This window comes from Paenibacillus sp. FSL M7-0656 (genome assembly GCF_038003225.1).
GTDB classification, from domain to species: Bacteria; Bacillota; Bacilli; order Paenibacillales; family Paenibacillaceae; genus Paenibacillus; species Paenibacillus amylolyticus.
On sequence record NZ_JBBOOT010000001.1, the window covers coordinates 6,459,191 to 6,574,533 of the forward strand.

General features: G+C 47.0%; 78 protein-coding genes, 3 tRNA genes and 1 other annotated feature (2 of these 82 running past the window's edge). Of the genes, 73 read left to right on the top strand and 8 right to left on the bottom strand.

Translation table 11 applies throughout. The features are described 5' to 3' along the window. The 17 genes from murB to MHI01_RS28355 form a co-directional block, all read left to right on the top strand. Positions 1–494 carry the 3' portion of a UDP-N-acetylmuramate dehydrogenase gene (murB, locus tag MHI01_RS28275; RefSeq protein WP_127545339.1) on the top strand. It extends 412 nt beyond the left edge of the window, so the window shows 494 of its 906 coding nt (coding positions 413–906); the start codon falls outside the window, past its left edge; its stop codon occupies positions 492–494. Positions 495–511: 17 nt separating this feature from the next. Then, positions 512–1,795, top strand: coding sequence for a UDP-N-acetylglucosamine 1-carboxyvinyltransferase (gene murA, locus MHI01_RS28280; RefSeq protein WP_036614867.1), 1,284 nt, complete (start codon positions 512–514; stop codon positions 1,793–1,795). Between the two features lie 58 nt (positions 1,796–1,853). Continuing rightward, entirely contained in the window at positions 1,854–2,621 is a 768-nt protein-coding gene (locus MHI01_RS28285; protein WP_340984638.1) for a cell division protein FtsQ/DivIB, read from the top strand. 293 nt (positions 2,622–2,914) lie between these two features. Further along, positions 2,915–4,201, top strand: a complete 1,287-nt coding sequence (gene ftsA / locus MHI01_RS28290; RefSeq protein WP_127545343.1) for a cell division protein FtsA — start codon at positions 2,915–2,917, stop codon at positions 4,199–4,201. 150 nt (positions 4,202–4,351) lie between these two features. Further along, positions 4,352–5,467 carry a cell division protein FtsZ gene (ftsZ, locus tag MHI01_RS28295; RefSeq protein WP_017687306.1) on the top strand — a complete coding sequence of 372 codons (1,116 nt, stop codon included), beginning with the start codon at positions 4,352–4,354 and terminating at the stop codon, positions 5,465–5,467. Positions 5,468–5,728: 261 nt separating this feature from the next. Beyond that, complete coding sequence (spoIIGA, locus tag MHI01_RS28300; protein WP_036614861.1) at positions 5,729–6,709, top strand: sigma-E processing peptidase SpoIIGA; 981 nt, start codon at positions 5,729–5,731, stop codon at positions 6,707–6,709. An 11-nt stretch (positions 6,710–6,720) separates the two neighbouring features. After that, positions 6,721–7,443: an RNA polymerase sporulation sigma factor SigE gene (sigE, locus tag MHI01_RS28305; protein ID WP_017687308.1), complete on the top strand. Its 723-nt coding sequence runs from the start codon at positions 6,721–6,723 to the stop codon at positions 7,441–7,443. Positions 7,444–7,554: 111 nt separating this feature from the next. Further along, positions 7,555–8,337: an RNA polymerase sporulation sigma factor SigG gene (sigG, locus tag MHI01_RS28310; RefSeq protein ID WP_017687309.1), complete on the top strand. Its 783-nt coding sequence runs from the start codon at positions 7,555–7,557 to the stop codon at positions 8,335–8,337. Positions 8,338–8,511: 174 nt separating this feature from the next. Continuing rightward, positions 8,512–8,904 carry a YlmC/YmxH family sporulation protein gene (locus MHI01_RS28315; RefSeq protein ID WP_017687310.1) on the top strand — a complete coding sequence of 131 codons (393 nt, stop codon included), beginning with the start codon at positions 8,512–8,514 and terminating at the stop codon, positions 8,902–8,904. Between the two features lie 51 nt (positions 8,905–8,955). After that, the gene (pgeF, locus tag MHI01_RS28320; RefSeq protein WP_127545346.1) at positions 8,956–9,855 is read left to right on the top strand and encodes a peptidoglycan editing factor PgeF; all 900 of its coding nucleotides are present in this window, start codon (positions 8,956–8,958) and stop codon (positions 9,853–9,855) included. A gap of 6 nt (positions 9,856–9,861) precedes the next feature. Continuing rightward, positions 9,862–10,563: a YggS family pyridoxal phosphate-dependent enzyme gene (locus MHI01_RS28325; protein WP_036614854.1), complete on the top strand. Its 702-nt coding sequence runs from the start codon at positions 9,862–9,864 to the stop codon at positions 10,561–10,563. Further along, positions 10,554–11,021: a cell division protein SepF gene (locus MHI01_RS28330; protein ID WP_017687313.1), complete on the top strand. Its 468-nt coding sequence runs from the start codon at positions 10,554–10,556 to the stop codon at positions 11,019–11,021. The genes MHI01_RS28325 and MHI01_RS28330 overlap by 10 nt, the downstream gene beginning before the upstream one ends. A gap of 7 nt (positions 11,022–11,028) precedes the next feature. Beyond that, on the top strand, positions 11,029–11,298 hold the full coding sequence (locus MHI01_RS28335) for a YggT family protein (protein ID WP_017687314.1): 270 nt from the start codon (positions 11,029–11,031) through the stop codon (positions 11,296–11,298). 239 nt (positions 11,299–11,537) lie between these two features. Further along, positions 11,538–12,320, top strand: a complete 783-nt coding sequence (locus tag MHI01_RS28340) for a YlmH family RNA-binding protein (RefSeq protein ID WP_036614847.1) — start codon at positions 11,538–11,540, stop codon at positions 12,318–12,320. Positions 12,321–12,560: 240 nt separating this feature from the next. Then, positions 12,561–13,070 (top strand): DivIVA domain-containing protein, encoded by a 510-nt coding sequence (locus tag MHI01_RS28345; protein WP_017687316.1) that lies wholly within the window; start codon positions 12,561–12,563, stop codon positions 13,068–13,070. Positions 13,071–13,127: 57 nt separating this feature from the next. Further along, positions 13,128–13,420: a binding site (T-box leader), on the top strand. A 596-nt stretch (positions 13,421–14,016) separates the two neighbouring features. Further along, positions 14,017–17,115, top strand: a complete 3,099-nt coding sequence (gene ileS, locus MHI01_RS28350; RefSeq protein ID WP_340984639.1) for an isoleucine--tRNA ligase — start codon at positions 14,017–14,019, stop codon at positions 17,113–17,115. A 165-nt stretch (positions 17,116–17,280) separates the two neighbouring features. Beyond that, positions 17,281–17,640 carry a DUF5665 domain-containing protein gene (locus MHI01_RS28355; protein WP_036674841.1) on the top strand — a complete coding sequence of 120 codons (360 nt, stop codon included), beginning with the start codon at positions 17,281–17,283 and terminating at the stop codon, positions 17,638–17,640. 41 nt (positions 17,641–17,681) lie between these two features. On the opposite strand, the gene MHI01_RS28360 is transcribed toward MHI01_RS28355, so the two are convergent. Further along, the gene (locus MHI01_RS28360) at positions 17,682–18,419 is read right to left on the bottom strand and encodes a TraR/DksA C4-type zinc finger protein (protein WP_074095844.1); all 738 of its coding nucleotides are present in this window, start codon (positions 18,417–18,419) and stop codon (positions 17,682–17,684) included. A 221-nt stretch (positions 18,420–18,640) separates the two neighbouring features. On the opposite strand from MHI01_RS28360, the gene lspA reads away from it, so the two are divergent. The 8 genes from lspA (at position 18,641) to MHI01_RS28400 (ending at position 25,159) form a co-directional block, all read left to right on the top strand. Further along, positions 18,641–19,135 carry a signal peptidase II gene (lspA, locus tag MHI01_RS28365; RefSeq protein ID WP_017687321.1) on the top strand — a complete coding sequence of 165 codons (495 nt, stop codon included), beginning with the start codon at positions 18,641–18,643 and terminating at the stop codon, positions 19,133–19,135. Beyond that, a complete protein-coding gene (locus MHI01_RS28370; RefSeq protein WP_373865043.1) occupies positions 19,128–20,090 on the top strand; it encodes an RluA family pseudouridine synthase in 963 nt (320 codons plus the stop codon). The genes lspA and MHI01_RS28370 overlap by 8 nt, the downstream gene beginning before the upstream one ends. A 110-nt stretch (positions 20,091–20,200) precedes the next feature. Beyond that, a complete protein-coding gene (locus MHI01_RS28375) occupies positions 20,201–21,454 on the top strand; it encodes an LL-diaminopimelate aminotransferase (protein ID WP_036674844.1) in 1,254 nt (417 codons plus the stop codon). Between the two features lie 203 nt (positions 21,455–21,657). Further along, entirely contained in the window at positions 21,658–22,548 is an 891-nt protein-coding gene (locus tag MHI01_RS28380; RefSeq protein WP_340984921.1) for a decaprenyl-phosphate phosphoribosyltransferase, read from the top strand. An 18-nt stretch (positions 22,549–22,566) separates the two neighbouring features. Further along, on the top strand, positions 22,567–23,199 hold the full coding sequence (locus MHI01_RS28385) for an HAD-IB family hydrolase (RefSeq protein ID WP_036614827.1): 633 nt from the start codon (positions 22,567–22,569) through the stop codon (positions 23,197–23,199). Positions 23,200–23,225: 26 nt separating this feature from the next. Further along, positions 23,226–23,516, top strand: a complete 291-nt coding sequence (locus MHI01_RS28390; protein WP_197997836.1) for an EamA family transporter — start codon at positions 23,226–23,228, stop codon at positions 23,514–23,516. Between the two features lie 4 nt (positions 23,517–23,520). Beyond that, positions 23,521–23,823: a permease gene (locus MHI01_RS28395; RefSeq protein ID WP_340984640.1), complete on the top strand. Its 303-nt coding sequence runs from the start codon at positions 23,521–23,523 to the stop codon at positions 23,821–23,823. Between the two features lie 31 nt (positions 23,824–23,854). Then, positions 23,855–25,159 (top strand): DUF6080 domain-containing protein, encoded by a 1,305-nt coding sequence (locus MHI01_RS28400; RefSeq protein WP_340984641.1) that lies wholly within the window; start codon positions 23,855–23,857, stop codon positions 25,157–25,159. A 98-nt stretch (positions 25,160–25,257) separates the two neighbouring features. Here the strand turns inward: MHI01_RS28400 and MHI01_RS28405 are convergent, their stop codons facing one another. After that, entirely contained in the window at positions 25,258–27,933 is a 2,676-nt protein-coding gene (locus MHI01_RS28405; protein WP_340984642.1) for a YhgE/Pip domain-containing protein, read from the bottom strand. 708 nt (positions 27,934–28,641) lie between these two features. Between MHI01_RS28405 and pyrR the strand changes: the two genes are divergently transcribed. The 21 genes from pyrR (at position 28,642) to MHI01_RS28510 (ending at position 50,267) form a co-directional block, all read left to right on the top strand. Beyond that, on the top strand, positions 28,642–29,205 hold the full coding sequence (gene pyrR, locus MHI01_RS28410) for a bifunctional pyr operon transcriptional regulator/uracil phosphoribosyltransferase PyrR (RefSeq protein WP_017687330.1): 564 nt from the start codon (positions 28,642–28,644) through the stop codon (positions 29,203–29,205). Further along, on the top strand, positions 29,205–30,116 hold the full coding sequence (locus tag MHI01_RS28415; RefSeq protein WP_445744914.1) for an aspartate carbamoyltransferase catalytic subunit: 912 nt from the start codon (positions 29,205–29,207) through the stop codon (positions 30,114–30,116). Before pyrR ends, MHI01_RS28415 begins: the two co-directional genes overlap by 1 nt. 126 nt (positions 30,117–30,242) lie before the next feature. After that, entirely contained in the window at positions 30,243–31,547 is a 1,305-nt protein-coding gene (locus tag MHI01_RS28420; protein ID WP_340984644.1) for a dihydroorotase, read from the top strand. Positions 31,548–31,996: 449 nt separating this feature from the next. Then, positions 31,997–33,139, top strand: coding sequence for a glutamine-hydrolyzing carbamoyl-phosphate synthase small subunit (carA, locus tag MHI01_RS28425; RefSeq protein ID WP_047843735.1), 1,143 nt, complete (start codon positions 31,997–31,999; stop codon positions 33,137–33,139). 1 nt (position 33,140) lies between these two features. Then, the gene (carB, locus tag MHI01_RS28430) at positions 33,141–36,359 is read left to right on the top strand and encodes a carbamoyl-phosphate synthase large subunit (protein ID WP_036614808.1); all 3,219 of its coding nucleotides are present in this window, start codon (positions 33,141–33,143) and stop codon (positions 36,357–36,359) included. A gap of 103 nt (positions 36,360–36,462) precedes the next feature. Next, positions 36,463–37,203 (top strand): orotidine-5'-phosphate decarboxylase, encoded by a 741-nt coding sequence (gene pyrF / locus MHI01_RS28435; protein WP_127550748.1) that lies wholly within the window; start codon positions 36,463–36,465, stop codon positions 37,201–37,203. Continuing rightward, positions 37,200–37,841, top strand: coding sequence for an orotate phosphoribosyltransferase (pyrE, locus tag MHI01_RS28440; RefSeq protein WP_340984645.1), 642 nt, complete (start codon positions 37,200–37,202; stop codon positions 37,839–37,841). The genes pyrF and pyrE overlap by 4 nt, the downstream gene beginning before the upstream one ends. A gap of 290 nt (positions 37,842–38,131) precedes the next feature. Further along, a complete protein-coding gene (locus tag MHI01_RS28445; RefSeq protein WP_253501909.1) occupies positions 38,132–39,061 on the top strand; it encodes an ABC transporter ATP-binding protein in 930 nt (309 codons plus the stop codon). Further along, positions 39,024–40,133, top strand: a complete 1,110-nt coding sequence (locus MHI01_RS28450) for an efflux RND transporter periplasmic adaptor subunit (RefSeq protein ID WP_036614803.1) — start codon at positions 39,024–39,026, stop codon at positions 40,131–40,133. The genes MHI01_RS28445 and MHI01_RS28450 overlap by 38 nt, the downstream gene beginning before the upstream one ends. Beyond that, positions 40,133–43,054: an ABC transporter permease gene (locus tag MHI01_RS28455; RefSeq protein ID WP_127550752.1), complete on the top strand. Its 2,922-nt coding sequence runs from the start codon at positions 40,133–40,135 to the stop codon at positions 43,052–43,054. The genes MHI01_RS28450 and MHI01_RS28455 overlap by 1 nt, the downstream gene beginning before the upstream one ends. 2 nt (positions 43,055–43,056) lie before the next feature. Further along, complete coding sequence (locus tag MHI01_RS28460) at positions 43,057–43,920, top strand: ABC transporter ATP-binding protein (protein WP_036614799.1); 864 nt, start codon at positions 43,057–43,059, stop codon at positions 43,918–43,920. A gap of 20 nt (positions 43,921–43,940) precedes the next feature. Then, complete coding sequence (locus MHI01_RS28465; protein ID WP_127550754.1) at positions 43,941–45,392, top strand: ABC transporter substrate-binding protein; 1,452 nt, start codon at positions 43,941–43,943, stop codon at positions 45,390–45,392. A 133-nt stretch (positions 45,393–45,525) separates the two neighbouring features. Continuing rightward, complete coding sequence (locus tag MHI01_RS28470) at positions 45,526–45,690, top strand: hypothetical protein (RefSeq protein WP_017687342.1); 165 nt, start codon at positions 45,526–45,528, stop codon at positions 45,688–45,690. Between the two features lie 71 nt (positions 45,691–45,761). Next, positions 45,762–45,835: transfer RNA gene (locus MHI01_RS28475), tRNA-Met, on the top strand. Between the two features lie 56 nt (positions 45,836–45,891). After that, positions 45,892–45,965, top strand: a tRNA-Ile gene (locus MHI01_RS28480). 182 nt (positions 45,966–46,147) lie between these two features. Next, complete coding sequence (locus MHI01_RS28485; protein ID WP_036614795.1) at positions 46,148–46,570, top strand: hypothetical protein; 423 nt, start codon at positions 46,148–46,150, stop codon at positions 46,568–46,570. 236 nt (positions 46,571–46,806) lie between these two features. Continuing rightward, complete coding sequence (locus MHI01_RS28490) at positions 46,807–48,363, top strand: tetratricopeptide repeat protein (protein ID WP_282320773.1); 1,557 nt, start codon at positions 46,807–46,809, stop codon at positions 48,361–48,363. Positions 48,364–48,507: 144 nt separating this feature from the next. Next, a complete protein-coding gene (locus MHI01_RS28495; protein WP_340984648.1) occupies positions 48,508–48,687 on the top strand; it encodes a hypothetical protein in 180 nt (59 codons plus the stop codon). A 176-nt stretch (positions 48,688–48,863) separates the two neighbouring features. Continuing rightward, entirely contained in the window at positions 48,864–49,538 is a 675-nt protein-coding gene (locus MHI01_RS28500) for a hypothetical protein (RefSeq protein ID WP_340984649.1), read from the top strand. A 116-nt stretch (positions 49,539–49,654) separates the two neighbouring features. Beyond that, entirely contained in the window at positions 49,655–49,777 is a 123-nt protein-coding gene (locus MHI01_RS28505; protein ID WP_083679583.1) for a sporulation protein YjcZ, read from the top strand. A 160-nt stretch (positions 49,778–49,937) separates the two neighbouring features. After that, the gene (locus tag MHI01_RS28510; RefSeq protein ID WP_017687348.1) at positions 49,938–50,267 is read left to right on the top strand and encodes a DUF1904 family protein; all 330 of its coding nucleotides are present in this window, start codon (positions 49,938–49,940) and stop codon (positions 50,265–50,267) included. 41 nt (positions 50,268–50,308) lie between these two features. On the opposite strand, the gene MHI01_RS28515 is transcribed toward MHI01_RS28510, so the two are convergent. Together MHI01_RS28515 and MHI01_RS28520 are read right to left on the bottom strand one after the other, a co-directional pair. Further along, positions 50,309–51,532 carry an MFS transporter gene (locus MHI01_RS28515; RefSeq protein ID WP_340984651.1) on the bottom strand — a complete coding sequence of 408 codons (1,224 nt, stop codon included), beginning with the start codon at positions 51,530–51,532 and terminating at the stop codon, positions 50,309–50,311. 140 nt (positions 51,533–51,672) lie between these two features. Next, on the bottom strand, positions 51,673–51,867 hold the full coding sequence (locus tag MHI01_RS28520) for a DUF6199 family natural product biosynthesis protein (RefSeq protein WP_036614780.1): 195 nt from the start codon (positions 51,865–51,867) through the stop codon (positions 51,673–51,675). A gap of 307 nt (positions 51,868–52,174) precedes the next feature. Between MHI01_RS28520 and MHI01_RS28525 the strand changes: the two genes are divergently transcribed. Further along, positions 52,175–53,323, top strand: coding sequence for a sensor histidine kinase (locus MHI01_RS28525; RefSeq protein WP_340984652.1), 1,149 nt, complete (start codon positions 52,175–52,177; stop codon positions 53,321–53,323). Between the two features lie 109 nt (positions 53,324–53,432). Next, positions 53,433–53,915, top strand: coding sequence for a NucA/NucB deoxyribonuclease domain-containing protein (locus MHI01_RS28530; protein ID WP_340984654.1), 483 nt, complete (start codon positions 53,433–53,435; stop codon positions 53,913–53,915). A 194-nt stretch (positions 53,916–54,109) separates the two neighbouring features. Here MHI01_RS28530 and MHI01_RS28535 read toward each other — a convergent pair whose 3' ends face one another. Further along, the gene (locus MHI01_RS28535) at positions 54,110–54,334 is read right to left on the bottom strand and encodes a hypothetical protein (RefSeq protein WP_017687353.1); all 225 of its coding nucleotides are present in this window, start codon (positions 54,332–54,334) and stop codon (positions 54,110–54,112) included. A 207-nt stretch (positions 54,335–54,541) separates the two neighbouring features. On the opposite strand from MHI01_RS28535, the gene MHI01_RS28540 reads away from it, so the two are divergent. Further along, a complete protein-coding gene (locus MHI01_RS28540; RefSeq protein ID WP_047843724.1) occupies positions 54,542–54,991 on the top strand; it encodes a general stress protein in 450 nt (149 codons plus the stop codon). A 236-nt stretch (positions 54,992–55,227) separates the two neighbouring features. Then, positions 55,228–55,313, top strand: a tRNA-Leu gene (locus tag MHI01_RS28545). A 331-nt stretch (positions 55,314–55,644) separates the two neighbouring features. Here the strand turns inward: MHI01_RS28545 and MHI01_RS31075 are convergent. Next, a complete protein-coding gene (locus tag MHI01_RS31075; RefSeq protein ID WP_127550770.1) occupies positions 55,645–55,863 on the bottom strand; it encodes a helix-turn-helix domain-containing protein in 219 nt (72 codons plus the stop codon). Between the two features lie 287 nt (positions 55,864–56,150). Between MHI01_RS31075 and MHI01_RS28550 the strand changes: the two genes are divergently transcribed. From MHI01_RS28550 to MHI01_RS28605, 12 genes are all read left to right on the top strand, one after another. Next, positions 56,151–56,468 (top strand): PadR family transcriptional regulator, encoded by a 318-nt coding sequence (locus tag MHI01_RS28550; protein ID WP_127550772.1) that lies wholly within the window; start codon positions 56,151–56,153, stop codon positions 56,466–56,468. Beyond that, positions 56,465–57,007, top strand: coding sequence for an HAAS signaling domain-containing protein (locus MHI01_RS28555; RefSeq protein WP_164783394.1), 543 nt, complete (start codon positions 56,465–56,467; stop codon positions 57,005–57,007). Before MHI01_RS28550 ends, MHI01_RS28555 begins: the two co-directional genes overlap by 4 nt. Positions 57,008–57,013: 6 nt before the next feature. Next, entirely contained in the window at positions 57,014–57,799 is a 786-nt protein-coding gene (locus MHI01_RS28560) for a DUF4097 family beta strand repeat-containing protein (RefSeq protein ID WP_127550776.1), read from the top strand. Positions 57,800–57,822: 23 nt separating this feature from the next. Continuing rightward, a complete protein-coding gene (locus MHI01_RS28565; RefSeq protein ID WP_127550779.1) occupies positions 57,823–58,599 on the top strand; it encodes an ABC transporter ATP-binding protein in 777 nt (258 codons plus the stop codon). Between the two features lie 2 nt (positions 58,600–58,601). Further along, positions 58,602–61,013: an FtsX-like permease family protein gene (locus MHI01_RS28570; protein ID WP_339283457.1), complete on the top strand. Its 2,412-nt coding sequence runs from the start codon at positions 58,602–58,604 to the stop codon at positions 61,011–61,013. Between the two features lie 357 nt (positions 61,014–61,370). After that, positions 61,371–62,594: an ACP S-malonyltransferase gene (gene fabD / locus MHI01_RS28575; RefSeq protein ID WP_340984655.1), complete on the top strand. Its 1,224-nt coding sequence runs from the start codon at positions 61,371–61,373 to the stop codon at positions 62,592–62,594. Positions 62,595–62,638: 44 nt separating this feature from the next. Then, positions 62,639–78,499 (top strand): amino acid adenylation domain-containing protein, encoded by a 15,861-nt coding sequence (locus MHI01_RS28580; protein WP_340984656.1) that lies wholly within the window; start codon positions 62,639–62,641, stop codon positions 78,497–78,499. Between the two features lie 70 nt (positions 78,500–78,569). Then, on the top strand, positions 78,570–86,345 hold the full coding sequence (locus MHI01_RS28585; protein ID WP_340984657.1) for an amino acid adenylation domain-containing protein: 7,776 nt from the start codon (positions 78,570–78,572) through the stop codon (positions 86,343–86,345). A gap of 24 nt (positions 86,346–86,369) precedes the next feature. After that, on the top strand, positions 86,370–97,421 hold the full coding sequence (locus tag MHI01_RS28590) for an amino acid adenylation domain-containing protein (RefSeq protein ID WP_340984658.1): 11,052 nt from the start codon (positions 86,370–86,372) through the stop codon (positions 97,419–97,421). Next, a complete protein-coding gene (locus tag MHI01_RS28595; protein ID WP_127550791.1) occupies positions 97,418–98,698 on the top strand; it encodes an MFS transporter in 1,281 nt (426 codons plus the stop codon). Before MHI01_RS28590 ends, MHI01_RS28595 begins: the two co-directional genes overlap by 4 nt. A 43-nt stretch (positions 98,699–98,741) precedes the next feature. Continuing rightward, the gene (ectB, locus tag MHI01_RS28600) at positions 98,742–100,001 is read left to right on the top strand and encodes a diaminobutyrate--2-oxoglutarate transaminase (protein WP_127550793.1); all 1,260 of its coding nucleotides are present in this window, start codon (positions 98,742–98,744) and stop codon (positions 99,999–100,001) included. 721 nt (positions 100,002–100,722) lie between these two features. Then, positions 100,723–103,644: an insulinase family protein gene (locus MHI01_RS28605; protein ID WP_253501883.1), complete on the top strand. Its 2,922-nt coding sequence runs from the start codon at positions 100,723–100,725 to the stop codon at positions 103,642–103,644. 151 nt (positions 103,645–103,795) lie between these two features. Here MHI01_RS28605 and MHI01_RS28610 read toward each other — a convergent pair whose 3' ends face one another. After that, complete coding sequence (locus MHI01_RS28610) at positions 103,796–104,503, bottom strand: helix-turn-helix domain-containing protein (RefSeq protein ID WP_017687366.1); 708 nt, start codon at positions 104,501–104,503, stop codon at positions 103,796–103,798. A 250-nt stretch (positions 104,504–104,753) separates the two neighbouring features. Between MHI01_RS28610 and MHI01_RS28615 the strand changes: the two genes are divergently transcribed. The 5 genes from MHI01_RS28615 to MHI01_RS28635 all read left to right on the top strand — a co-directional run bounded on the left by MHI01_RS28615 (position 104,754) and on the right by MHI01_RS28635 (position 108,585). Continuing rightward, a complete protein-coding gene (locus MHI01_RS28615; RefSeq protein ID WP_340984660.1) occupies positions 104,754–105,974 on the top strand; it encodes a MalY/PatB family protein in 1,221 nt (406 codons plus the stop codon). A 241-nt stretch (positions 105,975–106,215) separates the two neighbouring features. Beyond that, on the top strand, positions 106,216–106,884 hold the full coding sequence (gene ung / locus MHI01_RS28620) for a uracil-DNA glycosylase (protein WP_249912172.1): 669 nt from the start codon (positions 106,216–106,218) through the stop codon (positions 106,882–106,884). Positions 106,885–106,903: 19 nt separating this feature from the next. Then, positions 106,904–107,323, top strand: coding sequence for a hypothetical protein (locus MHI01_RS28625; protein ID WP_017687369.1), 420 nt, complete (start codon positions 106,904–106,906; stop codon positions 107,321–107,323). A 428-nt stretch (positions 107,324–107,751) separates the two neighbouring features. Beyond that, positions 107,752–108,336 carry an LOG family protein gene (locus MHI01_RS28630; RefSeq protein WP_017687370.1) on the top strand — a complete coding sequence of 195 codons (585 nt, stop codon included), beginning with the start codon at positions 107,752–107,754 and terminating at the stop codon, positions 108,334–108,336. Between the two features lie 120 nt (positions 108,337–108,456). After that, the gene (locus tag MHI01_RS28635) at positions 108,457–108,585 is read left to right on the top strand and encodes a hypothetical protein (protein ID WP_255319930.1); all 129 of its coding nucleotides are present in this window, start codon (positions 108,457–108,459) and stop codon (positions 108,583–108,585) included. A 218-nt stretch (positions 108,586–108,803) separates the two neighbouring features. Here the strand turns inward: MHI01_RS28635 and MHI01_RS28640 are convergent, their stop codons facing one another. After that, positions 108,804–109,070 (bottom strand): hypothetical protein, encoded by a 267-nt coding sequence (locus tag MHI01_RS28640; protein ID WP_036674861.1) that lies wholly within the window; start codon positions 109,068–109,070, stop codon positions 108,804–108,806. 231 nt (positions 109,071–109,301) lie between these two features. On the opposite strand from MHI01_RS28640, the gene MHI01_RS28645 reads away from it, so the two are divergent. The 6 genes from MHI01_RS28645 to MHI01_RS28670 form a co-directional block, all read left to right on the top strand. Then, on the top strand, positions 109,302–110,039 hold the full coding sequence (locus MHI01_RS28645; protein ID WP_127550803.1) for a glycerophosphodiester phosphodiesterase: 738 nt from the start codon (positions 109,302–109,304) through the stop codon (positions 110,037–110,039). A gap of 272 nt (positions 110,040–110,311) precedes the next feature. Continuing rightward, a complete protein-coding gene (locus MHI01_RS28650) occupies positions 110,312–111,367 on the top strand; it encodes a FecCD family ABC transporter permease (protein ID WP_036614761.1) in 1,056 nt (351 codons plus the stop codon). Positions 111,368–111,369: 2 nt separating this feature from the next. Further along, a complete protein-coding gene (locus tag MHI01_RS28655) occupies positions 111,370–112,401 on the top strand; it encodes a FecCD family ABC transporter permease (protein WP_036674863.1) in 1,032 nt (343 codons plus the stop codon). Positions 112,402–112,445: 44 nt separating this feature from the next. After that, a complete protein-coding gene (locus tag MHI01_RS28660) occupies positions 112,446–114,161 on the top strand; it encodes an ABC transporter ATP-binding protein (protein WP_076250814.1) in 1,716 nt (571 codons plus the stop codon). 236 nt (positions 114,162–114,397) lie between these two features. Beyond that, the gene (locus MHI01_RS28665) at positions 114,398–114,727 is read left to right on the top strand and encodes a hypothetical protein (RefSeq protein ID WP_127550806.1); all 330 of its coding nucleotides are present in this window, start codon (positions 114,398–114,400) and stop codon (positions 114,725–114,727) included. 125 nt (positions 114,728–114,852) lie between these two features. Further along, on the top strand, positions 114,853–115,343 hold the 5' portion of the coding sequence (locus MHI01_RS28670) for a DUF3221 domain-containing protein (RefSeq protein WP_340984662.1). 79 nt of this gene lie beyond the right edge of the window; 491 of the gene's 570 nt are visible here — the first part of the coding sequence; it begins with the start codon at positions 114,853–114,855; its stop codon lies off the right edge, out of view.

A 115,343-nucleotide genomic window follows, 5' to 3' on the forward strand; every position in this document is an offset into this window, starting at 1 on the left:
CAGGCGCGCATGGATCGGATGTGTCACGGATATTCAAATTCGCTGAGATTGTACTGGAGACAGGGGAATTGGTGCGTTACAGCAAGGAGGACATGGATTTTGCCTACCGCCACTCTGTTCTGCATGATCGGAGAGGCATTGTGCTGGAAGCTACGTTTGAACTCCAGCATGGAGAGCGCAACGTCATTTCGGAAACGATGGCGGCTTACAAAGATCGCCGACGCCGCACACAGCCACTGCAGATGGCATGTGCAGGTAGTGTATTCCGAAATCCACCGGGTGATCATGCAGCCCGCCTGATTGAAGCAGCAGGGCTGAAAGGAATGACCCAGGGAGGCGCACAGGTATCCACCATGCATGCCAATTTCATTGTTAATACAGACCAAGCAACAGCAGAGGACGTTATCACCCTAATGCAGCAGATACAGAGCACTATATCATCTCAAAACGGTATTAACCTGGTACCGGAAGTCTTCGTAGTGGGTGAGCGGTAAACCCCGGAGGTGATACATTGGACAAATTGGTGATTGAAGGCGGGAAACCCCTCTCAGGATCCATACGCATCCATGGAGCAAAAAATGCCGCTTTACCGATTATGGCCGCAAGTTTGTTGGCAGATGGAGAAGTTACACTGCATAACGTTCCACACTTGCTGGACATTGAAGTGATGCTGTATATCCTGGAACGGCTTGGATGCACGTGTCGGCATGAACAGGGAACAGTGACGATTAATACCTCGTCTATCCGGTCATATGATGTGCCAGAAGATCTAATGAAGCAGATGCGCTCTTCCATTTTTTTGATGGGACCATTGCTGGCTAAGTTTGGGCAAGTGTCAGTGTATCAGCCAGGAGGCTGTGCCATTGGAGAACGCAAAATTGATCTTCACCTCCGGGGCCTGGAAGCGCTCGGAGCTTTGATTGAAGAGCAGGACCAACAGATTATCTGTCATGGGCACAATCTGGTGGGTACAGATATTCATTTGGATTTCCCAAGTGTGGGAGCGACCGAGAATATCATGATGGCAGCCGTTATGGCTAAAGGGACGACAACCATCTGCAACGCCGCAAGAGAACCTGAAATCCAGGACCTGCAACACTTTTTGAATGCTATGGGTGCAAGCATTATTGGTGCAGGAACGGACACAATCACGATCAATGGCGTTGAGAAACTAAAACCTTGTTCGTATGAGATTATACCGGATCGAATCGTGGCCGGAACCGTAATGATTGCAGCAGCAGCAACACGAGGCAATGTTACGCTTACACACTGCAATCCTGCTCATCTTACTTCACTTATACATGTATTGAAGCGCACTGGTGTTCAAATCACAGTCTGCAATGATATAATGACGGTGAGCTGTATGAGCCGTCCCAAATCAGTAGACCGTATTGTGACTTCTCCGTATCCTTCGTTTCCGACAGATTTGCAATCGCAAATCATGGTGCTGCTCAGTTTGGCAGACGGATTCAGTGTGATGAAGGAAACGGTATTCGAGGGCCGGTTCAAACATGTGGATGAACTGAATGTGATGGGGGCTGATATTTCAGTCGATCTGAACGCAGCATTTATCCGTGGTGTTCCCCGTCTGTACGGGGCTACAGTAGAAGCAACCGATCTTCGTGCAGGCGCAGCCTTGGTAATTGCTGGTCTGGCTGCTCAAGGCAAAACGGTTGTGGAGCAAGTGCATCATATTGACCGGGGCTACGATCAGATCGAGAAGTTATTCCAAAGTCTTGGAGCATCGGTTGAGCGACAGTCGCCCGTTTCGAAACAGTTGGATTTTGCCAATTAACGTCCTTGGCGTCCCCTTCTTGAAGGGAGGGGACCTGAGGCTTTGTGGAGCGCTACTTATGCCTAAAAGTCAAATTCCGGTTCTGAAGAAGAATCGGCCAAAAGGAAACACAAGCCGCAAAATTGTAATTATTCTCTTATTATTATTTATTGTATTGCTGGCTGTATTATTCTTTCGTTCTTCCATGAGTCGGATTTCGGCAATTGAAATTACGGGTAATGTATATACAGCAACTTCAGAACTGCTGGAGAAAAGCGGGCTGAAAGAAGGCGAACAATTTTTTGGGACAAGTACTGCCGAGGTTATTGAGCGTCTCAAGACCATCAAGGCGATTTCCACCGTTACCGTGGAAAAGCAATTTCCTGGGATTATCCATATCAAGGTTCAGGAATATGCCACGGTTGCTTATGAGCTTGGTTCTGACGGTACGCTCAAAGCGATATTAGCCAGTGGGACAAGCTTGACGGTTCCGGCAACAATTGGTGTTGCTGTGGAGAAGCCCATATTGACCCAATGGAAGGCTGATGATCCACTCAAAGCCAAACTGAGCCAGACACTGGCTAAAATTCCGAATGAATTGACGACGGATATTTCGGAAATTATTCCGAATCCAACGCCTTCATTTCCGGATCAGATTCGGATGTATACCAAATCGCAGTTTGAAGTGATTACAACCGTCTCTCTTTTATCGGATAAAGTGGAGTACCTGAATCAGGTGATTGAGACCGAACGGCCTGGGAAAATCACTATGCTTGAGGCAGATACCTATGTCCCTTTCATCCCGGATGACCCGGAAGATGATGCTGAACCAGGAGCAAGCCCCTGATCTTTGCCATTATGAGGCTGGACTGAATATGAAAGCCTAGGCAGGTCGGGGTTTGACCCCGTCAGAGCAATGAAACTTGTTCTTTCTGAGATGAAGAAAAAATGATACACTTGAACTTATGGCACATGAGTTGCCTCCTTCTTTTTTCTTCAATGTTTTATGTCTGGCAACCAGATTTTGACACCCAAAAACATTGTAGAAAAAAGAGGGAAAGCCTGAAGTGTGTTGAATATGTTTTAAGAGTGTTTAAATTCGAACGTAATTTACTATTGGAGTCAGGAGGTGCCACAGACTTGAGCAACAATGACATCATTGTTAGTTTGGACATCGGTACATCCAAAATTCGCGCTATTATTGGGGAAATGAATAATGGAACCTTTAATATTATAGGAGTTGGATCTGCCGACTCGGAGGGAATTCGCAAAGGTGTAATCGTAGATATCGATCAGACGGTGCAGTCGATTCGCAACGCAGTGGATCATGCAGAACGTATGGTAGGTATTCAAATATCCGAAGTGTATGTTGGAATCTCGGGAAATCATATCGGACTGATGAGCAGTCACGGCGTCGTGGCTGTGTCTAACGAGGATCGTGAAATCGGAGAAGAAGACATGGAACGGGTGTTGAAAGCAGCCGAAGTCATTGCAGTTCCGCCGGAACGGGAAATTATTGATGTTGTCGCCAAGCAATATGTTGTGGATGGCTTGGAGGGCATACAGGACCCCCGTGGTATGATTGGTGTTCGTCTGGAAGTTGAAGCAACGATCATAACGGGTGCAAAAACCGCGATACATAATCTTTTGCGCTGCGTGGAAAAAGCGGGTCTGAAAGTAAGCGATCTGGTTCTCATGTCGCTTGGAGCGGGTCAACTGGCTTTGTCCAAAGATGAAAAAACGATGGGTTCAGTGCTTGTTGATATTGGAGCAGGTGCAACAACCATCGCCATTTTTGAAGAAGACAGTCTTGTTGCAACATCAACGTTGCCTATAGGTGGGGAATTCGTAACAAATGATATCGCCTATGGCTTACGCACGTTAACGGATCAGGCAGAGAAAGTGAAACTGAAATATGGTTGCGCCTGGTTGGATGATGCTGCTGCGGATGTGATGTTCAAAGTCACCCGAATTGGCAGTAATGTAGACAAGGAGTTTTCACAGGAGGATCTGGCAGCAATTATTGAACCTAGGGTTCAAGAAATATTCCAGATGATATCCCAAGAAGTGAAGCGTCTTGGTTACAACGAGCTTCCTGGAGGTTATATACTAACGGGAGGTACGGTCTCTATGCCGGGGGTTCTGCAGGTCGCTCAGCATGAGCTTGCTGCTTCGGTACGAGTTGCAGTTCCGGATTATATTGGTGTGCGTGACCCCGGGTTTACAAGCGGAGTCGGCATATTGCACAGTGTAATTCGCAGTTTGCGCATTCGTCCCTCGATCAATAACGGCGGTGGAAATAACAACAACAACAATAATAACAACAAGAAACCGACCAACCGTCCGAAGCCAAATTCGGCACAGGAATCGGAGCAAAAACCCGGTCTGTTCGAGCGGCTGAAGAATATGTTCAGCGAATTTATATAACAGGTTGGATCCATTTCATACATTCTTGAAGCCGTCTGAATGCGCCGGTACTAAAATAAACGCTTTCGTTCGTCGATATATGAAATTGATTCGGTTCAAATCAAAAATTGGACGGGCCATCCATGCACATTGAGGGGGAGATGGAATAATATGTTGGAATTTGATTTCGAGATGGAGAGCTTGGCTCAAATTAAAGTCATCGGTGTAGGCGGCGGCGGAAGCAATGCAGTCAACCGTATGATTGAAAATGGTGTACAAGGTGTTGAATTTATTACGGTGAATACGGATGCTCAGGCGTTACACCTGGCGAAATCCGAGCATAAATTGCAAATCGGTGATAAATTGACTCGTGGTCTTGGTGCTGGCGCCAACCCGGATGTAGGTAAAAAAGCAGCGGAAGAGTCCCGCGATCTGATCATGAACACGTTGAAAGGTGCAGACATGGTATTTGTTACAGCCGGTATGGGCGGTGGTACAGGTACAGGTGCGGCTCCGGTTATTGCCGAAATCGCTAAAGAGTGTGGTGCACTTACTGTTGGTGTCGTAACTCGTCCATTTACATTTGAAGGACGCAAGCGTTCCAGCCATGCAGAGCAAGGTATTGAAGCTCTCAAGGAAAAAGTCGACACACTGATCGTGATTCCTAATGATCGTTTGCTCGAAATCGTAGACAAAAAGACTCCTATGCTTGAAGCATTCCGTCAAGCGGATAACGTACTTCGTCAAGCTGTACAAGGTATCTCTGATTTGATCGCTGTACCGGGTCTAATCAACCTTGACTTTGCTGACGTCAAAACGATTATGCATGAACGTGGTTCAGCCCTTATGGGGATTGGTGAATCAACTGGTGAGAATCGTGCCGCAGAAGCAGCACGGAAAGCCATTATGAGTCCTTTGCTGGAAACTTCTATTGAAGGTGCTCGCGGCGTAATCATGAATATTACGGGTGGCGTTAATCTGTCCCTGTATGAAGTGAACGAAGCGGCAGAGATCGTAACTTCTGCTTCCGACCCGGAAGTAAACATGATCTTTGGTGCCATCATTGACGAAGACCTGAAAGAGGAGATTAAGGTTACAGTTATCGCAACTGGTTTTGAAGATAAACCTGCTCCACCACCACCAGGACGTAAGCCAGCTCCAGCAACAGCGGAGACGACAGATACGCGTTCGCCGAACCTGCGTCCTTTCGGAAATCAGCCGAGCAATGATCAGCTGGACATTCCGACATTTTTACGCAATCGTTCACGCAATAATAACAACGATTAATACGCAAATCAATTTATTGGAAACCCGGTACTCCTTATGGAGCGACCGGGTTTTTTCTGTTTATTTAGATATCATAGCATACAGTAATGAACAAAATCTGAACAAAGGGCCTGAGCAATTCCGACAAAAAAAGTTGGAACCACACCCCCATGATTAGACAGACTTTGAACAGGGGGCTCCGTATACTTGTGAATATGCTCATGAATATCAGGATATCGGGTACCGGTATTTCGATATGTTGCGCGCAGGCAGGTGAAGACTTTGGTTGTTTATGTGGATCTGATTTTTTTGACAAACCTGTGTATTGACGGTGCACTCATCGGAATGACCGCCTGGATGCGCAAGACAAAGCTGGTTTGGTGGCGATGGTTGCTGTCAGCCATTGTGGGTGCATTATATGTGGTCATGATGTTTGTACCGGAGTTTGATTTTATGTTCACCTTTCTGATCAAGTTCGGGTTCTCGCTGGTCATGCTTACGATTGCTTTTGGTTTTAAAGGTCTGCAGGCTTTTGCGAGGACGCTCGGTACCTTCTATGTGATTAATTTTGTCGCTGCCGGAGGTATTCTGGGTGTGCATTACATGCTTCAGAGCTCCGGTGAGTTGTTTAACGGCATTTGGTTCACGGCTTCTGGCGGTATGTCATTTGATCTGAAAATTGCTTTCTGGTTCACGTTTATCGTATTTTTTTCTGTCCTGTTTTTATTCAAAGCTGTGCAGAGCTCAAAACGGAAAACGGATCGCATGACGACCTATTTGGGTAAAGTTGAGGTCTGCATCGATGAGGTAGTCATTTCTTGTACAGGCCTTCTGGATACGGGCAATCAACTTACAGATCCCTTATCGCGCATGCCGGTCATGGTGATGGAGGTTTCGTTATGGCAAGACATGTTACCCGCTTCATGGAAGGGTAGACTCAAGGACGAGGCGCCGGACAACCTTATTCTGGAGCTTGATCAGGAAAGTTTTCAGTGGCAGGATCGACTGCGGCTGGTGCCTTATCGGGGCATTAACAAAGGGACTGCGTTTATGCTGGCAATGAAGCCGGACCGGGTGAAGGTGACGATGGAGGAAACATGTTATGAGACGACAAGGGTACTTATTGGTCTGGATGGAGGTGTTTTGTCTTCGGATGGGAAATACCAGGCCGTGATTCATCCTGAACTTGTGCAAGACGCTGCTTCTGCGCAGTCTACGGCTCTCTCTGCGGGAGCAACAGAAAAGCCGCTGAATGTGGTATAGGAGGAACGTACATGCTTGTGAAATGGAAACTGGTGGCGCAGCTGCAATATTACCGTCTGTTATTTTTGTTGGGACTCAAAAGTGAAGAGATCTATTATATTGGGGGAAGTGAGGCACTTCCGCCGCCTTTGACAAGGGAAGAGGAAGAATTTTTGTTGCAAAAATTATCCTCGGGAGACTCGGCCATTCGCGCGATGCTCATTGAGCGCAACCTGCGTCTGGTGGTGTACATTGCACGAAAATTTGAAAACACAGGAATCAATATTGAGGATTTGGTCTCCATTGGAGCGATCGGATTGATCAAGGCAGTTAATACATTTGACCCGGAAAAGAAAATCAAACTGGCAACCTATGCTTCACGTTGTATCGAAAATGAAATTTTAATGTACCTGAGACGTAATAGTAAGATCCGAACTGAAGTTTCTTTTGATGAACCGCTCAACATTGATTGGGATGGAAATGAACTATTATTATCCGATGTACTGGGTACAGAAAACGATACAATCTATCGGAATATTGAAGAGCAGGTAGACCGGAAGCTTCTGCACAAGGCACTGGAAAAATTAACGGAGCGCGAGCGAATGATTATGGAGCTTCGTTTTGGCTTGACGGATGGGGAAGAAAAGACACAAAAAGATGTAGCCGATCTCCTCGGAATCTCCCAATCCTACATCTCTCGACTCGAAAAAAGAATCATTAAAAGACTCCGCAAGGAGTTCAATAAAATGGTCTGAAATACATCTTTGGTCAGAATGGGTATTACTGGCAAGGGTGCCAAGTACGAATAAAAAAGCCTGCCCCGGAGATAATGTACATTAATGTTTCTCCTTGGGAGGTAAATCACGATGACCCGAAACAAAGTCGAGATTTGTGGCGTGGACACCGCAAAATTGCCTGTCCTCACCAACACTGAAATGAGGGAATTGTTTCATTCCCTTCAGCAACACCATGATCGCTCAGCAAGAGAGAAATTAGTGAATGGCAACCTGCGTCTGGTACTCAGTGTCATTCAGCGTTTTAACAATCGGGGGGAGTTTGTCGATGATCTGTTCCAGGTTGGTTGCATCGGCCTGATGAAAGCCATTGATAATTTTGATTTATCCCAGAATGTCAAATTTTCAACCTACGCGGTGCCGATGATTATCGGTGAAATCCGTCGATACCTGCGTGATAATAACCCAATTCGGGTATCTCGCTCCTTGAGGGACATTGCTTACAAAGCACTTCAGGTCCGTGACAGCCTGACGAATAAAAATTCCCGGGAACCGACGATATTTGAAATTGCGGAAGTACTGAATGTGCCGAAGGAAGATGTTGTTTTTGCATTGGACGCCATTCAGGACCCGGTCTCGCTCTTCGAACCGATTTATCATGATGGTGGAGATCCGATCTATGTTATGGATCAGATCAGCGATGACAGAAACAAGGATGTGTCATGGATCGAGGAAATTGCACTTCGTGAAGCGATGCATCGTCTTGGTCAGCGGGAAAAAATGATTCTGTCGATGCGGTTTTTCGAAGGGAAAACCCAGATGGAAGTGGCTGATGAAATTGGCATTTCCCAGGCTCAGGTATCACGTCTGGAGAAATCAGCGATACAGCAGATGCAAAAACATGTAAAGTCATAACACGATGCAAAGGCAGAAGGACGATCAATCGGGGCAGTGTATACCGTTGGTCGTCTTTTTGTTTTGGACCGTTTCCACATTCGATGAAAAACAGGACATTTTTCGCCCCTGAAACATATATTGTATAGAAGCGTGAAGAACGGGCAGAAGAGGAATAACAGGGGGCGGGAATGAATGAAAGTAAATACGAGCGAAGTAGCGGCACGAGGCATGAAAATCTCGGACTTTCAGACAAAGGATGTCATTAACATTACGGATGGTAAACGCCTCGGTCAGATCAGTGATTTGGAGTTGGATCTGAAGCAGGGACGAATTGAAGCGATTGTTGTGCCAGGGTACAGCCGTTTTATGGGTCTTTTTGGCGGGGGAACGGATTTGGTGATTCCCTGGAGAAACATTGTGAAGATTGGTTCAGATGTGATACTGGTGAAGATGGATGAGGTGAAGGAAAATACGTATGACGAGCGTGATCGCGAAGCGCGCCTGTATGATGAACAGCAGCATAACCGCACAGAGCGAGTGGAACGCATTGAACGGTCGGAACGTAATCAGCGTCGAACGATATAAATGAGACAGAATGTGGCTCATTTGGTACACTGGAAGTGGTGAGGTGAGATAATGGAACCCTTTGTATTGGATAAAGAATTACTTGAACGGACCAAAAAACCAAATTCAGATTTCGGTCCTGATCCGTTATTATTATATGTTGAGCCCTGGACACAGCAATTTGAACAGTTGTCAGTCGGGTTTACGACGAGGCATGGTGGAGTAGGAAAAGTTCCGTATGCTACGCTCAATTGTGCTTATCATGTGGGGGATGACCCTGAAGTTGTACTTAACAACCGCAGGCTTGTAACCGAGAAGCTTGGCTTTGCAGCAGAAGCATGGACCTGTGGAGAGCAGGTGCATGGCAAACATGTAGCTGTAATTACCGCTGAAGATCGGAGCAGAGGATTACTTGATCGTCAATCTGCGTTGCAGGATACGGATGGATTGGTCACGAATGTGCCTGGTGTGCTGTTGACTTCTTTCTATGCAGACTGTGTTCCGCTTTATTTCTATGACCCTGTACAGCAGGCGGTAGGTCTTGCTCATGCCGGCTGGAAAGGTACAGTCGCGGGTATCGCTGTATCCATGGTGGAGACGATGGAACGGGAGTATGGCAGCCGTAGGCAGGACATTCGAGCTGCAATCGGTCCGTCGATCGGGGATTGCTGTTATGAAGTGGATGAGGCGGTCATGCAGCATGTACGGGTTTGGTTTGATGATTCCCCGGTTAATGATAAATACGAGGATTCTGCTTCTAAACAAGCATATCGAGCCGTGAATAACGGTAAAACGATGTTAAACTTGAAAGAATGTAATCGACACATTATGATGAAAGCAGGAATAATGCCGGATCATATCGAATGTACAACATGGTGTACAAGTTGTCATCCCGAACTATTTTTCTCCTATCGGAAGGAAAATGGTGTTACAGGGCGGATGGCGAGCTGGATTGGGCTGGAAGAGAGGTGACCCTCTGTGTCATTGGAGGAGCGTATACAACAGGTAAATCAGAAGATCGAGGATGCATGTCGGCGCAGTAACCGTCATCGTGATGATGTGAATGTGATTGCGGTCACGAAATATGTCTCACTTGAAACAACGGGATCGGTGCTGGATCATGGTCTTGAGCATATTGGAGAAAACCGGTGGCAGGATGCACAGGCCAAATGGGAAGCTTTTGGTCAGCAGGGTACCTGGCACTTTATCGGTCATTTGCAGACAAACAAGGTGAAAGACGTGATTGGCAAGTTTCGTTACATACATTCACTGGATCGTTTGTCATTGGCGAAGGAGTTGGATAAAAAAGCAGCTTCACTTGGCATCCAAGTGGAAACGTTTTTGCAGGTGAATATTTCGGGTGAAGAGAGCAAGTATGGATTACAGCCTGAACAGGCAAGTTCTTTTTTGCGTGATATTCGTTCGTTCAACAATCTCAAGGTCGTTGGCCTGATGACTATGGCACCTCATGAGGAAGATCCGGAGCTGACGCGTCCCGTATTTCGTGGATTGCGTGAGCTGAGAGATCAATTGAATGGACAAGCCCTTACAGCAGAGCCATTGACTGAGCTGTCGATGGGGATGTCCAATGATTTTGAAGTGGCCATTGAAGAAGGTGCAACCTGGGTACGGCTAGGATCGATTCTCGTAGGAAAAGAGGAGGGTTCACGATGGGCGTAATGAATAAATTTATGAATTTCCTCGGACTTCAGGAAGAGGAAGAGATTGTGGAACGTGAACGAATGGCTGCGCAGGAGGAAAATGAATCTGAACATCAGGAAGCTGAAACCTCCAGTCTCGATAAACGTAGAAACCAAAGGGGGAATAATGTGGTGAGCATTCATTCCCAGAAAAATGTTAAAGTTGTCCTGTATGAACCGCGTTCTTATGACGAGGCTCAGGAAATTGCCGACCATCTGCGTTCGCATCGTACCGTTGTGGTGAACTTGCAACGAATTCGCCAGGACCAAGCGTTGCGCGTTATTGATTTTCTGAGTGGCACGGTATATGCATTGGGTGGCGGTATTTCCAAAATCGGCGGAAACATTTTTCTCTGTACGCCAGATACGGTTGAAATTCAGGGATCAATTACGGAAATACTGGCTGACAGCGAGCAAGATTATAACAGAATGAGGTGAGCCGTTTTTGGAGTCGTTAGTTAATATTTTGGGTTTTGCATATCAAATTTACTTTTACATGGTCATCGTCTACATATTGATGTCATGGCTTCCCAACGCACGGGAAAGCTTTATCGGTGAATGGCTGGGCAAATTAGTGGAACCATATCTAAGTCCGTTTCGCCGATTTATACCGCCTTTGTTCGGTGTGCTGGATATTTCCCCGATTGTGGCGCTGATCGTTCTGCAACTTGCGCTTAATGGGCTAATCTCCATACTCCGGTATTTTGCATATTAGAGGTTGTTCAAAAAGTCCGCTTTTGATTACGAAGGATGCCTAGTGGCATCGTCAGCATCGAATATGGAATTCAGCCGAAATAAGCGGGAGGCTTACGAAGTATGTTTCCTTCGGAAACATTGTAGTTGCTCACGTAGTTTTTTTCTACGCTCCGCTACTCCATTTCTAGCTTTATCCCATCTTCTCGGTACTGAAAACCGGTCTTTTTGAACACGGACTATTAGGGTAGGGTGACATAGATGAGCGGTGAAATTTACGAACATTTTAGCCATGATGAGCGGGATTTTGTAGATAAGGCTTCGGATTGGGTTGAGCAGGCGGGTAAGTATCATGACATGAAGCTAACTGACTTTCTTGATCCAAGACAGGTTTTTATATTACAGACTCTTGCCAATCGCCGTAACGACGTTCAGATTCGTCTGGATGGTGGTTACGAGGCTGCTGAACGCAAGCGTGCGCTGGTTGCACCTGATTATATGTATCTGGATGATGAGGATATGGGTATGCAGGTGCTCAGTATTACGTCTGATGATCAGAAAATCTCGGAGCTGGAGCATGGGGACTATATGGGTTCCCTGCTCGGGCTTGGGATGAAACGTGGAAAGATCGGGGATATCCAAGTGCTGGAGGACGGTTGCCATACAGTGGTGGCGGCGGAAACCGGCGCTTTTTTATCGCTTCAACTGAATCAGGTGCATCGGTTACATGTGTTCACAGAGTTACTTCCTTTGGATCAGATGCGATGGTCAGAGAGTAAACTGGAGACGATGGACATTACGGTCGCTTCGCTTCGTTTGGATGGAATCTGCGCAGATGTGTATCGGCTTAGTCGCAGTAAAGTGCTGGCTCCGATCAAAGCTGGTCGCTGCCGTGTGAACTGGAAAGTTGAGGAAGATCCCTCCAAGTCGCTAAAAGCGGGTGATGTCGTATCCATTCAGGGATTTGGCCGCTTCAAGGTTATGGAACAGGATGGGATGACCAAAAAAGGGCGTTGCCGAGTGAAAATCGGCAAATTTGCCTGAGTCTGTTGCAGGAAAATCCGCTTTCTTGTCGAAATGTTTATCATAAAGGTGTAGAAAATACGCGGTGTATCCGATAAACATTAAGTCAAAGCTTTACATGAACGTTGGAGGATGCAATTCTGATCCTGCATTCCGTATACGTTGCCAAGGTTAGGCATCAACGATACGGCCCCTTGGGTGGTACCCATATGCTGCAAACCTTCTCTGGACGGGAAGGAACTTTAACAGGAGGTGGACAGCATGCCATTAACGCCGCTGGACATACACAACAAGGAATTTTCCCGACGTTTGCGCGGGTATGACGAGGATGAAGTCAATGAATTCCTGGATCAAGTCATCAAAGATTACGAAGGCGTCATTCGCGAGAACAAAGAGCTGAGCAATCAGTTGCTGTCCGTTCAGGAGAAACTGGATCATTTTTCTACAATTGAAGAGACGCTTAGCAAAACGATTATCATTGCGCAGGAAGCTGCTGATGATGTGAAGGGTAATGCGAAGAAAGAAGCGCAGTTGATCGTGAAGGAAGCAGAGAAAAATGCAGACCGGATCGTGAACGAATCGTTGGGCAAATCTCGCAAAATTGCTTTGGAAGTGGAAGAACTGAAAAAGCAGGCCTCGATTTATCGTGCCCGTTTCCGCACGCTTGTTGAAGCGCAGCTTGAACTGTTGACTCAGGATGGTTGGGAAGTGCTGGAGAGCCGGGAGCAGGAAGTGCGTGACCGTGAGCGGGAGATGAAAGAAATTTATTAGTCTGTCGCCTGGTTGACTTTTGTCTGCAAAGAGGCTATAACTATATTCATAATGAATAGTGATTCCATGACGGGTTCAGTACGTTATGATCTCATCCCTCAGAGAGTTGGTGGTTGGTGCAAACCAATGGATGAGTTATAGCCGAATATCTCCCCGGAGAAGTGACGCTGAAGCGGTGATTATGATTGCCGTGTGTAAGCCGAACCGTAAGCCGTACGTTATAACGGCACCCTGCGGTAGTATAGCGGGGCATAAGCGCTGTTGATGACAGAGCATACCCAGGTTTGCCTGGATGTGGTTTGTGATGAACAGAATTAGGGTGGTAACGCGAGTATAGCCTCGTCCCTTTCCAGGGACGGGGCTTTTTTGTGTCCAAAAAAGGCGAACGTCCATGAGGCCCGAAGGGACCTCAAGGAGAGAGCCACCTGCCGGGGAAGCGAAGCACCCGGCACACGGGTTCGCTAAGGCGAACGTCCATGAGGCCCGAAAGGACCTCAGGGAGAGAGCCGCTCGCCGGGAAAGCAAAGCACCCGGCACACGGGTTTCGCTAAGGTGAGCGTCCATGAGGCCCGAAGGGACCTCAAGGAGAGAGCCTCCTCGCCGGGGAAGCGAAGCACCCGGCACACGGGTTTCGCTAAGGCGAACGTTCATGAGGCCCGAAGGGACCTCAAGGAGAGAGCCGCCCGCTGGGAAAGCGAAGCACCCGGCAACACCCGCCTCGCAGTAAGGCCATGCGGCGTTCACGCAGGGAACAGCCGCAAAATGGCCGCCATCACGCACATTAACCTTCGCCCATAAGCGCCATCGATCCCCAACGACAACCCATCCCGGGTGTCCAGAGGGCGGAGCGCCTATGGGGTCCCCCTTGGCAAGGGGGATTTAGGGGGATTGAAACGCTTTTTGTGGACGGTCCACAATCCAACCAAAGAAAGGGAAGATAATCATCATGCAACGAGTTGACGTCAAAGAGAAGGCACGTGCCAGAGAATTACGCGTGTTAGATAAATGGAAAACGGAGAATACATTTAAAAGATCCATCGAAAACCGGGAGGGCAAAACAAACTTCGTATTTTATGAAGGGCCGCCTACAGCAAACGGTAAACCGCATATCGGTCACGTACTGGGACGGGTAATCAAGGATTTTGTTGGACGGTATAACACGATGAAGGGTTACCGTGTTGTTCGTAAAGCAGGTTGGGATACACATGGTCTGCCTGTAGAACTGGGTGTACAGAAAAAGCTTGGTATCTCCCACAAGTGGGAAATCGAAGATTACGGCGTGGAGAAATTCATTAATGAATGTAAAGCAAGCGTATTTGAATACGAGCAACAATGGCGTGATCTGACAGAAGGTATCGGATATTGGACGGATATGGATAACCCGTATATTACCCTTGATAACAACTACATCGAGAGTGTATGGAACATCCTGGCGACAATTCATGAAAAAGGCCTGTTATATCGTGGTCACCGTGTGAGCCCGTATTGTCCTTCTTGTCAGACAACACTGAGTTCCCATGAAGTTGCACAAGGGTACAAAGACGTCAAAGATCTGAGTGCTACAGCGAAATTCAAACTGAATGACAGCGGAGAATTTGTACTGGCTTGGACGACAACACCTTGGACACTGCCTTCACACGTTGCACTTGCCGTGAATCCGGATATGGACTACTCCCGTGTTCGTCAAGGTGATGAAGTGTACATCATGGCAACCAATCTGGTTGAAAAAGTGATGAAAGATACCAAAGGTGAGTATGAGATCATCGGTGCACTGAAAGGTGCCGATCTGGTTGGCAAAACGTATGATCCTCCGTTCAACTACGTACAGGCTGAGAAAGCCAACATCATTCTGGGTGCAGGCTTTGTAACGGATGCAAGTGGTACGGGTATCGTACACATGGCTCCTGCCCATGGTGAAGATGACTATCGTGTATGCCGTGAGAATGGGATCAGCTTTGTGAACATGGTGGACTTGGAAGGCAAATTTGTCGCTGAGGTTACTGACTTTGCGGGACGTTTTGTGAAGGATTGTGATATTGATATCGTGCGATATCTGTCTGAGCATGGACGGTTGTTCAGCAAAGAAAAATATGAGCACAGCTATCCATTCTGCTGGCGTTGTGATACACCGCTTCTGTACTATGCAATGGATAGCTGGTTTATCCAAACAACAGCCATCAAGGACCAATTGATTGCCAACAACAGTGAAGTGGATTGGTACCCAGGTCACGTTCGTGAAGGTCGCTTCGGGAAATTCCTTGAGGATCTGGTGGATTGGAACATCAGCCGTGATCGCTATTGGGGAACTCCGCTGAACATCTGGGTGTGCGAGGAGACTGGCGAACAATTTGCTCCACACAGCATTGCAGAATTGCGTGCTCGTGCGGTAGGTGATGTGCCTGAGAATCTTGAATTGCATAAACCATATGTGGATGACGTTAAAGTCATGAGCTCTTGTGGCAAATATGAGATGAAACGTACACCGGAAGTGATCGATGTCTGGTTCGACAGCGGCTCCATGCCGTTTGCCCAGCAGCACTATCCATTTGAAAATAAAGAAGTATTCGAACAGCAGTACCCTGCGGATATGATCTGTGAAGGGATTGACCAGACACGTGGCTGGTTCTACAGCTTGCTGGCGGTTTCCACCCTTTTGACAGGCAAAGCGCCTTACAAAGCGGTTATGGCTACAGGACACGTTCTTGACGAGAACGGACAGAAGATGTCCAAATCCAAAGGTAACGTTATCGATCCTTGGGAAGTAATTGAAGAATACGGTACAGATGCATTCCGCTGGGCTTTGTTGTCTGACAGTGCACCGTGGAACAGCAAACGTTTCTCCAAAGGTATCGTAGGGGAAGCCAAATCCAAAATGGTGGATACGCTGGTTAACACCCATGCATTTCTGACGCTTTATGCTACCATTGATGGATTTGATCCACAGGAGCACCCGTTCCAACTGTCTGCACACAAGCTGGATCGCTGGATTCTGTCGAGACTGAACAGCCTGATCCTGGTTGTAGAAAAAGCATTGCTGGTTAACGACTATCTGAACTCTTCCAAAGCGATTGAAGCATTTGTTGATGAGTTGAGTAACTGGTATATCCGTCGTTCCCGTGACCGGTTCTGGGGAAGTGGTCTGACAGAGGATAAACTGGACGCTTACCGTACATTGACTGAGGTACTGGTGACTACTGCGAAGTTGGTTGCTCCGTTTACACCGATGCTGGCAGAAGACATCTATCTGAACCTTGCAACAGGTGAGAGTGTGCACATGGAAGACTATCCGGTAGCCAACGAAGCGCTGATTGATGCAGGACTGGAACAGGATATGGAGACGGCTCGCCGCGTGGTTGAACTTGCCCGTAACGTTCGTAACGAAACAGGCATCAAGACACGTCAGCCGCTGTCCGAATTGATTGTTTCTTTGGATAAAGGGTTTGACCTGGCAAGTTATGAAGAGATCATCAAAGAAGAGATCAATGTAAAAGGAATCCGTACGGAGCATAATGATGCGGAATTCGTTGACTTTACATTGAAGCTGAACCTGAAAGTTGCAGGTAAGAAATACGGTAAAAACGTAGGGTTCCTGCAGAACTTCTTCAAGGGAATGTCAGCCGATGAGACGCGTAAAGTGGTTTCGGAAGGTGTACTGAACATCGTTTCACCGGAAGGCGAAGAGCTGCAAGTAACGAGCGAAGAATTATTGGTTGATAAACAGGCCAAATCAGGTTTTGCTTCAGCATCAGGTTACGGTCTGACGGTTGCGCTGAATACCGAAATCACGGTAGCCTTGGAACAGGAAGGTTGGGTCCGTGAAGTGGTTCGTGCTGTGCAGGATACCCGGAAACGTCTGGACCTGCCGATTGAGAAAAGAGTACGTTTGACACTGGATGTGGATGCATCTCTTCAGGAAGCTATTCAGGCGTTTGATGATGTGTTGCGTGAAAATGTTCTCGTAACCGAAGTTACATTTGGCTCGAATGAGTCCATGGAACGCGTTGAAGCCGGAGGCAAATCGATCGGTATTTACATCGAAGCGTAATTCGGAGCATGTCCCATTCAATTAGGACAGAATATAGAGTATAAACAAACGAGCCGCAGAGGCAGGGACATATTCCCTGGTTCTGGGCTCGTTTGTTTTTTAGGCAATAAGGCAATGATTCTATAGTGCAGTCAATCTATATTGATCAAAGGAACTGACCAAAACATGAGCGAACATGACAAGCAAACCGCATCCACTTCACAACAACCAACATCAGATAATCTGAATTCGCATGACAAAATTGAAGAGTTACATACCCTGACGAACCGTCTGGCGAATGAACTGGAACGTTCACGAATAGCGCAATACACAGAATTGCTGAACAGACCATGGAAATTGATTGGACTTAACCTGTTGTCTGGAGCCGCACGAGGTGTGGGGATTGCGATTGGGTTTACCTTTTTCGCAGCAACGATCATTTACGTTTTGCAGCTACTTGGGGCGCTCAATCTTCCCATTGTTGGAGATTACATCGCTGATATTGTGCGCATTGTCCAGCGCCAGCTTGATATGAACACATACTAAGCGATTAGCAGCGATTAAAGGTGAAAGATATCAAAGTGCATTTAGTACATGTCATCCGTCTCCATATCCGGTTCTAACAGACCCTCGCCTTCACGGTTCTCCAGGTACTGGCGATATTGCCGATTACGCACGATGGAGACGTCATGACCATAGATGTCCGTGGCAACAAAGCTTTCGTACGCTTCAACGCATCCTTCCACTTCATCGGTGGCTTCAATCGCCATAACATCATAGCTGTCGATATCGCGTCCTTCAGCCATGGCTGGTGAGTTCGATGTGCCCCAGCTTTCAACAATCTGCCAAGTGTCTTCACCATCGAAGCCATTTTGATCATCACGCTCGTCCAGACTGGTTCGACCAAATGCCGGGGCAAGGAATTCTTCTTCTACAGGGCGGTTCTCAGAGACAACGGTTTCTGGTTGATGTTTTTTGCAGTATTTGGTGTAGGGGACAGCTTCCATGCGTTCATAAGGGATGGGTTGCTGGCAGACCGCACATGTACCGTAATGTCCTTCTTCGATGGAGTGCAGTGCAGAATCGATTCGTTCCAATTGGAATTCATCATGTTCCAGCAGGGAAATATCTTTCTCGCGTTCATACACCTCCGTGGCTATGTCACCAGGATGGTTATCAATTGGTGATAATTCACCTGTCTGTAGTTTAAGGGAGTCTCCAAGGCCATAATGCTCGTTTTCCGACAGTCTATGTTCAATATCGCGCTTATCGGACATCAGTTGGGAACGTAGAAATTGTAGCTGTTCGTTAGTAAAATGTGACATGATTTTCCCCTTTCTGCTTTCATGCTGAAATCCGGATTTTGACTCTATTGTAGGATGTGCCATTGAGGGCAAGATTACAGAAGGGAAATGTTATCGTTTTTGCCATAAGCATTGCGATGTAGCGCGTCGTGGACGATTTCCAAACAGCTGTGCTACAATAAACAAGTCTGGCGTAAGCCTGGTATCGTTTGGAAAAGACAAGAACGGAGTGACAAACAAACGTGGTGTATTATATCCTCGCTTTTATCGTATTTTTATTGGATCAGGGAACCAAGTATCTGATTGCAACCCGGATGGAACTCAGAGAAGAAATTCCGGTCATTGGCAATTTCTTTGTCATCACATCACATCGTAACTCAGGAGCAGCATTTGGCATTCTGCAAGACCAGCGTTGGTTCTTTATCGTGGTTACGTTGATTGTGGTCGTTGCCTTGATTTGGTATTTGCAAAAGGTAAAAGATACCCCGCACAAATTGCTACCTGTGGCGCTAAGTTTGGTGCTTGGTGGAGCAATTGGCAACTTCCTTGACCGGGCATTGACCGGAGAAGTTGTAGATTTTGTACAACTTAATTTTGGAAGTTATACGTTTCCCATTTTTAACATCGCCGATTCGGCAATCTGCATCGGTGTAGGGTTGATCATAGTGGAGACATTGCTTGAAGGACGGCGCGAAAAAGCAGCCGCGAAGATTGAAGGGAATGAACATCATGAGTAATCCGAATAAGGAACAGATTAACGACGAAGAACTAATGAATGGCAATGAACGTATGGAATGGACCGTTGCCGCTGAACATAAAAAAGAACGAATTGACAAATATATTACGGAAGCCGTGGATAACGTATCTCGCTCCCAAGTTCAATTGTGGATCGGAGACGGAATGGTTACGGTAAATGGTTCTGTAGTCAAAGCCAATGCCAAGTTATCCGAAGGGGATCTGGTTGAGTTACAGATTCCAGAACCAGCTGCTGTGGAGATCATTGCCGAAGATATTCCGCTGGAAGTGGTATATGAAGATAGCGACCTGATCGTGATCAACAAACAGCGTGGTCTTGTGGTGCATCCGGCACCAGGACACACGTCGGGTACCCTCGTTAATGCACTTATGCATCACTGCAAAGACCTCTCGGGTATTAATGGGGAGTTGCGTCCTGGTATTGTGCATCGTATCGATAAGGATACATCCGGCCTGATCATGGCTGCCAAGAACGATCGTGCTCATGCATCACTGGCTGCTCAGTTGAAGGAACATACGGTGAATAGACGGTATATTGCGCTTGTTCATGGTCATCTTAATCATGATCAAGGTACCATTGATGCACCGATTGGACGGGATACCAATGACCGCAAAATGTATACGGTCACAGAACGTAACAGTAAACATGCCGTTACGCATTTTACCGTTACAGAGCGGATTAATGATTACACCTTGCTGGAATTGAAACTGGAGACAGGACGTACTCACCAGATTCGGGTTCACATGAAATTTATTGGTCACCCGCTTGTAGGAGATCCAACTTATGGACGGAATAAAGGCATCAAAATGCAAGGACAGGCTCTTCATGCGGCCATTCTTGGATTTGTGCATCCAACAACGGGAGAATACCTTGAATTTTCAGCTCCGATTCCGCAAGATATGGAAGACGTGCTCGCCTCGCTACGCAGTCGTTAACAGCTCCAAGAAAGTACAAATGTTCGGATACTTTGTCCATGGCTTTGATCACGCAAATGCTTCATATTAAAGTGTAGAAATTTGCGTCAAATGAGGAGATGAACAACGTTATGAGTATCGATAAATACCAAGAAACTTACATTCAGACTAATTTTGCCGACCGTATCGGTGGCTCCAACTATGGTAAAGACACGAACATTTATAAATTCGAGAAAATCAAACGTGCCAAAGCTTCGGCAAAAAAAGATTTTCCCGATGTGGAACTGATTGACCTTGGTGTAGGTGAACCGGACGAAATGGCTGATGCAGGCATTGTAGCTGCACTTGCAGAAGAAGCTTCCAGACCTGAGAACCGTGGTTATGCCGACAATGGTATTCCTGAATTCAAAGCTGCTGCTGCTTCCTACCTGAAAAACGTATTCAACGTAGAAGGTATCGATGCAGATACTGAAATCGTACACTCCATTGGTTCAAAACCGGCTTTGGCGATGATGCCTTCATGCTTCATCAATCCGGGTGATGTGACGATCATGACCGTTCCAGGTTACCCGGTTATGGGTACACATACGAAGTATCTGGGTGGAGAAGTGTTCAACATCCAATTGACGAAAGAAAACAACTTCCTGCCTGATCTGACGGCTATCCCGGAAGACATCGCAAAACGTGCGAAGTTGCTCTACCTGAACTATCCGAACAACCCAACAGGCGCAAGCGCGACGGTGGAGTTCTTCACTGAAGTTGTGGAATGGGCTAAGAAATACAATGTTGTGGTTGTACATGATGCTCCATACGCAGCATTGACGTATGATGGCAAAAAACCGTTCAGCTTCCTGTCGGTACCTGGTGCGAAGGATGTCGGCGTAGAGTTACACTCTCTGTCCAAGTCCTACAACATGACGGGTTGGAGAATCGGATTTGTAGCGGGTAACCCGCTTGTAGTCAAAGCATTCAGTGACGTGAAGGACAACAATGACTCCGGTCAGTTCATCGCGATTCAAAAGGCTGCTGCTTATGGATTGAATCACCCTGAAATTACGGAAAAAATTGCAGAGAAATATTCTCGCCGTCACGACATGCTCGTTGCCGCATTGAACGAACTGGGCTTCCAGGCTGAAAAACCTAAAGGTTCATTCTTCCTGTATGTAGAAGCACCAAAAGGTGTGGTTGGCGGACGTCGCTTCGAATCAGGCGAAGATTTCTCCCAATTCCTGATCCGTGAGAAACTGATCTCATCCGTACCTTGGGATGATGCGGGTAATTTTGTTCGTTTCTCCGTAACCTTTGAAGCGAAGGGTGAAGAGGAAGAGAAACGTGTTATTGCTGAGATCAAACGTCGTCTGAGCGACGTACAATTTGAATTTTAATCGCATTACCCAATAGTTAAATCATGTACTAACGAAGAGACCGGAAACGGTCTCTTTTTTTATGCCCATATTAGAATTTTTTCATTTACTCCCTTTACAAAATTATACAAGCAACATATGATTAGATCTTTACGTTATTTGTTATATACAGAAGTTGTTGTTGAAGGGAGTTATTACAATTGTTATCATCACGAACAAGTACGGTGTCCTCACCGGCTACAGGAACAGGCAGTACAGTGTCAGGATTAATCAGATTGTTAAGACCCAAACAGTGGACTAAAAATCTGCTGTTATTTGCTGCGTTACTATTTTCTTTTGAAGAGATTCGGACTGAAACCATTCTTACGACGTTGCTTGGTTTTATTCTATTTAGCCTTGTTGCAGGCTGTGTTTATATTTTAAATGACTTTGTAGACCGGGACAGGGATCGACAGCATCCGGTGAAAAAGTATCGTCCTATGGCTTCTGGGCAGGTGAATCCGAGTCATGCTTTGTTGTTTGGCATTATTCTATTAATCCTTTCCGTAGGAACGGCCTTCATGATGAACCCTCTATTCGGGGTGTTATGTATCGTTTATTTCCTGTTGAATGTATCGTATTCATTTGTGCTGAAACATCTTGTTATCCTGGATATGATGACCATTGCAGCCGGCTTTGTACTTCGTGCCATTGCAGGTGGTGTGCTGATCCATGTGCCATTCACACCGTGGTTTTTGATCTGTACCATGCTGTTGTCGTTGTTTTTGGCCATTGGAAAACGCAGAAATGAACTCACGTTGCTTGAGGGAAATACGGGATCACATCGTAAGGTTTTGGATAACTACTCCATTACGTTACTGGATCAATTCAATACAATTGTGACAACAGCTACGATTATCAGTTATTCCCTGTTCACATTCACTTCAGATCGAACCATTCATCTCATGTGGACGATCCCATTGGTCATTTACGGCATGTTCCGTTACCTGTATCTGATCCACATGAAGAACCAGGGAGGTTCGCCCGATCGTGTGCTGTTTGAGGACAAGCCTATATTAATTACGGTTATGTTGTATGTGATAAGTGTTGTTACAATCTTTGCAATCTTTGAATAAAGGCTGAGGGGGATCAGGGTGAAAAGCACGAAAGTCGCAATTTTTGATATTGATAAAACGATCATACGCAGTGATTCCATGTTTCAATTTGTGCATTACGGTGTTCGCCGTTACCCGTGGCAGGTATGGAGATTACCTGTCATTGCATTACATACCGTGTTATTCAAGGCAGGTTTTATGACGGTTGAACAAGTCAAACGATCCTACTTTCAAGAAATTGAGCGTATGTCTGAAAAAGATCTCGAACATTTCTTTGATACTCGCTTGCGTACGTCCATTTTTGCCGAGGCCAGTGTAGAGATGCAACATCGCAAAGAAGCAGGGTATCATGTCTTGCTAGTAACTGCATCTCCGCATGCCTATATGAAATACTTTAATAATTTTCCCTGGGTGGATCATGTAATTGGAACTGAACTTGTCCGTCATGAGAATGGTTACACATGCAGAGTTGATGGCAGCAATTGCAAAGGGGAAGAGAAGGTACGCCGAATTCAGGCTTATCTGAGTGAGAAGAATATGGTCATTGATTATGACCAGTCATGTTCCTACTCGGACTCCTTATCCGACCTTCCAGTCATGCAACTTGTAAGTCAACGATACTTTATTAACAAGCGTGTTCCGGACATGGAGGCATTAACGTGGGGGAAATAAAATCGCGTCATACTGGTAAATGGTTGATGCTCGTTTCCGCTTTTCTGACAGCAACGGGTCAATTGTTTTGGAAATGGGGACTAACCGAGTGGATTTACCTAGGTGTTGGTTTTCTGTGTTATGGACTTGGAGCGATTTTGATGATTAAAGCTTTTGCTCTGGAAAAACTCTCAGTTGCTTATCCTCTGATGTGTGCCAGCTACGTATTTGCCTTAATCTATGGGTATTTTTTGCTTGGGGAAGAAATTACGGTGCAAAAGCTGGCAGCAGTTGTGTTGCTTGGAATCGGGGTGACATTAACCAGTGTTGATCGATAGCTGGATGGTTGCCGTATTAATTGTCATGACGTTGTGTGGTGCACTGGGTGGGGCCGGATTGAAAGCTTATGCGACAAGTCGCAATCGCCTGCATGTGCTCACGGGTCTCGGATTCTATGGAACAGGTGCATTACTGAATATTGTATTGTTGAAGTTTCTTCCATTAACCGTAGTACTGCCTGCCAACGCATTAACATATGTCTGGACTCTGATCATCGCACGGTTGGTATTTAAGGAGATGGTGGGCCCTTTACGCTGGATAGGTGTGGCATGTATTATGGGTGGCCTACTGTTACTGGTGTTTTAGAACTTAATTAATCAGGATGTGAAATGAAAGAATGAACTTTTTAGATTACTTATTTTATAATCGCAGAGCCAACTGGACAGCCTTTTACCTGTTTGCGGGATTTGCTCTGTTCTATGGTTTAATGAACGGCTCGTATGTTCTGTACATTGAAAATAATGCAGAGATGCTTGGGGCGTATACCCCATTTAATACAACGCTGTTTCCAATCAATTTATTCAACTTTGATCCTTCAATGTATTATGGGGACAACAGTTCTTCCGTGATCCATCCGCTGATTTCCTTTCTCGCAGTAACCCTTGCGGCTGTAGCGAAATTTCTGGGAGGCAACTGGTTCTTTCTAATCCTGCAATCGCTGGTGAATGCGGGTTCGGTGGTGCTGGCGTATCTGTTCCTGAGTCAAAAAGAAGATAAACCGACCATCGTACCGCTGCTGCTTGCCTTACTGTTTGGTTTCAGTTCATACCTGATGTATACCGCGTTGATCCCGGATTCGTATCCTTATGTACAGTTCGTTATTCTGTTGTCGGTGGTTTACATGCAGTATACTCGTGAGCGTCAGGACGTACGTTATGTACCCAATGCATTGCTTGCATCGATTAACTTTGGACTAACCTCGACCAATATCGTACCATTTGCTGCTGCCACATTCTTTAATATGAATACATGGCGCAATAAGGCGAATTTGAAAAAATACATCGGCATCATGGCACTGGCGGTTCTGATCATCGTCGTATTAACTGGCATTCAGTATGTTGCCTTTGGGGGCCGTAGCTGGGTTAGTAACTGGCTGTTGGGCATTCAAAATGGTGGAACAAGCTATGCAACACCATTCCAGTTCGCTGTTCATTGGAAAGTATTGAACATGTTAACCATTAATCCGATGCTGACACCGAAGATGCATTTACTGGACCCGGGCATGGCAGCCTTTGTTACGGATCTATCACGTTCCAATCCAATCTATGTGCAGATGACAGGTATCTTTGTTTTACTACTGGCATTCATGGGCTTCATTAAGGGCATTCGTGAACGTGAAGTGTGGACCATTGTGCCATATATTCTGTTTGCCTTTTTGCTTCATGTCGTCGTGGGCTTTGGTCTGGCTGTATTTCAATATGATATGTACCTGTATGCGGGACATTATCTGTTTGCGTTCTTCCTGTTGGGTGGAGGTTTCGTCATCAGCCTTCGTCCGGGATTGGGGAAAAAAGTGGTTATAGGCTTGATCATGTTATGTGTTATCGTTACGGCAAGTAACAACATCTATCGCCATGTAGAAACATTAACAACAATCAAACAATCCTATAATCAGTTGGAACAGGAACGCTCAGTGAAATAGTCAAATAGTAAATGTATCGATTCATATAATGAAACGAGAAAAGGCCATTGGATGTAAAGTCCAATGGCCTTTTCTTAATTAGTGTTGAGCAAAATGAGTTAAGCAATAATTTTGGTCTTCTTGGCATTCTCGGCTGAACGTTTGGTGAGACTGCTGAGTGGACGTTTCAAAGCGAGAGCAACAATGAGACTCAGCGCGATGAACATACACAACCACAGAATATCCTTGATGGCAGTAGACCACAATATGCCGCCGACCGACTCACGCAGCAGACTGATCGCATACGTGAAGGGCATGAACGGATTCAATGCTTGGAAAAAGGGTGATGTCATGCTGATTGGGAACGTACCGCCGGAGCTGGAGAACTGGAACACCATGAAGATAATGGCGATCCCTTTTCCGATATTTCCAAATACGGACAGCAGGGTGTACGTTATGGTGACAAATACGGCACTCACCAGCATGGCAAACAGGACAAACCACAGTTTATCTGCAACATAGGTACCCAGGATTAAGATATCTCCCAGGGTGACACATATCGCCTGAAGTAACCCAATGGTCAGAAAAGTAGCGAGACGTCCAAGATACAATTCATATCCCCGGAACTTGCTCCCTGGATTCTCAGCTTCGGCACGAAGCAGAGAAATCAACAGTGTTGAGCCAACCCACAAGGACAGCACGCCATAAAATGGTGACATGGCCGATCCATAATTCGGAATCGGATAAAGCTGTTGTTCTTTGATTTGCACGGGACTCGAAAGGAAAGCACTCTCTTCTTCAATATCGCCGCGCAAAAGTTTGGCGAGCTCCGCAAACTGGTTATTACCTTCGACCTCCCGAAGTTTGTCAGCAGCCTTGCTGATGGCACTTTCCAATGCTGGCAGATCATCACGTACAAGCGCGGCAACACGGTGAACTCCTTTTTCGACCTCCGGCAGCTGATTCTGTACAAAATCGGATGCCTTGCCTATCTGTTTCTCGGCAGTAGGCAGATCATTACGAACAAAATCAGCTGCTTCGTTCAGTTTGTTTCCCAGCTTGGGTAGATCGTTTCGAATTAATGAAGAAACTGTGTTCAGAGCTTGGATAAAACCTTCACTTTTGTTCGCGAGTGTCTCTGATATCTGATGGATCTTAGATTGTATTTGAGGCAGTTCGCTCTGGATTTTTGTCAACTCTGCCTGCCCAAACGTAATTCCTTCTTTGGCTGATGCAAGAATGTCCGCAATATCCGGAATACGATCTTTTGCTCCTTGCAGAGTTTCTGCTGAAGTGGAGAGGGTAGACCTGAGCTTATCCGCACCAGCTGCAAGTGCAGGCGATATTTCACTTTCATAGGTGTTTAAGATATTGCCAATCCCGCTGCTGATGTCCTTCGAGAGAGTATTTAACTGAGCGATGACGTCTGTTGGTGGAGTTGTATTACGACGCATGGCATCACTGATGATACCAGCCAAGCGGATCTGCAACTGAAGTTTATCTGAAACGGAGTTCAGTTGTGTGATTTTATCGGCAAGTGGTTGGCTTGGAAGCAAGTTATTGATGTTGCCCAGTAGTTCTGCCATACTGTCCACGAGTTTTACCGCAACCCCTAAACGTGAAGCAATCCGGTCGAGATCTTCTACTGTAGGAAGGTTATTAAGATCCGAATTTTGCAATTGTGCAAATACGTCTCCTGTAGCGTTAGTAATCTGCTGCACCAGCAGAAGATTTTGGCGGATCGTCGGGCCAATTGTCTGAAACGCTTCTTCACTGGAATCCACGAACTGATTTAATCCCTCTGCAAGCTCAATCCCGTTGCCAGCGATTTGTGATACTTTGTCCAAACCTTGCTCTGCTGCCGTTACGATAGACAGAGCTTTGTTGGTTTTATCCAGCGCCGTTTGGATGACATCTGATACCTGGCCAAAGTTTTCATCCACTTCTCGAATGCGTTCTACCGCTTTTTGTATATCCGGTATCCGCTCTTGAATAGCCAGCACTTCGGAAGCCGCATCATTAATTTGTGGCCAATACTCCTGCACCTTGAGCACATACTGTACTGCTTCATTGATTTCAGGCAGTTTTTTCTCGATTTCAACGATCTTTTGAGCATCTTTTACAATCTCGGGCATGGCTTTTTCTACTTCCAGAACCTTTTGACCTGCGGCTTGAATAGCCGGAAGATTTTTCTCCAGCGTAAAAATGCCATTCTCCATTTTGCGTAATGTTGGAAGCTGGGAATTAATCTCAACCCCGGCTTCATTCAGCTTGGTCAGAACGGCCTCACTGACGGCTTCAGTGAAATTTTCATTGATTTGTGTTGTTATGGCAGATACACCAGAGCCTGTGATTTTAGGAGCAATGGCATTCACCTTCTCATTGACGGTATAGATTACTTCCGGTCGCTCCAGCTTCCCATTAACGATGCCTGTAATTTTGGATGAAAAGTCCCCCGGAATGAGCAGGCTTGCATAATACTCTCCAGTTTGCACACCCCGATTAGCCTCAGCCTGGTCCACAAAAGTCCAGCCCAGCTTTTCGTTGTGTTTAAGGCTGGATACCAGTTCGTCTCCGATATTAACATGGGTTCCTTCAACAGTCGCACCCTTGTCCTCAGTTGTCACCGCAATTTTGATCCCCTGGGTATTACTGTATGGGTCCCAGACGGACTTCACGTTGACCCAGTCATACACCCCGGGCAGTAGAATAATAGCCACAATTAGAAATATACCTGTGGGAACCTTCAGAATATGCAACCAGTCTGTTTTGTAAACGTGCCAAATGTGACGCATGACTTCCTCCTAAATGTACATAAATGTAGGGCGTAACTTATTTCTATGTCGTAAATTTGTGAATCTTATGTATATCGGTATTATTGCAGTATCTAATAATGGGTTCATGTTTATAAACTGTACCCATTTCACTTGGTACTAATTCAGAGCCTTCATATATTGCGTAAAATGAAACTCACTGTCTGTTCTAAAAAGAAGTGTTTTATCTCTTTTGAGTACAGTAAGAGGTTTATTTTGGTTATATCAAATTTCTCATTTGCCTATGGATAAATATGCAGAAATGTTGTATAATTATGAATAACCAATGAGATGTATTGTGCATGGATGTTTTTCAGCCTAACTGCTGATTCTAAGAAGAACGTAGCAGAGGGTTTTCACCTGCGATGGTGAGGTGTTGACAGGGGGTTGTCTTTCTGTCATAATTCATGAAGACAAACGGACATATTGATTACAGAACCCTGTGAGGTCCTACAATATGAACGACATGAATAGCACCTTTAAATCAGTCCCGTGAGACTGGCAAGGTAACGTGAACGATACATCGTTTTTTGCTGCGGCAAATGAAGCGATGCATCCCCGAGAGTAAACTTTCTTCAGAGCGGTCTGAAGTTCGGAGACTCCTTGCCAATAAACACGGCAAGGAGTCTTTTTTTTTCTCCTCGTCACGGGGCCATGATGCTGAAGGGAAATCCTGAGGAGGCTGAACGCATGAGCACAGAGACACATGTCATTATGGATGAGACGGCGATCCGCCGCGCATTAACACGGATTGCCCATGAGATATTGGAGAAAAACAAAGGAATCGACGATTGTGTGTTGGTCGGTATCCGTACACGCGGGGTTTACCTGGCAGAACGGATTGCCGCCAAGATTGAAGAAATCGAGGGCGCCAAAGTCCCCTGGGGAGAGCTGGATGTGACTCCTTACCGCGATGACCGCTTGGACGAAAATAAAGCGAATCGCAAGGAAATGTTGATTATGACACCTGAATCACTTTCGATCCATAACAAAAAGGTGATTTTGTTCGATGATGTGCTCTATACCGGACGGACGATTCGCGCAGCGATGGATGCCCTGATGGACTGTGGAAGACCGCAGAACATTCAGCTGGCTGTACTCGCAGACCGCGGACACCGGGAACTTCCGATTCGACCTGATTTTATCGGCAAGAATGTGCCGACTTCCAAATCGGAGGAGATTGAAGTTGCACTCATGGAAACGGACGGACAGGACGAAGTCAAAATCACTCAGAACCGGGGGGAGCAAGCATAATGATTACACAGACAGCATTGAGAGACCGAAGCTTGCTTGGACTGAAGGAACTTAGTCGAGGAGAAATCGAGTCCATTCTTAACCGAGCGGCTCACTGGGAAGCGCATAAAGAGAAACTGGTTCCTGTACTGGAATCACGCTTCGTTGCGAACATGTTCTTCGAGAACAGCACACGTACCCGCTTCTCCTTCGAAATGGCAGAGAAACGTCTGGGCGCACAAGTGCTGAACTTTACGGCAGCCGCATCCAGTGTGGAAAAAGGAGAGTCCATCTACGATACGGTACGAACACTTGAGTCGATGGGCATTGATGCAGGCGTGATCCGGTTGAAACCGGCAGGGGTTCTGCAACAACTGGCTCAGAAAGTGAATGTACCACTCGTGAACGCCGGAGACGGCAACAATGAGCATCCCACACAGGCGTTGCTGGATCTCTACACGATGAGGAAAACATTTGGCGAACTGAAAGGCTTGCGTGTTTCCATCATTGGTGACATCCTGCATAGCCGTGTAGCTCGTTCCAACCTGTGGGCACTGCAAAAGTTTGGTGCAGATGTACGCTTCTGTGCACCGCAAACGATGCAGGCACCGGAACTCGCAGAGCATGCTCCTTATGTCGGTCTTGAAGAAGCGCTGGATGCAGATGTAGTCATGATGCTCCGGGTTCAACTGGAACGTCATCAACATGGCTTAATTACTTCAGCTGAGGATTATCGCGAACACTACGGATTGACGGAAGAACGGGCATCACGCCTAAAACCAAGCACCATTATCATGCACCCTGCTCCAGTGAATCGCAACGTCGAGGTAGATGACGCGGTTGTGGAAAGTGAAGCATCGCGGATCTTCCCGCAGATGGCAAACGGCGTTCCAATCCGCATGGCGGTTATGGAACGTGCGATGAAACTGTAACAGGGTCTGGCTGTGGGTCATAGGCTGACGGTACGGTAGTTCTTATAGAGCAATAAGAGAGTACACGATAAAGAAAATCATCCGGCTTGCCTGGTAAGCCGGACAGAACCGAAGCGGAGGGCAATTATGCTACAGATTATAAAAAACGCAAACGTCTTGAACCAACAAGGGGAACTTGAACGGAAAACCATCATTATAGATGAAGGTAAAATTAAAAAGATCGCTGGTCTGGAAGACCAAGCCGTTCTGGATGCCGAAAAGTCAGCGCAAAGTGTGACAGACGCATCAGGCAAACTGGTCATTCCGGGATTGATCGATATGCACGTGCATCTGCGTGAACCTGGATTCGAGCACAAAGAGACGATCGAGACAGGTGCCCGTTCAGCAGCACAAGGTGGTTTTACAACAATCGCTTGCATGCCGAACACGAGACCAGTTACAGATACAGCGGAAGTTGTGAAGCTGGTACTGGATAAAGCCAAAGAAGCTGATCTGGTTAAAGTGTTGCCTTATGCAGCCATTACAAAAAATGAACTGGGTCGTGAACTTACCGATTTTGCCGCATTAAAAGAAGCAGGCGCTATTGGATTCACAGATGACGGTGTAGGCGTACAAAACGCTCAAATGATGAAAGATGCCATGAGCCTCGCAGCAAGCATGGATATGCCAGTGATCGCTCACTGTGAAGATGACTCACTGGTTGTTGGTGGATATGTGACGGAAGGTGAGTTTTCGAAGCGCCACGGCATCAAAGGGATTCCAAATGAATCCGAAGCCATCCACGTTGGCCGTGATATCTTGCTCGCAGAAGCAACAGGAGTTCACTACCATGTCTGTCACGTAAGTACAGATCAATCGGTTCGTCTGATTCGTCTGGCGAAGTCCATTGGCATTAAAGTAACTGCTGAGGTATGTCCACACCATCTGGTGTTGTCGGATGAAGATATCCCGGGCATGGACGCCAACTGGAAAATGAACCCGCCGCTGCGCTCACCACGCGATGTGCAGGCTTGTATCGAAGGTTTGCTGGACGGCACGCTGGATATGATCGTAACTGATCACGCGCCACACAGTGAAGAAGAGAAAGCCAAAGGCATGGAGCTGGCACCTTTCGGAATCGTAGGATTCGAAACAGCCTTCCCGCTGCTGTACACCAAGTTTGTGGAAACAGGATTGTGGAGCTTGGAATTCCTGGTGAAACGCATGACAGCTGATCCGGCACGTGTATTCCGACTGGATACAGGCAAACTGGAAGAAGGAGCACCAGCCGATATCACGATGATTGATCTGAACGAGGAAAAAGCAGTTGATCCTGCAACGTTTGCAACCAAAGGAAGAAACACACCATTCACAGGTTGGAAGCTGAAAGGCTGGGCCGTACAAACTTGGGTGGATGGCAAAAGCGTGTGGAATAACACGGTACAACAGTAAAACGGTAATTTAGTAAATTGATAAATTAGTAACGCTATATCTTTAACTCTTTAAATCCGCAACAGTAACTCTTAACTTTTTTAAAACAACAAATCTTTTTAAATCTAGCTCTAACTCTAAAACTTAATCTACAATTTGTACAAAAGTAACATCTTTTCAACTAACTCGAGGCAAATCATGCCGAGAGTCTAACATACGAAACAAGCAAAGTTGAATGTCATGATTTTGAACTTGGACACCAACGTAACTGCGGAGTGGGCAGAAAGAACCCGAAGAAGCAAAGCGTTCGCCTTTATCACCGGATTACATCATTTGAAAAATGATAAAAAGTAATCCGGGGATAACAGCGATCAAAGGGTTTTCTGCCCACGGAGCCGCACCATACGTAACGTCCCCCATGTTCAACCCAAATGCATTCAACGTTGATAAACACAGAGGAGTGAAATGGGATGCAGGCACAGGCAAGATTATTGTTGGAAGACGGCACACTGTTCACCGGGAAAGCATTTGGTGCTGAAGGTGAAACTACAGGTGAGGTCGTTTTTAATACGGGAATTACAGGCTATCAAGAGGTGCTTTCGGATCCTTCCTATTGCGGTCAAATCGTAACCATGACGTATCCGCTGATCGGAAACTACGGTATTACGCGTGATGACTTTGAGTCGATTCGTCCATACGTACACGGTTTCGTTGTGCGTCGTCATGAGCCAACGCCGAGTAACTGGCGTGCGGAATACAGCGTAGACAATCTGCTCAAGGAATACGGCATCGTAGGAATCAGCGAAATTGATACACGCATGTTGACTCGCCGGATTCGTCACCACGGCACAATGAAGGGAATTCTCACAACAGGATCGAAGCCTGTGGAAGAACTGCTGGAGATGATGGGAGACACCACCATTGCCGAGCTGCGTAACCAGGTGCCAATGACTTCTACAGAGCATGTCTACAACAGCCCGGGAACGGCTGAGCGTATTGTGCTCGTGGATTACGGTGCGAAAACAGGAATCTTGCGCGAACTCAGCAAACGTAACTGTGACGTTGTTGTTGTTCCACACGATGTAACAGCAGACGAGATTCGTCGCCTGAACCCGGACGGCATTCAACTGTCCAACGGCCCTGGGGACCCGAAAGACGTACCTCACGCAGTTAACATGATCAGTGAATTGCTTGGCGAATACCCGATCTTCGGTATCTGCCTGGGTCACCAGTTGTTCGCACTTGCAGCAGGAGCAGACACGGAAAAACTTAAGTTTGGACATCGCGGAGGAAACCACCCGGTGAAAGAACTGGAGAGCGGACGTTGCTTCATCACATCCCAGAACCATGGATTTACCGTAAACGAAGAGTCTGTGAAGAGTACAGACCTGGAAGTTACACATATCAACAATAACGATAAGACCATTGAAGGTCTGAAACATAAATCATTCCCGGCATTCTCGGTTCAATATCACCCTGAAGCAGCCCCGGGTCCTTACGACAACAGCTATCTGTTCGACCGCTTCATCGAGATGATTCGCGAGCACAAGATCACTAACCCGCAAAAGCCGCGTCAAGCCGTATTGGCAGCCGCAGTGAAAGGAGCACAATAACATGCCGATTAACAAAGATCTCAAAAAAATCCTGGTGATTGGTTCCGGTCCAATCGTCATCGGTCAAGCGGCCGAGTTCGACTATGCCGGTACACAAGCTTGCCAGGCTCTGAAAGAAGAAGGCGTGGAAGTTGTACTTATCAACAGCAACCCGGCGACCATTATGACGGATACAAACATGGCTGACAAAGTCTACATTGAGCCAATTACACTGGATTTTGTAACCCAAATCATTCGTCAAGAGCGTCCAGATGGCTTGTTGCCAACACTGGGTGGTCAAACAGGTCTGAACATGGCTGTAGAGCTGGCTCGTGCTGGCGTGCTGGAACGTGAAAATGTGAAATTGCTCGGAACACAGCTGACATCCATCGAGAAAGCGGAAGATCGTGATCTGTTCCGTGACCTGATGCGTGAATTGGAACAACCTGTACCAGAGAGTGTCATCGTAACGACACTTGAAGAATCACTTGAATTTGCGAATGAGATTGGTTATCCAATCATCGTGCGTCCAGCCTATACACTGGGCGGAACTGGCGGCGGAATCTGTGCGAACGAAGAAGAACTGCGTGAGACGGTGGCAGCGGGAATTCGTTACAGCCCGATTGGGCAATGTCTGGTCGAGAAGAGCATTGCAGGTATGAAAGAAGTCGAGTATGAGGTTATGCGAGACAAAAACGATAACTGTATCGTTGTCTGCAACATGGAAAACTTTGACCCGGTAGGTATTCATACAGGTGACAGTATCGTCGTAGCACCAAGCCAAACATTGTCGGACCGTGAATATCAAATGCTGCGTTCAGCTTCCCTGAAAATCATCCGTGCCCTGAACATCGAGGGTGGATGTAACGTACAGTTTGCACTGGACCCACACAGCTTCCAATACTATGTTATCGAAGTAAATCCACGGGTAAGCCGTTCATCGGCTCTGGCTTCCAAAGCAACGGGTTATCCGATTGCAAAAATGGCTGCCAAAATTGCCATGGGTTACACGTTGGATGAAATCGTGAACCCGGTAACAGGCCAAACGTATGCTTGCTTTGAGCCTACACTGGATTACATCGTGAGCAAAATCCCACGCTGGCCGTTCGACAAGTTCATCTCGGCGAACCGTAAACTGGGAACTCAGATGAAAGCAACAGGCGAAGTAATGGCTATTGGCCGGACATTCGAAGAGTCGATTCACAAAGCAGTTCGTTCCCTGGAAATTGGCGTACATCGCCTCTACCTGAAGGATGCCGAAACGCTGGACGAAGCGACCTTGAACGAACGTCTGATCAAAGCAGATGATGAGCGTATCTTCCTGATTGCCGAAGCATTCCGCAGAGGTTATACGTTGCAACAGCTGCAGGATCTGACCAAGATTGACTGGTGGTTCCTGGACAAAATCGAAGGTCTGATCGCATTTGAAGATCGCATTCGCGAAGAATCCGAATTGTCTTCCGACATTCTGTATCAAGCGAAACGCCTTGGATTCACAGACCGTGCCATTGCTGAACTGCGTGCGCAAGGTCAACCAGGAGGCACATTAACAACTGAAGCGGAAGTTAGAACTCGTCGGGAAGCAGAGAACCTGCGCCCAGTGTACAAAATGGTAGATACATGTGCGGCTGAGTTTGAAGCAACAACGCCATATTACTACTCAACTTACGAGACAGAGAATGAAGTTATCCCTTCAGACAAGAAAAAAGTTGTGGTGCTGGGTTCAGGACCAATCCGGATCGGTCAAGGGATCGAGTTCGACTACTCAACTGTACACGCAGTATGGGCATTGCAAAAAGCAGGCTATGAAGCAGTCATTATCAACAATAACCCGGAGACGGTGTCTACGGACTTTAATACATCGGATCGCCTGTACTTTGAACCGCTCTTCTTCGAAGATGTCATGAACGTGATCGAACAGGAGAAGCCAGTAGGAGTTATCGTACAGTTCGGTGGTCAAACAGCCATCAACCTGGCAGCACCATTGCGTAATGCAGGTGTAACGATTCTCGGAACCGATCTGGAAAGCATCGATGAGGCGGAGGATCGCAAGAAGTTCGAGCGTCTGCTCTCCCGTCTGGAGATTGCACAGCCAAAAGGTAAAACGGTCATTTCCGTTGATGATGCAGTAGAAACAGCTCAAAGTCTGGGCTACCCGGTACTGGTTCGTCCTTCCTATGTACTCGGCGGTCGTGCGATGGAGATTGTATACTCCGATGCTGAATTGCTGACATACATGGAACAGGCGGTTAAAATCAATCCGGAGCATCCGGTCCTGATCGACCGTTACATGATGGGTAAAGAAGTTGAGGTTGACGCCATCTGTGATGGTGAAACGGTATTGATTCCGGGAATCATGGAACATATCGAGCGTGCAGGGGTTCACTCTGGTGACTCCATCGCGGTATATCCTCCTCAACATCTGTCCCAGGATTTGAAAGAGAAAATTGTAGAGATTACAATCAAAATTGCGAAAGAACTGAAAACGGTAGGTTTGGTCAACATCCAGTTTGTTATCCATGATGGCCAAGTGTACATTATCGAGGTGAACCCGCGTTCATCCCGTACCGTACCATTCCTGAGCAAAGTAACCAACATTCCGATGGCGAACTTGGCAACCCAAGCCATTCTGGGTGTGAAACTGAAAGATCTTGGTTATGTCGATGGACTGTGGCCTGAATCGGATCATGTATCTGTCAAAGTTCCGGTCTTCTCCTTCGCGAAGCTGCGTCGTGTAGAACCAACCCTTGGACCTGAGATGAAGTCTACAGGTGAGGTTATGGGCCGTGACCCGAATTACGCTAAAGCGTTGTTCAAAGGCCTCATCGGTGCAGGAATGAAAATTCCGGCAACCGGAGCGATCGTAGTAACTGTAGCAGACAAAGACAAAGACGAAGCAGTTCCTTTGCTCGAAGGTTTCTACAGACTGGGTTACAAAATCATGGCTACCGGCGGAACAGCAGCTGCGCTTGAAGCAGCGAACATTCCGGTAACGACTGTGAACAAATTAAGTGAAGGTTCGCCGAACATTCTGGATATGATCCGTAGCGGCGAAGCAAACTTTGTCTTCAACACACTCACCAAAGGCAAAACACCGCAGCGTGATGGATTCCGTATCCGTCGTGAAGCGGTAGAAAACGGCATTGTATGTATGACTTCATTGGATACGATTCGTGCGCTGCTGATCATGCTGCAAACGATCAACTTCTCTTCGGAAGCAATGCCTGTCTTTGTAAAATAAATAACTCTCTGATGAAGGACATCAGTCAGCCTGCGGGCTGGCGGGATGTCCTTTATATCGGGCAAAAACGGAAAAAATGAGCAAGTGGAGGGGAACGCTGGTGATGAATCAAGCGAGTTTCAATGAAATGGCTGGCCGTCTGATGGTGGCACTGGATTATCCTGGAGCGGAAGAAGCTCAAGAATTGGTACAAGCTCTTGAGGGCATTCCCTGTTATCTCAAGGTGGGTATGCAGCTGTTCTACGCAGCAGGACCGGACTTTATTCGGGAGCTGAAATCCAAAGGTTACTCCGTTTTTCTGGATGTGAAAATGCATGACATTCCCAACACCGTTCGTGGCGGAGCTGAGAGTATCACACGTCTTGGCGTAGACATGTTCAATGTACATGCAGCGGGTGGAGCCCTTATGATGCGTGCTGCACGTGAAGGTGCTGAGGCAGCAGTCGCTGCCGATCCTTCCCTCAGCAAGCCCGAGATCATTGCAGTCACCCAACTCACCAGTACAAGTCTGGAAACGATGAATAACGAGATTGGCATCCCGGGAAGTGTGGAAGCTGCTGTGGTCCGTTATGCAGGACTAGCCCAAGAGGCCGGACTGGATGGAGTTGTTGCTTCTCCACTGGAAGTGCCCGCAATTCGGGCAACGTGTGGCAGTGCTTTTCACACCGTTACTCCAGGAATTCGTCCAGCGGGTAGTGGTCTGGGAGATCAGACACGCGTCTTGACCCCAGGTGAAGCCATCGCCAGAGGCAGTCATTACATTGTTGTAGGCAGACCCATTACAGGCGCTCCCAATCCGCGAGAAGCGGTAGAAACCATTTTGAAGGAGATGTTGAACGCATGATCGAACTGAATGAGATTCCGAATCATATTGCTTCCCAACTTTTGAAAATTAAAGCCGTGGCGTTACGTCCGCAGCAGCCATTTACATGGACATCCGGCATCAAATCACCAATATACTGTGATAACCGCTTAACGATGTCCTATCCGGAGATTCGCAACGATATCGCTGAAGCATTTGCAACAATCATTCGGAACCAGTACCCGGATGCAGAAGTCATCGCAGGTACAGCAACCGCAGGTATTCCGCATGCTGCCTGGGTGGCTCAGAAGCTGGATCTGCCGATGGCCTACATTCGTGATAAAGCGAAAGGACACGGCAAGGAGAACCTGATCGAAGGTCTGATTACCGAAGGACAGAAAGTGGTTGTCATCGAAGATCTGATCTCTACAGGTGGAAGCTCGATCAAAGCAGCCGAAGCCGTACGTCTAGCAGGCGCAACACCTCTCGCCGTACTTGCCATTTTCAGCTACCAGCTGGATAAAGGTATTAAAGCATTTGAAGATGCTGGAATTCCACTTCAGACGTTGTCCAATTACACGGCGCTGATGGATGTGGCTTTGGCTCAGGGAACGATTCAGGAGAGTGACTTTGAGTTGCTTAAATCCTGGCGTGAAGATCCTTCTTCATTTGGTAAATAATATCATTGATACCTCAAAAAAATGTTCAGGAATGAACGGTATCAAAATTGTAATGATTGCCGTCATAGCGGCAAAACCATCGAATATGCAAGAGGCATCCCGCACTTTGGGGTGCTTTTTTTGTTTGTTCATCAAAATATTAACTTTTTCTCTCTACCGTTGTAAAAAGCTTGTAACTTTTAGTTGTGATCGGTCGTTTATAATTCAGTGTAGGATGGAACAGATTTCTAATTTTAGGTTTTTTGAAGAAATGAACGGGATTTCAAGAAAGGATGAGCGTGATTGCTGGCATGAAGAATTTATTTCTCAGAAAAAGACCTGCCAAGAGCCAGTCAGGCGATGAACATCAACAGGGGGAAACACCGTTGGAGGCATCGACGGAGTCGGGGGAAAATACATACAACAATGAACACGATTACCCGACAAGTAAACCTCCGTTACCTGAAAGTGAAATCGCTTCAGATGAAGTGGCTGCAGCTGCTGTCACTACCGTTGATGAACCCCAGAAGAAGATCAAACCAAAGAAGGATATGCTGCCTCCATATGATGGACCTGTACTGGAGGTGCGTAACGTGCATCGCAGTTTCCAGACAGGCAGTCGCATTATCCATGTGCTCAAAGGCATTGATATGGAAGTGAATCCGCAACAACTGGTCATGCTGAAGGGGCGATCGGGCTCAGGCAAAACAACACTGCTGAATATGCTCGGTGGACTGGATCAGCCTTCAAGTGGAGACATTCTGTTCTCTGGTCAGCCTCTTCAGGATTGGGGAGACCGGCGGCGGACCGCTTTGCGGCGCAAAGAGATCGGTTTTATTTTCCAGGCGTATGCACTCATGCCCTTATTATCTGCTTGGGAAAATGTAGAACTGTCGCTGCGCATGGCGGACGTTCCGCGAGCGGAATGGAAGGACAGGGTTGGTCACTGTCTGGATCTGGTTGGATTATCCAAACGGGTGAAGCACCGACCTTTCGAGATGTCCGGGGGAGAGCAACAGCGGGTGGCTATAGCCAAGGCGATTGCCCATAGACCCAGATTGTTGCTTGCGGATGAGCCTACAGCGGAACTGGATTCCAAGATGGGCGCTCAGGTCATGGCCGTATTCCGCAATATTATTGAAGTAGAACAAGTAACAATATGTATGACTACACACGATCCTACAATTTTGGAGGTTGCGGACCATGTTTATGAAATGGCGGACGGCAGATTTATCAAGTAAAGGGGCCGCTCCGAAGAGGGGGAAACGCGCAGCGATTATTGTACTCGGTGCGATAATGGTTGCAACGATGTCCGGCTGCTCATTGCTACCGTCAGAAACAGAGGAAGAAGTACTTCCGCCTATTACACCACCAACGATCTCCAAGAAACCGGAATATGAAGTCCGGACGGAAACGTTGGAGAAAAAAGTAAGTGGTAGCGGCAAGATGATGAGTCAGCGGGAAGAGAAGGTGTACTTCACGCTTGATGGCATGCATGTCAAAGAATTAAATGTTAAACCAGGGGATAAAGTGAAAAAGGGTCAACTTCTTGCTGTCCTCGATGTGGAGAGTGTAGAGAAGGAGATCCGTGGCAAGAAACTGGCTATTCGCAAATCCGAAGTTCAAATGAAGGAAACACTCCGCAAGAAGGATGAGATGGACCCGGTAGAGTTCGAAGAATCAACGATTGCGTTTGAAGAACTACGCCAGGAACTCGCTGATCTGGAGGAACAACTGGGCAAAGCCACGTTGACCGCTCCGTTTGGCGGCACCGTTATTGCTGTGCAGGTAGAGAAGGGTGCAACTGTGAAAGCGTATGATCCGATTGCTACGATTGCGGATACATCGAATCTGGTTGTGGCAGCTACCTTTGCCAAGGAAGATCTGGAGAAGTTCTCGGCCGGTATGAAGGCAGAAGTAGATATTAATGGAGCTGGTAAAGTCGCTGGCAAAATTAAAGTTATGCCTATCGCGGAAGCATCGGGAAGCGGCAGTGGCGAAGGGACGGGTGAAGGCGGCACGCCTCCAACCAAGGAAACGCTGGATAAGTATGTCATCGTTACACTTGCAAAAATGCCAAAAGGCGTCGAACGTGGCACACCACTATCGGTCTCGATTGTAACGCAGCGTACCGAGAACGCGATTGTGATTCCTGTATCCGCTTTACGCTCCATCGGTTCAAGAACGTATGTACAAGTGGTGGAGAGTGATGGCAGCAAGCGTGAAGTGGACGTTGAAGTTGGACAGCAGACATCGACAGATGTCGAGATTCTGAAAGGTCTGACCGTAGGTCAGAAAGTAGTGGGACGCTAATGGGGCTGCCATTGCTTCGGTTGCTGTTCCGCAAAATGTGGAACACGCGCTGGATGACCTTCAGCACACTGATCGGATTGATTGTGGCGGTAGCGTTCACCGTCAGTATTCCAATGTATGCCGATGGTGCGTTGAAACGGGTCGTCGCGCAAACGCTGCAGGATAACAGTGAAGGGTTGCCAGCCGGTTCGTTGCTGATGAGTTATCAGGCACCTGGTGGCGTGAAGACAGACACACGGGGTCTGGATGAAGTAGATCGTTATATTCGTGAGGATGTCCCTCGCGACATAGGGTTTCCTTTTCATACTTATGTGAATTCGAGATCCATTCGCAGTACAGAGGTGAGCCCGGAAGATCCAACCAAAGTGGATGCCAGCAGGGCGCGCAGTATGAGTCTGGGCACGATGAGTGGACTGGATGCACAGGTGAATTACTCTGCCGGGGTGAAACCTGGAAACCAGGTCAAAGATGACACGATCGAGGCAGTCATGTTGGAAGAGGGTATGTACCGTAACGACCTGCATATCGGCGATATTCTGGAATATCCAGTGTATAGCGGTCTTGATATCACGTTACGTGTAAAGATTACGGGGTCCTTCAAGGCAGATGATCCGAACAGTCCTTACTGGGTACAAGGATTTGACGGCATGATGAATGGACTATATGTGGATGAATCGGTTTTTAATGATGTTTTACTGAAGGAAAAAGGGATTCCACTTCAAAATTCACGTTGGTATTATGCCTTTGATCTGAAAGAAATTCAAACCAGCCAGTTATCAGGTCTGACTTCCATGCTGGAAAGGCTGGATATCGATCTGTACCAGCGGCTGAAAGATACAAAAGTGGACATCACCTTTGGTGATCTGCTTAAGCAGTTCCGCAGTCAGAGTCTGCAACTGCAGACCATGTTGTTTACCTTGGCAGCACCGATGATTGCGATGGTCTTTTATTTTATTGCGATGAACGCCAGACAGTCATTACAGAAGCAAGAGAGTGATATTGCGGTATTGCGTAGCCGTGGAGCTTCAGCTCGGCAGATCTTCTCTCTTTACCTGCTTGAAGGTATATTCCTGGGCGTTATTGCGTTGATTATTGGACCGTTTCTCGGTTGGTTTATGGCCAAGAGTATTGGTTCAGCAAGTGGCTTTCTCTCGTTCGTAGATCGGAAGTCTATTCCGATCGGTGTATCAAAAGAAGCTATTCTCCTGGGAGTAGCAGCGGTCCTTGTAGCGATCATCGCATCACTTATCCCTGCGATAACTTATGCACGGGCAACCATTGTATCTGCCAAACGGCGGCAAGCACGAACAGACCGTGCTCCAGTATGGCAGCGCTGGTTCCTGGACGTTGTGTTGCTGGGTCTGGCTGGATATGGATACTACCTGTTCTATGAACGTCAGATGTTGACCTTCCAGACCGGAATGACAACCGATCAGTTGCAGGTACAGCCGTTTCTATTCTTTGTACCCGCACTCGCGATCTTTGCGCTTGGACTATTCTTCCTGCGCTTGTTCCCGTGGATATTAAAGCTTATTCAGTTGATCGGTCGCAAGTTTCTCCCGGTCCCGTTGTATCTGACATTAACGCAGTTATCGCGTTCATCTTCTTCATACTATCCGCTGATGATCCTCCTTGTACTGACACTGGGACTTGGGGTGTACAACTCGGCTGCAGCTCGGACGATTGATCTGAATTCCACTGAGCGTACCTTGTACCGTTATGGTTCTGATGTGATTATGCAGACTGTATGGGAAGGAACACCTGAGGTTAAACCCGGTGGTTCCGGACAGAACGGCGGTACGGGTGGAGGTCAACAAGGTGGCGGCAATGGAGGAGGAGGTTCTGCTGGTGGTGGTTCCGGCGGAGGCAATGGCGGTGGAGGTGCTCCAGGTGGTGGTGGCGGTTCTTCGCAGCCATCCAAAGTCATCTACTCCGAACCTCCATTTGAAGTGTTCCGCAGATTAGACGGGGTTGAACATGCAGCACGCGTGCTACAGACCAAAGGCAATATTATCGTCTCTGGTAAATCGGGCGGACAGGGGATGCTGGTCGGAATTGATAATGTGGACTTTGCTCAAGTGGCATGGTTCCGCAACGATCTGTTCCCGGCACATCCCTACAAGTACCTTGACTTGCTTGGTAAATATGAAGGGGCTGCATTGATCTCTTCCAAATTTGCTGACAAGTTCAAACTCAAAACTGGAGACCTCGTCTCCATGGGTGTACAGGGACAGGCGATTGAATTCGTCGTGTTTGGGATCATACCTTACTGGCCAGCGCAGTATCCGGATCAGATGCCATTTTTCGTGGCGAATCTGGATTATATCTATGATCAGGTGCCTTTGATTCCTTATGAGGTGTGGCTGAAAATGGAACCGGATGCCAAAGTGGCTCCACTAATGGAGAAACTTGCAGCAGAAGGCATTGAGTTATCATCTGTACGTGACGTCCGCACAGAATTGGTATCTCAGGCTAAACATCCGTCTCGAGGTGGCGTATTCGGGATACTGAGCCTTGGATTCCTGGTATCGGTTATTATTTCGTTGATCGGATACGTGCTGTACTGGTTCTTCAATTTGTCCGGGCGTGTTGTGCAGTTTGGTGTATTACGGGCCATGGGGTTATCCCGGGCACAACTAAGCGGCATGCTGCTGCTGGAGCAGGTGTTCACAGCAGGTCTATCGATCCTGCTAGGTATTGGGATTGGTCAGGTATCCAGTCGTTTATTCCTGCCATTCCTGCAAACGACGGATAATGTATCTGCTCAGGTACCTCCGTTCCGGATTGTGTTTGAACAGCAAGATATGTTGCAACTGTATGGGGTCACCGTAGTGATGCTGGTCATTGGTGCAACGATGTTGCTCTGGCAGATTCGCAGATTGCGAGTTCACCAGGCAGTCAAAATGGGAGAGGAGAGGTAAACGTGATCCAATGCGAAGGACTTGTCAAAATTTTTAAATCCAGCGATGTGGAAGTCGTTGCCCTTCAGGGTCTCAACCTGACTGTCAATCAAGGTGAAATGATGGCGATCATCGGTAACAGCGGTAGCGGTAAATCCACGCTGCTGAATATTCTGGGCGGACTTGATCGTCCTACGGCTGGTACGGCTGTTGTGGGAGACTGGGATTTGCTCAAGATGACAGATGCTCAATTGGTCGAATACAAACGTCATACGGTAGGTTTTATTTGGCAAAATAACGGTCGTAACTTGCTGCCTTATCTCACTGCACTGGAAAATGTGGAGACTCCCATGATACTGGGAGGCAAGCGTGATCGTGCTTACGCGAAACAGTTGCTCGAATGGGTAGGCCTTAAGGATCGGATGCATAACAAATTGCATCAATTGTCAGGAGGAGAGCAACAACGGGTAGCGATTGCGATCTCATTATCCAATCGTCCCAAAATTCTGCTTGCAGATGAACCTACCGGTTCGGTCGATTCCGAGACATGTGATACAATCATGGGCATTTTTCGAAGAATGAACAAGGAACTTGGCGTTACGATTGTCATCGTTACCCATGACTTGACGCTTGCTGGCAAGGTGGACCGGATCGTTGCGATTCGGGACGGCTTGACCAGTACCGAGTTTGTGAAGCGCAACCCGAATCTGGATGATGAGCATAACTTGTCCGAGGCGGGTATGCCGGATATCCATGAAGCATTTGTCATTATTGACCGTGCAGGGCGACTTCAGGTGCCTAAAGAGTATCTGGAGGCCTTATCCATTGATAACCGGGCGACATTGGAATTTGACGGTGAACGTATTGTCATTACACCGCCAAGATAATTAAGAGGGGGAACTGGGAAATGAAGAATAGTATGTGGGGAAAACGTGTGCTGGCTGTCATCGCTACTGCGACGCTAGCACTGCCGCTGATTGCCGGCTGTACGGCAAGTGAGGCGAAGGATACGGAGCAGCGTGTATTGCGTGTGGCTACGATGTGGGGCGGACAGGATGACAGTTACTTCCGTCAGCAATTTACCGATGCTTTTGAACTGACACACCCCAATGTAACGATCGAGATTGTGGCTGCCGTTGATCAGAGCAGCATGTATGGGTACGGTAACACAGAAGAACAGCAGGAAGCTCCGGATACGATGGAAAGTCTGAAGAAGATTATGACTGGGGATAATCCGGTTGACGTCATCGTGGCTGATACCGCCACAGTGAAATCATTAATTCAGGAGAATCTGGTCAAACAGCTGGACCCATTGATGCAGGAAGACAAGTTTGATACCAGTGATATCGTGCCTAGTGTGCTGGAGGGAATTAAGGACCTTGGGGACCAGAGCATCTATGCATTGACACCAACGTTTTCCTCCTCCGCTTTGTTCTATAACAAGGGTATGTTTGAAAAAGCAGGCGTGGAACCACCAACGGACAATATGACTTGGGATGATATTTTCAATCTGGGTACCCGTCTAACGAAAGGTGAAGGTAAAGATCATGTATTTGGTTTCTCCTTCACGACATATCAGGGTGGTCCGCCGTACTACTCCATGCAGCAGTACTACAGCTCGTTGCAGCTGAAGACGTTTGATGATAAAGCAGAGAAGATGACAGTAGATTCTCCTCAATGGGAGAAAGTGTGGAGCACCATCAGCAAACTTGCGATTGACAAAGTTATTCCTAAAGGCGACGAGCCACAGGATCAGAATCCGAGTGGGCGTTATGATCCGGTACAGGGTGACCTATTCCTGAGTGGCAAGTCAGCCATGGTTATTGGTGATTACAGCTATATTAATCAATTAATTGATGCTAATAAAAATGCGGATAAAATGAAAGACTTTACGAAAGTGGATTGGGATGTGGTAACACCTCCAGTTCACCCGGAAGCTCCTGAAATTGGAGGCAGCATCTACTTGAGCAACCTCATGGCGATTAATAGTGCGGCTCAGAACCCGGATGATGCGTGGGAACTGATCAAGTACATGAACAGTGAGGACTGGGCTAAGATTAAAGCACGTAGCAGCTATGAGATGGTATCACGGAAGAGCTTCATCAAGCCCAAAGACGGCCTGGATTATAACATTCAAGCATTCTATTCGCTGAAGCCGATTCCGCCAACAAATACCAATCTGGATAAAATGTATCAAAAATCCCCAGGTTTATGGCAAGTCAATGAAAAAGGTATGGAATATTTCAACCAAGTACTAGAGAACAAAAAGACACCAAAAGAAGCACTTGGTGAGTGGGCAGCTAAAGGAAACGAGATGCTGGAGAAATTGAAAAAGGATCCTAAAGCTACGTTTCAATGAGATTTGATGTAGTAGTCATATCATAAGTTAAGGATAGCCGCTGAAGATTTTAATCTTTGGCGGCTATTTTTATGAAAATGGGGTATTCTACAAAAAGCAGGAATAAATGACGACTCCGGAAAGGACGAGCGGTATGCACTGGGTATATTTCAGCAAGTTGTATGCAACCAAATTTCAGGCAGGGTGTCTGGCCAAACGTATGGAGCAGGATGGGTGGATTTACGGTCATAATGAACCAGCGGAAGTGGAAGTTTATCGATCACGTAAAGGACGTTACGGTGTACGTTTTATTCCCTGACAATACCCCTTGACTTATTGGGATAGAATGGTGTATATTAATTAAGTCGCTGTTTTAATATTTCTTACTGACGCGGGGTGGAGCAGCCCGGTAGCTCGTCGGGCTCATAACCCGAAGGCCGCAGGTTCAAATCCTGCCCCCGCAATTTAGTTTCACTTGGATGATTCACAGCCATCATCTGCACGTTATACATTATGTCTAGGGCCCTTAGCTCAGTTGGTTAGAGCGGTCGGCTCATAACCGATTGGTCACAGGTTCGAGTCCTGTAGGGCCCATACTTTTAAAACCCTTGCCTAGCAAGGGTTTTTTTCTGTCTACATGTAAGCTTTGGAGGAAAAAGTATCTTGTTAATGGTGTCTTTCTAGTATGCCCTTTTTTTCGAATCACGATGTATGTCCATGCCATATCTCAAATCTCGCATATACTACCTTATCCCAACCCATAGGAGGTAGATTTCATGAGTCAATTTCTTGATGCAAGAACATCTCAGAATGCGAGTTTGGCTAACTCTATTGCAATACCAATCCTGGTTATTAATACACCACAATTATTCGGCCAGATTGGTCTGCAAACAGCAGGAGCAGGGGCAAACCCACGGGTACAATTCAAAGGAACGGTGTCTGTGCAACTTCCTTTGGCACTCGTTGGTGTAACCATTACAATTGTTAGGGGGACTTTGGCTACGGACCCTGTGATCTATTCCGCAACGTCTACGTTTAGCTTGAGTGTCCTTGCACCTCAGATTATTACGTTCTCTGCAGATGACTTCAACCCGCCTATCACACCTCAATTGACGTACACTGCATTTATCAGTTCCAACTTGCTCGGTACGATCCGTGTAGGCCCTGAGAACTTTGATGGAGCTGTATATTCCGACTAATGTTGAGCATCCTTGCCTAAGTAAACTAGATCAATAGTCTTCTTAATTGAAAGGCCTCAAGGACCTGCCCTAAAAAGCAGGTTTTTTTCCTGTTGAAGGGGAAAACTGAACTTCATCGAGTAGGTAGGGTTCTATGATATAATGCATTACAGAGATTGAATGGTATTGGACATCAAATAATACGTGATCATCTGAGAAACGTATGAAATTAGTGATAGAAAGCAGGTTTCCGTTTAATGACGTCAAATGAAAGTCAACGTTTTCGTTACAGTGAAGCTCCGGTCTGGGATTGGCAGAGAGCTTATTATGAGCAGAAGGGGCTACAAGCTTGGACAGAGAACCATGTCCCTCAATATATTACGAGTAATCCGTTGATTGCCACGGCGTATGCAGAGATGATCTTTGGCTTTCTTCAGGACCTTTCGAACAAAGGAAAGATCAACGAGACCGTAACCATTCTTGAACTTGGAGCGGGTGTAGGGCGTTTGGCACATCAAGTTCTCCTGAAATTGCTTGAGTTAAAGGAATTTGCTGGAATACCTTTACCGCCTTTCAGATATGTGATGACGGATCTCGTAGCGGAGAATGTGCTAGGTTGGCAGGAGCATCCATCCATGCAATCCTTTATTCAACAAGGTATATTGGATTTTGCGCGTTTTGACGCTGTAGCGGATACGGAATTGAATCTGGTCGTTGCAGGCACGGTTATTCAGCCCGGTGATCTGAAACAACCGTTGTTGTTGATTGCTAATTACTTTTTTGACAGCATTCCACAGGAATTAATCTACATTGGGGATGGCGAGATCTATGAGTGTGATCTGCTTGTACAGTCTCCGGATCGTCGTCTTGATCTTGAGCCTGCTGAGATGCTGAAGAACATGACACTGAGTTATGAGTATCGTCGAGCGCCCGAATACAGTGCGGATAACTATCCGTATCAGGAGCTTATCACATTGTACAAAGAGGAACTGGAGGATTCGCACATTCTGTTCCCTGCAATCGGGTTGTCCTGTCTCGAACGGTTGAACAAGCTGTCACAGTCAGGTTATGTGTTGATTACTGCTGATAAAGGGGATCATCGCCTGGATAACTGGAAGTTCGCAGAGCCACCTGAATTTGTTCTTCACGGGAGTTTTTCTCTAACCGCTAACTACCATGCCATTCAATATGTCTTGGAACAACAAGGTGCCCATACACGATTCACAACACATCATTATAAAGATCTGAATGTTGGGTGCATGTTGATGGTGGACGAACCCATCAGTTATGTGAATACACGTCTCGCCTACCATCGATTTGTTGAACGTTTTGGACCGGATGACTTTTTCAGCATGAAACAATGGGTAGACTCTCGAATAGAAAGTATGGAGTTGAAGCATATTTTACCGTTTTGGCGTCTGGGTGGATATGATGCAGAGTTCTTGATTCACAGTGCAACGCACATTTCCAGTCTTCTTCCCGATGCAAGTGATGAGGAAATGCTTGATATTCAGTCTGGTATTCATACAATGTGGTCGTCCTACTATGTGATGGAGCAGCAAGGAGGTCTCGCATTTCTGGCAGGGCAGCTATTATATGAGATGTATATGTATGAGGATGCAAAACGGTTTCTGGAGATATCATTGGTTGCAGATCCGAGTAACCATAATCCGGCAGTCTTGTATGACTTGGCTGTGTGCTGTTACGAACTTGAACTGGAAGAAGAAACCCTGTCATATACGCATAAAGTATTGGCTCTGGAACCTGATCATGAAGAGGCGGCAGCCTTGCTCCAGAGTTTCGAGTTGATCTGAACGGAACAATTTTAGTTTGTCTCCTGTATGTATGTTGGATGTAATTGGTGATATTTATATAAAAATTGAAACCTTTAATTGAAATTCATCGTATTAATGGGATATTCAACCAATCACTATTTCAACAGCAAAGGAGACAAAAACATGAAAAAAGCCTTATCCATTGCATTATATCCATTAATGTGGGTTGTGGGTGCATTTAGCTTTCTGTCTGTTAATGCAAACAGTGCTGCAGGCAGCGCCCTCTTTGTGAAAGATATCGCTACAGATCGAAGCTATGATGGGCAGGCCATCTATGATAGTATTGAACGTAGAAATGCCTAACTACATATCATTCAACTGTAAAGGTAATTGTTTCACCGAGTAATAACATGAGAACCAATTACTCTTGAAGCGAAGTACGGTGAGCAGGAGTTCTGTTCTGTCCGTACAACCTTTAAGCCGGTTTCGTACCTTATTCAGGTATGAACCGGTTTTTATTTATGAATGGGGGATGCCAGATGAAGATTATCATTGGACAACCGAGGCTGGAACAGCATTTGCTGCAGCTTGAAGCCGAACTCAAGCAACATCCTGATGCAGATGTAGTATTCTTTCCTGAAGGTTATCTGAACCAGAATGTCGAAGACGCTTGCCGCCTGGCGGCTGAATATGGAACCATGATTGTATCAGGTCATCGCAGGTTGGACGAACGCCCGAAGGACCGATCGATCATCATCAGTAAGGCTGGAGAGATTGTATTGGAGAAAGCTAAATATACACCTGCTGAGACGGCTCAGGAACAGGGTTGGGTAATAAGCACTTTGTTGTGTGATGAGCTGGTCCTGCAAGGATTTTGCAACGAGAATATAAGAAGTGTGGATATTGTGATGCATTCCATTGGTGTGGGTATGTTCAGTGAAGAGCAGTACAGTGAGTGGGTCAAAGAGGCTCGGCAGATCGCCTTGAAGCATCAATGTATTGTCATGGGGACTAGCCATGCGGATGGTTCGTACCGTGATAGCGGGATCTCCATTCCAATCGCTTATTGTATCACTCCTGATGGAGAGGTTGTTCTGGCATCCCGAAGTGATACACGTACTCGTACAATCCTTCTGGACAGAGGAAATACAGACCCTTCACCTCAGGAGTCACAAGAAATACAACTGAGAATCTCCATCGACCCATCTGGTTAATTTACCAGGCATGAATACCAGATGAATGGGCTGTTGAACTTGCCGATTCGCCCGGTCACTTGCACGGAATACGCATATGTTATGGCATACCTTGAAATTCAAAGGAGGCCAATCAAATGAGTCAAGTTGGATACGGTTGTGGCAATGTTGGTGGATTCGGCGGCGGATGGACTTCCACAAGTGCAATTCTCGTGCTTTTCATCCTGCTCGTGATCATCACAAAATCTTTCTGGCTGTAAGTCACGTATAGAAACGTGCAAACAGTGGGCTCCGCTGAGACTTCAGCGGGGCTTTTCCTGTTTATAAGAAGCAACATATGTCATCCATGACATTTGACAACTGAAAACAATGTGCTTAAAATCACATAAGAGACTATTAACAGAGATTGAAGGGATAGCAATGCCGTTTATTCGCTTTAAAGGATTCACAGGTCCTCAGCTAGAGGAAGTTGTACCCCAAATTACAGAGCAGATGGCCCTAATTACTCATATTCCAAGGGAGAGAATGAAGGCAGAGCGTCATGATGTACAAGCGCTAACACCTTCTCCGGCTTCTATAGAGATTCTGATGTTTCAACGTGACCAGGAGATTCATAATCGGATTGCATCGTCGGTGCAAGCTATTTTGGAAGAAGCATACATGCCGGATGTGCATATTTTCTTCAATATATTGTCACCTACTTTGTATTATAAAAAAGGCAGGCCGCTGACAGATTATCGATTGGATTGAGATTGTGAGGGACGAGCAGAATGTTGCTCGTCTCTTTTGATTTACATATTTTTCGTATGTTTAGCAATGGGCTGGTTCCTGTGAACCCTGCTCAACGATAATGAGCATATCGCAGACACAATAAACAAGGCTCCAGCGATGAGGTATACCCATCGAACGCCTAGTTGATCTGCGACTAGACCAAAGATAACTATGGATACACTCATAACCGTGGATATCAGGACGCCATGGGTGGCGTATACCTTGGTTAGGGATTCGACAGGTACACTGTTCTGAAGCGCTGTCTGCTGAGCCACATCACGAATCTGATGAACTGGACCCATCAGTATGCATAACACCAGAGCGAGCCATGGCAGGTTGTTTAGACCATAAACGACGGTCAGCAGGCTTAAGAGAAGAGAACCCATGGTCATACTAGCGATTAGATGTTTCTGAATACGTTTGGCCAGTGCAAGAGCCAGAATACCTCCAAGCATGGTTCCAGCAGCGTAACTCGAGTTCATGAGTCCCCACCAACCTTCTCCTCGTCCCAGAGCTTCTTTTGCAAAGGCTAGCGTAACAGCTCCGATCCAGATGGAATCCGCAAGTGCTTGGGCAATGTCCATAAGCGTAATCAGTCGTAAGGATGGATTCTTCCAAAGAATACTCCAACCTTCCCTCAATACATTCCGCGATACAGCAGATTTCTGAGGTTGTTCTACATTCCGTGTGAGCGAGGCCATGGCAATCATGAAGATCAGAACGGCCCAGGACAGGCTTGTAGCTGCCCAGAAGGTCTGTGACGCCCCCCAGTTCATCACGGCGAATCCCGTCATGGCGTAACCGACAATGGTTACAGTCTGATTGGAGAAAGATAGTAGGCTATTTGCTTTTATAAGGTCTTCACCTTGAACCAATCGTGGCGTTAAAGTCTTCAGTAACGGAGTTTCCCATCCGTCCAAGAAGGATAGTACAATCACTCCGAGCAATAGAAGCGGCAGTTGTGAAATCAAGTGAGTCAACGAAATGGCTATACAGGTCATGATTAATGTTTTGGCTATGGAAATGCTGATCAATAGTCTGGAGAATGGGAAACGGTTCACAAGTAATGGCAAAGTGAGACCGGCTATTATGCGTGCAATGATCTGAATAAGTGGAAACATTGCAGCAGAGAGTACCGATCCAGTGAGACCGTATATAAATGTAGTAATGACCATGATATATATGACATTAATAAGCGAGAGCAGCGTTTTGGCGGCCCAGTACGGATAAAATGCGATGTTCATGCCAATGATGTCCTTTCCGAAACGATATATCTATATTACGGGCATTTTCATCATTGCACCACAAACAAAGTTATCATTTTCCCGTCATTTCACCACAAAAAAACTGCCCAACAGGGCAGTCATCTTCTAATGCCTATAGTTCATGCCATAGCAAGTGTGAAGGCGATGAGCAACATCAGCAGGCTGGTCGTTCTGACCATAGTCATATATGGCCTGCTGGGTTCGGCTTCGCCCCGGGAAATCCAGCCATAGCGCAGATACCAGCCGAATTTTGGGAAACAGAGATTGATGATACAGAGTACCATGAATATAAAAAAGAGGGTTCTCATACCCATCTTCCTTTCTCACTTACATAACGGATCTTATTTTAACGTTTGCGTCTGGTAAAAAAGACTACAATCAAAATAATAATGATGATAATTAACAGAAATTTCATGTATGTTCCTCCTGGTGAGTAGTTAGGTTATTGTGGAATGTTAGTTATCAACTATTACCCAAGAACCACATGACTTGAATAACTGTGTTACAATTAAAATATATTGATTTAATATCAACACATTCCGACTGGTTAGTTTTCTCTCCTTATAATGTACGATTGCAGAATATATAAACATTAATGTGTGTGAGATGAAGGAGGAAGGCATGAGCCAACATAATCAACTCTCATTACAATGGGAATTTATCATCTCGAAAGTGAAATCCTCCGTGACGGTGGTCGATGCTACCTTGCCTGAGCTTCCGCTCATGTATGTAAACGAACACTTTACCCAACTGACAGGATACACGTATGAAGAGTCTGTCGGACACAATTGCCGATTTTTGCAAGGGCAGGATACAGATCCCGAAACGGTAATGCAGATTCGTGATGCAATAAAGAAACAACAATCCATTAAGATTGATATTTTAAATTATACAAAAAGTGGTCAGAAGTTCTGGAACGAACTGAATATTGATCCGATCTTTAATGAATCCGGAGAGTGTTTATATTTTGTAGGCATTCAATACGATATTTCAGAACGGAAGTATGCCGAACAGCAGTTGAAGTTTGCAACTTCCATGGCTGAGATGAACAGCAGAGGGCAATTGGAATTCATCGGCAAGCTGAATCACGAGCTTCGTACCCCGCTTAACGGCATTATGGGCATGATCGAACTTGCAAGTATGGGTGAAACTACGGATGAGCAGAAAGAATATCTGGAGCTAGCACGTCAATCAGGTGAGGCGCTGCTGAACATCATTAACAACAGCCTGGATATGGCGAAACTGGGCAGAGGCAAAATGGATGTTGAAAACATTGAATTTCAGCCGTTGAAGCTGATCCAACAGATTGTGAAGACACATGAGCCTGCGGCACGGAATAAACAAATTCGTCTGCTCTGTCATGCTGATCTGAATGTTCCTGATGTGCTTATCGGTGATCCGCTAAGACTTCGGCAGGTACTGGATAATTTGCTGAGTAATGCAATTAAGTTCACAGAACAAGGTGAAGTGCAGTTACAGGTGGATGTGAGGCAACAACTGATGGATACCGTTGTATTGGTATTCTCTGTGCGTGATACGGGAATTGGCATTCCTCAGCATCAGATCGAACCATTGTTTGATGCATTTACCCAGACCGACATCTCCCATGCGCGCCGATTTGGCGGAAGCGGTCTTGGTCTGACCATCTGCAAAGAACTGCTGGAACTGATGAATGGTCAGATTTCGGTGGAGAGTACAGAGGGGAAAGGTACACAGTTTGAGGTGACACTGCCCTTGCTGCGCCAACAGGCCATTCCCAATGTAGGATAATCAATCAAGCAGAACAGCCGGGCGGTCTCGGCTGTTTTTTTATTGTATTGGATTGTTTTACGAACGGGCGTTCTGTTATAATGCAAGTGTTGAATGGGGGAGACACAGCATGAGTAAGAGACGCACAAGAAGAAAACGTAAAGGTAAGCAAGGTTTCAAAAAGCAGGTTCTGACGCTGGTAGCAATGCTACTGGTAGCCCTCTATGCCTGGCCTGGGGGCGAATGGCCCGAGGAGATACCTAATCCATTCGGTGGGACTAATAAGAGTGTAGACCATACCATTACGTTCCCTTCAGAGCGTTATCCCGAAACAGCCAAACATATTAAAGCTGCTATCAAGGCCGGGCATTCGGATGTATGCACCATTAATCGTAATGGAGCGGAAGGCAATCGGGATCTATCACTTAAGGGTGTTCCGGTCAAAAAAGGTAAGGATCGTGACGAGTGGCCCATGGCGATGTGTGCTGAGGGAGGAACAGGTGCAGATATCCAGTACATTACCCCGAAGGATAATCGTGGTGCAGGTTCATGGGTAGGGAATCAGTTAAGTACATATCCGGATGGAACACGAGTGAAGTTTGTAGTGAAGTAACAACAGGATATGGTTGGGCAGAAATAAGGATTGTAAGGCCTTTGTTGTGAGGTCAGTGGCAGCGTGGTACAGGATAAGTAGAAGAGAAAAACCAGACGTGCATGCGTCTGGTTTTTTGGTGTAAAGTGCTGGCATAAATAGATCTAGTTAACGTATCTATACGGGAACTGGAGTTTCTAGGATTACAGAGCCGACTAAACGAGTTGCATTCCGCTTAAATGATGAGACCGGATGCTTAACAGACGCGTAACATGTTCCACCTCATCAAACGGTATCCACAGACTGCCGTGGACCGTACGTAAGGAAAGAATGGATGTATCAGCGGTACGCTCGGGAAATCCGGTTACCGTCTGACCGCTTGTATTACGAACCATGATCTGTTGCTTGCGCCGGATGGCAATTTCTACCTCTTTTTTCATAAGTCATTGCTCCTGATTATGAGATGTTAAATCCATATGTCAATGTTTTCAATGGTTAATTTGTCTTCTTTATCTAGTCTATCAGAACTAGGTATAGATTTCCAGAAGAGAAATCAACAATCTTCTAGGTGATTTGTCTTAGCTGTGGATGATCCGTTTTTGAATGGGGATTACGGGGTTATATTAGGGTAAAAGGAGGGGAACGGAATGACACAATTGATTATTGGGCTGGCCCGTACCGAGAACGAGGCTATAATTATGCTGAATAAGGTCAAAGAGGAAGGCATCAAGGATAAATATTTGGGAGCGGTGGCGAAGGAGCAGCTTAATCTGGAGCTGGTGAGCGAAAAGACGGGGCTGCCCAAACCTTTGAAGGGTGCCGGAACAGATGGTGCCTTTGGCGCTCTGAAAGGCATATTGGCTGGTCTGGGGAAGCGAATGGATCAGACGATGTCGATCGGAAATGCAGTGCGTAGACTCGCTGGTAATGAGATTGGGAGTGAGACCGATGATTTGGTGCTTACACTGACTGAAGCGGGGATCTCGGAGGAGGATGCGCGGTATTACGAAGATTGGCTGTTAAAGGACCATATCTTGGTTATCGTGGAGTGCAGTGAGGAAGAAGCGGCTCGTGTTCGACCTATTTTACTTTTTTAGTTTAATTTAAGGCTGATTTTAGGTTTCTTTAATGTTGGGGAGGTATTCTTATCTCACACCTCCCTTAATATAGATTGGTTTACCGGAAGTCCGGGACCGCAACTCGGACTTTCTAGGCACTGTGAGCTGACGCTTGCAGTGCCTGTTTCATTTTTTTTATTATTTTTAATAAAAGTGTTGCAAAGTTAATTAGTTCATGGTAAGATATTTCTTGTCGCCAAGAAATACATAATCCTGCCGGGGTGGCGGAATTGGCAGACGCACAGGACTTAAAATCCTGCGGTAGGTGACTACCGTACCGGTTCGATCCCGGTCCTCGGCATAACTAGGTTTATTCCCGATAGACAGTGTTAAATGGACGATAATTATCGTTGGGTTCTGTGTACTTGTAATGAAGCATTTGCAGGTACACAGGATTCGCGCAAACACACTCGAAGCACTCCACCGTAAATTGCGGAAGGGGTGTTTTTTGTTGTGGTGAGAATTACGAAAGTTAGTGTAGATAATCGTGGGAAGCGGCGTAGCGCGGTTCCTCGATTATAAGCGTGCTGAGGGGTTAGCCGAGCAGACGCAGAGCGACTATACGCGGCACGGCTTTATTCGGAAGTATCCGAGCGCTTGGTCAACGGCAGATAGACTTGCGGATGCGGCCTTCAAGTATCTGGCGGAAGATAAACGCATTGCTCTTGTTCGGCGGTCAGAAAAGGCCGACGTCCAATAGGTGGTTCGAGTCGCAGACCGTGGATTCCCTCTCTGCGATAGGCGTTTATGTAATTGTAGACGGTGGAAAGTGAACATCCGATGAACTTGCTGATGTCCTTTCTGGACACTCCATGAAGATTAAGCAAGATCGTTTGATATCTTTCGTGCATTCGCAAGTCCTGGTCGCTATGATGGCTGTCTTCATTGCCAAAATTTCAGGATTGTTCGGTCTTCATTAAGGAGTTTTGATAGTTTCACTTGTCGTACCTCACAGGCTCATAGGGTAATGATTTTACGATATACGGCATTGTTTCCGCTGTCCAAAAATATACCCAGAAAATGGAGTCAAAGGGAAAAATATTGACAGGTACCTTGCAATAAACGGTAGTAGGTGGTAATATTTGTATTAACAGCTACTGTTTATTGCTCAGTACTAAATAAAGCGTGGTGAAAAATTATGAATGTTCAATTCAAGAAGGGTGTGTTGGAGCTTTGTGTTCTTGTTTTAACATCAAAAAAGGACCGTTACGGATATGAGTTAGTTGAACAGATATCGCAAAAATTTGAAATAGCGGAGGGAACCATCTATCCGTTGTTAAGAAGACTGGCTTCGGAAGGATTATTTTCAACCTATTTATCCGAATCGGATGAGGGACCTCCCCGCAAATACTATAAGATTACCGATGAGGGAAGGAAAGTTATGAACAAAATGATTGAAGAATGGAACGCTTTTGCCGTAGGAGTGCAGGAAATGATTGGGGAGGGATCGGATTGAATAAAGAAGCCTATCTAAATGAATTGGCACAGTATCTGAAGCTGCTTCCTCCTGAGGAATTTACTGATATTATGGCTGAATTCAGGGAACATTTTGAGTTTGCCAAATTAAGCGGACGGTCTGAAGCAGAGGTGATCTCCAAGCTGGGAAATCCCCGATTGGTTGCTCGTGAAGTACTTGCCCAGTCTCAAATTGCAAAGGCGGATAAATCGCCTACGCTCTTAAGCGTAACTAAAGCGGTTTTGGCAACAGTGAGTTTAGGATTGTTCAACTTAATTATCGTTATGCTGCCATTTGTCGCTTCTTTAGTTATCATTGCCGGGGGATTCGGCTTTGCAATTTTCTTAATCATTTCGCCGATCTTATTCATTATTCAGAATCAGTCGGTCGCGTTTTTCTTCAATGATATTTTTCTTATGCTTGTCTTGGTCGGTGGAGGAATTTTGATAGTCATTGGAGCATTAAAATTTACCCGAATTTATTACAATCTTGTTATCAGGTATCTGAAATATAATTTGAAAGTCATAAAAAGGATGTGAACTATATTGAAAAATAGATTCCGGAACTTAACCAGACTTGCTCTTCTACTGATCGTTATCGGAGTAATTGGAAATGTAGTGCTGTATATGTTAGGAAAGTCGCCATTCAATTTGGGTGAGATTTCTACTGAACAAAATGTTCGGATGGACCAGACAACAAACGTCCTTATCCATACAGAAACAGGGACGGTAGATGTGGTGCCAATTAAGGGACATGAAATCAAGGCAAATTTGGAGGGAAAGACAACAAAGCAGTCGCTGAAGGATTACCGGCTGGATATCACTCAGGATCAGGGACAAACCAGAATTGAAGTTGTTCAGGACAGCAAATTCCGTTTCTTTGATATCTATACGAACCTTAAACTCACGATAGGGATTCCTGAAACCCAGTTAAACCAGCTGCAGGTTGTGACTGACACAGGAAATATTTATGTAGGCTCCGTCTTGGCGAGCGAATATCGGGTGATAAGCGACACGGGTTCTATAAAGATGGATATAAAAGAAGGGGTAATAAACGCAGAAACAAATACGGGAGCAATCACTGCTTCTTTTGTTAACATAAGTCAAAATATCCGTGCTACATCTGATACGGGAGATATTCTCATCCAAACAGCTGAAGCTCCCCAAGCACTGCGCACCAAATTGTTTGCGGATTCTGGAACCATTAAGGTGACACTGCCGAATTATCAGGATGGTTATATCGGTGAGGGAGGCCCATTGGTAGAACTTATCTCCGACACCGGCAATCTTGAGATCAAACAGAATTCAGGCGAATATCAGGAAGAAAAATAAGATTAATTTTAGGGGGCGTCCTTTTGATAACACAAAATTCCAAGAAAGAAACTTTAATCAAGACGGTTGATTTATGCAAAGTCTACACCTCGGGAAATGAACAGTTTCTCGCAGCTAAAAGTATTAATCTTGAAGTATACAAAGGTGACTTTACGGTTATTATGGGCAGTTCGGGCTCGGGTAAATCTACGTTATTATACCTCCTCAGCGGCCTAGATGGAATCACTTCCGGAGAAGTGATTTTCAAAGGAGAACGAATTGATGAATATTCAGAAAAGGAAATTACGGATTTCAGGTCCAACAAAATCGGCTATGTGTATCAATCGATTAATTTGATTCCTGATTTCACATTGCTTGAAAATGTTGCTTTCCCGGGGTACGTGGCTGGCCGCAGCAAAAAGGATGTGAATAAACAAGCATTAGACCTGTTGAATAGGATAGGGATCGGGGCTCAAGCAGAGCGCCTGCCATCCCAAGTATCTGGAGGCCAACAGCAGAGAGCAGCTATTGCCAGAGCCTTGATCAATTCCCCAGAAGTGATTTTTGCGGATGAGCCAACAGGGGCATTAAGTCAGGAGCAAGGTGCAGTTATTTTGGATCTTTTGACCGAAATGAACCAGAATGCTCAATCGATCGTTATGGTGACGCATGATATAAAAGCTGCATGCAGGGCGGATCGGTTAGTTTTGGTCAAAGACGGAAACATCGAAGGGATATTGGAACTGGGCAAATATTCCCCGGATGAATTGAAAGCAAGAGAAAACCAAATATTCATTTTTATGTCAGGTAAGGAGGGGTAGGGATGTATGCAGCATGGAAACTATGTTGGACGAACCTGAAGCATAAAAAAGTTCAAAACAGCTTCATTGCAATCATCATCATGCTGGCAGCCCTGCTCCTTTCAACGGCTGTGTCGGTTCTTAACAACACAAATCGTATGTATGAGAGTATGCATGATCAGTCCCATGGCGCCCATCAAATATTGCGGATGGAGAACGGCATCCATGATCCGATCCAGGTACACAATTGGTGGGAGAAGCAGAAAGGCGTCATTGTTTCGGATTTAATGCGGTACCGCTATCTGTCTAGTATGTCTCACGCTGGAGAAGAGATCCCTAATGTTGACTTATTCATGATGGATGCGCCAAGCGGACCTTTTCCCGTCGACCGGCTGCAGTTTGTAGAAGGAGAAGAAAAAAGCACACCGGAAGAAGGAAGCGCCTGGATTCCCACCTCTCTGGCTTATCCCAATGATATTCATGTTGGGGATCCGATTGAATTTAAGACGGACGAAGGGGTTATCCAGTTGAACGTTGCGGCCGTCGTCGTGGATATTTCATACTGTTCGCCATTTGCTACGAGCGGGAGAATCTGGCTGAATCATCAGGATTATAATAAAAATATGACCACATTGCCGGGCGACGATAAGTATATGACCGGATTGCGGTTTGATGACTACAGCCAAAACAGGGCCTACTGGGAAAGATTTGAACAGTCTCTCGGGACCCCCTATCTGGAATCGGTTAAAGACTTCGAGAGCTTGTCTTCGTATTATATGATTGCGAACCAGGTCATCAGTTTCATTATGATATTTCTTGCAGTCGTCATGATCTCTGTTGCCCTTTACACCTTGGGATTCACGATTTCCGATGCTATTCTTTCCAGCTACAGGACGATCGGGATTATAAAATCCGTTGGATTATCTTCCAGCAGAGTAATTATGGCTTATGTAGGGCAATATACCCTCTTGGCGCTCGTTTCGGTCATCCCGGGGATTCTGGTCAGCAATATCCTCTCAGGTACAATTATTGCAAATTCCATGGCTTATCTCAACACAGGGTCATCAAGTATGAATGGGCTGTATTCAGTAACAGGCATTTGGACTGGCGCGGCTGTAGTAGCGGTTATCTTCCTCTCTGCCCTGCTGTTTTCTAATAAGGCGCGCAGTGTCGAGCCCGCACAAGCCGTTCGTTATGGCATGTCGGAGAAGGCGTATTCCCAAAAATCAGGAGGGAGTGGAACATGGAAACGAAAGCTCCTCCAGATAGGCGCTCTTCCGACTTCTATGATTATCGGGCTAAGAAGCGTCACGAAAAATATTCGGGGTTCGCTGCTGATTGTTCTGATATCGGCTTTGTCCACCTCTGTACTCGTTTTTGGTTTCCTGTTTGTATACAGCATTTCGTCCATACATGGAACCATTGCCAAATGGGGCTATGATTCGGCCGATCTGTCCGTAAGAATCGATAATCCAGCCGAATTGACCTTTGAACAGCTTAAAGAAGAGGTTCTTTCGGATCCGAGAGTTAAGAATTACTCACGTTACGGGGATGCAAATGCGGTATTGCCGATGCCTCAGGAGTCTGGGGTTGAAATGAAACAGGATACGATGGGGATATTACTGACGGTGGCTGATGGGAACTATGATGAAATAGGCTATGAAAATGTGGAGGGTCATAACCCAGTTTCTGACAATGAAATCTCGGTCGGTGTGAATGTTGCAAGAACTCTGGGCATCAAGTCAGGCGACTCATTGGACATTTACATTGAGGGTGAAAAACATACTCTGACAGTCACCGGAATTTACCAGGCGATCGCGAACATGTCCAATACGGGGCGAATTACCGCTGACGTCATCAGAAAAAGTAATCCAGACTATGGAAGTGCGATGAACACAACATTTGTTAATCTGCATGAGGGAACTTCAGTTGATCAATTCGTGAATGAATTGAATCAGCGATATGGAAGTGTAATCTGGATAGCAAGTCAGGCTGCGCTGGTTGATGAGGTATTCTCCCAGGCTGTCACGATCATCGTACTGCCAATGTCGGTCATGGCGCTGTTGTTTATCGTCATTACGTTTGTTATCATATACAGTATTTGCCGAATTAACATGAAGAAAGAGAGCCGTACCTACGGAATTTACAAGTCAATCGGTATGACATCCCGTCAAATCCGATTGTCGGAAACCACTGGAATCCTTGTCGTATCGGGGATCGGTGCGCTGGTCGGAATTCCATTAGGTTTAGTAGGACTCCCCCCTCTGCTTAACTTTATATTGGCAGATTACGGAATTGTTGAAGTTCCACTGATTATGAACGGTGGAGGGATAGCCTTGATGATACCTCTAAGCATCATCGCTGCTGGTCTAGGTTGTTGGGCAGCATCCAAATCTATTCAAACTACATCTCCTCGGCTTTTGACGATGGATTAATAGAAAAAGGGTGTCACAAAAAGCCATGAAATGGCTGCTTGTGACACCCTTCTTTTTTGAAGAGAGAGTATGTAAAATTGAATTGAGAACGCTCCGTCTTCCTCCGCCAGTAGTATATCTACTTTTAGAACAGCCTCTTTTTAAGCTAAATACTTACTTGACATGGAAATAAATTGTACTGTATTGTATTTTTATGCTTAAATTACAACTATATCCTATTCTTGAGTATAACTCGAAAGCAAATTCTTCTTTTATCAACCACAAATCGACATCTTTCATCAAAATCTCCCAACATAGAGTATTTTTCATACCGCTTTAATTGTTTTAAAACAAAATACTACGAATCGAGGTTTGCTTATGCCAACTACGGCATTTTTGTTTCCGGGTCAGGGATCACAATATGTCGGTATGGGAAGAAAGTTGCACGATGAATTTACTATAGCAAAGCGTTACTTCGAAGAAGCGAACGATGCGCTGGGGTTCAATCTTACTGAAATGTGTTTTGAAGGCAGCCATTCACAGCTTATGCAGACGATGAATACACAACCGGCCATATTGGCAGTAAGCGTTATTGCCTTCGAAATCGGCAGGAGGGAACTGGGGTGGCAACCTGATTTTATGGCCGGACATAGTCTTGGCGAATATTCCGCACTTGTATGCAGCGGTGTGCTATCTTTTCGGGACGGGCTCGGGATTGTAAGGAAGCGGGGGATGTTAATGCAAGCTGCGCATTCTTCCGACATTGGAGCGATGGTCGCTGTGACGCATGCTGCTTCTGATCAATTGGAGGAGTTTTGTCGTCAAGCTAGTAACGACACATCACAAGTTGTTATTGCTTGTTATAACTCTTTGAACCAACATGTGCTTGCCGGTCATCGAATAGCTGTACAATCGGTGGTTCATCGGCTGCAAGCGCAATTTACAGATGTAAGCGTTAAATATTTAAATGTTAGCGCCCCCTTTCATAGTCCATTGATGCAATCAGCGGCGGAGCAACTGGCCGTTGAACTGGAGAGGATTGAGACTAGGGACGCCCGGTGGCCGGTCATATCGAACGTGACGGCAAGAACGTATGGGCGGCAAGAACTACTTCCGCTTCTTTACCGCCAAATGACCGAACCGGTTCGCTGGCTGGAAACGATGCATTATCTGAAAAGTCAAGGAATCAGCCGAACGGTGGAAGTCGGGCCACGCCAGGTATTGACACATCTAATGAAGGGCACCTATCCCGCTGTTCAGACTTGCCAATTCGATCATCCTAAGCAATTGGAGGAGCTGCGTGCATGGTTTGACAGAAGCGAGAATAATCGTGAAGCCGTCATCGCCAGCATTCGAGAATCATTGACAGCCGCTATCATTGCGCGAAATCGGAATAACGATGCCATAGCGTACAGTGCCGGCGTAATTCTGCCCATCCAACAAATCAGGGATTTGATCGAAAAGTTGTGTGGAAATAATCCTTCGGATTTTACGCAAACGCTAAATCAGATTAAAAGTCTGTTGCAGTCAGTACTGTTCACCAAACAATTACCGCTGGAAGAACAGATGAAAATCACTGACAAGTTACCGGCAATGGATTAGGAAGCCGCACTAATGAATTTCATCATTTTTTTGGGGGGAAGAATGTGTACACAAAGCAATTTACAAGCCTGGTTGACGTATTGAAAGAAAGAGGGAACACAGCGGATCGGGGAATCATTTTTATTGAAGGGGACGATCAAGAGAAGCAGCTTACATATAAGGAGCTCTATGAAGAAGCCTGCGGATTTTTAGGCTACCTTCAAAAGCGGGGAGTGGAGACAGGGCAGGAGGTTGTGTTTCAAATAGACGACAATCGCCATTTTATTATCGCTTTTTGGGGCTGCATCCTTGGCGGTATGATTCCTGTCCCGGTAAGCACTGGGAACAATGACGAACATAAGAGCAAAGTATTTCGTATTTGGAATATACTGAATCGCCCTTATTTGCTTGCAAACTCAAAAATATTGAAAAATTTGGAAGAATTTGCGGTGAAAAGCGAACAGACAGAATTATTCGACAAGCTTCGCGGCAAGGTATCACTTTTTGACGACAATTCAGTATTCTCACGGGCATTCTCTCCCCAAATCTATAGTCCACATCCCGAAGATATTGCCTTTATTCAATTTTCATCAGGTTCGACGGGAGATCCCAAAGGGGTTATACTGACCCATCGCAATCTGATCTATAACGTTAACGGTATTATAAACAGAACTAAAACCACCTCTGAAGACTCCTATTTGCAGTGGATGCCTCTGACTCATGATATGGGAATGATATGCAACCACTTGACACCTCTGACAGCCAACTCGGATCAATATATTATTCCAACATCCTTATTTATAAGACAACCCGCACTATGGATCAAAAAAGCAAGCGAGCATCAGGTTACTGTCATCTCCTCTCCGAATTTCGGCTATAAATACTTACTGCAGTTTTTCAAACCGGAAAAAGCTGAGAATTGGGATTTATCAAATATCCGCCTGATTTATAACGGAGCAGAGCCGATTTCAACCGAGCTGTGTAATGAATTTCTGGACACCTTCGCCCCTTATGGTCTAAAACGGACTGCTATGTGTACTGTTTATGGACTTGCCGAAGCTTCTGTAGGCGTTGCTTTGCCTCCGATCGAAGATGAATTTGTGACCGTATTTGTCGACCGCCGTCATCTTAATATTGGGGAACAGGTTATTGAAGTTGATCAAGAATTACCCTATGCGTTGTCCTTTGTAGAAGTCGGTTACTCGATCGACTACTGCCAGTTGAGGATCTGTAATGAGGACGGAACAGAGTCAATGAACGGTAAGATAGGCCATATACATATCAGGGGGGATAACGTCACCAAAGGGTACTACAATAACCCGGAAGCAACTGGTGAGCTATTAACACCGGACGGCTGGGTTAGAACCGGGGATTTGGGATTCCTCCGCAACGGTCAGTTAGTCGTCACCGGACGGGCGAAGGATATTATTTTTGTGAACGGGCAAAACGTATACCCTCATGATCTGGAGCGAATTGCTGAGGAAATAGACGGTGTGGAGCTCGGCCGAATAGCCGTATGTGGGATTTACAATACAGAAAATAAAAAGGAAGAAATTGTTATATTTGTCGTTTCCAAAAGAAAAATAGAGAAGTTTTATCCGATCGCGCTAAAGCTAAAGCGGCTTTTGAACGAGCGGGGAGGCTGGGAAATTGCGGATGTGGTTCCGACCAAACGAATGCCGAAAACGACCAGCGGAAAGATACAGCGGTATGTACTTGCCCAACAGTATCAGAATGGCGAGTTTACTGAGGTTTTACAGGAATTGAAGAGTATGTTCTCAGCAGAAAAAAAGGAAATGGCGGACGAGCAGCAAGAGTATCTCGATCCGAGGAGTTCGCAAATGGAAATTGAGCGTGATATCCAGCGTATCTGTCGCGAAGTCCTCGGGAAAGACGAGATCGGTGTTCGGGACAGTTACTTCGAGATGGGAGTAAACTCCCTCCATATGGCGCAAATGGCTGACCGGATCGAGAAAAGGTTTTCGGTCAAACTAGCAGTTGCAGATTTGTTCGCTTATCCGACGATTCATGACTTGGCCAAATTCCTGAAGTCTGAACCAAATTTATCCCATCAACCGGAGCAAAATGGAATTGATTCATCGAAACAGGATCATGATATCGCGATTATCGGGATGTCACTTCATTTGCCGGGTGCGGCAACGGTTCAGGAGTACTGGGGAAATTTGATGGAAGGCCGCCATCATATCGGAGAATTGCAGGGTAATCGGCGGGAAGATGCCAAAGATTATTTATCCGTGATGGGGCTGGATGTCCAGGAACCCGAGTTTAGTGCCGGAGGATATTTAAAGGAAATTGATAAATTCGATTATACGTTTTTCAAAATCACCCCTAATGAAGCCAAGTTAATGGACCCGAATCAAAGGTTATTTACTCAGCAAGCTTGGAAAACAATAGAGGACGCAGGATATGCCGGAGATAAGCTGCGCGGCCGGAAGGTGGGGGTATACGCCGGTTATTCAAAAGTGGGATATGATTACGAACGTCTGATTTCCAAAGCACAGCCGGACCAGATATCAAATTATATCGTCGGAAACTTGCCCTCCGTTTTGGCCAGCCGCATCGCGTATTTTCTTGATTTTAAGGGTCCGGCGGTAACCGTAGACACGGCTTGTTCTTCTTCCTTGGTCGCTGTTCATATGGCGTGTCAGGCGATTCGCTCTGGCGAATGCGAGATGGCGTTGGCTGGGGGGGTCAGAACTTCCATACTTCCCTTGTCTTTAGGTCTGGATATGGAATCCAAGGACGGTTATACCCGCGCCTTCGATTCAGATTCGGACGGAACGGGCGTGAGCGAAGGGGTGGCATCCGTGTTGTTGAAGCCTCTGGCTCAGGCGCTCCGTGACGGAGACCAAGTATATGCTGTCATTAAGGGCAGCGCGGTGAATCAGGATGGAACGACGGTGGGAATTACGGCGCCTAACCCTGCTTCCCAGAGTGAAGTGATCCGTGCGGCCTGGGAGGATGCGGGCGTGGATCCAGCAACCCTTACGTTTATCGAAGCTCACGGAACGGGGACGAAGCTGGGCGACCCAGTCGAGTTTTCAGCATTAGAAAAAGCATTTGCCGGATATACAGATAAGAAGCAGTTTTGTGCACTAGGCTCCGTGAAGGCCAATATTGGACACACTTTTGAAGCGTCTGGGATCGCTGGTCTGATTAAATCGGTTCTGATGCTTAAGCACCGGCAAAATCCGCCACTGCTCCATTTCAGAGAGCCAAACAAAAATATAAATTTAGAGCATTCCCCTTTTTATATTAATTCCGAGCCCGCTGCATTTGATGCAACGGAGCAACTGCTTCGCTGCGGAGTCAGTTCCTTCGGATTCAGCGGAACGAACTGCCATGTGGTTATGGAGGAATTCGTTGATCCAAGAGCGGAAGTAGCGGAACAAGAGGATGGACGATCCCATTTGTTCACCCTATCTGCCAAAAGCGAAGGCGCTCTTCAAGAGCTGCTTCGCAGTCATGTAGACCATTTGGACTTATATCCGTACCAGGCCTTATCCGATATTTGCTACACGGCAAGCACAGGGAGGGCTCATCTTGAGTACCGTATCGCATTCGTCTGCCACTCACGCGAAGAATTAGCCCGTAAACTGACAGATCTTGCTGAGAACAAAGGACAGCAGGGAATATTTCGAGGTGTACATCGGATCGTTTCCGAGTCAAACCGGGAACCCGGGCGGGGAGAAATCACTGAAGAAGAATTATACCGTATCAATGAAGAAGCAACCGGGATGATTTTGAACCTCGCTTCCACGGCGCTAGAGAGCCGGGGGTGGCAGCTTGAACGGTTATGCGAGCTGTACGTTCAGGGCGCGCGGATCGAATGGGACAAGCTCTATTCCGCGAGAAAGGTTCCCTTGCCGCTGTATCCTTTTGAACGTAAGCGCTGCTGGATTGAAATTGAACGAAGCGATCATCGAAAGGAGGAAGGACATACGAATTCTAAGCAAAAGGATTTAATGACGCCAACCGCTGAAACTTCCCATTTGTCGGCTGATGTAGAGAAAATAGTGAAGAAAATGATCGGTGATGCCTCAGGATTGGATGTGACTGAGATAGACAGCTCCGCCCACTTCCTTGAAATGGGACTGGACTCTATCATGCTTGTCCGGATTCGCAAGGAAATTGAACATATTTACCTGCTGGATATCGCGATTGAAAGGTTTTTCGACTCGATCACCAATGTCCACACATTAACCCGATATATTATCGAAAATGCCAATTTGAAACCGGCTGTGGCTTCGGCACCTAAGGAAGTCCCGAACCAGGAGGAAGAGTCCCAGAAGCAAGCGGTGCTTCAAGAAGCAGAAGATCAGCGACTTCAGGCTGCAGCGACTGTTTCCGTGGAGATGAAGGATTGGATATCTCCGCCGGTTGCGGGAGGCTCGGCATTGGAGCGGATTTTTACCCAGCAGATAGAGCTGATGACCCTTCAGCAGCAAAATGTGAATGATATTCTCGGCACGCAGTTGGAGCTTTTAAGCGGCAGCGGGGCAAAGATGAGCGGAACTGAGGGAGACGTGCGGAATTTTGACGTTTTGCCGGGTGGATACAAGCGGGGAGAGAAAGAAAAGGTGAGACCAGACGGCCAGAGCACAGCCAATCTGTCCAACTTTGTATCCTCTCCTGATTCCAGCGTTGCTCCCGAATCGACCGAAGTGTTTCAGGCCGATCCTGCCGTTCGGGTTGCGCCAACCGGCAGCGGTGGGCAGGAGCCTAAGCCATTTATTCCCTATCAGCCGATGGTGATTGGAGAGGACGGAGATTTTACAGAGCAGCAGAAAGAACATCTGAATAAGTTTTTTGCGGAATATACAAGACGTACAGAAGGGTCCAAAACATATGCGCAGCGGACGCGGTATGTCCATGCAAACAACCGTAATGTACCGGGATTCCGTTCCTATTGGAAAGAAGCAATTTATCCGATCGTGGCCGAGCGTTCTTCGGGTTCAAGGATGTGGGACGTGGACGGCAACGAATATATTGATTTGACAATGGGCTTCGGCGTAAATCTGCTCGGGCATAATCCGGAATTTCTCGTTTCAGAGATGAAAGAGCAGTCTTCTTCTACTCTGCCTCCGTTAGGCCCGATGTCTGATCTGGCCGGCGATGTAGCGGAAAGAATTAGCCGGATTACGGGCATGGAACGCGTGGCTTTCTACAATTCCGGAACAGAAGCTGTCATGGTTGCACTGCGTACGGTGAGAGCCGCGACGGGACGCTCGAAGGTCGTCATTTTTTCCGGCTCCTATCACGGTACATTCGACGGAGTGTTGGGGGTATCCCATCCGGATTCCGATGCTGCCGCGTACCCGATGGCACCTGGCATCCAGGCAAATTTTGTTCGCGACGTTATCATGCTGAACTACAATAAGCCTGAATCGTTGGAACTCATCCGCAAGTATGGACATGAGTTGGCAGCAGTGCTCGTCGAGCCCGTGCAGAGTCGCCGGCCGGACCTGCAGCCGCGCCAATTTTTGCAGCAGCTCCGGGAGATCACTTCCGAATCGGGGACGGCGCTTATTTTTGACGAAGTCATCACCGGGTTCCGAATCGGCCTGGCAGGTGCTCAAGCCTGGTTTGGTGTAAATGCCGATCTGGTGGTGTATGGAAAGGTGGTCGGGGGAGGTCTGCCCATCGGGGTCGTGGCCGGGAAAGGAGATTTCATGGATCCGATCGACGGCGGGAAGTGGAATTTTGGAGATATCTCCTATCCGTCAAAGGCCGATCGTAAAACCTTTGTCGGAGGCACGTTCTGCACTCACCCGCTCACGATGCGCGTGGCTCTAAAAACGATCGACTATTTGGAGTCTCAAGGTCCCGCATTGTACGACGAGTTGAATAGTAAAACGGATTATCTCGTGCAATCATTGAACGCCTTCTTCAAAGAGCGGAAAGTTCCGATTTATATGGTGAATTTCGGATCTTTATTCCGCTTCGTTTCCTTCGGAGACATCGAGCTGTTCTTCTATCATTTGAACCACAGAGGACTTTATGTGTGGGAAGGACGGAATTGCTTCATGTCCACGGCCCATTCCGATGAAGATATTGGTACGATCATTCACATCGTAAAAGAGACCGTGAGCGATTTACAGCGTGGCGGATTTTTGCCGGGAGACCCACCTCCGGACGATGACGGCGGAGGAGGAAAGCGTGTCAAGCTGTCCAATGAGCAAAAACAGCTTTGGATTTCCTCCGTTGCAGGCGGACCCGCTTCGGCTTCTTTGAATGAATCCGTACTGCTTCGAATGAAGGGGTCTTTGAATATTGATGCGTTACGGCAGGCGGTCAACTTACTGATCCGCAGGCACGAGGCACTGCGCACGGTCATTGATGCCAGCGGTGAATACCAAGAGATTCTGCCCGAGGCGCAAGCACCGTTGAGGGTGCAGGATATGCGCGGTGATCTGGCTGATAGTAGTAAGGATAATCTGGATCGCTGGCTGGCGGCGGACGCTTCCGAAGCAATCGATCTGCAAACCGGGCAGCCGTTGTTTCGGATTACCGTGTTGCAAATGGACGATGAGGAATACATTTTGGCATTTGCCTTCCATCATATCGTCATTGACGGTTGGTCGATCGCTATATTTGCAGGCGAGCTGGAAGAGGCTTATTCGGCGGTCTGCGAAAAACGAATACCGCAGCTGCCGCAGCCGGTCCAATTTCGCGAATATTTGCAATGGCAGGAACAAAAACTTCATCAACCCGATGCCGACGAGGCTGCGACGTTCTGGTCGGCCCAATGCAGCCAGCCAGTTCCAACCTTACAGCTGCCTTCGATTCACGGATACATTAGAAAAAAGATGTTCAATGGTGGCAGGTATACTCTGGTGCTGGACCGGGATGAGACGAAGAGGTTAAGGGCGCTCAGCATTCGTAGTAAGAACAGTATTTTTATTACCATGCTGGCTGCTTACAGTTTGTTTTTATATCGGCTCACCTGTCAAAGACAAATTATCGTCAGCATTCCAACGGCAGGACAATCCCACATGGGGGAAACCCACCTGATCGGAAATTGTGTGAATTTGCTTCCTATATATACGGAGCTGAATGACAGTGAATCGATCGCTGACTACTTAGGTGCCGTAAAGGAAGTCATGCAGCGGGTGGACCGGCATCAAAGTTATTCGCTCGCAAGCCTGATGGAACACATGCCCGATGTGCATATACCGAACTTGAATATGATGTTCAATATGGACCGTCCTGTTCGTCAACTGAACTTTAGTGGATTAGAAACTGAGCTTCTTCCGTACCCTGTTCGCCATTTGCATTATGATTTGTTTCTTAATGTAACGGAAATCAATCAAGAGCTGAGGTTGGATTTCGATTTCAGCACCGATTTATTCGAACCGGAAGTTATGAAGATTTGGGCGGAAGGTTACCGGCATCTATTACTTTCCATGACACAAGATTCCTCCATGAGTGTATCGCAAATGTCGCTGAGTACTGAAGAGCATACGCATGCGCTATCGCAGTTCCAGAATAAACATAAGGGAAAGTATATTCTTGATTCGCAGCGGAAACCGACTCCGATCGGTTCCATCGGCGAACTGCATACCTTGAATTTAGAGAACGATGCAATGATACCTTCGGGACAGCTCGCGATGATTGTTCCTTCCGGGGCGATGATCATGTGTGGGGATACTGATCGCTGGGCGGAAATTCGCGGATACCGCATCAACTTGACACAGTTGGAAGCCGAGCTGACGAAGCTGGAAAGCTTGAAACAGGCTCAAGTGGTTGTTCGGATAATAAAATGTCATCACGCATCCACGAGACTTGCGGCGTATATTGCATCTCAGATGCCGATCGAAGTTTCGCGTGTCCGAGTGGAGATGGCCGAACGCCTGGCCGAGTATGCAATACCTGCTGATGTGGCGGTACTGGAGTCGTTCCAGCGATTGGATGACGGATCCATCGACGAAAATGCACTATCCGGTCTGGATATGTTCTCGCAGGAACAGGAGCCGTTAAATGAGATGGAGTCCAGCATTGCTGAAATCTGGAACGAACTTTTGGGGACCGAGCATGTTGGTGCTAACGATCATTTTTTTAACATTGGCGGCAACTCTTTGAAAGCGACAGTCATGCTGTCGCGAATATACCGGGAGTTCGGTATTCAAATTCCAATTGGCCAGTGGTTCCAGCAGCCGACGGTTCGCCAGTTATCCGGGTTGTTGAACGGACATGCGGAGGAATCATACGATCTGATTCCGGTACAGCCTCAGCAGGAGTACTATGGAATATCCGCGTCCCAGAAGCGGATTTATATATTGGAGCAACTTGAGGCGAACAGTCTTATCCACAATATCCCGGGTCAGATCCATCTTGCGGGTGAACTGGATCCGGACCGGTTAATTACTGCTCTTCAACAAATTGTGGACAGACATCGGGTGTTTCGAACGTCTTTTGAAATTCGGGGCCAGGAAATTGTGCAGAGAATTGGTGATGCGGTTGTGCTGGACGTTCCGTACTCGGAACTTTCTTCTGAGGAAACAACAGATGACCGGTTCCGAAATTTCGTAAAGCCGTTTGATCTGACCCAAGCGCCACTTTTCAGGGCAGAGCTTGTCAAACTGTCCGATGCTGAATCTCTGCTGTTAGTAGATATGCATCATTTGATTTCAGATGGTTATTCCATGGCCGTATTTATGAAAGAGCTAGTGGGATTGTATCAAGGAGATGCACTGCCGGAGCTTAGAGTACAATACACGGACTTCGCTGTCTGGCAGAATCAAACGGTTAACGAACAACGTATGAGAGAGCAGGAAGCTTACTGGCTTAATGAATTTGTAGGAGAGCTGCCCACTCTGAATATGCCAATGGACTATCCGCGGCCTGGACAACTGAGCGTGGAGGGGGAACGACTAACCTCCTGCTTGGACGAAGGATTGACGAAAAGACTTCGCCGATTGGCCGCGGATACGGGCACCACGTTGTATATGGTTATGCTTACGGCTTATAAAGTACTTTTGCATAAATATTCCTGCCAGGATGACCTTGTTGTTGGTACTCCGGTTTCGGGGCGTATTCATCCCGACATCGAGCCGCTGATTGGTGTGTTTATCAATACTGTTGCGATCCGTAGTTATCCGGCCAAAGACAAGACATTTGCCGAGTATTTGGAGGAAGTTCGGCACAGCAGCATCGGAGCATTCGAAAATCAAAGTTATCCCTTTGAAATGCTGGTGGAAAAGCTCAATATCCGAAGAGACCCCAGCCGCAATCCGTTGTTCGATGTCATGTTTATTTTTCAAAATATGGAATTAGAGGGTGTGTCTGGAGCGGGAGTGACATTTAAGCCGGAAGAGAAAAATCCTGGTGTGTCGCCCTATGATCTGACGCTTAGTGCTGAGGACTGGAATGAGGAATCGGTAACCTTAAACCTGGACTATAGTAAAAAATTGTTCAAGCATGAAAAGGCAGAGCGGATGCTCGTGCATTATGTAAATATTCTAAATGCTGCGGCGGATCAATCCGCATTGACTCTATCGGAGATTGATATTTTATCCGCGGAGGAGCGTCAACAACTGCTGTTTGAATTTAATGCAGCCGAGCTTCTTTATGCCAAGCAGTTGACAATCGATGAGTTGATCCGGCGGCAGGCAGAACGTGCTCCTGATGAGGTTGCGGTAATTTGGGAGGATAAGTCTTATACCTATAGTGAACTGGATGCCCAATCGGACCAGCTCGCGGCTGCGCTTCGGCAAAAAGGGGTGCTGCCCGGAACGATTGCCGGGGTAATGGTTACCCGATCGATTCATATGATCGTGGCTTTGCTTGGCGTATTGAAAGCGGGAGCCGCTTACCTGCCGATTGATCCGGAATATCCGGTGCAGCGGATTGAGTATATGCTGGCCGACAGCGGTGCACAAATTTTGCTGACCGATCAAGGGCTGGACGTCCAGGTGGAATACAGTATCGCAACGATCAACATGCACGATGAAAGCTTGTATCAGGGGATAACACCGGAAGATATGTCTTCCTTACCAGTTCATACAGCCGATCACAATGCGTACGTTATATATACCTCGGGCTCTACGGGAAATCCCAAGGGAGTCATGATATCGCACCGGGCAGTCCATAACTTTATCGAAGCTACGACCAAGGAGATCGCATTCTCCCCCGGCAAAAGCATACTGTGCCTGACGACGGTTTCTTTCGATATTTTTGTTCTCGAAACGTGGGTGCCTTTAACCAAAGGGCTCACTGTCGTCATCGCAGGAGAGTCGGACCAGCGGGATCCCTTAGCGCTCAACCGTTTGATCACGAAACATCATGTGCAAATGCTGCAAATGACGCCGTCCCGTTTGAAAATGCTCCTGGGCGGTGACCCGGACATGACATTTCTAAGCAGCGTGACCGACATTATGCTCGGCGGAGAACCCCTCCCGATTTATTTTTTACACCGACTTCAGGAGGGTTCCAGTTTAAACATATTTAATATGTACGGTCCGACAGAAACGACGGTATGGTCCTGTATCAGTAACTTGACGAAAAAGGAAATAGTGGATATCGGCACACCGATTAGCAATACACAGATTTATTTACTGGATGCCAACGATATGCTGGTTCCGATCGGGCTGCCCGGGGAGCTGTGCATCGGAGGAGATGGATTGGCCGAAGGCTACTGGCAGCGCGACGATTTGACGAATCAGAAATTTGTCGACAATCCGCAAGTCCGGGGCCAAAGAATGTACCGGACCGGAGATTTGGCTAAATGGCGAGAAGATGGATGCCTTGAATATATAGGCAGAATGGACTTTCAGGTTAAAATCCGTGGGTACCGGATTGAGCTCGAAGAAATTGAGGCAGCGATGATTCGTCAGCTTCCGGTAAAGGAATCCGTTGTGGTGGCCAAACAGGACAACCAAGGAAATTCCTACCTCTGCGCTTATTACGTTCCGCAAGCGGGGAGCGAACTGGGCTCGATTCGGGAAAGCCTGCTCAAGTCACTACCTGAATATATGGTGCCTTCCTACTTTATACCGCTGGAGCAGATGCCGTTGACGCTAAACGGAAAAATCGACAAAACAGCAATGCCTGAGCTGGAAGTGAGTGCACTTACTTTGGAGTCTTATACGCCTCCGGAAAATGCAATCGAAGATCGGCTGGTTCTGATTTGGGAAGAAGAACTGGACCTTGAGCAAGTCGGCATTCATGATAATTTCTTTGAACGGGGTGGCCACTCCCTGAAAGCGACGATCATGATTGCCAGAATGAACAAAGAATGGGGTGTGGGAATATCTGTGGGGGAATTTTTCCATCATCCTACGGTACGAGGATTAGCGAGGTTGATTCAGCATGGCAGCCATCGTACGTTTGATGAAATTCCCGTCGCGGAAACTCGTAGCCATTACGCATTGTCAGCGGCGCAAAGACGTCTGTTTATCCTTGAACAATTAAATGGAGCCAGCACGGCATATAACATGACGGCAGCCTTTGAGGTCGAGGGAGATCTGGATATTGGAAAGCTTGAAACCAGTTTCCGTACCATGATACAAAGACATGAGGCGTTCCGCACCTCCTTCCGGACGGTCGACGGGGAGCCAGTGCAGATCATTCATCCTGAGGTTGAATTTGCCATTGAGCTTGTCGAATGCATGGACGATGCCGATTTAGTCTCGCTTTCCAAGAGATTCATCATGCCTTTCGATCTAAGCAAAGCTCCTTTATTTAGGGCATGTCTGGCAAAAAGGGATGCAAACTGTTATGTCCTGCTGATTGACATGCACCATATCATTTCGGACGGTTCTTCCATTGAAGTGTTCATAGAGGAATTCAATACGCTGTACAGCGGCGGTGAACTGCCGGAGCTTCGAATTCAATATAAAGATTATGCCGCCTGGTATAACGAGCAGCTGCATGAGGGATCGTTTGAAGATGATAAGCAATACTGGCTCAAGCAATTTGCCGTAGAGCCTCCAGTATTGAGTATGCCGACTGACTTTCCTCGTCCGCAATACCAAAGTAATGAGGGGGCAAAACTTGAAACTTCTGTCGGTTCGGAGCTGACAGCTCAATTGCAGCAGTTAGCGCTCGAAACGGGGACAACCCTCTATATGATTTTACTTGCCGGGTACAGCATCCTCCTATCCAAATACGCGGGGCAAGAGGACATTATTGTAGGGACGGCGTCAGCCGGAAGAGATCATGTTGATCTGCGCAAGGTGATGGGCGTATTCATCAATACACTGGCGATTCGAACCAGCCCAGAGGGCCGGAAGAGCTTCCGTGAGTATTTGATGGAAGTCAAAGACATATGCCTGAACGCTTATGAACATCAGCAGTTTCCGTTTGAGAGCTTGGTAGAGGCATTGTCGATTCCGAGAGACTTGAGCCGAAGCCCATTGTTTGACGTGATGCTGACGATGCAGAATGCAGACGAAGACGATTTTCAAGTGAAAGGTTTGGCAGTCAAGCCTTATGCGCTACAGCAGAACTCATCCAAGTTTGATATCTCTCTGCTGGTCAAACGGACCGGGGATAATATTCTTTTGGAATTCGTCTACAGCACTGCTTTGTTTACTGCTGATACACTGGAACGGTTTGCTCAGTTATTGGTCCATGTGCTTCACACGTGTGCGAACAGGCCGGAGCTGGAGCTTGCCAAGCTCTCCCTGCTGTCGGGTGAGGAGAAGACAGACGGTTCGCATAGGCAGCTGCTCCAAGATACCGAAGCTGCGAAGAAACCGGCATTTGGCACAATGATTGAATGGTTCGAGTCGACCGCAAAACGGATGCCGAATCAGACGGCGCTTGTCTGCGGAGAGGATCGATGGAGCTTTTCCGAACTAAATGGAAAAGCCAATCGGTTGGCAAAAATGCTGCTGGAGAACGGTTTCGGAGAAGGCAACCGTATTGCCGGGATTAGGATGGAGAACCGGCCTGAAACGATAGCTGCCCTGCTTGCTGTTTTCAAAGCGGGAGGCACGTATTTGCCGATTGATCCCGAGTTCCCTCAGGAACGAATCAAGTATATGTTGGCGGATTGCGGCGCCCAGTTCCTGTTGACCTATGCTGCCGATCTGCTTGCAGCTGACACTGGGGGGCAATTATTCCTTCTAGATCATCTCAAAGCGACAGATGGTCTGGAGAAGAATTTGAATATTCCGGTGAAAGAAGACGACTTGGCCTACTTGATCTATACCTCCGGGACAACCGGGACACCCAAAGGCGTTATGATCGAGCAGCGCAATTTGGTGAATTATGTGCACTGGTTTGTGACGAGTCAACGAATCGACGGCACAGACAAAACAATGCTCCTTTCCTCGCCCGGTTTTGATTTGTGCTATACCGCGCTGTATCCGGCGTTAGCGGGCGGTTGCGAGCTGCATCTGCTCGACCGACACGATTATGTGGACCCGGCTTTCGTACTGGACTACATGTCACTGAACGGCATTACATTTATTAAAGTGACGCCGTCTCTGTTTCACATTTTGGCGAATCATGAACGGTTTGATACGGAAGGGCTGTTGAACTCGCTGGAACTGATCGTTCTTGGTGGCGAGAAAATGAGGATCCAGGACGTTAAGCGATATTTTGAACGGTATCCGTACACCAGATTCGTAAACCACTACGGACCTACGGAAGCCACGATCGGATGTATTGCCCATCCATTCGACCAGGATTCATTCGAGGAATTCAGCAGTCAGCCGGTAATTGGGCAGCCAATCTTTCATACAGAAGCACAAATTATGGATAATTACGGAAACTTTTTGCCGGATGGAATACCAGGTGAGTTGGTGATCGCCGGGCGGGGGGTTGGACGCGGATATTTGGGACAGCCAGAACTTACGAACCAAAAGTTCATCTCCCATCCCCTCCATTCTGAACAGCGTCTGTATAAGACGGGAGACCGGGCTAAGCGATTGCCGAATGGCAGCATTGAGTTCATCGGCAGAGTCGACCATCAAACCAAAATCCGTGGTTACCGGGTAGAGCTTGCTGAAATCGAGTTTCAGCTTGCGGCTCATCCGGATGTGCAAGAGGCCGTAGTCACCGTGAAGGAGGACGACAACGGCAGCAAATACGTTTGTACCTATCTGGTTACTACGCAAGTGTTGACCGCGCAGGATATGAGAAACTATTTAGGGGCCAGACTTCCGGCATATATGCTGCCTTCTGCTTATGTTTTCCTTGACCACATACCGCTCAATGAGAACGGCAAGGTGAACTTCAAAGCGCTTCCCGATCCGGTCATGGAAGTCAAGCTTTGCGGAGAAGACTCGACTCCAATAAACGAAATTGAGGAAGTGATGCTGCGTGTATGGGAGGAAACGTTGGGCGTACAAGGTATAGGAACGGATCATAACTTCTTTGAATGCGGCGGCGATTCCATCAAGGCACTGCAGGTATCTTCACGATTAACAGCTTACAGTCTGCGGATGGAAATGAGGGATCTGTTCAAACATCCGACAATCCGGGAAGTGAGCAAATACGTACAGACGCTGACTGTCAAAACCAGTCAGGAGCCGGTGACTGGAGAGGTAGGCTTGACTCCGATTCAATATCGGCTGTTCGAACAGAAATGGGAGCATGTCCATCATTACAATCATTCAGTCATGGTGCACAGGCCGGAAGGCTTTGTTCCGGGGTTGGTCGCCGAGGCGTTCGATCGTCTGGTGGAGCACCACGACGCACTGCGGATGAGGTTTGGCATGGAGGATGACAGGATCGTTCAGTTCAATCAAGGGTTGGAAGAACAGGAGTATTACAAGCTGAATGTGATCGATCTCAAAGGAACTGCAAACACTGTGGCCGAAATCGAGCGGGAATCTGCCAAACTGCAGACGGAATTGAATATCGAGCAGGGACCGCTTATCCGACTGGCGATCTATCATACAAATACCGGAGATTATCTGTTATTCATCATTCATCATCTGGTCGTTGACGGGGTGTCCTGGCGGTTCATTCTGGAGGACTTCTCCACTGCCTACAAGCAATTGCTTGAACAATCGGAGGTGAAGCTCCCGGACAAAACGGATTCCTTCCAAGCATGGTCGGAGAAGCTGAGGAAGTATTCCGTAAGCTCGTCACTATTAAAAGAAACAGGATACTGGAGTGCCGTCGAGCGGACTTCTGTCACCGAGCTTCCCGTCGACCATTCGATTTCTTCGAATCAGGCAGGGGATCACGCGGTTCAGAAGCTGACATTGGACACCAATGTTACCCGTAGCCTGTTAACAGACGCTCACCATGCCTACAGTACGGAGATACAAGACCTTCTTCTTGCGGCTCTGAGCCGCACGCTGAAAGAGTGGGCAGGTTCCGGTAATATACTGATCCAACTGGAAGGGCATGGCCGGGAGGATGTAATAAAAGGGGTGAATGTGTCGAGGACGGTAGGATGGTTCACATCCCTGTTCCCGTTCGTGCTCGGAGAGAAAGGGACGGACGATCTTGCCGAATTGATCAAGAGTACCAAGGATGAGTTGCGAAGAGTACCGGGTAAAGGGTTGGGCTATGAAATTATGAAATATTTGACCTTCCATGACTCGACCTCCGAACTTTCACTGGATTACCTGCTCAAACCGGAGCTTGTCTTCAATTACCTTGGGCAGTTTGACCAGGAGGCAGCGCGGATGGCGGTGTTCCAAGTGTCCGACATTTCGACTGGACCCGAGGTCGGGCCGCAGGTTCAGAAGGGATATAAGCTGGAATTGAATGCCATGGTTTCCAACGGTCAATTCAGTATGGAAATAAACTACAACAAGTATCAATATCATCAGGAAACGATTCAGCGGCTCGCTAAGCGGTTTGGAGAACATCTTGAACAAATTGTCCAACACTGCTCCCGTAAGGAGGTTAAGGAAATGACACCGACCGACTTCCAGTACAACAAACTTTCTCAAAAGCAATTGGATGCCATTTCTCGCAAGCTGAAGAAGAAGCTATAGTCCTGCCGTAGGTGGAAGCTGCCGGATTGGTGGCAATCCGGCAGCCAAAGTAGATGGGGAGTGTGTGACATTGAGCAATCATGAAATTGATAAAATATACCCGCTTACGCCGACTCAAGAAGGAATCTTGTTCCATTCCTTATTGGAACCCGACTCTGAAGCGTACTTTGAGCATGTTTCCTTCACGATTCAAGGGATGCTATCACTTCCAACAATGAAGCGCAGTTTTACAACCTTGGTAGAACGATATGATGTATTAAGGACGGTATTTATATATACGGAAGTGGAGCAGCCCTTACAAATCGTCTTGAACCAATGCGAGCCGGAAATAAGCTTTGAGGACATTTCGACCTGTCCGAAGGAAGAACAGCCGAGGCTCATCGAGGTGTTTCAAGCACGGGACCTGGAGCGAAAGTTCGATTTAGAGACAGGTCCGCTCTTTCGCATGACTGTGTTCAAACTGGATAAGGATGTCTACAAAGTCGTCTGGAGATTCCATCATATCATTATGGACGGTTGGTGTATGGGGATCCTTGCCCAAGATTTGTTCCAAATTTATGAGGCTTTGGAGAGTGGTTCCTCGCTACGATTGGCTCCGGTATATCCTTATAGCGATTATATAAGGTGGCTCGGGGAGCAAGACCAGAAGAATGCTCTGCAATACTGGAGCCAATACCTTGAGGATTACGAATTGCGTGCGACGGTCCCATCCCTGGGGGGAGGGGATGATCGAAAAGGGTTCGATCATCGCAAATACCATTTTAAATGGGATGAAGATACAACTCGGCGCCTGAAAACGCTGGCCGTCAAACATCAGGTGACGTTAAGCACGGTGTTCCATGCGATTTGGGGTGTATTGTTGCAGCGTTATAACGACAGCGAGGATGTAGTATTTGGTTCGGTCGTATCGGGCAGGCCGCCAGAATTGCCTGGTATCGAGAGCATGGTGGGACTGTTTATTAATACGGTTCCTTTACGAATCAGAAGCTATAAGGACACCTCTTTCCAAGTACTACTTGCCCAAGTGAATGATTCGATGCTGGAAGCGAACCGGTATAACTATGTTTCATTGGCGGAAATCCAGTCAAAAACAGTACTCAAAAATCAACTGATCGACCATATTCTCGTTTTTGAGAATTATCCGCTGGAGACGATGGGCGGCGATGAAGGCAGACTGTCGATAGTCGACAGTGAAATGGTGGAACATACCAATTACAATCTGGACGTGACCGTATTCCCGGAACAGGAACTCGAAGTGTTGTTCACCTATAACGGATTTCTCTATGACGAGCATTTTCTGCAAAACTTGGAAGGGCACTTGAAGCAAATCGTGAACATTGTATTGGACAATGATGGTGTGTATTTGCGGGATATCGAGATCATCTCCGAACAGGAAAAGCGGGTCATTCTGACCGACTTTAACAACACGGAAAAGGAATTCAGGCTTGACAAGCCTGCGCATGAACTATTCGAAGAGCAAGCACGACGTCAGCCGGAAAAAGTTGCACTTCGCTATCAGGAGGAATACCTGACTTACGATCAGTTGAACCGAAAAGCGAATCGCTTGGCACGCATATTCAGACAGTTCGGGCTTGAAAAGGGTGATTTTGCAACGGTGATGCTGGACCGTTCACCGCTAATGGTAGCGAGCATACTCGCCATTTGGAAACTTGGAGCTGCTTATATACCTGTCGATCCTCAATATCCACAGGAGAGGAAGTCGGGGATCGTTGCCGATTCGGATGCCAGAATCGTTGTTGCATTATCCGCACACGTGGAGGACGAGTTGAAAGCACGTTATCCAGGCCGGTTTGCGGAGCTGGACAACCTTGTCCCTCCCGAGGGTGAAGAGGCCGAAAGCAATATCGGCGTCCCGGTAGAAATGACCGATTTGGCCTATACACTCTTTACTTCTGGTTCGACGGGAAAGCCGAAAGGAGTCTTGATCGAGCACCTGGGGATGCTGAACCATATTTGGGCTGAAGCGCATGATCTTCAATTATCTGATGATATTGTGTTCGCCCAGACGGCAAATCACTGCTTTGATATTTCGGTATGGCAATTATTCGGTGCATTGGTACTTGGCGGGACCACGGTTATCTATCCAGAGGAACTGATTCTATCACCCGAGAGGTTCATCCATCAGCTCATCCGGGATCGGGTAACCCTTCTCGAAGTCGTTCCTTCGTATTTGAGTATACTTTTGGATATCGTTAAGGCACGTTCACTTCGCTTTGAATCTCTGCAGCATTTGATGATTACAGGGGAGGCCGTCACGCCTGCGCTGGCTACACGCTGGTTTGAGCTTTGCCCCGGAATCAAAATGGTTAACGCATACGGTCCGGCGGAGGCATCTGATGATATTTGCCAGTATGTTATGGATTGTGCACCTGAGAATAAGGGATATATCCCGGTCGGAAAACCGTTGTCCAATATTCGAATGTATATTGTTAACAAGCAAACACAACTGTGTCCAATTGGAATCATTGGCGAAATTTGTGTAGCTGGAATTGCAGTAGGAAGAGGCTATCTTAATGATCCGGAGCAGACTGCAAAAGGGTTTATGGAGGATCCGTTTGCTTCCAGGCCAGGCGTTCGATTGTATAGAACTGGAGATTTGGGCAGATGGCTTCCTGACGGTAATGTCGAGTTCATCGGCCGCAAGGATCAACAGATCAAAATCAGGGGATTCCGGATTGAGCTCGGAGAAATCGAGCACAGGTTAAGCGAGCACGAACAAATTCGGGAAGCAGCAGTGCTTGTCAAGGGTGGGGCCGAGAAATACTTATGCGCGTATTACACGGCTTATGTCGATCTAACGGCATCCGAATTGAAGGAGTATCTGATCGCCTGTTTGCCGGATTATATGGTTCCTACAATCTTTATACAACTGGAGGATATGCCGCATAATGCCAATGGGAAAATTAACCGCAGCCGGTTACCCGAACCTGTCATCGAGCGTAACGAGGGCGAATTTGTACCTGCACGCAATGATACGGAGGAGTCCTTAGTTTCCATTTGGACTGAGATTCTGGAAGTGAAGAGGGTAAGCATAGAAGATAATTTCTTCGGTTTAGGCGGACATTCACTAAAAGCAACGATCCTTGTTTCCCGTATTCAAGGGGAGCTGGGTGTTGACGTAACAGTGAGGGACATTTTCGAGTATCCGACCGCTGCTCTTTTGGCGGAGCGAATCCGGGAAATGAACGGAGGTGTGTACTATGCAGAGTCCATTTCACCGGCACCTGCCGATGACGCTTATCCAGTGAGTCCGGCGCAAAAAAGAATATATGTGCTACATACGCTAGAGGAGTCGGAATCAACGGCATATAACATGCCATTCGCCTACCAAGTTCAAGGCCGTTTGGATTCCGCGCGCTTACAGCATATTATCAATCGGTTGATTGACCGTCATGAAGTATTTCGAACGTCGTTCCGCTTTGTTGACGGGGAGCTGGTCCAGATCATTCATCCCGAAGCGGACTGTAAGCTTGAAGAGGTAGAAATGACCGGTGCGGGTAAGCAGCAGATCGATGAACAAATCAAGTCGTTTATCCGCCCGTTTACTTTGGAAGAAGCACCGCTCTTGCGGATTCAATGGCTTCATACCGGACAGGCCGAGGGTGTGCTGCTGATCGATATGCACCACATTATTTCCGACGGTTTGTCGGGAGTCATTCTACTGGACGAACTGGAGCGGATGTATAACGACAACGGCCTGCTACCGCTTGACATCCACTATAAGGATTATGCCTTCTGGTTGAATGAACGGCTCGGCGGGGAAGAGATGCAACGCCATGAATCTTATTGGCTGGAGCATTTCTGTGGTGAACTGCCTCTATTAAACCTGCCGCTGGATTACCGTAGACCGGCCGTGCAGAGCTTTAACGGCAAGACATTGCAGCTTTCGCTGTCCCCGGAGCTTGCTGGATCGCTTCAGAAGCTGTCTCAGGACATGGGCGTAACTTTGTTTTCCGTGATGTTAGGTGCTTACTGCACCCTGTTATCGAAATATAGCGGTCAGGAGGAAATTATCGTCGGAACGCCGGCCGCCGGGCGTAATCATCGGGACGTACAGCACATGCTGGGGATGTTTATCAACACAGTGGCGCTTCGCAATTTTCCGGAACATCATAAGACGTTTCGCGAGCTTGTCAGGGAGGTTATGGATCACACGTTATCAGCAATCCATCATCAGGATTTCCCTTTCGAGCGGTTGGTGGAGCTGCTTGATCTGAATCGTGACACAAGCCGAAACCCGCTTTTTGACACCATGTTCAATTTTACGGACCGCGAGAAACCGGAAGTTGCTATAGGCGATCTGCTCCTCACTCCATATGAGCTGAAGACCGACATCTCCAAGTTCGACTTGATGCTGGATGTTTATGCGGATCATACCGAGATCTCTCTTGATTTGCAGTACAACACCGATTTGTTTTCAGATTTCACCGCACAACAAATGGGTCGTCACTACTTGCAGATCCTCCATAACCTTGTAACGGCTCCCGATATACCGCTGGGAAGCGTGGAGCTGCTCAGTTTGGAAGAGCGCAAGGAAATAATGAGTTGGGGCCGGGGACAAAAGGCAGCCTATGACTTCAATCTGAGTGTTCCTCAACGCTTTGAGCGTTTTGCGTATGAACAGCCTGATTCGCCGGCAGTGAAATTCGCTGGGGGAGTATGGAACTACGCCGAACTCAATGCCCAAGCCAACCGGATTGGCCGTTACCTTCAAAGGTGTTTGGGTGATCTGCCGGAGGAAGCGATTGCTGCAGTGATGTTGGAGCGCTCCCCCGGATTTATTCAAAGCGTGCTCGGAATCTGGAAGGCGGGAGGCGCCTATGTTCCGATCGATCCGGAGTATGGAGTAAAGCGTAAAGCGAGTATTTTGGAGGATTCCGGGGCACGAGTTCTTATAACCCGCTCGGAATATGTCCGGGATGGGTTGGAAGAGCAGTATGAAGGGGTGATCCTTTGCCTTGACTTGGTGCTGGAGGAAATTGAGAAGGAAAGCCCGGTGAATATCGGGAAACTGCAGGGTGCGGACAGTCTGGCATATATATTGTTTACCTCTGGCTCGACCGGAAAGCCCAAAGGTGTAATGATCGAGCATCGGGGTTTATTGAATCACATCCTTGCCGAAGCCGATGCTCTTGCTCTGGATCATCATATGGTCTTTGCCCAGAACGCCAATATCTGTTTCGATATTTCGGTATGGCAATGCTTTGGTGCTCTTGCATTGGGCGGGACGACTGTGGTGTATCCACAAGATATGGTACTTGAAGCAGAACGTTTCCTGGAGGCAATTACAGCCGATCGCGTGACGCTTTTGGAAGTGGTCCCATCTTATTTGACAGTCATGCTGGATGTGCTGGAACAGACAGGGATGAAACTAGATTTTCTAAGTCACTTGATGCTTACGGGAGAGACCATAAAGCCGGATTTGGCCCGGAGATGGCTGAACCTGTATCCCGGAATTCCAATCGTAAATGCGTACGGACCTGCGGAAGCTGCCGATGATATCAGCCAGCTTGTGATCCGCGACTTGCCTAAGGAGACAGACTTCGTCCCGATTGGTAAACCGCTGGCGAATTTAAATTTGTATGTGGTCGATAACCAAATGAAACTTTGTCCGGCAGGCGTTTACGGAGAAATTTGTGTATCCGGTGCGGGTGTAGGGCGTGGATATATCCATGATCCGAAAAGAACGGACCAGTCCTTCGGGAAAGATCCATTTGCTCCTTGTATCCCGGAATCGGGTGAAATCCCTCGTCTGTACAAGACCGGTGATTTAGGGCGCTGGCGGCATGACGGAAATCTGGAGTTTTTCGGACGTAAAGATTTTCAGGTCAAAATCAGAGGCTACCGCATTGAGCTGGAGGAAATCGAAGTTTGTATTATGCAATCCCCGCATATCAAGCAAACGATTGTATTGGCTAGAGAAGATGATACCGGAAGCAAATATTTGTGTGCATATCTGGTTCTGGAGTCTTCCGTGCAAGACAGCGAGGAGAATTGTCTCTTCGAGTTAAAAGATGAATTGGCAGCAACATTGCCCGGCTATATGATACCGGCCCACTTTATCATTCTTGCAGAAATGCCGCTTTTGATCAGCGGGAAGATCAACCGGGATGCACTGCCTGCTCCCGAACGCAGCGCCGCGTCGAGTGGGAATTATACGGAGCCCCGTAATGAAGTGGAGCAAATCCTGGTGACGATTTGGGAAGAGGTTCTCAGCGTCCACAAGATCGGGATTGATCATAATTTCTTTGAGCTCGGGGGGGATTCGATTCGAGCCATTCAAATTTCTTCGAAGCTGAGCAATCAAGGTTATAAGTTGAAAATGAAGGATCTGTTCCAAAATCCGGAAATTCGGAAGCTGTCCAAATATGTACAGGCGGACCACCGCGAAATTGATCAGGGGCCGGTCGAGGGGTTTGTGAAGCTTACTCCAATTCAGAAGTGGTTTTTTGAATGCGGATTCTCACCAGCAAATCACTGGAACCAGGCTGTCGTTCTGCATAAGCGTGGAGGATTCGATGCGGATCTGTTAAGGGAGGTCTTCACCGGGCTGATCCGTCATCATGATGCGTTAAGAATGGTTTATAAATGCGAGGAAGGATTATGGATGCAGTATAACAGGGGGGAGAACATTCGGGAGGAGCACCCGTGGTTCGAACTTTTCATCAAGACAATGGCCGATGAGGATGATGGCCGGATTGAGATGGCCCGAATCATTGATGAGCTGCATGGCAGTCTCGATTTGGAAAACGGACCGTTGGTCAAGGCGGGATTATTCAAGACAGACCAGGGTGATCATTTGGCGATCATTATTCACCATTTGATCATTGACGGTATTTCCTGGCGCATTTTATTCGAGGATTTGACGCTTGCGTATCATCAAGCAGAGCGGGGCGAACTTATTGCACTGCCGTCCAAGACGGATTCCTTCCAAACGTGGGCGAACCGACTGACGGAATATGCAAACAGTGAAATGCTGCAGAAAGAGAAGTCCTACTGGCGACAAATCGAATCGCAGAACATTAAGATCCTGCCCAAGTCTGGCCTTTTTGAGGGCACTGCAACAGTCTCGGATAACATGTCGTATTCCTTTAAGCTGTCTGCAGCCGAAACCGGGCAGCTTCTCGGTAAAGTGCATAAGGCCTACAATACGGAAATCAACGACATTCTACTCGCTGCATTGGGACGGGCCGTAAGGGAATGGACAGGCGAGGACAATGTTTTGATCTGTCTTGAAGGCCATGGCAGGGAAGACATCATGAAGAACGTGAATATCAGCAGAACGGTCGGTTGGTTTACTTCCATTTATCCAGTCGTATTGAATATCCCGAGTTCAGCGGATATATCCTACCACATCAAATCGGTCAAAGAGAACTTACGTCGCATTCCGAACAAGGGTATTGGCTACGGAATCCTGAAATACCTTGGTGAGAACCGGCTTGAGGAAGAGATGCAATTCCGTCTGGTGCCTGAAATTAAGTTTAACTACCTGGGGCAATTCGACAACGATGTGAATACAGAGCTGTTCAGTGCTTCCGACGTGCCATACGGTCAAACCGTCAGCCCGGAAGCCGAAAGGGAAGTGGCTTTGAATATTACGGGCCTTGTGGAAGATGGCTGTCTGACGATGTCGATCGACTATAATCTTGCGGAATATACAGGAACGGAAATCAGCCTCCTGGGCGGCCGTTTTAAGACACAGTTGATGGAAATAATCAAGCATTGCACGGAAAAAGAGACTCAGGAACTGACGCCTTCCGATGTGGGGGGAGACGATCTGTCCATTGAAGAGCTGGAAGCCATTATGGATTTTTATAACCAATAAAAATGAATTTAGGGAGAGATGGTCTTGAGCGATAAGCTGACTATTGCGGGGGTATACAACTTAACACCGATGCAAGAAGGAATGCTGTTTCATTCCTATTTGAACCCAGATTCCGCCGCATACTTCGAACAGTTTTCCTGCACCGTCTCGGGAAGGCTGGATGCCTTGATATTGGAAAAAAGTTTTAATGTCCTGATCGACAAATATGATGTGCTTCGGCTTAATTTCATCCATGAGAACACGAAAAATCCAAAGCAGGTTGTATTCAAAAAGCGCGTGATGCCTGTGTTTTATGAGAACTTGTCGTCGTTTGGCGAAATGGAGCAGGAGCAGTATATCCGCCGCTATATCCAAGAGGACCAGAAGAAGGGGTTCGACCTGGCCAAGGATGTGCTGCTTCGTGCGGCCGTGCTGCAAACCGGTGATCTCAGTTATAAGCTGATTTGGAGCTATCATCATATCATTCTGGACGGTTGGTGTTTAAAAACAATCGTTCAGGAATTGTTTGACGTCTATAAATCGCTCAGCCAGGGTACGTTTTCATCAGTGGAAGAGGCGCCGCCCTTCTCCCGATACATTCAGTGGCTGGATGGGCAGAACCGCGAAGAAGCCCGAAGCTACTGGGCCGGATATTTGGAAGGCTACGAATCAGATATTGAACTGCCCTCCTTTGGCATGAACACCCAGGTAGGCCGGAATGGCTATGGTCGCAGGGAGGTACGGCAAAGAGAGCAAGCCGTTCAAGTGGACCGTGCCTACAAAATAAGCCAGGAAACGACACAAGGGCTGGAGCATCTGGCCAAAAGTCATCAGGTGACTTTAAATACGGTGCTCCAGTCGGCCTGGGGCTTGTTAATGGGCCGCTATAACGGAACCGAGGATGTGGTTTTCGGTACCGTCACCTCCGGCCGACCGGCTGAAGTGGAGGAGGTTGAGAACATGGTCGGGCTGTTCATCAATACGGTCCCGATCCGGATCGCCTTCCATGGCGGGATGTCGTTCTCTGCATTAATTCGGGAGGTCCAGCAGTCCTCCTTAGAAACACAAAGCTACGACTTTTATCCGCTGGCTGAGATTCAATCCCTGACTTCCAAGAAGCAACATCTGATCTCTCATATTTATGCCTTTCAAAATTATCCGGTGAGTGCGGACCCTCTAGATGAAGGAGAAGAAGCGGTTGCAATTACTGAGCTTGAAGATTTTGAGCAGACGCATTATGACTTTAACCTAATTCTGATGCCGAACGCTGGGCTCGAAGTCAAATTTAAATATAACTCAGCCCGATATGTCCAGGCCGCAATGGATCGTTTGTTCCAAAATTTTGAGCAAGTGCTCGATCAGGTCGGCCGGAACGCTGACATTCTGATTCAGCATATTTCAGTCATTACAGACGACGAGAAACAGCAAATCCTGCACCAATTTAACACCGTCGGCGAATATCCGAGGGATCAAACGATCGTGCAGCTGTTCGAGCGTCAGGCCGGGATGATACCGGGAAACATCGCTATCGTGAATAAGGAACACAAACTGACTTATGCGGAGTTGAATGTGCGAGCTGATCGTCTGGCATCCCGACTGAGAAGAAAGGGTGTTGAACCAGATAGCGTCGTGGGCTTGATCGGCGACCGTTCAATGGAGACGGTAGTGGGTATGCTGGGTATTTTAAAGGCTGGTGGCGCCTATTTGCCTATTGATCCGGAATACCCGGAAGATCGCATTGCCTTTATGTTGAGGGATAGTGAGACGAGATGGATCGTTACGTCGGAGTGTTATGCGGACAAGCATATGGACGGAGTCGAATCCATCATTCTGGATCGGGAAGAGGATGAATGTACTTCAACTGTGATAGAGGACCGTGCAATCGATGCGGAAAAGATTCTTACGCCCTCAAACCTGGCCTATGTGATGTATACCTCCGGTTCGACGGGACGTCCCAAAGGGGTGATGATCGAACATCATAATGTGGTACGGCTCGTCCAAAACAGCAACTATGTCCCTTTTGAACCAGGAGACCGCATTTTGCAAACCGGAGCACCTGTATTTGATGCCTGCACATTTGAGATTTGGGGAGCACTTCTAAACGGCCTGGAACTTTATATCATCGATAAGCACTCCATTCTGGATGCGCAGCTGTTGGGAGAAGCGATTCATGAATACCGCATTACAACAATGTGGCTCACCTCTCCCTTGTTCAATCAGTTGTCTCAATTGGATCCGACGTTATTCCGTCCCCTTCGCTTCTTGATCGTCGGGGGGGATACCCTTTCCCCTAAGCATATTCAGCTTGTGGCGAACCAATGCCACAATACGACGATCATTAACGGGTATGGGCCGACTGAAAATACGACGTTTTCCTGCTGCTACACGATCCGCTCGTTCGAGGAAACAAGGATTCCGATCGGCGGACCGATTGCCCATTCTACTGCTTACATCGTCGATTTATACGGGCATCTGTGCCCCGTCGGTGTTTCGGGAGAACTGTGGGTTGGCGGTGATGGCGTCGGGCGCGGATACATAAACAATCTGTCCCTGACTTCGGAGAAGTTTATTGCAAGCCCTTTTATCGAGGGAGAACGGATTTATCGTACGGGGGATCTGGTAAACTGGCTCCCGGACGGAAGCATCGATTTTATTGGCCGGTTGGACAATCAGGTGAAAATACGCGGTTTCCGCATCGAAACCGGGGAAATCGAAAGCCGGATTCAGATGCATGTAAGCGTGAAGGAGGCTGTAGTCACAGTAAGAGACAAGGGTGACGGTCTGAAATCATTATGTGCTTATGTGGTTGGTGCGGAAAATCTCGATGCGACGAGTATGAAACAGTATCTTTTGAATGATCTGCCGGATTATATGGTACCTGTTCATTGGGTATTTATGGACCAACTACCGCTTACTCCGAACGGCAAAGTTCACCTGCAGGCCTTGCCGGAGCCCGTGGAGGCTAATGCTCTTGGTAACGAAGCGTTTGTTGCGCCTCGGAACGAAACGGAGCAAAAGCTGGCGGACATTTGGAGCGCTGTACTGGCCATTCCTTCGATCGGGGCGAATGACCATTTCTTTGAGCTTGGGGGTCATTCCCTGACAGCGTTAAAGTTGGTCACGGAAATGAAAAAGCAATTTGAGATCCAACTCCCTTTAAGAGATATATTCCAGACGCCGATTCTAGCAGAGATGGCAGCGAGGATCAACAGGAACGAAGATGAGGAATTTGTTGGGATCGAGCCTGCTCCCCTAGCCGAGTTCTATCCAGTGTCCTCTGCGCAAAAGCGCCTGTATGTTTTGAATAGTATGGCAGGAATTACAACAGCGTATAATATGCCGTTTGTCCTGCAAATTGAGGGTAAACTTGATGTCGACCGGCTGGAACAGTCTTTTCAAATCTTGATTTCCCGCCACGAGTCTTTACGAACCTCTTTTGCGTCTTTGCAGGGGGAACCCGTCCAGGTGGTGCATGAGAAGGTACCCTTTGCTATAAAGGAATTGGAGTCTCATCCTAGTGAGGATATTGAGAAAACCGTCGACCGATTCGTAGTTCCGTTCGACCTCGGAAGCGCACCTTTGCTGAGGGCGGGACTATCTACAATAAGGGAAGAATGCTGTCTTCTGATCATTGATATCCATCATATCGTCGCCGACGGTGCTTCCATCGGAATCATCGTGCAGGAATTCTGCGAAGTGTATAACAGCCTGGGTAAAGAAGCAGTTGCAAAAACTCATGCAGGGCATTCGGTTCGACGTGTTCAATATAAAGACTTTGCCGTTTGGCAAAGTAAACAGTCCGGCCCCAGGGAGCAGCAGGAGCATTACTGGCTTAATCAATTTGCCGAAGAGCCACCCGTGCTTAATTGGTTGACCGATTATCCACGACCGCAGATTCAAAGCTTTGAAGGAGCTTTTTCCTCAGTGAATCTCGATGAAGAGCTGACGTCCCGGTTGAAACAGCTGGCTAACGAAACGGGAGCCACCTTGTATATGGTTATGATGGCTGCCTACAGCATATTGCTTTCCAGATATGCCTCCCAAGAGGATATTGTGATTGGATCTCCAACGATGGGCAGAACTCATGCAGACGTGCTTCAAACGGTAGGTATGTTCGTCAACACGCTTGCTTTGCGTGTAAAACCGGAAGGAACAAAAACGTTCGATCAATTCCTGTGCGAAGTGAAACAAACGACACTTCAGGCTTTCGAGCACCAAGACTATCCATACGAGGAGCTTATCGAGAAGCTCGGACTCAGACGCGACTTAAGCCGTAACCCGCTGTTCGACACGGTGTTTACGCTTCAGAATCTCGGTATTGAAGAGTTGGCTTTAGACGGACTTACCGTAAGTTCTCGTTCCTGGGACGGACGGATGTCGAAGTTTGATTTGACATTGACGGTAACGGAAAATGACCGGGGAATGTCCATCGAAGCGGAGTATGCTGCGAAGCTGTTAAAAGCCGGGACGATCGAGCGCCTGATGACGCACTACATTGAGGTTTTAAGGTCAGTGGTTGTTAGCAGACATATCAAGCTGGAAGATATAGAACTGCTGCCGCCGGAGCAGCGGAGCTGGATTCTGGAACAATTCAACGGTTCGAAAAAGGACTTTGCCCATAACCGGACCGCTTATGAGTTGTTTGCAGAACAGGTCAAGCGTACGCCGGACCATATTGCCCTCGTCTTTAAAAACCAGCGGCTGACTTACCGTGAACTGGAGGAACAAACGAGCCGCCTTGCTTACGTTCTGCTGGAAAAGGGTGTGAAACCCGGGGGGATCACGGCAATCATGGTCGAACATTCGGTCGAAATGATTGTGGCAGTGCTTGCAGTATTACAAACGGGGGCAGCATATCTCCCAATCGACCATGAGTACCCTGCCGATCGTATTACTTACATTCTGGAGGATAGCAAGGCTGGCTTGCTACTGACGAAAAATGGGCTGGTACAATCGAAAGGTTTGAGTCTCCCCTGGATCGATTTAGAGGCAGTGCTGATGCCAAACAGTGAGCTTCATATACAGAAGCCGTTCTCGACGCCAAAGGGTTCGTCCGCCGACTTGGCCTATGTGATCTATACGTCAGGGTCTACGGGGAAACCGAAAGGCGTGATGATCGAACACCGCTCCCTGCTCAATATGACAGGATGGTATCAATCGTATTACGGGCTGACGCCTGAGGACAAAAGTACCAAATACGCCGGATTCGGCTTTGATGCCTCTGTGTGGGAGATATTCCCATCACTCTTGTCGGGCGGTGAGCTTCATATTATCCCGGAGGAAATCCGATACGATGTGCCGCGATTGGCGGATTACTACAACGAACAGGGTATCACTGTCAGCTTCCTGCCGACGGCCGTCTGCGAGCAATTCACCCAGATCCAGAACGATTCCCTGCGTGTGCTGCTTACCGGTGGAGATAAGCTCAAGTCTTATCATCCCGTACCCTATGACCTGGTAAATAATTACGGACCTACGGAAAATACCATCGTGACGGCAGCTTTCAAGGTGAATGGCGAATACGATAACATTCCGATCGGCTGCCCGATTGACAACGTAAGGGTGTATATCCTTGACAGAAATGACAAGCTCCTTCCGATCGGGATTCCCGGTGAACTGTGTATTGCCGGAGACAGTCTGGCACGGGGGTACATGAACCGGGACGATTTGACGGCGGAGAAGTTTACCGCCGATCCATTTCAAACCGGTGAAAGAATGTACAGAACCGGTGATCTGGCTAGGTGGCTCCCTGATGGAAACCTGGAGTATCTAGGCCGGATGGACGAGCAGGTCAAAATTCGAGGTTACCGCATCGAGCTTGGAGAAGTGGAGAATGTCCTGCTCAAACAGGAGGGCGTTGCTGAGGCTATCGTTGCTGTGGTATTAAATCCGAAGCAGGAAACAGAGTTGTGCGCTTATATTACGACATCCCGTAATATTGCCGTCCGCGAGATTCGGGGATGTCTGGCGCGGGAGCTGCCGGAATACATGATCCCTGTTCACTACGTGGAATTGAACAAAATCCCGCTGACCTCCAACGGAAAGGTGGATCGCCGCGCGCTTCCGCAACCGGACTTTGCATCCGCTGCAGCAGATAATTATGTGCCACCGCGCGGTGTGACGGAACGAAAGCTGGCCGAAATATGGTCGGAGGTTCTCGGAACGGCCCCGATAGGAGCATACAGCCATTTCTTTGAACTGGGCGGGCATTCACTCAAAGCGGTAGCGCTGGCGTCCCATATCAAGGAAGTCTTCCAGATTGACTTTCCGTTAAGCAGTATTTTTCAACATCCTGCGATGGAACAGATGGCTGAGGCGATCGACGCTGTGGAACAAACAAGCTATTCCTCGATCGCAAAGGTGCCGGAAAGAGAGCATTATCCGGTGTCGTCAGCACAGAAGCGCTTGCTGATTCTCAATGAGCTTGTAGGGGCGGGGACGGCTTATAATATGCCTTTTGTTTTACAGCTAACGGGGGAGCTGGACCGTGCACGGCTGCACCAGGCATTTACTATCCTCATTCGCAGGCATGAAGCGTTCAGGACCTCGTTTCGGTTTGTAGAAGGAGAGCTGATGCAAATGGTGCATCACGACGTTTCTTTCTCTGTCCGGGAGCTTGAGGCACCGGAAGATCCGGACCATATTTCGGAAATCATAGAGCGGTTCGTTGAACCCTTCTCCTTGCAAAAGGCTCCGCTAATGCGCGTAGGGCTGGCAAACTTGGGTGAGGATAGGCATATTTTGATCATAGATATGCATCATATCGTTTCGGATGGAGGATCGATCCGCCTTCTTGTCGAGGAGCTGAACTTGCTTTATAGCGGCCAAGAGCTGGATGATACCTCATCACGCATCGAATATAAGGATTATGCGGCATGGCAAAGTGAAATGCTTCAATCGGAAGCCTACGCGAAGCAAGAACAGTATTGGCTGGAGCGTTTTGCAGGAGAGCTGCCCGCTCTAAACCTTCCGGCAGATTATCCACGGCCGCAAATCCAAAGTTTTGAAGGCGATGCTTTCTCTATTGCGATCGGCAGTGAATTAAGCTCCCGGATTCTTGGGACGGCTGCCCGGACTGGAACTACGTTATACATGTTCCTATTGGCTGCATACAACATTCTATTGTCCAAATACGCCAACCAAGAGGACATTATCGTAGGCACACCGACCTCTGGTCGACTGCAAAAGGAATTGGAAAGTGTCATCGGTATGTTCGTCAATACCCTGGCGATTCGAAATCAGCCTGAAGGAAGCAAACGGTTCATCGACTTTTTGGAGGAAGTTAAAAAGCATTCGCTGCAAGCATTCGAGCATCAGATGGTCCAATATGAGGATTTGCTCGAAAGGCTGAATGTACGGCGGGATGTCAGCCGAAATCCGCTGTTTGATACCATGTTTGCCGTCGATAACGTCGGCGTCGGGGAAATTCAGCTTGGTGAACTTCTTATAGAACCGTATGACTTCGACAACGGAACATCCAAATTCGACCTGATGGTTACGGCAGCAGAAGAGGAGGGGGAAATTCGCCTGGATGTAGAATATGCCCGGAAGCTGTTCCTTAAAGATACGGTGGAGCGGATGATCGCGCATTACCTTCAAATTCTGGAGGCCGTGACCACAGATGTGGAGATCCGGCTATCCGACATCCGTATGCTGACGGAAGAAGAACGGGGTCAGATCATTGGGGACTTCAACAACACGAAAACCGAGTATCCCCGTCAAACCATTCACGAACTGTTCGAGGAACAAGTGGATAAGCATACAGAGAGCATCGCGCTGGCCTGTGATGGTATCGAACTGACATATGGCGAACTGAATGCCAAAGCAAACCAGCTCGCGGCACTGCTGCGAGAGAAGGGTGTAGGGCCTGAACGGGTCGTTGCCGTCATGGGTGACCGTACGCTGGAAATGATTATCGGGATGCTCGCCATTCTAAAAGCGGGAGGTGCTTATCTTCCGATCGATCCTGACTATCCGCGTGATCGGGTGGAATATTTCTTCAAAAACAGCGGCGCCAAATGGCTGCTCGCCCGGAGCTGCTTTGCGGATCGGGCTGCCTGCGACGCGGAAGTCATCTTGATGGATCATCGGCAGCTCTGTGACGAGAGTGCCCCGAACCTGCTGAATAAGACGGGCACCGACAATCTCGCCTATGTAATGTATACATCGGGATCAACCGGACTGCCTAAGGGCGTTATGGTCGAGCATCTGGGCGTTTCCAGATTGGTCAAGAATACCAACTATGTTCGCTTCAGCACTGAAGACCGGGTCTTGCAAACGGCGGCACCCGTATTCGATGTCAGTGTATTTGATATATGGGGGGCGCTGCTGAACGGAGCGAGGCTGCACCTGGTCGACAAACTTACGCTGCTGGATCCGGTCCTCTTTGAATCCGCGCTTCAGCAGCATGACATTACGACTTTGTGGTTAACATCGCCGCTGTTTACACAATTTGCCCAACACAAGCCAAACATGTTCCGCAACGTAAGCTATTTGATTGTCGGTGGAGATGTTCTCTCCCCGAAACATATTCAGCAGGTAAGAGAGCAATCCGGTCCGTTAACCATGGTAAACGGGTACGGACCTACGGAGAATACAACCTTTTCATGCTGCTTCGTCATCGATAAGGCATACGGAAATAGCGTGCCAATTGGACCGCCGATCAGCAACTCCACGGCCTATATCGTCGATAAAAACGGGAATTTGAATCCGGTAGGTGTCCCCGGCGAGCTTTGGGTAGGGGGAGACGGCGTGGCTCGGGGATATATAAATAATGAAGAATTATCGGCTCAGAAATTTTTCTCCAATCCGTTTATTCCAGGTGAGCGGGTCTACCGGACCGGGGACGCCGCCAAATGGCTTCCAGACGGCTCTATCGAGTTTATCGGCAGAATGGACAATCAGGTGAAAATTCGGGGGTTCCGGATCGAGACAGGCGAGGTCGAGAATATACTGCTCAGTCATCCTTCCGTGAAAGAAGCCGTCATCCTTGTCAAGCAGGCCGGAGAGTCGCAGGATAAGATCCTTTGCGGTTATGTTGTGGCGGAGGTTGAATTGACCATACAGTCGCTAAAGGAGTTTATGGGACAACAGCTCCCCGACTACATGATTCCGACCGTAATCCTATTTATGGCTCAACTTCCGCTCAACGTGAATGGCAAAGTTGACCGAAAAGCGCTCCCCGAGCCGGATTATGACGTAACCGAGGGCGAATATACTCCGCCAAGGAATGAGGCGGAAGCTGTAATTGTGCAGGTATGGTCGGAAGTGCTGGGATTGGAACGGATTGGTGTCCACAACAATTTCTTTGAAATCGGGGGACATTCATTAAAGGCCATGCAGGTTGTTTCAAAGCTGGCTAATCTTGGCTTCGAACTGAGTATAAATCAGGTGTTCGCCCATCAGACTCCTGCCGAGCTGGCGGCTTCTACGGCACGTTCTGTAACGGTGGAATCTGAGCACCACTTTACAGATATTCCCACTGCGGAACAATGGCTTGGGGAACGCTTAGAACGCACATGCAACTGGAAAACTTATTCCGTTGACGGCGAGGAATTCATGGTCGTCCACATTTCAGGAATGGATGAGGGACTGAAACGGAGAGCAGAGAACTTGATTGCTGCACACCTGGACGAGAAGATTCAACCGCACTTCATTGCGGATGCTTTGAGCGCGCTGATTCCGACATCAGAACGCAACCTAAGCAGGCAAGAACTGAACGACCAATTGGGTTTGCGGCAGACGAATGGCGCAGACTGGGTAGAAACGATGATGAATTCGATCTCACGGAAGCAGAAGGCGTACGCCAAAGGCATTACAAACCAGCCGATAGTCAAAGAGTATGATATTTCGCCTTCCCAAACGTACCATTTCAAGCATAAAGATGTGTCGGGAACCATGGTGAAATTTGGAAAAGTGATTCAGCCGGAGTTGTTGGGCCGAGCCTTGCAGCGAATTGTGTCTGCCGAGGAAGTCATGCGCAGTGTACTCATCGAAGACACTGAAACGGAAACCGGACGTTGGCGATTGCATGAAAGCCCGGAGCAGCTCGAGCTGCCAACTTTAGATATTTCCGGTTTCGAACCAGAGTCGCAAAGGGATATTCTGCGGGCGCTTATGAAGAATTTTTTCATCAGGCCGTATACGGACAGCGATCCATTGATGTACCGGGTGCTGCTGGTCAAGCAAAACGTAAAGGAATATGTCCTGCTGCTCCCGTTCTCACATACGATATTCGATTACATGAGTAATGAAATTATTCGTAATCGAGTAATCCATGAATATGAATCACTAAGCCAAGGGAGAATTGATGAAACGAGAAAAAGCCGTACCTTTACGGATTTTGCCGACCAGATTCGCAGAGGCCCGGAAGGGATATCGGCAGCAAGTTTTAACGAGCTTTACAATATTCCGTCATTTGAATCCGCTGCTAGGGAAATCGCCGTCAGTATGTATCGGCGCAGCGACTTGGATCCGGCAAAGATTACGGTGCTCCACCATAGCGTCCCATTTGATATGGAATTATCGCAAACGCTGGATGCAGAGTTTAAATGGAAGACAGCGTTGGGGATATGCGCTGCGTTTTTCGGAACGTACTTCGGTAAGTCACGGATTCCGTTGTGGATGACGCATTTTGGCAGACAGTACCGGGATCAGTCTTATTTCGATATTGTCGGTGAATGCATAGATTATATTCCGCTGTTGTTAGACTGCGGAGAAGAAATGGACAGGCAGACCGAATCGATCAAAGGGATGCTGAAATCCGCTTCCGAGCATAACATCCATTTTGCGAATCTGTTGTACAACGAGTCGATTGATCCAGCCTTTATGGATGCGGCGCAGCGGTTGGCTGCAGCCCATCGGGAGATGCCGATCAATTTCAACTATTTGGGAGAACTCGGCACGGAAACGGATTTGGACTACCTTGAGGAAGATGGTGTGAATTGCGATGAGCCTAACCGGATCTTATGCATGGCGTGGCACCAAGGGAACCGGATTCACATGACGCTTGTTATTCCTGCGGAAGAGAATCCAGATACTCTTCGCAGCATACTTGATGAAGCCGCACGGAAACATATGAAGGGTGTAAAAATATGAGAGACTCAACAAATATAATCGTTTTCAGTCTAAGCAGATTAATCACCGAATTGGGAACATCCATTTTTCGTTTTGCACTCAGTCTGTATGTTCTGGATCTCACCGGTTCATCGAGTATGTTCGCTTTAGTGTTGAGCTTCACCTATATACCGGGCATATTCGTCAATATTATCGCTGGGGTGTTCGTTGACCGCAGCCGTAGTAAAAAAAGGATTATGATAGTCTGTGATTTTCTATGTGGAATCTCAGTTCTAATGCTTATGTTCATGTTTGAGGCTTTTCACGACAGCATTTGGCTGTTCGTTGTTTATTCTATGATCTTGAGCGCTCTTCAAGCGCTCTTTACTCTGACGGTAAACTCATCCGTTCCCAATATTGTCTCTCCGGAAAGGGTTCCGACGGTCAATTCCAGCACGCAGAGCATCAGTGCCCTAATCGGCATACTGGGACCGGTGCTCGGTGCAGCGGCTTATAGCAAATTTGGGCTGGAGCATATCTTTTTGATCGAGGGAGCCGCGTTCATTTTCTCCGGGTTTTTGAATTTGCTATTGAAATTCTCGCCCCGCAAAGAGGAGATCGGAGAAGCAAAGCCTTATTTTGAAAGTGTAAAAGAGGTTTACAAATACATTCGCCGCCGGGCTGCGATCAAGTATCTGCTGATGATTTTTGTTTTTATTAACTTTGTAATTGCTCCGGCAGTTTCCCTTATCCTGCCCTTTATCGTTTATCAAGCGCTCGATATGACGCCACAGCAATTATCATTTATCGAAGCGGCGCTGGCGGTAGGCGTAATTATAGGGGCCGTTGCTGTGTCGGTACCGGTCATCAACCGGTTTATTACCAACAAAATCTTCATTTTAATTCAGATCCAGGCGTTGATGATTGTCCTATGGATGTTCCCCGAGTGGCCCATCTTTGAGACAAGCACAAAGGTAGTGCTTATGATAGGCTTCATGATCGTCTTGATGTTCACCGGAATACTTAACACAATGGGCAATATTCCAATGCTTTCTTATGTTCAGCTCTATATACCTGAGCGAATAAGAGCTAGTGTTTTAGGGGTGGTGAACACGGTAATAACCATCGCTGTGCCTATAGGAATGGGGGTATACGGTGCACTTCTGGAAATTGTAGATTGGTACTATATTACATTGGTTTCCGGTGCCGGTTTGCTTGTGGTCGGCATCCTGGCTTACCGTAACCGCGATCTCAGAGAGTTTTTTACCCAAGGCAGCGAGCCTGAGCCTTTAAGAGTTGTGGAAACACACGAGGCCTGACAATTTCTATTGAAATTGCAAAAGACGAAAAGGGGAATGTAAAATGGATACGTTCGAAATGTTGGAGTCCAACGTGAGGTCTTATTGCAGAAGTTTTCCGGTTATTTTCGATAGAGCTAAGGGTGAGCAATTATACTCGGTTACGGGAGAAGCCTACATCGATTTTTTCGCAGGAGCCGGAGCGCTGAATTATGGGCATAATAATGAGTATATGAAGGCCGGAATCATTGAGTATGTAGCTCAGGACCGAATCATGCACGGACTCGACATGTATACGAAAGCGAAAGAGGATTTTATTCTTTCATTTTCGGAGCATATCCTTCAACCTCAATCTTTGGATTATAAGCTGCAATTTTGCGGCCCGACAGGCACGAATGCTGTGGAGGCTGCTTTGAAGTTGGCCCGTAAGGTCAAGGGTAGAAATGGTATATTTGCTTTCATGGGGGGCTTTCATGGGATGTCCCTCGGAAGTTTGTCTGTCACGAGCAGCAATGCGATGCGGGAAAGTGCGGGAATTCCGCTGAATAATGTGACTTTTATTCCTTACGGACAGTCTTTTGAAGGGTTGGATACGATCCGTTACATGGAGCATATTCTGTCAGATACGCATTCCGGTATTGGCAAGCCTGCAGCGGTTATTCTGGAAACCGTTCAGGCGGAGGGCGGAATCAACGTTGCTGAAAATGAATGGTTGCAAAGCCTGCGACAGCTATGTGATGATCACGATATTTTGATGATTGTCGATGATATTCAGGTCGGATGCGGAAGAACGGGTGCGTTCTTCTCATTCGAGCGGGCGGGAATCGTGCCGGATATCGTTATTTTATCCAAATCGATTAGTGGGTATGGATTGCCGATGTCGTTGTTGCTGATGAAACCGGAGCTGGATATATGGAGTCCGGGTGAGCACAATGGAACGTTTAGGGGGAATCAATTAGCCTTTGTCACGGCTAAGGCCGCGCTTGAATTCAGGACTGCGGAAAGGCTTGGGGAACAGGTACGCAAAAAAGAAGAATTTCTTAAGCAATATTTAAAATATGAAATTGAACCGCTATATCCTGGACTACATATTCGAGGCATTGGCATGATTTGGGGGATTGATGTCTCTTGTCTGGGCGAAGAAGTGGCACGGGAAATCACAGCGAATTGCTTTAAAAATGGGCTTATTCTCGAAAGAGCTGGTCGTAATGACACAGTGATTAAAATCATGCCTCCTTTGACGATAAATATAGAGAATTTGATGATTGGCTGTAATAAAATTAAAGAGAGTATCAGTAATGCTTGTCATGCGTATAGTTTCTAATCTTTCGTATATATCGTTGTTATGTTGGTAGGCGTATCTATTTTAAGTCGCCCCAGTCATAAAATCAATTGGAAGTGAACTATGACCCAGCATTTTAATTATCGCATACCTATGCAAATACTGGCTCAAACCCGAAATCTGGCCAATTTCCACAGGAGGTCTTTCAGGGGTCGTGGCAACAAGGATCGAACGAGAACGCCAATGATCTGCTGCGGGTGTTTTTTCCGAAAGGTCATGACTTTGCCTCCATCAATAACGAACGCTGTATTTTATTTTTCTTGTTTTCAAGTATTCCTCTCCGCAGTTTCCTGTAAGACATATTGGGGGAATAATTTGATAAAGACAACAGAATTAGAAATTGTTCTGTTGTCTTTTTTTTGTCTAAAATTAGACTGAACTAAATACGTCTTTTTCACAGCAACTGTTGAGAGAGTGTATGCTAAAGATCTATTAGCATATTCTTAACCGAAATGGTTTAACAATACAAAGTACTATTTCTTTAACTGGCTTTTATGAAGAGACGGAACAATGGTGTATACTATCCATAGGCATATATTACCTTTACCGTGCTGAACGATATAGGTTCAACTACACATTTACACGATAACGGAGAGGACACCTGTTGTTCTGTCATCCGAGTGCCCGTGTAAATAAACATATTTGAACTTATGTAGAGTCACAAAACCAATAAAACAATCTTATGGACGGAGGACTCAAGTTTATGTTGAAACAGCTTAAGCCATACAAGGTGTTACAGGAGCGCAGAATCGAAGAACTGAAATCGGATGCGTATCTGTTGGAACATCAGAAATCCGGAGCCAAAATTGTACTTTTGTCCAATCAGGACGACAACAAAGTATTCAGTATCGGTTTCCGTACACCTCCGGAAGATGATACAGGGGTAGCCCATATCCTAGAACACTCCGTGCTCTGTGGGTCCAAGAAATTTCCGGCCAAGGATTCTTTTGTTGAGTTGCTGAAAGGTTCATTAAATACATTCCTTAACGCCATGACGTATCCCGATAAGACGATCTACCCGATCGCGAGTCGTAATGATCATGACTTCCATAATCTGATGGATATTTACCTGGATGCAGTATTGAATACAAATATTTATGAGAATGAAAAGATATTTCTACAAGAAGGCTGGAACTACAACCTGACCTCTGCTGACGATGAGTTAACCTACAACGGAGTTGTATATAACGAGATGAAGGGTGCCTTTTCTTCACCGGAACGAATGGTGCGCAGAGAAGTGCTGAACTCCCTTTTCCCGGATACCACATACTCCTCCGAGTCTGGCGGATTCCCGGAAGCTATTCTGGATCTAACGTATCAGGGGCTGCTGGATTTCCACACGAGATATTATCATCCTTCCAACAGTTACATCTATCTCTACGGGGATATGGATATGGAAGAGAAGCTGCAATGGCTGGATGAAAACTACCTGAGTGCATATGATCGAATCGAGATTGATTCGGCCATTCAACTTCAACCTGCCTTTGCAGAACGGGTAGACACAGTTAAGACTTACTCTGCTGGAAGTACGGAATCGGAAGTGGATAACAGCTTTTTGACCTACAATGCAGTGATCGGCACAAGTCTGGACAAGGAACTGAACATTTCCTTCCAAATTTTGTTATACGCACTGTTGAACGCTCCGGGAGCGGTATTGAAACAGGCGTTGCTGGATAAGGGCATTGCGAAGGACGTCTACGGTTCCTATGATGACAGTCTGTATCAACCTGTATTCACTGTGGGACTGAAGAAGAGCAATCTGTCTAGCAAAGAGGATTTCTTGGGAACGGTCAAAGAAGTGCTTGAGCGTGTGGTAAAAGAAGGCTTTGATCCAAAAGCGCTGCTTGCTGGCATTAACTCATATGAGTTCAATCACAGGGAAGCGGACTATGGCAGAATGCCGAAAGGCCTGATCTACGGATTCTCATCCCTGCAAAGCTGGTTGTACGATGAAGAAGCACCTTTCACTCATTTAGAAGCCAATGACGTATTTGCTGAACTGCGGACAAAAATGAACGAAGGTTACTTCGAGCAACTGATTGAGAAATATATTTTGCAGAACACACATACTTCTTTTGTGGCGCTTACCCCGGATAAGGGGCTGAACTCACGCAAGGAGGAAGCGTTGAAAGAACGTTTGAAAACTATTCAGGCCGGTCTTAGTGAGGAAGAAGTTCAGACGTTGATTCAGAAAACAGAAGCGCTCGCCGAGTATCAGAATACACCTTCAACCAAAGAGCAGCAGCAGGTCATTCCGACGTTATCGATTGAAGATATTGAACCAAAGGCCTCTACGTTGCATCAAACGGCGAACCAGGTCGACGGCACAACCATTCTCCATCATAACCTTTATACCAATGGAATTGGTTATCTGAGACTGTTGTTTGATATCAAAGAAGTGCCACGTCATCTCCTGCCGTATGCAGGGTTGCTGAAAAATGTACTGGGTTACGTGGATACTCAAAACTACTCGTTCAATGAACTGTCCAATGAAATCCATATCCATTCGGGTGGTATTCATAGCGGGATAGGATCTTATGCTAACGCGCATAAGCACAATGAATTCAAGGCGACCTATGAGTTCAACGCAAAAGTGTTATATGACAAGCTTGGATTTGCTTTTGATATGATCAAAGAAATTGTGTTCACGTCCCAATTCGATAATTCGAAGCGGTTATATGAGATCATCTCCCAGATGAAAGGTAATCTGCAACGTAATCTGATCAATAGCGGACATTCTGCGGGAATTGGCCGGTCTTCGTCCAAACATTCAGCAGTTGCCGATTTCAGAGAAGCTGTGAGTGGCATTGCCTTTTACCAGTGGCTTGAGGATCTTCAAGCGAACTTTGAGGCGAGAAAAGAAGAGTTATCTTCCAGCCTGCAAGAGTTGACGGGGTATATTTTCAGACCAGAGAACTTGCTTGTTAGTTATACTGCCGATGAGCAGGGATATGAAGGACTGGAGCAACAGGTATCCGATCTGAAAGCGAAGCTGTTCACACATGAAGTTGCCAAGGAAGAATTTACATTCACACCGGCTACTCATAAGGAAGGATTCCGATCTCCTTCAGAGGTGCAGTATGTGGTGCAAACGGGTAATTATATCGACAAAGGATATCAATACACGGGTTCACTACGAGTCTTACAGGGTATTCTGTCTCTGGATTACTTGTGGACCAATATCCGCGCCAAAGGTGGAGCTTATGGCTGTATGTCAGGCTTCAGACGGAACGGAGACAGCTATGTTGCATCGTATCGTGATCCGAACCTCGATAAAACGTACAAAGTATACGAAGAGATACCGCAATATTTGACCGATTTCCGGGCAGACGAGCGGGAGATGACGCGTTATATCATTGGTGCGATTCAGGATCTCGATACGCCGAGAACGCCTTATGGCGAAGGAGCATTCTCGCTGGAGTGTTATCTGTCGAATGTGACTGAAGCGGATCTGCAACAGGAACGTGACGAAGTGTTAAGCACGAAGGAAAGCGACATTATCGGTTTTGCTGAGCTTTTATCGGCCATACTTGAACAGCAACAGCGCTGCGTGATCGGTAATGAGAACAAGATTGAGGAACAGAAACAAATGTTTGACGAAACGCTGGATTTAATTAAAAACTAAGCGCTAGTCACACTTATCTCCGATCGAATAGGCAGCAAAGCGAAAGGCACTTTTATGAGCTGGTTTCAACAGCTTATAGAAGTGCCTTTTCTAGTGGGGAGGGACTGTCTCCATCCCATATGATATGAGAATGTGTGACGCTCTGCGTTGTTCAGGTGACGGCGAGCATATTGTATATTTTCAGGGTCCGCAGATCTTCCTTTGAGATTTTCAATTCATTATATAACTCCTGATTCTCGGGTAGCGGGGTTCTGGAGAATAACATTTTGAGCGCAATAGGCATGAAAGGTCTGAAGGAGACACCAGCCATGAGTCCCCACTTTTTCTCCGATTCCTGAAAAGACGCCAGAATATTAATGTATAGATTCTCCAGCGGCGTGGCCTGATTTTTCAAAATTAGCGTGGTGAGTGTATCATAATGCTCGGTGTGGCCCCAATACATATTCTCGCACTCCTGGTAGTTCTCAAAATCCTTCACATTCATATACATCACGGTGCGATAACGGTTGGCATCCGATTGAGCCATCATGTCAATGACACAACGAATGAGACTGTTGTTACGCCCGTCATAGAAGTAAGAATAGAAACGTGTGGAGTTCTTGAAAAAGCTGGACGGGACCGCATTCATCAGGGGAGATGCATGCCTTGGTTCTTGGTACAAGAGTTGCTCCACCTGAATGTTGAGCGCGTTAGCAATATGATGTAACGTGACCAGATCAAGTGTAATATCTCCGCTCTCATATTTGGACAGCGTACCCTTGCTCTTGAAGATCTGATCTGCAAGCTGTTGAATGGTCAGTCCCCGCCACTTCCGAAAGTTTCGTATTTTCTTGCCAACTTCCTGATTGATATTGTTCATAAACGGTTCTCCTTATGCAATGTTTCTTGAGAGTACGTGAAAATGATGAAAGTCATTCATAAAAATGATGTTATATGAGAAATATATCACTTTTTCATTGAAATACCTATTTTGGAGAAACAATTAACTTCATTTGTTTCGTCAGGATAGATTGTATTACATTTGATGCAATTCCTGCGTCATGAAATAATAGGTGTAATACGACATGAAACGACAATGAAAAAGTAAAGCAGATAGAGGAGCAGAAGCTATGAAATATAACTTTGATGAGATTATCGACCGCACAGGAACAAATGCGATGAATACGGATGGTTTCCGTCAATATATTTTTAACGCCACAGAGGACATGACTTTTCCATTCAAAGATGAAGAATTCATTCGCATGTGGATTGCAGATATGGAATTTGCCACACCTCCCGAGATTCTGGATGCAGTTAAGGAACGTCTGGACCGTAGAATCATGGGTTACTCTCAGGTATTTGATCCGGCATACTATGAAGCTGTCTCGAACTGGATGAAAAGATACTATGACTGGTCCTTCCCAAAGGAGCATTTGGAGACCTCAAACGGGATCATCCCCGCTTTATATGAACTGGTGGAATATATCTGTCAATCGGATGAGAAAGTACTGATCGTAACCCCGTCTTATGGTTTCTTCAAGTCAGCTGCGGAGCATAACAATCTTGAACTGGTGTGTTCGGATATGATCAACGATCAGGGGCGTTACTCGATTGATTTTGAGGATTTTGAAGCCAAGGCCAAGGATGAGAAGGTAAGGGTATGTATTTTCTGTAACCCGCATAATCCATCTGGACGTGTCTGGACAACCGAAGAGTTACAACGTGTGGGTGAGATCTGCCTGCGGAACAATGTATGGATTATTTCGGATGAAATTCACTGTGATCTGCTGCGGACTGGCAAAAGACATACGCCACTTGCAAAGCTGTTCCCGGATACGGATCGAATCATTACATGCATGTCCCCGAGCAAAACATTTAACATGGCTGGTCTGATGTTCTCTAATGTCATCATTCCGAATAAGGCACTTCGAGACATCTGGCAGGCACGCCATTATGGTTTCAAAAACCCACTGAGCATCGCTGCCACTCGAGCGGCTTACGAAACGGGTGATGAATGGCTGAAACAATTAAAAGGTTATCTCGACGCCAATTTTGCCTGCGTAGAACAGTATGTGAAGCAGCATCTACCACTAGCTGTTTTTCACATTCCGGAAGCAACATATCTGGCCTGGATTGATATTTCGGCATATGCTCCCCAAAATGTAAGTTTACCTTTATTCTTCGCTGAGCAAGCGGGTGTATTGCTCGAAGATGGTCATATGTTTGTAGCCAATGGTGAGGGTTGTATTCGGTTGAATCTGGCTTGTCCCCTTTCTGTCCTTCAGGAAGGGTTACGAAGAATCAGCAGTGTGCTTGTGAAAGAAGTCGAAGAGGTGCCCGTTCAAGTATAAAGTCATCAAGTCACCACGCAATAGCGAGGTGACTTTTTTGGATGAGTATACGGAATGTAGCGAGAATACGATTTATTTTGAGGTGAACGTATACCCTGATGTGCAATTCTGGTCTGCTGTCCCCGGTTATGTTAAAATGGTGGATAGTCTATGAGTTGCATGACATGCGGCTCTCAGAAGGAAGAGCCCAGTAGTTGGGCTGAACGAAACTGCATTCATCAGGGGAAAGGAGCCTATACATATGTTTGGAAACGATTGGGACAAGGTGCTTCAGGAAGAGACGGAAGCCGAATATTTTAACAAGATTCGTTACACTCTCGCCGCCGAGTACAAAACGCAGACGGTCTTTCCGCCCAAAGAAGACCTGTTCTCTGCACTGAAGCTGACGCCATATCATCAGGTTAAGGCCGTTATTATTGGTCAGGACCCTTATCACGGAGCGGGACAAGCTCATGGATTAAGTTTTTCGGTTAGACCGGGGGTACGTGTACCGCCTTCTCTGAAAAATATATATAAGGAACTTCATGCCGATCTGGACCTACCAATTCCGAATCATGGATCTCTCGTTCATTGGGCACAGCAGGGAGTCCTGCTATTAAATGCTGTTCTGACGGTTCGTGAAGGTCAGCCGAACTCCCATCAGGCATTGGGCTGGCAGACGTTTACGGATGCTGTCATTCGTGCGTTGAATGAACGTTCAGAGCCGATGGTATATATGCTGTGGGGGAGCCATGCCCAGAAGAAAGGTGCATTTATTAACAGGGACAAGCACCTGGTACTGGAGTCTACACATCCCAGTCCGCTGGCTGCGCATCGTGGATTCCTCGGCAGTCGTCCCTTTTCCAAAGCCAATGATTTCTTGACCTCCAAAGGTATTAAACCGATCGATTGGAAGATACCTGAAAACTAGACAGATGGAGGTGAGAACATTGCGACATTGGATAGGACGAAAAGTAGCGGTATATCGTGCAACAGGCATACGGGAGCCATTAAAGGGAACGCTGGTCGAGTGGGATGAAGAAGCGGAATGTGTACGAATCGGACCGAAACGGATTAAGGTATCGTTTGACAATATCGCAATGATCAGACCTCTTCCCGAAGAGAGTCTTCCCTTAAAGAAAGCACGTTCTGAAGTGCACAAGGTTGGATATGTGATGAAAAAGGCGATTCAGTTCGAAAATGCGATCTATTTCAAGTCACAGGTGATGATCTGGCGCCGTGCCAAAATAGTAGCGTTATCTACGACGATTCTGCGTCATGACGAGGATCAGGTTGAACTTGCAGATGGTCGGGTTCTTCGTAAAGACAAGCATATGTTTGTCGTACGTTCACGCCGTGGCATACGTTAGATATACGAAGATTTAATATTCATTTCATGCAAAGATCATACGGATTTAATATTTGGTCTGTATATTAGGTAATAACAACCCCTTCTAAATTGATGTGTATTGAAATGGGAGCCCGACCGGCTGCAAACGGTCGGGTTTTTTTTGTCCATTGGTTCTGTTAACCTGTTGTACGTTGTACATACCCATAACATTCATGTTATATATTATTAAAATAGAAAATTGAACTAAACATTTACACGAGAACGTAGAGGGCAGAAATAACCTGAAGAAGCGGAGCGTTCGCCTTTATCAACAGATTTTCACCTTTGTAAAATTGAATTAAAAAATCTGGGGATAACAGCGATCGGAAGGTTGTTCTGTCATCGAAGTGGCAAGTGTAAATATTCTTTAGTTCAATCTAAATAGATCATGAGAAGGAGTGAAACCCAATGAAACGTATAGCTGTTTTTGCAGGCTCCAATCCGGGAAATCACCCCGATTATACAGAGAAGGCTGTTCAACTGGGCAAACAGATTGCTGATAGTGGTTATGCACTGGTCTATGGTGGTTCTTGCATGGGCTTGATGGGTGCAGTAGCCGATGCTGCTCTTGAGCAAGGGGGAGAGGTAATCGGGGTTATGCCTACTGGATTGTTCCGGGGCGAGGTTGTTCATGGAGGGCTCACACAACTGATTGAAGTGGGAACCATGCATGAACGGAAGGCTACGATGGCTGAATTATCCGATGGATTCATTGCACTTCCCGGAGGTATGGGTACATTTGAAGAACTATTCGAGGTGCTGTGCTGGGCACAGATCGGTATTCATCGTAAGCCTGTCGGTTTATTGAATGTCAACGGGTATTATGGACCGCTGATGAAGATGGTAGAACACAGCGTACAGGAAGGATTTTCCAATACCTCCCATCTCAGTCTATGGAGTCTGGAAGCTGATCCGGCTGAACTGATCAAACAAATGTCATCCTATATTCCTGCAGAGCTGACTCAGAAGTGGTCACAACTCAACGGGAAATGAGTGCATAAGAAGACGGGCCTGAACCTACTCGTTCCTCGGGAGAATTTTCGATCTGCCCAAGCAAGTTGCGCTATCGGACATAGTCTATAGTGTACTTCGATGAAGAGGGGAGTGTCACTCATGAGCGAACTCAAAGGTACAGGTTACGGATATTGCGGAGGCTTCGGTGGTGGAGCATGGACATCAACAGGTGCAATTCTGGTATTGTTCATTCTGTTGGTTATTATCTCTCGCACATTCATTCTGTAATTCGGTCAGTATCCCGGGACGGGGATTAAGCTGCAGAGGCAGCGCCCGAATAAAAAATGACCTTTCCAAAGAGACGCCGGTATATGCCGGCGTTTCAGGGGAACGGTTTTTTGACGTTTCCAGCATACGTTGAGTAATTGAAAAAGTAAAAACCTGCCCCTGAATAAGGTCAGAAGCAGGAGAGAGCCTCCTGAGCCATTAGCTGCACAACAAGCAGCTTACACCACAACAGCAGTTTGATCCGGATTACTTAACGATTTCCAGGCGATATATAGCCCGATGGCGGCTGCAATTAAGGAGAGTATTGCTGCAACAATAGCCAGCTGATCCAGTGTGTTGGGTGAACTGGAGTTAAGAGAACGCTGATTAGCCGTCTTACCGGATTTGTTTTTGATATGGACAGATGTTCTGGAAAGCCTGGAAGCCGACTGTAACTGGGATGTGTGAGGACGCGTAGGTATCGATTTTTTCTTTGAGGGATTCAATAGTCAACCTCCTTATAACGGAGTTCAGTGCTTCCATCGTTCATACTATGTTATGTCGATTTTCAGATTGAGTTCGCAAAAATGAGTGAATCCCCAGCCCGTTAGATGTTGAACCCGTTCGCTAGTATCAGCGAAGCAGGTAACCCATTATACGCTCTGTTAATACAGGTCTAACAAACGGTGTTTATAGTAAGGATCATAGAGTGAAGCTTGAACACAGGAGGCGCTGGAATGAGGAACTTGGAGATTATTGCCCACCGCGGTGCATCTGCCGTATGCCCGGAGAATACGATGAGCGCTTTTGAACGGAGTCTGGAGCTTGGAGCGACAGGCATTGAAACCGACGTGCAGATGACGAGTGATGGCAGACTGGTACTGATTCATGATGAGACGTTAAACCGAACTGGCGGCGCAGAAGACTGGGTTAAGGATACGACTTACGATCAATTGCGCACACGGGATGCGGGGTCCTGGTTCCATGCTGATTTTACCGGGGAACGTATTCCTTCTCTGGAGGAGTTATTCAAGCTGGTACAGGGGAAAGGAACACTGCTTAATCTGGAATTGAAAAATGGTATTGTGAGTTATAAGGGGATGGAAGAGAAGGTTATACAGGCAATCCGGGACTGGAATTTGGAGCAACAGGTCGTGCTGTCCAGCTTCAATCATGCTTCGCTTGTGAGATGTAAACGTCTTGCCCCGGAGATTCGTACAGCACTTCTATATATGGAAAAGTTATATCGACCCTATGATTATGCCGCCAAACTCGAAGCTACCGGCCTTCATCCCTACAAGCTGGCAGTCACACAGGAAGATGTTGCTGCTGCACTTGCACATGGCGTTGTTACCTATCCATTTACGGTGAATGATCCTGCTGAGATGCAGGCCATGATTGACATGGGTGTGCAAGGGATCATTACCGATGTTCCGGATGTCCTGGCATCCTTACTTACGGTACATGCCCGTTAAATGAGTCTGTATTTTACATGTTCTACATATGCAATGATAAGGCTGTGTACGAGCTTTTTGGCTCTTGCGCAGCCTTTTTGCGTGTGAAATTGTGTGCAAATATTCATATATGCAATAAACATGTCCTATTTGTCCATTGCCAGAGCCGGTGGATTCACTTACAATGGTCTATGGGAATGAGAATCAATATCATTAAAGTTCGGTATTCATAGAGAGGTGATTGTTATGTACATAGGTTTGAGCAGCTCCACTCATAACGAGGGTGGGCGCGTATGAGTTCACAAGCTTCACCAGAAAAACATAATCCGGATTCACCCACAGCGAAGATACACACTCGTCCGTGGGCGGCCACACTTATTCTTACAGGGGGAGTTTTGCTACTCGCTCTGGGTATGGCGTTGTCCATTTCTTTTGGCGCTGCTGATATTAAGCTTAGTGTAGTCTGGAAGGCCATCTTTGACTTCAATCCTGAGCTGACTCCACATCAGATCATATGGGAGATTCGGTTGCCACGTATCCTTGGAGGAGCAATGGTAGGTGCATGTTTCGCTGTAGCTGGTGCGATCATGCAGGGCATGACTCGTAACCCGCTGGCCGATTCAGGTCTGCTTGGGTTAAATGCAGGAGCTGGATTTGCGCTTGCAGTTTGTTTTGCCTTCTTCCCTGGCTTGCCATTTATGTATATCATCATGTATTCCTTCCTTGGTGCGGGGCTTGGTGTCCTGTTGGTGTATGGTTTTGGTGCAGCTTCTAAATCAGGCCTTACACCACTACGCCTTGTGCTTGCAGGTGCGGCTGTATCTGCGATGTTGTCGGCACTCAGTGAAGGGATTGCATTATATTTCAGAATTGGACAAGATTTGGCTTTCTGGACAGCTGGTGGTGTAGCCGGAACGAAGTGGTCTCAACTTGAGGTCATGTTCCCCTGGGTACTCGCGGCACTGATCGCAGGTCTTCTCATCTCCCGTTCCATTACTCTGCTTAGTCTCGGAGAAGATATTGCGGTGGGCTTGGGGCAACGTACTGGGCTGATCAAGCTCATAGGCCTGATTGTTGTACTGATTCTCGCGGGTACAGCTGTGTCCGTGGTGGGTGCGGTCGGTTTTGTTGGACTCATTATTCCCCATCTCACGCGGAAGCTGGTTGGGGTAGATTATCGCTGGATTATTCCATGTTCCGCTGTGATGGGCAGTCTGTTGCTTGTATTTGCGGATCTGGCTGCACGTATGATTAACCCGCCGTACGAGACGCCAATTGGCGCTTTGGTTGCCCTCATCGGGGTACCATTCTTCCTGTATCTGGCGCGTAAAGAAAGGAGGACTCTGTAACGATGGAATCCTCAACAATTGTTGGAGCAGAGCGCAAGAAGAGAACCAAGAGTACGATTGTCCTCATTGTGCTTGCCCTATTAATTATTACGGCTTTTGTGGTGAGCATGAACACAGGTTTTACCAAGCTTTCGCCGCTTGAGGTGTTGCGAACCCTGTTTGGTGGAGGCACGGCGAAACAGGAATTGATCCTGTTTGAATTCCGTCTGCCACGTATTGTGATTTCGGTGCTGGTCGGGGCCGGACTTGCGTTATCTGGTTGTATTTTGCAGGGAGTATCTCGGAATGCATTGGCAGATCCGGGGATCCTGGGGATTAATGCAGGTGCTGGTCTGGTCGTCATGTTATTTGTTTCCTTTTTCCCGACAACGACAGCAGCGCCGGTATTTCTTTTGCCAATTCTGGCCCTGATCGGTTCCGGTTTTGCTGCATTTCTGATCTATGTTCTCTCTTACAAAAAAGGAGAGGGCATTATGCCTACTCGTATGTTACTTACGGGGATCGGGGTAGCGGCGGGAATCAGTTCTGCCATGATCGTACTTACGTTACGGCTTAGTCCGGAAAAGTATCAATTTGTAGCTACCTGGATGGCAGGCAGCATCTGGGGTTCGAACTGGAAATTTGTAACGGCATTGCTACCGTTTCTTATTATTCTTGTCCCGCTTGTTCTGTATAAGGCACGTGTATTGAACGTACTGAATCTGGGGGACCAGACTGCAAGCGGACTCGGGACTCCGGTTGAGCGTGAGCGACTGATTTTGCTTGCGGCTGCTGTAGGACTTGCCGGCTCATGTGTATCTGTGAGTGGGGGGATCGGTTTTGTAGGTCTGATCGGACCGCATTTGGCACGTCGTCTGGTGGGTCCAAAACATCAATTCCTGTTACCCGCATCTGCGCTGATTGGTTCATTGCTTGTGCTGGTTGCAGATACGCTGGGTCGTGTCATCCTGCAGCCTTCGGAGATTCCTGCGGGGATCCTGGTTGCCATTATTGGTGCGCCATACTTCCTGTACCTCTTAAGCAAGACGAAATAGAACGTAATCATCATTGTGTGATTGCATAAGGAGGACTTCAGTCCATGCTTCGCCGTTTCTTTGCCTATTATAGGCCTTACAAAAAGCTCTTTATTCTTGACTTCAGTTGTGCGATTTTAGTCGCCCTGCTGGAGCTGGCATTTCCACTGGCGGTCAACCGGGTAGTTGATGATCTGCTGCCAGGCGGCCGCTGGGACTGGATTCTATGGGCGTGTCTGGCATTGCTCGGCATCTACTTATTGAATTCATTTCTCAACTTCGTGGTTACTTATTGGGGACACAAGCTCGGTATTAACATTGAGACGGATATGCGTAAAAGTCTGTTCAATCATGTGCAGAAGTTATCGTTCCGTTTCTTCGATAATACAAAAACAGGACACCTCGTGTCCCGCATGACTAACGACTTGATGGATATCGGTGAGATTGCCCATCATGGTCCAGAGGATGTATTTATCGCGGTCATGACGCTAATTGGTGCATTCAGCATCATGATGAGTATTAACGGGAATCTGGCGGTGTTAACCTTTATCATCGTACCGCTGATTATTTATCTGTCGCTCTACTTTGGTAGCAAAATGTCCAAGGCATTCAGCCGAATGTTTGGTGATATTGCGGACTTCAACGCTCGCGTAGAGAACAATATTACAGGTATCCGTGTTGTTCAGGCTTTTGCTAATGAAGAGCATGAAAAAGCACAATTCGCTGTGAACAACGGTCGTTTCCGTCAGACCAAACTAATCGCATACAAAATCATGGCCTGGAACTCCTCTGTCAGTTATATGCTGATGAAGTTGGTATCCCTCTTTGTCCTGGTATGCGGAACGTGGTTTGTCATTCAAGGCAGTATGACCTATGGTCAGTTCATTGCATTTATTATGCTGTCCAATGTGTTCCTGACACCGATCCAGAAGATCAACTCGGTTATTGAGACGTATCCAAAAGGGATTGCAGGCTTCAAACGTTATACGGAGCTACTCGATATGGAACCGGATGTGGAAGATCGTCCAGGAGCCGTTACGGTATCCCATTTGCGTGGAGATATCCGTTATGAGCAAGTGACCTTTGGTTATTCCGATCAGGAACCTGTTCTCAAAGGTATTGATCTAAACGTACGTGCAGGTGAAACTGTAGCGCTTGTCGGTCCATCGGGGGCAGGTAAAACAACGCTATGCAGTCTGCTGCCGCGGTTCTATGATGTGCTGGAAGGTCGCATCACAATCGATGGGCAGGAGATACAGGATATGACACTAGACTCGTTGCGTAGTCATATCGGGATTGTACAACAGGACGTGTTCCTCTTCGATGGAAGCATTCGGGAGAACATTGCCTACGGTAAGCTGGATGCATCCGAAGAAGAAATCTGGATGGCCGCTAGACGTGCCCAGATGGAACCTTTGATTCAATCCATGCCGGAAGGATTGGATACGTTAATTGGTGAACGCGGTGTGAAGCTGTCCGGTGGACAGAAACAGCGTTTGTCTATTGCCCGTATGTTCCTGAAAAACCCACCAATTCTGATCCTGGACGAAGCCACATCCGCGCTGGATACAGAAACGGAAGCGGCGATTCAGCAATCCCTTGCTGAACTGTCCGAGGGCCGGACCACACTGGTTATTGCTCACCGATTGGCTACGATCAAAAATGCAGACCGCATTATTGTCGTTGCTGAACAAGGCATTACGGAGCAGGGACGTCATGAAGAATTACTCGCAGCAGGTGGGGTGTACAGCCGCCTTCACTATGCGCAGTTTGGCGCGTAACCTATCCTATCCTATGTGGATGTAACAATGTAAATACGAGAAGTAACGCCATCGTTCTTGACTTGGAAGGAGTCAGGACGTTGGCGTTTTTTTCTTTTTCATGATCAATTGTGGGTCAGGGGTACTGTGCTCATATCTGCCTGTGATCATGGATATGGAAACGGGTAATATAGTAAAGAGAACACTTAACGTGTAAGATATGTTCATCATCTTGCAAGATATAGGAGGTACACGATATGCAGTTGAATGATATGCTGAAAATTCTTATAACCTGTCTATTATTTATTCTGATTTGGTGGCTACTGACTCAAGGGATTCGCAAACTTTCCAGTACTCGTGCGGGGTCCGGTTTACAACGCTGGGGTGGATGGTCCATTGGACTTTTCGTTGTTGGCGCCGTGCCACTCGGTTTTTCGCTATACACAGAGATCTTTGATAAGCGCCTGGATGCCAACATCGGGTTGGGGCTTGCCATGTTTTTTGTATGGGCTTATTGTGTGATCTTGTTGTGTGCGGCGTTGGTGGTATGGGGAAGGTACGTGTATAAAAGGGATATGAAGAAGTGAATATTTGGGTTGATCGTGTTGAGCCCGTCAGGAAGTTAAGGGTGAGCTAACCGCTGTATTTGTAACAATAAACTGATATGGAACGTTAAATTTAGAAAGAGGTGTTATTAAAGGGGGATTTACAGATGTCCAATCTTCATCGAGTCCTCATATTGCTCTCAATCCTAATCGTATGCCTTACGGGATGTTCAGGATCAAACGAATGCAACTCTGTGCAGACTCAAGCGAATGCACCAAGTGAAGATGGATTCACTGGTTATGTGGTTGAACGCAAAGACAATTCCATTCTTGTGGTTGATCCTGCATATGAGGATTTCAGTGCGAACGGAGGAGGAAGTCGGTATTATCCGGCAAAATGGTTCTCCAATGCGCCTGATCCGCAGATCGGCTCTTATGTTGAAGTCTGGACGGATGGAGGCCCGGAAAATCAACCCTATCCTGGGGAGGCCAGAGCAGAAAAGATAGCGGTATCTTGTCCAAATACTCCATACGGTGCTCATCTAAGTGAGGCGGACGCTATTCGAGGTGGACTATATTCACCAGATGGAGAAAAAGTACGTGTTCCTGTGATTGAAGATGTACAATTCTATCAGGATGCAGGAACGTGGGCGATTCG

Bases quoted from the DNA above. Each gene is read 5' to 3' on its own strand.
- MHI01_RS28285 (WP_340984638.1), top strand. From the start codon at position 1,854: ATGCCTAAAAGTCAAATTCCGGTTCTGAAGAAGAATCGGCCAAAAGGA.
- ftsZ (WP_017687306.1), top strand. From the start codon at position 4,352: ATGTTGGAATTTGATTTCGAGATGGAGAGCTTGGCTCAAATTAAAGTC.
- sigE (WP_017687308.1), top strand. From the start codon at position 6,721: ATGCTTGTGAAATGGAAACTGGTGGCGCAGCTGCAATATTACCGTCTG.
- sigG (WP_017687309.1), top strand. From the start codon at position 7,555: ATGACCCGAAACAAAGTCGAGATTTGTGGCGTGGACACCGCAAAATTG.
- MHI01_RS28315 (WP_017687310.1), top strand. From the start codon at position 8,512: ATGAAAGTAAATACGAGCGAAGTAGCGGCACGAGGCATGAAAATCTCG.
- pgeF (WP_127545346.1), top strand. From the start codon at position 8,956: ATGGAACCCTTTGTATTGGATAAAGAATTACTTGAACGGACCAAAAAA.
- MHI01_RS28330 (WP_017687313.1), top strand. From the start codon at position 10,554: ATGGGCGTAATGAATAAATTTATGAATTTCCTCGGACTTCAGGAAGAG.
- MHI01_RS28340 (WP_036614847.1), top strand. From the start codon at position 11,538: ATGAGCGGTGAAATTTACGAACATTTTAGCCATGATGAGCGGGATTTT.
- MHI01_RS28345 (WP_017687316.1), top strand. From the start codon at position 12,561: ATGCCATTAACGCCGCTGGACATACACAACAAGGAATTTTCCCGACGT.
- ileS (WP_340984639.1), top strand. From the start codon at position 14,017: ATGCAACGAGTTGACGTCAAAGAGAAGGCACGTGCCAGAGAATTACGC.
- MHI01_RS28355 (WP_036674841.1), top strand. From the start codon at position 17,281: ATGAGCGAACATGACAAGCAAACCGCATCCACTTCACAACAACCAACA.
- MHI01_RS28360 (WP_074095844.1), bottom strand. From the start codon at position 18,419: ATGTCACATTTTACTAACGAACAGCTACAATTTCTACGTTCCCAACTG.
- MHI01_RS28370 (WP_373865043.1), top strand. From the start codon at position 19,128: ATGAGTAATCCGAATAAGGAACAGATTAACGACGAAGAACTAATGAAT.
- MHI01_RS28375 (WP_036674844.1), top strand. From the start codon at position 20,201: ATGAGTATCGATAAATACCAAGAAACTTACATTCAGACTAATTTTGCC.
- MHI01_RS28390 (WP_197997836.1), top strand. From the start codon at position 23,226: ATGCTCGTTTCCGCTTTTCTGACAGCAACGGGTCAATTGTTTTGGAAA.
- MHI01_RS28395 (WP_340984640.1), top strand. From the start codon at position 23,521: ATGGTTGCCGTATTAATTGTCATGACGTTGTGTGGTGCACTGGGTGGG.
- MHI01_RS28400 (WP_340984641.1), top strand. From the start codon at position 23,855: ATGAACTTTTTAGATTACTTATTTTATAATCGCAGAGCCAACTGGACA.
- MHI01_RS28405 (WP_340984642.1), bottom strand. From the start codon at position 27,933: ATGCGTCACATTTGGCACGTTTACAAAACAGACTGGTTGCATATTCTG.
- pyrR (WP_017687330.1), top strand. From the start codon at position 28,642: ATGAGCACAGAGACACATGTCATTATGGATGAGACGGCGATCCGCCGC.
- MHI01_RS28415 (WP_445744914.1), top strand. From the start codon at position 29,205: ATGATTACACAGACAGCATTGAGAGACCGAAGCTTGCTTGGACTGAAG.
- MHI01_RS28420 (WP_340984644.1), top strand. From the start codon at position 30,243: ATGCTACAGATTATAAAAAACGCAAACGTCTTGAACCAACAAGGGGAA.
- carA (WP_047843735.1), top strand. From the start codon at position 31,997: ATGCAGGCACAGGCAAGATTATTGTTGGAAGACGGCACACTGTTCACC.
- carB (WP_036614808.1), top strand. From the start codon at position 33,141: ATGCCGATTAACAAAGATCTCAAAAAAATCCTGGTGATTGGTTCCGGT.
- pyrF (WP_127550748.1), top strand. From the start codon at position 36,463: ATGAATCAAGCGAGTTTCAATGAAATGGCTGGCCGTCTGATGGTGGCA.
- pyrE (WP_340984645.1), top strand. From the start codon at position 37,200: ATGATCGAACTGAATGAGATTCCGAATCATATTGCTTCCCAACTTTTG.
- MHI01_RS28445 (WP_253501909.1), top strand. From the start codon at position 38,132: ATGAAGAATTTATTTCTCAGAAAAAGACCTGCCAAGAGCCAGTCAGGC.
- MHI01_RS28450 (WP_036614803.1), top strand. From the start codon at position 39,024: ATGTTTATGAAATGGCGGACGGCAGATTTATCAAGTAAAGGGGCCGCT.
- MHI01_RS28455 (WP_127550752.1), top strand. From the start codon at position 40,133: ATGGGGCTGCCATTGCTTCGGTTGCTGTTCCGCAAAATGTGGAACACG.
- MHI01_RS28465 (WP_127550754.1), top strand. From the start codon at position 43,941: ATGAAGAATAGTATGTGGGGAAAACGTGTGCTGGCTGTCATCGCTACT.
- MHI01_RS28470 (WP_017687342.1), top strand. From the start codon at position 45,526: ATGCACTGGGTATATTTCAGCAAGTTGTATGCAACCAAATTTCAGGCA.
- MHI01_RS28485 (WP_036614795.1), top strand. From the start codon at position 46,148: ATGAGTCAATTTCTTGATGCAAGAACATCTCAGAATGCGAGTTTGGCT.
- MHI01_RS28490 (WP_282320773.1), top strand. From the start codon at position 46,807: ATGACGTCAAATGAAAGTCAACGTTTTCGTTACAGTGAAGCTCCGGTC.
- MHI01_RS28495 (WP_340984648.1), top strand. From the start codon at position 48,508: ATGAAAAAAGCCTTATCCATTGCATTATATCCATTAATGTGGGTTGTG.
- MHI01_RS28500 (WP_340984649.1), top strand. From the start codon at position 48,864: ATGAAGATTATCATTGGACAACCGAGGCTGGAACAGCATTTGCTGCAG.
- MHI01_RS28505 (WP_083679583.1), top strand. From the start codon at position 49,655: ATGAGTCAAGTTGGATACGGTTGTGGCAATGTTGGTGGATTCGGCGGC.
- MHI01_RS28510 (WP_017687348.1), top strand. From the start codon at position 49,938: ATGCCGTTTATTCGCTTTAAAGGATTCACAGGTCCTCAGCTAGAGGAA.
- MHI01_RS28515 (WP_340984651.1), bottom strand. From the start codon at position 51,532: ATGAACATCGCATTTTATCCGTACTGGGCCGCCAAAACGCTGCTCTCG.
- MHI01_RS28520 (WP_036614780.1), bottom strand. From the start codon at position 51,867: ATGGGTATGAGAACCCTCTTTTTTATATTCATGGTACTCTGTATCATC.
- MHI01_RS28525 (WP_340984652.1), top strand. From the start codon at position 52,175: ATGAGCCAACATAATCAACTCTCATTACAATGGGAATTTATCATCTCG.
- MHI01_RS28530 (WP_340984654.1), top strand. From the start codon at position 53,433: ATGAGTAAGAGACGCACAAGAAGAAAACGTAAAGGTAAGCAAGGTTTC.
- MHI01_RS28535 (WP_017687353.1), bottom strand. From the start codon at position 54,334: ATGAAAAAAGAGGTAGAAATTGCCATCCGGCGCAAGCAACAGATCATG.
- MHI01_RS28540 (WP_047843724.1), top strand. From the start codon at position 54,542: ATGACACAATTGATTATTGGGCTGGCCCGTACCGAGAACGAGGCTATA.
- MHI01_RS31075 (WP_127550770.1), bottom strand. From the start codon at position 55,863: ATGCACGAAAGATATCAAACGATCTTGCTTAATCTTCATGGAGTGTCC.
- MHI01_RS28550 (WP_127550772.1), top strand. From the start codon at position 56,151: ATGAATGTTCAATTCAAGAAGGGTGTGTTGGAGCTTTGTGTTCTTGTT.
- MHI01_RS28570 (WP_339283457.1), top strand. From the start codon at position 58,602: ATGTATGCAGCATGGAAACTATGTTGGACGAACCTGAAGCATAAAAAA.
- fabD (WP_340984655.1), top strand. From the start codon at position 61,371: ATGCCAACTACGGCATTTTTGTTTCCGGGTCAGGGATCACAATATGTC.
- MHI01_RS28595 (WP_127550791.1), top strand. From the start codon at position 97,418: ATGAGAGACTCAACAAATATAATCGTTTTCAGTCTAAGCAGATTAATC.
- ectB (WP_127550793.1), top strand. From the start codon at position 98,742: ATGGATACGTTCGAAATGTTGGAGTCCAACGTGAGGTCTTATTGCAGA.
- MHI01_RS28605 (WP_253501883.1), top strand. From the start codon at position 100,723: ATGTTGAAACAGCTTAAGCCATACAAGGTGTTACAGGAGCGCAGAATC.
- MHI01_RS28610 (WP_017687366.1), bottom strand. From the start codon at position 104,503: ATGAACAATATCAATCAGGAAGTTGGCAAGAAAATACGAAACTTTCGG.
- MHI01_RS28615 (WP_340984660.1), top strand. From the start codon at position 104,754: ATGAAATATAACTTTGATGAGATTATCGACCGCACAGGAACAAATGCG.
- ung (WP_249912172.1), top strand. From the start codon at position 106,216: ATGTTTGGAAACGATTGGGACAAGGTGCTTCAGGAAGAGACGGAAGCC.
- MHI01_RS28630 (WP_017687370.1), top strand. From the start codon at position 107,752: ATGAAACGTATAGCTGTTTTTGCAGGCTCCAATCCGGGAAATCACCCC.
- MHI01_RS28635 (WP_255319930.1), top strand. From the start codon at position 108,457: ATGAGCGAACTCAAAGGTACAGGTTACGGATATTGCGGAGGCTTCGGT.
- MHI01_RS28645 (WP_127550803.1), top strand. From the start codon at position 109,302: ATGAGGAACTTGGAGATTATTGCCCACCGCGGTGCATCTGCCGTATGC.
- MHI01_RS28650 (WP_036614761.1), top strand. From the start codon at position 110,312: ATGAGTTCACAAGCTTCACCAGAAAAACATAATCCGGATTCACCCACA.
- MHI01_RS28655 (WP_036674863.1), top strand. From the start codon at position 111,370: ATGGAATCCTCAACAATTGTTGGAGCAGAGCGCAAGAAGAGAACCAAG.
- MHI01_RS28660 (WP_076250814.1), top strand. From the start codon at position 112,446: ATGCTTCGCCGTTTCTTTGCCTATTATAGGCCTTACAAAAAGCTCTTT.
- MHI01_RS28665 (WP_127550806.1), top strand. From the start codon at position 114,398: ATGCAGTTGAATGATATGCTGAAAATTCTTATAACCTGTCTATTATTT.